Origin of the sequence: Nocardiopsis sp. CNT312, assembly GCF_000515115.1 — a bacterium.
GTDB lineage: Bacteria > Actinomycetota > Actinomycetes > Streptosporangiales > Streptosporangiaceae > Nocardiopsis.
The window spans coordinates 1-114,288 of record NZ_AZXF01000016.1 but is presented as its reverse complement, the minus strand read 5'-3'; the positions used below and the strand labels follow the sequence as shown (position 1 = coordinate 114,288).

The 114,288-nt window shown below is 72.1% G+C and carries 106 protein-coding genes, 2 pseudogenes and 1 riboswitch; of the genes and pseudogenes, 30 read left to right on the top strand and 78 right to left on the bottom strand.

Annotated features, from left to right (window positions below; all coding sequences use genetic code 11):
* Positions 1–378: 378 nt before the first annotated feature.
* The 5 genes from B042_RS0107645 to hisI all read right to left on the bottom strand — a co-directional run bounded on the left by B042_RS0107645 (position 379) and on the right by hisI (position 2,946).
* Positions 379–900, bottom strand: a complete 522-nt coding sequence (locus tag B042_RS0107645; protein WP_231493867.1) for a DUF2752 domain-containing protein — start codon at positions 898–900, stop codon at positions 379–381.
* 66 nt (positions 901–966) lie between these two features.
* Complete coding sequence (locus tag B042_RS0107640; RefSeq protein ID WP_028647797.1) at positions 967–1,320, bottom strand: CD225/dispanin family protein; 354 nt, start codon at positions 1,318–1,320, stop codon at positions 967–969.
* Positions 1,321–1,574: 254 nt separating this feature from the next.
* Positions 1,575–1,901, bottom strand: coding sequence for an HGxxPAAW family protein (locus B042_RS0107635; protein ID WP_028647796.1), 327 nt, complete (start codon positions 1,899–1,901; stop codon positions 1,575–1,577).
* Positions 1,901–2,605 (bottom strand): Trp biosynthesis-associated membrane protein, encoded by a 705-nt coding sequence (locus B042_RS0107630; RefSeq protein WP_028647795.1) that lies wholly within the window; start codon positions 2,603–2,605, stop codon positions 1,901–1,903. Before B042_RS0107630 ends, B042_RS0107635 begins: the two co-directional genes overlap by 1 nt.
* A complete protein-coding gene (gene hisI, locus B042_RS0107625) occupies positions 2,602–2,946 on the bottom strand; it encodes a phosphoribosyl-AMP cyclohydrolase (protein ID WP_028647794.1) in 345 nt (114 codons plus the stop codon). The genes B042_RS0107630 and hisI overlap by 4 nt, the downstream gene beginning before the upstream one ends.
* A 141-nt stretch (positions 2,947–3,087) precedes the next feature.
* Here hisI and B042_RS0107620 point away from each other — a divergent pair, with 141 nt between their 5' ends.
* On the top strand, positions 3,088–4,086 hold the full coding sequence (locus tag B042_RS0107620) for an SIS domain-containing protein (protein ID WP_028647793.1): 999 nt from the start codon (positions 3,088–3,090) through the stop codon (positions 4,084–4,086).
* Positions 4,087–4,113: 27 nt separating this feature from the next.
* Here the strand turns inward: B042_RS0107620 and B042_RS0107615 are convergent, their stop codons facing one another.
* From B042_RS0107615 to hisD, 11 genes are all read right to left on the bottom strand, one after another.
* On the bottom strand, positions 4,114–5,958 hold the full coding sequence (locus B042_RS0107615) for an ABC transporter ATP-binding protein (RefSeq protein ID WP_028647792.1): 1,845 nt from the start codon (positions 5,956–5,958) through the stop codon (positions 4,114–4,116).
* The gene (locus tag B042_RS22290) at positions 5,955–7,904 is read right to left on the bottom strand and encodes an ABC transporter ATP-binding protein (RefSeq protein ID WP_051415530.1); all 1,950 of its coding nucleotides are present in this window, start codon (positions 7,902–7,904) and stop codon (positions 5,955–5,957) included. Before B042_RS22290 ends, B042_RS0107615 begins: the two co-directional genes overlap by 4 nt.
* A 366-nt stretch (positions 7,905–8,270) precedes the next feature.
* Positions 8,271–8,861, bottom strand: coding sequence for a peptidoglycan-binding protein (locus B042_RS0107605; RefSeq protein WP_028647791.1), 591 nt, complete (start codon positions 8,859–8,861; stop codon positions 8,271–8,273).
* A gap of 140 nt (positions 8,862–9,001) precedes the next feature.
* Entirely contained in the window at positions 9,002–9,199 is a 198-nt protein-coding gene (locus tag B042_RS22285) for a hypothetical protein (RefSeq protein WP_036554252.1), read from the bottom strand.
* A 69-nt stretch (positions 9,200–9,268) separates the two neighbouring features.
* Entirely contained in the window at positions 9,269–10,042 is a 774-nt protein-coding gene (hisF, locus tag B042_RS0107595; protein WP_028647790.1) for an imidazole glycerol phosphate synthase subunit HisF, read from the bottom strand.
* Positions 10,039–10,791, bottom strand: a complete 753-nt coding sequence (priA, locus tag B042_RS0107590) for a bifunctional 1-(5-phosphoribosyl)-5-((5-phosphoribosylamino)methylideneamino)imidazole-4-carboxamide isomerase/phosphoribosylanthranilate isomerase PriA (protein WP_028647789.1) — start codon at positions 10,789–10,791, stop codon at positions 10,039–10,041. The genes hisF and priA overlap by 4 nt, the downstream gene beginning before the upstream one ends.
* 38 nt (positions 10,792–10,829) lie before the next feature.
* Positions 10,830–11,483: an imidazole glycerol phosphate synthase subunit HisH gene (gene hisH / locus B042_RS0107585; RefSeq protein WP_036554251.1), complete on the bottom strand. Its 654-nt coding sequence runs from the start codon at positions 11,481–11,483 to the stop codon at positions 10,830–10,832.
* Positions 11,484–11,496: 13 nt separating this feature from the next.
* Positions 11,497–11,664: a hypothetical protein gene (locus tag B042_RS26015; RefSeq protein WP_028647787.1), complete on the bottom strand. Its 168-nt coding sequence runs from the start codon at positions 11,662–11,664 to the stop codon at positions 11,497–11,499.
* A complete protein-coding gene (hisB, locus tag B042_RS0107575) occupies positions 11,665–12,258 on the bottom strand; it encodes an imidazoleglycerol-phosphate dehydratase HisB (RefSeq protein ID WP_028647786.1) in 594 nt (197 codons plus the stop codon).
* Between the two features lie 47 nt (positions 12,259–12,305).
* Complete coding sequence (locus tag B042_RS0107570) at positions 12,306–13,388, bottom strand: histidinol-phosphate transaminase (RefSeq protein ID WP_028647785.1); 1,083 nt, start codon at positions 13,386–13,388, stop codon at positions 12,306–12,308.
* A gap of 46 nt (positions 13,389–13,434) precedes the next feature.
* On the bottom strand, positions 13,435–14,742 hold the full coding sequence (gene hisD / locus B042_RS0107565) for a histidinol dehydrogenase (protein ID WP_081748648.1): 1,308 nt from the start codon (positions 14,740–14,742) through the stop codon (positions 13,435–13,437).
* A gap of 307 nt (positions 14,743–15,049) precedes the next feature.
* Between hisD and B042_RS0107560 the strand changes: the two genes are divergently transcribed.
* The 4 genes from B042_RS0107560 to B042_RS0107545 all read left to right on the top strand — a co-directional run bounded on the left by B042_RS0107560 (position 15,050) and on the right by B042_RS0107545 (position 19,092).
* The gene (locus tag B042_RS0107560) at positions 15,050–15,616 is read left to right on the top strand and encodes a ferritin (RefSeq protein WP_028647783.1); all 567 of its coding nucleotides are present in this window, start codon (positions 15,050–15,052) and stop codon (positions 15,614–15,616) included.
* Positions 15,617–15,826: 210 nt separating this feature from the next.
* Positions 15,827–16,594 carry an LON peptidase substrate-binding domain-containing protein gene (locus B042_RS0107555; RefSeq protein ID WP_028647782.1) on the top strand — a complete coding sequence of 256 codons (768 nt, stop codon included), beginning with the start codon at positions 15,827–15,829 and terminating at the stop codon, positions 16,592–16,594.
* Between the two features lie 78 nt (positions 16,595–16,672).
* Complete coding sequence (gene ybaK / locus B042_RS0107550; protein WP_028647781.1) at positions 16,673–17,155, top strand: Cys-tRNA(Pro) deacylase; 483 nt, start codon at positions 16,673–16,675, stop codon at positions 17,153–17,155.
* An 83-nt stretch (positions 17,156–17,238) separates the two neighbouring features.
* Positions 17,239–19,092, top strand: coding sequence for a long-chain fatty acid--CoA ligase (locus B042_RS0107545; protein WP_028647780.1), 1,854 nt, complete (start codon positions 17,239–17,241; stop codon positions 19,090–19,092).
* Here the strand turns inward: B042_RS0107545 and B042_RS22280 are convergent.
* Together B042_RS22280 and B042_RS26010 are read right to left on the bottom strand one after the other, a co-directional pair.
* Entirely contained in the window at positions 19,089–19,724 is a 636-nt protein-coding gene (locus tag B042_RS22280; protein ID WP_081748647.1) for a hypothetical protein, read from the bottom strand. The genes B042_RS0107545 and B042_RS22280 overlap by 4 nt on opposite strands.
* 158 nt (positions 19,725–19,882) lie before the next feature.
* Positions 19,883–20,146: a hypothetical protein gene (locus B042_RS26010; RefSeq protein ID WP_231493872.1), complete on the bottom strand. Its 264-nt coding sequence runs from the start codon at positions 20,144–20,146 to the stop codon at positions 19,883–19,885.
* Between the two features lie 107 nt (positions 20,147–20,253).
* Between B042_RS26010 and B042_RS27020 the strand changes: the two are divergent.
* A pseudogene (locus B042_RS27020) lies at positions 20,254–20,944 on the top strand (DinB family protein).
* A 15-nt stretch (positions 20,945–20,959) separates the two neighbouring features.
* Here the strand turns inward: B042_RS27020 and B042_RS0107520 are convergent.
* From B042_RS0107520 to B042_RS0107500, 5 genes are all read right to left on the bottom strand, one after another.
* Entirely contained in the window at positions 20,960–21,736 is a 777-nt protein-coding gene (locus B042_RS0107520; protein WP_028647779.1) for a PadR family transcriptional regulator, read from the bottom strand.
* A 183-nt stretch (positions 21,737–21,919) separates the two neighbouring features.
* Positions 21,920–25,483 (bottom strand): DNA polymerase III subunit alpha, encoded by a 3,564-nt coding sequence (dnaE, locus tag B042_RS0107515; RefSeq protein WP_028647778.1) that lies wholly within the window; start codon positions 25,481–25,483, stop codon positions 21,920–21,922.
* Entirely contained in the window at positions 25,476–26,195 is a 720-nt protein-coding gene (locus tag B042_RS0107510; RefSeq protein ID WP_155988928.1) for a hypothetical protein, read from the bottom strand. The genes dnaE and B042_RS0107510 overlap by 8 nt, the downstream gene beginning before the upstream one ends.
* A 179-nt stretch (positions 26,196–26,374) precedes the next feature.
* Entirely contained in the window at positions 26,375–27,046 is a 672-nt protein-coding gene (locus tag B042_RS0107505; protein ID WP_028647776.1) for a PaaI family thioesterase, read from the bottom strand.
* A gap of 130 nt (positions 27,047–27,176) precedes the next feature.
* Positions 27,177–27,620, bottom strand: coding sequence for a GNAT family N-acetyltransferase (locus B042_RS0107500; RefSeq protein WP_028647775.1), 444 nt, complete (start codon positions 27,618–27,620; stop codon positions 27,177–27,179).
* A 54-nt stretch (positions 27,621–27,674) separates the two neighbouring features.
* On the opposite strand from B042_RS0107500, the gene B042_RS0107495 reads away from it, so the two are divergent.
* From B042_RS0107495 to B042_RS0107480, 4 genes are all read left to right on the top strand, one after another.
* The gene (locus B042_RS0107495; protein WP_028647774.1) at positions 27,675–28,532 is read left to right on the top strand and encodes an AraC family transcriptional regulator; all 858 of its coding nucleotides are present in this window, start codon (positions 27,675–27,677) and stop codon (positions 28,530–28,532) included.
* Positions 28,533–28,594: 62 nt separating this feature from the next.
* Positions 28,595–29,314 carry an AzlC family ABC transporter permease gene (locus B042_RS0107490; RefSeq protein WP_231493866.1) on the top strand — a complete coding sequence of 240 codons (720 nt, stop codon included), beginning with the start codon at positions 28,595–28,597 and terminating at the stop codon, positions 29,312–29,314.
* Positions 29,311–29,625, top strand: a complete 315-nt coding sequence (locus B042_RS0107485; protein ID WP_028647772.1) for an AzlD domain-containing protein — start codon at positions 29,311–29,313, stop codon at positions 29,623–29,625. The genes B042_RS0107490 and B042_RS0107485 overlap by 4 nt, the downstream gene beginning before the upstream one ends.
* Positions 29,626–29,728: 103 nt before the next feature.
* Positions 29,729–31,399, top strand: coding sequence for a thiamine pyrophosphate-dependent enzyme (locus tag B042_RS0107480; protein WP_028647771.1), 1,671 nt, complete (start codon positions 29,729–29,731; stop codon positions 31,397–31,399).
* Between the two features lie 12 nt (positions 31,400–31,411).
* Here B042_RS0107480 and B042_RS0107475 read toward each other — a convergent pair whose 3' ends face one another.
* The 4 genes from B042_RS0107475 to B042_RS0107460 form a co-directional block, all read right to left on the bottom strand.
* The gene (locus tag B042_RS0107475) at positions 31,412–32,338 is read right to left on the bottom strand and encodes an RluA family pseudouridine synthase (RefSeq protein WP_028647770.1); all 927 of its coding nucleotides are present in this window, start codon (positions 32,336–32,338) and stop codon (positions 31,412–31,414) included.
* On the bottom strand, positions 32,335–32,898 hold the full coding sequence (gene lspA / locus B042_RS22265; protein WP_051415535.1) for a signal peptidase II: 564 nt from the start codon (positions 32,896–32,898) through the stop codon (positions 32,335–32,337). The genes B042_RS0107475 and lspA overlap by 4 nt, the downstream gene beginning before the upstream one ends.
* The gene (locus B042_RS0107465; protein ID WP_028647769.1) at positions 32,895–33,305 is read right to left on the bottom strand and encodes a TraR/DksA C4-type zinc finger protein; all 411 of its coding nucleotides are present in this window, start codon (positions 33,303–33,305) and stop codon (positions 32,895–32,897) included. Before B042_RS0107465 ends, lspA begins: the two co-directional genes overlap by 4 nt.
* Before the next feature lie 251 nt (positions 33,306–33,556).
* Positions 33,557–33,817 (bottom strand): hypothetical protein, encoded by a 261-nt coding sequence (locus tag B042_RS0107460; protein ID WP_028647768.1) that lies wholly within the window; start codon positions 33,815–33,817, stop codon positions 33,557–33,559.
* Between the two features lie 360 nt (positions 33,818–34,177).
* Between B042_RS0107460 and ileS the strand changes: the two genes are divergently transcribed.
* Positions 34,178–37,378: an isoleucine--tRNA ligase gene (ileS, locus tag B042_RS0107455; RefSeq protein WP_028647767.1), complete on the top strand. Its 3,201-nt coding sequence runs from the start codon at positions 34,178–34,180 to the stop codon at positions 37,376–37,378.
* Between the two features lie 52 nt (positions 37,379–37,430).
* Here the strand turns inward: ileS and B042_RS22260 are convergent, their stop codons facing one another.
* The 11 genes from B042_RS22260 to ftsW form a co-directional block, all read right to left on the bottom strand.
* Entirely contained in the window at positions 37,431–38,615 is a 1,185-nt protein-coding gene (locus tag B042_RS22260; protein ID WP_028647766.1) for a hypothetical protein, read from the bottom strand.
* Positions 38,616–38,684: 69 nt separating this feature from the next.
* Entirely contained in the window at positions 38,685–39,560 is an 876-nt protein-coding gene (locus tag B042_RS0107445; protein ID WP_028647765.1) for a DivIVA domain-containing protein, read from the bottom strand.
* Between the two features lie 138 nt (positions 39,561–39,698).
* Positions 39,699–39,986, bottom strand: a complete 288-nt coding sequence (locus B042_RS0107440; RefSeq protein WP_028647764.1) for a YggT family protein — start codon at positions 39,984–39,986, stop codon at positions 39,699–39,701.
* A gap of 39 nt (positions 39,987–40,025) precedes the next feature.
* Complete coding sequence (locus tag B042_RS0107435) at positions 40,026–40,547, bottom strand: cell division protein SepF (protein ID WP_028647763.1); 522 nt, start codon at positions 40,545–40,547, stop codon at positions 40,026–40,028.
* A 131-nt stretch (positions 40,548–40,678) separates the two neighbouring features.
* Complete coding sequence (locus tag B042_RS0107430; protein ID WP_028647762.1) at positions 40,679–41,407, bottom strand: YggS family pyridoxal phosphate-dependent enzyme; 729 nt, start codon at positions 41,405–41,407, stop codon at positions 40,679–40,681.
* A gap of 149 nt (positions 41,408–41,556) precedes the next feature.
* A complete protein-coding gene (gene pgeF / locus B042_RS0107425; protein WP_028647761.1) occupies positions 41,557–42,276 on the bottom strand; it encodes a peptidoglycan editing factor PgeF in 720 nt (239 codons plus the stop codon).
* A 208-nt stretch (positions 42,277–42,484) separates the two neighbouring features.
* Positions 42,485–43,972, bottom strand: coding sequence for a cell division protein FtsZ (ftsZ, locus tag B042_RS0107420; RefSeq protein WP_028647760.1), 1,488 nt, complete (start codon positions 43,970–43,972; stop codon positions 42,485–42,487).
* A 484-nt stretch (positions 43,973–44,456) separates the two neighbouring features.
* Positions 44,457–45,233, bottom strand: a complete 777-nt coding sequence (locus tag B042_RS0107415; protein WP_051415529.1) for a cell division protein FtsQ/DivIB — start codon at positions 45,231–45,233, stop codon at positions 44,457–44,459.
* Positions 45,234–45,276: 43 nt separating this feature from the next.
* The gene (gene murC, locus B042_RS0107410; RefSeq protein ID WP_028647758.1) at positions 45,277–46,731 is read right to left on the bottom strand and encodes a UDP-N-acetylmuramate--L-alanine ligase; all 1,455 of its coding nucleotides are present in this window, start codon (positions 46,729–46,731) and stop codon (positions 45,277–45,279) included.
* Positions 46,728–47,888, bottom strand: a complete 1,161-nt coding sequence (gene murG / locus B042_RS0107405) for an undecaprenyldiphospho-muramoylpentapeptide beta-N-acetylglucosaminyltransferase (RefSeq protein ID WP_028647757.1) — start codon at positions 47,886–47,888, stop codon at positions 46,728–46,730. The genes murC and murG overlap by 4 nt, the downstream gene beginning before the upstream one ends.
* Entirely contained in the window at positions 47,885–49,309 is a 1,425-nt protein-coding gene (gene ftsW, locus B042_RS0107400; protein ID WP_036554249.1) for a putative lipid II flippase FtsW, read from the bottom strand. Before ftsW ends, murG begins: the two co-directional genes overlap by 4 nt.
* Positions 49,310–49,567: 258 nt before the next feature.
* On the opposite strand from ftsW, the pseudogene B042_RS24800 reads away from it, so the two are divergent.
* Positions 49,568–49,804, top strand: a pseudogene (locus B042_RS24800) (zinc ribbon domain-containing protein); the annotation flags it as partial.
* A gap of 161 nt (positions 49,805–49,965) precedes the next feature.
* Here B042_RS24800 and murD read toward each other — a convergent pair.
* The 4 genes from murD to B042_RS0107375 form a co-directional block, all read right to left on the bottom strand.
* Complete coding sequence (murD, locus tag B042_RS0107390) at positions 49,966–51,408, bottom strand: UDP-N-acetylmuramoyl-L-alanine--D-glutamate ligase (RefSeq protein ID WP_051415528.1); 1,443 nt, start codon at positions 51,406–51,408, stop codon at positions 49,966–49,968.
* Positions 51,393–52,466, bottom strand: a complete 1,074-nt coding sequence (gene mraY, locus B042_RS0107385; RefSeq protein WP_028647753.1) for a phospho-N-acetylmuramoyl-pentapeptide-transferase — start codon at positions 52,464–52,466, stop codon at positions 51,393–51,395. Before mraY ends, murD begins: the two co-directional genes overlap by 16 nt.
* Positions 52,463–53,917, bottom strand: a complete 1,455-nt coding sequence (gene murF / locus B042_RS0107380) for a UDP-N-acetylmuramoyl-tripeptide--D-alanyl-D-alanine ligase (RefSeq protein WP_028647752.1) — start codon at positions 53,915–53,917, stop codon at positions 52,463–52,465. Before murF ends, mraY begins: the two co-directional genes overlap by 4 nt.
* A gap of 349 nt (positions 53,918–54,266) precedes the next feature.
* Positions 54,267–55,928: a UDP-N-acetylmuramoyl-L-alanyl-D-glutamate--2,6-diaminopimelate ligase gene (locus B042_RS0107375; RefSeq protein ID WP_028647751.1), complete on the bottom strand. Its 1,662-nt coding sequence runs from the start codon at positions 55,926–55,928 to the stop codon at positions 54,267–54,269.
* Positions 55,929–56,080: 152 nt separating this feature from the next.
* On the opposite strand from B042_RS0107375, the gene mmuM reads away from it, so the two are divergent.
* On the top strand, positions 56,081–56,995 hold the full coding sequence (gene mmuM, locus B042_RS0107370; protein ID WP_028647750.1) for a homocysteine S-methyltransferase: 915 nt from the start codon (positions 56,081–56,083) through the stop codon (positions 56,993–56,995).
* On the opposite strand, the gene B042_RS0107365 is transcribed toward mmuM, so the two are convergent.
* The 4 genes from B042_RS0107365 to mraZ all read right to left on the bottom strand — a co-directional run bounded on the left by B042_RS0107365 (position 56,992) and on the right by mraZ (position 61,156).
* Positions 56,992–58,959 carry a penicillin-binding protein 2 gene (locus B042_RS0107365; protein WP_028647749.1) on the bottom strand — a complete coding sequence of 656 codons (1,968 nt, stop codon included), beginning with the start codon at positions 58,957–58,959 and terminating at the stop codon, positions 56,992–56,994. The two genes, mmuM and B042_RS0107365, sit on opposite strands and share 4 nt — an antisense overlap.
* Positions 58,956–59,438 carry a hypothetical protein gene (locus tag B042_RS0107360; protein WP_028647748.1) on the bottom strand — a complete coding sequence of 161 codons (483 nt, stop codon included), beginning with the start codon at positions 59,436–59,438 and terminating at the stop codon, positions 58,956–58,958. Before B042_RS0107360 ends, B042_RS0107365 begins: the two co-directional genes overlap by 4 nt.
* Positions 59,439–59,446: 8 nt before the next feature.
* Positions 59,447–60,448, bottom strand: coding sequence for a 16S rRNA (cytosine(1402)-N(4))-methyltransferase RsmH (gene rsmH, locus B042_RS22255; protein WP_255342309.1), 1,002 nt, complete (start codon positions 60,446–60,448; stop codon positions 59,447–59,449).
* Positions 60,449–60,724: 276 nt separating this feature from the next.
* Positions 60,725–61,156, bottom strand: a complete 432-nt coding sequence (mraZ, locus tag B042_RS0107350; protein WP_028647747.1) for a division/cell wall cluster transcriptional repressor MraZ — start codon at positions 61,154–61,156, stop codon at positions 60,725–60,727.
* Positions 61,157–61,622: 466 nt separating this feature from the next.
* On the opposite strand from mraZ, the gene B042_RS0107345 reads away from it, so the two are divergent.
* From B042_RS0107345 to B042_RS0107335, 3 genes are read left to right on the top strand one after another with little or no spacing between them, the layout of a single operon-like run.
* The gene (locus tag B042_RS0107345; RefSeq protein ID WP_028647746.1) at positions 61,623–62,612 is read left to right on the top strand and encodes a MoxR family ATPase; all 990 of its coding nucleotides are present in this window, start codon (positions 61,623–61,625) and stop codon (positions 62,610–62,612) included.
* Positions 62,609–63,865 carry a DUF58 domain-containing protein gene (locus B042_RS0107340; RefSeq protein WP_028647745.1) on the top strand — a complete coding sequence of 419 codons (1,257 nt, stop codon included), beginning with the start codon at positions 62,609–62,611 and terminating at the stop codon, positions 63,863–63,865. The genes B042_RS0107345 and B042_RS0107340 overlap by 4 nt, the downstream gene beginning before the upstream one ends.
* Positions 63,862–66,192, top strand: coding sequence for a transglutaminaseTgpA domain-containing protein (locus tag B042_RS0107335; protein WP_369797683.1), 2,331 nt, complete (start codon positions 63,862–63,864; stop codon positions 66,190–66,192). The genes B042_RS0107340 and B042_RS0107335 overlap by 4 nt, the downstream gene beginning before the upstream one ends.
* 136 nt (positions 66,193–66,328) lie before the next feature.
* Here B042_RS0107335 and B042_RS0107330 read toward each other — a convergent pair whose 3' ends face one another.
* From B042_RS0107330 to B042_RS22245, 11 genes are all read right to left on the bottom strand, one after another.
* Positions 66,329–66,736: a DUF3040 domain-containing protein gene (locus B042_RS0107330; protein ID WP_028647743.1), complete on the bottom strand. Its 408-nt coding sequence runs from the start codon at positions 66,734–66,736 to the stop codon at positions 66,329–66,331.
* Positions 66,737–66,981: 245 nt separating this feature from the next.
* Positions 66,982–68,268, bottom strand: a complete 1,287-nt coding sequence (gene dinB / locus B042_RS0107325) for a DNA polymerase IV (protein WP_197024195.1) — start codon at positions 68,266–68,268, stop codon at positions 66,982–66,984.
* A gap of 49 nt (positions 68,269–68,317) precedes the next feature.
* The gene (locus tag B042_RS0107320) at positions 68,318–69,109 is read right to left on the bottom strand and encodes a methyltransferase domain-containing protein (protein ID WP_028647741.1); all 792 of its coding nucleotides are present in this window, start codon (positions 69,107–69,109) and stop codon (positions 68,318–68,320) included.
* 40 nt (positions 69,110–69,149) lie between these two features.
* Positions 69,150–69,563 (bottom strand): transcription antitermination factor NusB, encoded by a 414-nt coding sequence (gene nusB, locus B042_RS0107315; protein WP_028647740.1) that lies wholly within the window; start codon positions 69,561–69,563, stop codon positions 69,150–69,152.
* Positions 69,563–70,123 carry an elongation factor P gene (gene efp / locus B042_RS0107310; RefSeq protein ID WP_028647739.1) on the bottom strand — a complete coding sequence of 187 codons (561 nt, stop codon included), beginning with the start codon at positions 70,121–70,123 and terminating at the stop codon, positions 69,563–69,565. The genes nusB and efp overlap by 1 nt, the downstream gene beginning before the upstream one ends.
* Positions 70,124–70,260: 137 nt before the next feature.
* A complete protein-coding gene (gene aroB / locus B042_RS0107305) occupies positions 70,261–71,364 on the bottom strand; it encodes a 3-dehydroquinate synthase (RefSeq protein WP_028647738.1) in 1,104 nt (367 codons plus the stop codon).
* Between the two features lie 13 nt (positions 71,365–71,377).
* Positions 71,378–71,893 carry a shikimate kinase gene (locus B042_RS22250; RefSeq protein WP_051415532.1) on the bottom strand — a complete coding sequence of 172 codons (516 nt, stop codon included), beginning with the start codon at positions 71,891–71,893 and terminating at the stop codon, positions 71,378–71,380.
* Between the two features lie 115 nt (positions 71,894–72,008).
* Positions 72,009–73,190 (bottom strand): chorismate synthase, encoded by a 1,182-nt coding sequence (gene aroC / locus B042_RS0107295; RefSeq protein WP_028647737.1) that lies wholly within the window; start codon positions 73,188–73,190, stop codon positions 72,009–72,011.
* 45 nt (positions 73,191–73,235) lie between these two features.
* On the bottom strand, positions 73,236–74,135 hold the full coding sequence (locus tag B042_RS0107290) for an A24 family peptidase (protein WP_028647736.1): 900 nt from the start codon (positions 74,133–74,135) through the stop codon (positions 73,236–73,238).
* 74 nt (positions 74,136–74,209) lie between these two features.
* The gene (locus tag B042_RS0107285; RefSeq protein WP_028647735.1) at positions 74,210–74,917 is read right to left on the bottom strand and encodes an SseB family protein; all 708 of its coding nucleotides are present in this window, start codon (positions 74,915–74,917) and stop codon (positions 74,210–74,212) included.
* 41 nt (positions 74,918–74,958) lie between these two features.
* A complete protein-coding gene (locus B042_RS22245; protein ID WP_036554247.1) occupies positions 74,959–75,435 on the bottom strand; it encodes a MarR family winged helix-turn-helix transcriptional regulator in 477 nt (158 codons plus the stop codon).
* 142 nt (positions 75,436–75,577) lie between these two features.
* Here B042_RS22245 and B042_RS0107275 point away from each other — a divergent pair, with 142 nt between their 5' ends.
* The 4 genes from B042_RS0107275 (at position 75,578) to B042_RS0107260 (ending at position 80,298) form a co-directional block, all read left to right on the top strand.
* Positions 75,578–76,120 carry a YceI family protein gene (locus B042_RS0107275; protein WP_028647734.1) on the top strand — a complete coding sequence of 181 codons (543 nt, stop codon included), beginning with the start codon at positions 75,578–75,580 and terminating at the stop codon, positions 76,118–76,120.
* 90 nt (positions 76,121–76,210) lie between these two features.
* Entirely contained in the window at positions 76,211–76,516 is a 306-nt protein-coding gene (locus B042_RS0107270) for a DUF2470 domain-containing protein (RefSeq protein WP_028647733.1), read from the top strand.
* A 143-nt stretch (positions 76,517–76,659) separates the two neighbouring features.
* Positions 76,660–79,314 (top strand): serine/threonine protein kinase, encoded by a 2,655-nt coding sequence (locus B042_RS0107265; protein ID WP_028647732.1) that lies wholly within the window; start codon positions 76,660–76,662, stop codon positions 79,312–79,314.
* A gap of 12 nt (positions 79,315–79,326) precedes the next feature.
* Positions 79,327–80,298, top strand: coding sequence for an aldose 1-epimerase family protein (locus B042_RS0107260; protein ID WP_051415527.1), 972 nt, complete (start codon positions 79,327–79,329; stop codon positions 80,296–80,298).
* Between the two features lie 146 nt (positions 80,299–80,444).
* Here the strand turns inward: B042_RS0107260 and B042_RS0107255 are convergent, their stop codons facing one another.
* From B042_RS0107255 to fmt, 11 genes are all read right to left on the bottom strand, one after another.
* On the bottom strand, positions 80,445–81,065 hold the full coding sequence (locus B042_RS0107255; RefSeq protein WP_051415526.1) for an NTP transferase domain-containing protein: 621 nt from the start codon (positions 81,063–81,065) through the stop codon (positions 80,445–80,447).
* 103 nt (positions 81,066–81,168) lie between these two features.
* Positions 81,169–82,353, bottom strand: a complete 1,185-nt coding sequence (locus B042_RS0107250) for an XdhC family protein (RefSeq protein WP_028647729.1) — start codon at positions 82,351–82,353, stop codon at positions 81,169–81,171.
* Positions 82,354–82,470: 117 nt separating this feature from the next.
* Positions 82,471–82,932, bottom strand: coding sequence for a PH domain-containing protein (locus tag B042_RS0107245; RefSeq protein WP_028647728.1), 462 nt, complete (start codon positions 82,930–82,932; stop codon positions 82,471–82,473).
* Between the two features lie 243 nt (positions 82,933–83,175).
* Positions 83,176–83,649: a 6,7-dimethyl-8-ribityllumazine synthase gene (ribH, locus tag B042_RS0107240; RefSeq protein ID WP_028647727.1), complete on the bottom strand. Its 474-nt coding sequence runs from the start codon at positions 83,647–83,649 to the stop codon at positions 83,176–83,178.
* A gap of 47 nt (positions 83,650–83,696) precedes the next feature.
* Complete coding sequence (locus B042_RS0107235) at positions 83,697–84,986, bottom strand: bifunctional 3,4-dihydroxy-2-butanone-4-phosphate synthase/GTP cyclohydrolase II (RefSeq protein WP_028647726.1); 1,290 nt, start codon at positions 84,984–84,986, stop codon at positions 83,697–83,699.
* 41 nt (positions 84,987–85,027) lie between these two features.
* Entirely contained in the window at positions 85,028–85,657 is a 630-nt protein-coding gene (locus tag B042_RS0107230) for a riboflavin synthase (protein WP_028647725.1), read from the bottom strand.
* 129 nt (positions 85,658–85,786) lie between these two features.
* A riboswitch (FMN riboswitch) is annotated at positions 85,787–85,915 on the bottom strand.
* A gap of 66 nt (positions 85,916–85,981) precedes the next feature.
* Positions 85,982–86,992, bottom strand: coding sequence for a phosphatase PAP2 family protein (locus tag B042_RS0107225; protein ID WP_028647724.1), 1,011 nt, complete (start codon positions 86,990–86,992; stop codon positions 85,982–85,984).
* 174 nt (positions 86,993–87,166) lie between these two features.
* Positions 87,167–87,838 carry a ribulose-phosphate 3-epimerase gene (gene rpe / locus B042_RS0107220; RefSeq protein ID WP_028647723.1) on the bottom strand — a complete coding sequence of 224 codons (672 nt, stop codon included), beginning with the start codon at positions 87,836–87,838 and terminating at the stop codon, positions 87,167–87,169.
* 24 nt (positions 87,839–87,862) lie between these two features.
* The gene (locus tag B042_RS0107215) at positions 87,863–88,333 is read right to left on the bottom strand and encodes a GNAT family N-acetyltransferase (protein ID WP_036554258.1); all 471 of its coding nucleotides are present in this window, start codon (positions 88,331–88,333) and stop codon (positions 87,863–87,865) included.
* A gap of 35 nt (positions 88,334–88,368) precedes the next feature.
* The gene (locus B042_RS0107210) at positions 88,369–89,838 is read right to left on the bottom strand and encodes an RsmB/NOP family class I SAM-dependent RNA methyltransferase (RefSeq protein ID WP_028647721.1); all 1,470 of its coding nucleotides are present in this window, start codon (positions 89,836–89,838) and stop codon (positions 88,369–88,371) included.
* An 89-nt stretch (positions 89,839–89,927) separates the two neighbouring features.
* Positions 89,928–90,863, bottom strand: a complete 936-nt coding sequence (fmt, locus tag B042_RS0107205) for a methionyl-tRNA formyltransferase (RefSeq protein ID WP_028647720.1) — start codon at positions 90,861–90,863, stop codon at positions 89,928–89,930.
* A 228-nt stretch (positions 90,864–91,091) separates the two neighbouring features.
* Here fmt and B042_RS0107200 point away from each other — a divergent pair, with 228 nt between their 5' ends.
* A complete protein-coding gene (locus B042_RS0107200; RefSeq protein ID WP_028647719.1) occupies positions 91,092–93,152 on the top strand; it encodes a primosomal protein N' in 2,061 nt (686 codons plus the stop codon).
* A 21-nt stretch (positions 93,153–93,173) separates the two neighbouring features.
* On the opposite strand, the gene B042_RS0107195 is transcribed toward B042_RS0107200, so the two are convergent.
* Positions 93,174–93,707 (bottom strand): DinB family protein, encoded by a 534-nt coding sequence (locus B042_RS0107195; RefSeq protein ID WP_028647718.1) that lies wholly within the window; start codon positions 93,705–93,707, stop codon positions 93,174–93,176.
* Complete coding sequence (locus B042_RS0107190; protein WP_028647717.1) at positions 93,698–94,405, bottom strand: SAM-dependent methyltransferase; 708 nt, start codon at positions 94,403–94,405, stop codon at positions 93,698–93,700. The genes B042_RS0107195 and B042_RS0107190 overlap by 10 nt, the downstream gene beginning before the upstream one ends.
* A 295-nt stretch (positions 94,406–94,700) precedes the next feature.
* Here B042_RS0107190 and B042_RS0107185 point away from each other — a divergent pair, with 295 nt between their 5' ends.
* From B042_RS0107185 to B042_RS0107175, 3 genes are all read left to right on the top strand, one after another.
* Positions 94,701–95,987 (top strand): CaiB/BaiF CoA-transferase family protein, encoded by a 1,287-nt coding sequence (locus tag B042_RS0107185; protein ID WP_231493864.1) that lies wholly within the window; start codon positions 94,701–94,703, stop codon positions 95,985–95,987.
* On the top strand, positions 95,984–97,177 hold the full coding sequence (locus B042_RS0107180; RefSeq protein ID WP_028647715.1) for an acyl-CoA dehydrogenase family protein: 1,194 nt from the start codon (positions 95,984–95,986) through the stop codon (positions 97,175–97,177). Before B042_RS0107185 ends, B042_RS0107180 begins: the two co-directional genes overlap by 4 nt.
* Before the next feature lie 78 nt (positions 97,178–97,255).
* Positions 97,256–97,723, top strand: a complete 468-nt coding sequence (locus tag B042_RS0107175) for a nitroreductase/quinone reductase family protein (protein ID WP_028647714.1) — start codon at positions 97,256–97,258, stop codon at positions 97,721–97,723.
* A gap of 309 nt (positions 97,724–98,032) precedes the next feature.
* Here the strand turns inward: B042_RS0107175 and B042_RS0107170 are convergent, their stop codons facing one another.
* The 6 genes from B042_RS0107170 to ruvC form a co-directional block, all read right to left on the bottom strand.
* Positions 98,033–100,210: a bifunctional (p)ppGpp synthetase/guanosine-3',5'-bis(diphosphate) 3'-pyrophosphohydrolase gene (locus B042_RS0107170; protein WP_028647713.1), complete on the bottom strand. Its 2,178-nt coding sequence runs from the start codon at positions 100,208–100,210 to the stop codon at positions 98,033–98,035.
* A gap of 624 nt (positions 100,211–100,834) precedes the next feature.
* A complete protein-coding gene (locus B042_RS0107165; RefSeq protein ID WP_028647712.1) occupies positions 100,835–101,377 on the bottom strand; it encodes an adenine phosphoribosyltransferase in 543 nt (180 codons plus the stop codon).
* A 108-nt stretch (positions 101,378–101,485) separates the two neighbouring features.
* Positions 101,486–101,851 (bottom strand): preprotein translocase subunit YajC, encoded by a 366-nt coding sequence (gene yajC, locus B042_RS0107160; protein WP_028647711.1) that lies wholly within the window; start codon positions 101,849–101,851, stop codon positions 101,486–101,488.
* Between the two features lie 273 nt (positions 101,852–102,124).
* The gene (gene ruvB / locus B042_RS0107155; RefSeq protein ID WP_028647710.1) at positions 102,125–103,162 is read right to left on the bottom strand and encodes a Holliday junction branch migration DNA helicase RuvB; all 1,038 of its coding nucleotides are present in this window, start codon (positions 103,160–103,162) and stop codon (positions 102,125–102,127) included.
* A 9-nt stretch (positions 103,163–103,171) separates the two neighbouring features.
* On the bottom strand, positions 103,172–103,780 hold the full coding sequence (ruvA, locus tag B042_RS0107150; protein ID WP_028647709.1) for a Holliday junction branch migration protein RuvA: 609 nt from the start codon (positions 103,778–103,780) through the stop codon (positions 103,172–103,174).
* 49 nt (positions 103,781–103,829) lie between these two features.
* Entirely contained in the window at positions 103,830–104,378 is a 549-nt protein-coding gene (ruvC, locus tag B042_RS0107145) for a crossover junction endodeoxyribonuclease RuvC (protein WP_028647708.1), read from the bottom strand.
* A 167-nt stretch (positions 104,379–104,545) separates the two neighbouring features.
* On the opposite strand from ruvC, the gene B042_RS0107140 reads away from it, so the two are divergent.
* The 5 genes from B042_RS0107140 (at position 104,546) to B042_RS0107120 (ending at position 109,242) form a co-directional block, all read left to right on the top strand.
* Complete coding sequence (locus B042_RS0107140) at positions 104,546–104,809, top strand: hypothetical protein (RefSeq protein ID WP_028647707.1); 264 nt, start codon at positions 104,546–104,548, stop codon at positions 104,807–104,809.
* A 146-nt stretch (positions 104,810–104,955) separates the two neighbouring features.
* Positions 104,956–105,756, top strand: coding sequence for an NUDIX domain-containing protein (locus B042_RS0107135; protein ID WP_028647706.1), 801 nt, complete (start codon positions 104,956–104,958; stop codon positions 105,754–105,756).
* Positions 105,753–106,877 carry a molecular chaperone DnaJ gene (locus tag B042_RS0107130; protein ID WP_369797682.1) on the top strand — a complete coding sequence of 375 codons (1,125 nt, stop codon included), beginning with the start codon at positions 105,753–105,755 and terminating at the stop codon, positions 106,875–106,877. The genes B042_RS0107135 and B042_RS0107130 overlap by 4 nt, the downstream gene beginning before the upstream one ends.
* Positions 106,878–106,945: 68 nt before the next feature.
* Entirely contained in the window at positions 106,946–107,938 is a 993-nt protein-coding gene (locus B042_RS0107125) for a hypothetical protein (RefSeq protein ID WP_028647704.1), read from the top strand.
* Entirely contained in the window at positions 107,935–109,242 is a 1,308-nt protein-coding gene (locus B042_RS0107120; protein WP_028647703.1) for an adenylosuccinate synthetase, read from the top strand. Before B042_RS0107125 ends, B042_RS0107120 begins: the two co-directional genes overlap by 4 nt.
* A 137-nt stretch (positions 109,243–109,379) precedes the next feature.
* On the opposite strand, the gene B042_RS22240 is transcribed toward B042_RS0107120, so the two are convergent.
* Positions 109,380–109,802 (bottom strand): hypothetical protein, encoded by a 423-nt coding sequence (locus B042_RS22240; RefSeq protein WP_231493863.1) that lies wholly within the window; start codon positions 109,800–109,802, stop codon positions 109,380–109,382.
* 154 nt (positions 109,803–109,956) lie between these two features.
* Here B042_RS22240 and B042_RS0107110 point away from each other — a divergent pair, with 154 nt between their 5' ends.
* Positions 109,957–110,373, top strand: a complete 417-nt coding sequence (locus tag B042_RS0107110; RefSeq protein WP_028647702.1) for a PPOX class F420-dependent oxidoreductase — start codon at positions 109,957–109,959, stop codon at positions 110,371–110,373.
* A gap of 826 nt (positions 110,374–111,199) precedes the next feature.
* On the opposite strand, the gene B042_RS22235 is transcribed toward B042_RS0107110, so the two are convergent.
* A complete protein-coding gene (locus B042_RS22235; RefSeq protein ID WP_231493862.1) occupies positions 111,200–113,110 on the bottom strand; it encodes an RHS repeat-associated core domain-containing protein in 1,911 nt (636 codons plus the stop codon).
* Between the last annotated feature and the right edge of the window lie 1,178 nt (positions 113,111–114,288).

The window sequence follows — 114,288 nt, the reverse complement described above, 5'->3', positions numbered from 1 at the left end:
TACTCGCCCACGGCCACCTGTGGCCGCGAGGACGAACACGACGACGAGGAAAAGTAGGCAGAGCACCGGCGGCACGAGCCCGACGACGCCGAGGGCGCCCATGGCCTCGGCGGCCTCCTGGACGCCCTGGTCGTCGCCCATGCGCCACTTGCCGCCGACGTGGGGAGGCCGATGATGCGCAGTACCGAGAGGCACCCGAGGATACCGACGCTCTCGTGCGGCACGTAGGTCTTGGGCGATCTGGCCGGGGGCGGGCCGCATGGCGCAACCGGTCCCGGGAACACCGTATCCGCCGGTGCCGTGGCCGCCGGGGTGAGGGGCCCGCAGCTCACTGCTCCTGCTTTGCGCGGGGGTGGGCGGCGGGGTGTACGGGGGAGGTCACCAGCCGGGGAAGAGGGGGACTCCCGGTGCCAGGAAGTCGAACCAGGGCAGGTTCCGCAGGATCCAGTGGGCGAAGACGGCGATGACCACCGCCCACAGGAACCAGGTGGGGGTCGGTTCAGGAACCGCCTGGGACGGTCTCACGGCCCTCGCGAACCAACCGGCGTAGGCCCATACGAGCACGGGCGCCAGCAGGAAGAGCAGGGGGTTCATACTGATCGCGGCGGTGAGGTCCAGGTGTGTGAGGAGCGCGACGGCACGCATGGAACCGCAGCCCGGGCAGTAGGTCCCGGTGAGCGCCAGCCACGGGCAGGCGGGGTAGTTCCCGGGCTCGCCCGGGTCGACGAGGTGGAGCAGCGTAGCGCCGGCCAGACCCAGGGCACCGACCCCCGCGGGGAGCACGACCGGGTGCAGGCGTGCGAGCAGCCGGGTCACGGCGTGTTCGGCTCGCCCGAAGGGGCCGGGCAGTACCGGGTCGGCGGGGCGGGGCGGGGGTGGAGCCTCCATGCGCACCAGCATAGGCACTCCTTGGCCGGACCGAGCCCCGGGAGGGGTCCCGGGGCTCGGTCCCCGCATCCGGGCCGCTCAGTAGCCGTATGTGGTGGTGGCGGTGGAGGCACCCAGCACCAGAACCACGAACACGATGTAGACGATCCAGAAGATCACCGCGAGGATGAAGGAGACCAGGCTGATGATGCCGAGGATCTTGGCGGTGCCCGCAGCGGACTGGGCGCCGGCGTAGTCGCCGGAGTCCCACTTGCTGTTGACCTGGAGCGAGAAGACCAGGCCGATGATACCGACGATGGTGCAGCCGAAGATGCCCAGGATGTTGTGCACCAGGTAGTTCTTCGGGCGCTCACCGGCGGGGCCGCCCGCGGGAGGGCCGTAGCCGCCGGGGGGCGGGCCGGGGTTGCCAGGGGGCGGGGGACCGTAGCTCATGATCGGTACAACTTTCCTGAGTAGGGGTCGTCACGGCGCACACGGGGTGCGCGCCAACCCAACTGGGGGCATGGTCGGGAAACCGGTACACGTGTGACCGAAGGTGGAGATCATGCCACATCGGCACGAATCGCGCAGACGGAACCCGACACAACGCGACGGACCGGCGGAAAGAATCTACCCTTCCCACCGGCCCTGCGTCCATGCCCCGCTCCGCACGCGCTACGAACTGGGGGTTTCCGGTTCCGCTCCGTTCAGGCCCGGCCCGCGGAAGCGGCGACCTCGCGGACCTCGTCCGTGCCCTTGGTCCCCTCGGAGGCCCGGGCCGCCTCCCACTGCTCGCGCGTGGGCGGCACCGGGCGCGGCTCCTTGCGGCCCAGGCCGGCCCGCTTCAGGAGACCGGCGATGACCGCGAACACCACGCTGGCACCGAGGGCGAGGCCGGTCCACAGAACCAGCCCCCCGCCCATGATGATCGCGGCCCCGGCGACGGACCAGGCGACGATCCAGGACACGGTGAGGAACCAGGCGGAGACGGTATTGCCGTGGTCCTCGTGTTCTTCGTGGTGCGCGTCGGCCATCAGTGGTTCTCCTTCGGTTCGGCTGGCCCTGACGCCAGCGGTGCTGGTGTGGTGCCGCCCTCAGCGGGGGAGCGCTCAGGCTCGCTCACGCCACCGCGGGCGTCGAGAGTGGGGTCGTCACCGGCGTCCAGGGACCGCCACAGGTCGGCGGGGGTGTCCGCCCTGGTCGAACTCGGTGCGGCGTCCCGATCGTACCTGCTGCCCATACCGGGCCAGAGGGTTGCCCTGATCACAGCGGCGGCTCCGGCGACCGCGACGGCCACCGCTCCGGCCGCTGCCATGGCCGGCCCGGTGGCGTGCAGCACCGGCTCGCCCACCGCCCGCGCCGCGCCGGCGGCACCGCCGGCCGCGTCGGCCAGGGCAGCGGCGAGGGCTCCGGAGCGGGTAGCGTTCCACACCTGGACCAGCGCGAACACCCCGCCGAGGGCGAGAAGCGCCCCCACCAGGCGGCGCGCCGGTCCGCGCGCGGCGTACAGTCCCGCGGTCCCGGCCAGCGCGGCCCAGCCGACACCGGCCATGACCCCGCTGAGATCGCCACCGGTGACGTCCACGGCCATGGCGGCGACCGGCCCGGACGCCCCGGCCTCCCCGGTCACCCAGGTCCGTCCGGCCGAGGCGAGCAGGAGCCCGCCCCCTGCTGCCAGGACCAGTATCGCGGCACCGAACTCGCGGCCCGCGGGCTTGACGGCCGCGGTGGGACTCACAGGAGCCGCCCCGCGTCGAAGCACGTGGGGTCGCCGGTGTGGCAGGCGGCTCCGGTCTGGTCGACCCGGACCAGGAGGGTGTCGCCGTCGCAGTCGAGGGCGACCGAGACCACGCGCTGGGTGTGCCCGGAGGTGGCGCCCTTGACCCAGTACTCGCCCCGGCTGCGCGACCAGTAGGTGGCGGCCTTGGTGGTGAGGGTGCGGTGCAGGGCCTCGTCGTCCATCCAGGCGAGCATGAGGACCGCGCCGGTGTCGTGCTGCTGCACGATGGCGGGGACGAGTCCGTCCGGGGTCCGCTTCAGGCGTGCGGCGATACCCGGGTCAAGGCTGGAGACACTCATGCCCCCAGATTATGGCCGCCGCACCGTGGCCGTGCACCGGGGTGCGCCCGTGTGGCGGGCGCGTGTCCGGCCTGCGCCGACCTCCTCGATAGAGTTCGTGGGTCCGTCACCGATCCGCCGGTCCCGCACGCTGGGAGCCCTGTGACCGCCGACCGCCTGCTCTCCGACCTCGCGGGCAAACCCGCGTCCCTGACCGCCCTCGCCGACCGGTTCCCGCGCTGGAACCCGTACGCGGCGCTGCCCGCGCTGCTGGACGACGAGCCCGCCGCCGTGCGCCTGCTGGGCCTGGGTGCGGCGCGGCACGTGTGCGCCACGGTCGCGGCGCGGCTGCGGCGGGCCGGGATCGCAGCGAGCGCCGAGCACTCCTCGTCCGCCGAGACTCCCCCCGCTGGCCCCGAGACCCTGGTGGTCGGGGTGAGCCTGGGCGGCGGACAGCGGGAGCTGGCCACCGTACTGGACCGGTACGTGGCGCGTTCCCCCGTCATCGTGCTCACCCCGGACCCGGGGGCGGTGGTGGCACGGATCGCCGACCTGGTGGTACCGCTGCACGCCGGTGAGGAGTCCGCGGGGCTGGGGTGCCGCGCCTACCAGCACGCGATGGCGCTGGGCCTGCTGCTGGGGCACCGTCTGGGCGCCCCGGCGGGGGGCGGCGGCAACTTCCCGGGGCTGCTGCACCGGGCGGCCCACGCCACGGCGACGCTGCTGCGGGAGGCCGAAGCGTGGGTGCCGGAGGTGGCCCGGGTGCTGGACTCGCCACACGGCGTGCACATGGTCGCTCCGGCCGAGCGGCTGGCGTCGGCGGCCCAGGGGGTCCGGGTGGTGCGCAGCGGCCCGGTACGGGTGGCGCACGCCCGCGAGACCGGGGAGTGGTCGCACACCGACCGCTACCTGGCGGCGGTGACGGACTACCGCGCGCTGCTGTTCGCGGGCTCGGCCTACGACGAGCGCTTCGCCGAGCACCTGGGGCAGTTGCGGGGGCGCTTCGCGGCCGTGGGCTCCGCCCCCGAGCGCGAGAGCGTCCCGGGGGCGGAGCTGACCGTGCGCTATCCCGGCGACACGGACCCCGACGTGAGCCTGCTGGTGGAGCCCCTGGCTGCGGAGCTGGTGGCCGCCCACTGGTGGCGCTCCTCCGGCCGCTGACCACGGGCGGCCCGGAGATGGCCCGGTTCAGGCCGAGGAGCTCACCCAAGAGGCGTACAGGTCGGAGTAGACGCCGGGGCGGGACACGAGTTCGTCGTGGGCACCGCTCTGGACGATGCGGCCCTGGTCGAAGACCAGGACCCGGTCGGCGGCCTCCGCGGTGGACAGCCGGTGGGCGATGGCCACGGAGGTGCGTCCGCGGGTGAGCTGGTCCAGGGCGCGCTGGATGCGCACCTCGGTGTGCGGGTCCACGGCCGAGGTGGCCTCATCGAGCACCAGCAGGTCGGGGTCGGCGACGTAGGCGCGGAGAAGCGCCACGAGCTGGCGCTCCCCCGCGGAGAGGGACTCCCCGCGCTGGCCCACGGGTGTGTCCAGGCCATGGGCGAGGCCGGCGAGCCAGTCGGCCAGGCCGAGGTCGGCGACGGCGGCCTCCAGTTCGGTGTCGGTGCTTCCCGGACGGGCGAAGCGGATGTTGTCGCCCAGGGAGCTGTCGAACAGGAAGCCCTCCTGCGGCACCATGACCACGCGGCTGCGCAGGGAGGAGAAGGCCACCTCACGCAGGTCGGCACCGTCGAGGAGAACCCGCCCCTCGGCGGGGTCCATGAGACGAGTGAGGAGTTTGACGAAGGTGGTCTTGCCCGATCCGGTCTCCCCGACCACGGCCAGGCGGGTGCCCGGGGTGATCTCGACGTCGATCCCGTCCAGGACCACGGGGCCTTCCGGGTAGGCGTAGGTGACGCCGTCGAAACGGACGCCGACGGGGCCGCGCGGCAGGACACGGCCGTCCTCGCCGGGGTCGGCGATGTCGGGGACGGTGTCGAGGACGCCCAGGACGCGGCGCCATCCGGCGATGGCGTTCTGCGCCTCGTTGAAGATCTCGGTGGCCATCATCATCGGCTGGACGAACAGGGTCAGCAGGAAGAGGAAGGCGACGAGTTGTCCGGCGGTGATGTCGCCGCCGATGCCCAGCCACACACCGACGAGGACGACGGCGGTGTTGCCGAGTGCGGCGACGATCTCGGCGAACGGGGACACGGCCATGGACAGGCGCTGTGCCCTGACCTGGGCACTGCGGGTGGCCAGGACGGTGGTGTCGATGCGCCCGGCGGTGCGCCCCTCGGTGCCGTGCGCGCGGATGACGGCGGCGCCCATGACGGCCTCGCCGAAGACGGCGAGCATGTCGCCGGTGCGCTCGCGGACGGTGAGGTAGGCGCGGGAGAGCAGCCTCTGGAGCCAGCGGACACCGAACAGCAGCGGCAGGAAGCAGATCCACACCACGAGGGTGAGCTGCCAGGAGTAGACCGCCATGAGCACGGTGGCCACGAGCAGTTGGCCGCTGCTGACGATGATGAGCAGGCCGCCCCACTGCATGAAGGTGCTGATCTGGTCGACGTCGCTGGTGACGCGGGAGACCAGGGCGCCCTTGCGTTCGCTGTTCTGGGTGAGCACGGACAGGTCGTGCACGTGGCGGAAGGCCTTGCGGCGCAGGGTGGCCAGACCGGACTCGGTGGCCCGGTACAGCCGCAGGTTCATCAGGTAGGAGCAGACCATGGTGACCACGAGCAGGGCGGCGCACAGGGCCACCATGCGGGTGACGAACTCCAGGTCGGGGCCGCCCGTGCCGGTGAGTCCGTTGTCGATGATCTGCTGAACGGCGACGGGCACGACGATCTTGCCGGCGGTGGCGGCGACGGCGAAGACCAGGGTCAGCCACAGGCCCCGGGCGAACTCGGGGGAGAGACGGAGCCCGCTGCGCAGGGTATCGATCGCCGACTCGCGGGAGCGGCTGAGGCCGGGCGCGGCGGCCGGTGCGGCGGGTTCGGATCCGACGGGCAGCTCGTGCCGTGGAGCGGTGCGGGCGGGTGCGCTCATCGGGCGGCCTCCTCGGTGGTGCGGGCAGCGCGCGCGGCGGTGTTCTCGTCCGAGGCGCGCTCGTAGGCGGTGACGAGCCTGGTGTATCCGGGCGAGGTGTCCAGCAGTTCCTTGTGGGTGCCGCGGGCCAGGACCCGGCCGCGTTCCATGTAGACCACCTCGTCGGCGAGTTCGATGGTGGCGCGGCGGTAGGCGACCACGACGACGGTGGCGGCGTTGTCGCGGGAGCGCAGCCCGGCGAGGATCTGCGCCTCGATCTGGGGGTCGACGGCCGAGGTGGCGTCGTCGAGGACGAGCAGGCGGGGACGGCGCACCACGGCGCGGGCCAGGGCCAGGCGCTGGCGCTGACCTCCGGAGAGAGTGGTGCCCCTCTCGCCCAGCCGGGCGTCGAGCCCGCCGTCGAGCTCCTTGACGAACCCGTCGGCGCGGGCCAGCTCCAGTGCGGCCCAGACCTGCGCGTCGTCGATGTCGGCCGAGCCGAGGGCGATGTTGTCGCGGACGGTGTCCTCGAAGATGAAGGTGCTCTGCGGGACGAGTGCGGCGTGGCTGGGGATCTGGCCGCGGGCAAGGTCGCGGGCATCGACGCCGTCGAGGGTGACGGTGCCGCTGTCGGGATCGACCAGGCGGGTGAGGAGGGTGGTCAGGGTGGACTTGCCCGAGCCGGTGGGGCCGACCAGGGCGACGGTGCGGCCGGGGGCGATGTCCAGGTCCACACCGTCGAGGACGGTCGTGCGGGGGCCGGTGCGGTCGCCGTCCATGAGGTCGTTTCCGGTGCCGTGCGCGTCGTGGGAGTCGGCGTAGGAGAAGGTGAGGCCGCGAGTGGCGAGGGCGAGGCCGGTGGGGGCCGGTTCGAGGGTACGGCGGCCGTGGTCCATGGACCCTTCCGAGCGCAGAACCGACTGGACGCGTTCCCATCCCACGACGCTGCGCGGCAGGTCGCCGAGGAGGAAGCCGAAGGCGCGGATGGGCTGGGCCATGAGGGTGAACAGGTAGGCGGTCTGGACGAGCTCGCCGGGATCGATCGCGCCGGTGGACAGGCGCCACATGCCCAGGAGGAGGACGGCGAGCACGCCGAAGTTGGGCAGGGACTCCATGACCGGGTCGAACACGGCGCGCATGCGGCCGACGCGGATGAGGGCGTCGCGCAGGCGGTGGGCGGACGCGGCGAATCGCTCGGTCTCGGTGTCCTCTCGGCCGAGGGTCTTGACCACGAGCGCGCCGTCGAAGGACTCGTGGGCGACGCCGCTGACCTCGGCGCGCAGGGCCTGGGCGCGGGCGGCCATCGGAGAGACCTTGCGTTGGAAGACGGCGTTGGCGGCGATCAGGACGGGGAAGACGACGAAGGCGACCAGGGCCAGGACCGGGTCGGTGACGATCATGGCGACGGCGGCGATGAGGAGCATGAACACCGCTCCGACCGCCATGGGCAGGGGTGCCAGGGGCAGCCAGGAGGCTTCGACGTCGGCGTTGGCGTTGGAGAGCAGGCGGCCCGTCGGGTGGCGGTGGTGCCAGGCCAGGGGCAGTTCGAGGTATTTGCGGGCGACGGCGCGGCGGTAGCGGGCCTGCATGCGGAACTGCATGAGTCCGGCGAAGAGGCGGCGCAGGGCGAGCCCGACCGCTTTGCCGAAGCCGACGGCCATGAGGAGGGCGGCCGCGCCGAGGAGTGCCGCGGTGGTGGTGGAGCCGCTGTCGATGGCGGGGAGGATGGTGGTCTCGGTGAGGTGTCCGAGGACGGAGGCGGCGCCGACGGTGACCGCGGCGTGGAGTACGGCGCCGGTGAAGGCGATGAGGAACACCCGGGGTTCAGTGCGGATGGCGGTCCACATGACGCCGACGCCGCGCGAGAAGACGCGGGTGGGGCTGCGGGGTGCGGCGGCTTCCCGTACCGGGGTGTCCGGGGTGTCCTCCTCCGTGTCCCGTTCGCCGGTGGTGGTTCCCTGCGCCATACGCCCCCCGTTCGTGTTGTCGGCCGGACCCGGGGTCCGACGGTGCGCGCCCCAGGGCGTTGCCGGGCACGGCGAGAGTGTCCGGGGCGCGTGTGGTTTCTCGGGTGCCGAGACGGGCACCGAAGATGTTCAGCGCTGGACGTGGCGGGGCTATTCCGTCCGGGCGCGGAGGGATTGACCGCACGGTGGCCCGCCGGACAGCCGGGACGCGGCTGCGGCATCGCCGAGCGGGGCCGGGGGCCCGCCTTTGAGGGCGGTGGAGGGAGACGGGCGGGCGGGCCCGGGACCGGGGGCCCACCTTTGAGGGCGGTGGAGGGAGACGGGCGGTGTCGCCGTCCTCTTGAGTGTGGCGGCGCGGGCCCGGGTCTAGCGGTCGTAGTCCTGGTAGGTGATGAGCGCGCGGAAGGTGACCGGTCCGGCGATGCCGTCGACACCGATACCCAGGTCGCCCTGGGCGGAGCGGACCGCGGCCTCGGTGTTGGGCCCGTAGATGCCGTCGGTGAACAGGTGGAGGGCGTACTTGGCGTTGAGCAGGCGCTGGATGGCCTCGACGGCCTCGCCCCTGGAGCCGCGCCGGTACAGGCCGAAGGTGTCGTCGCTGAGGGCCTCCCAGGTGTCGGCGTCCAGGCGGGAGGTCTCGGGGATGCCCGCGTACTCCTGGTAGGCGCGGACGGAGTGGCTCATGTGGCCGTCGAAGTAGATCGGGCGGTCGTAGTCCATGTGCGGGTCGAACCCGATCTGGATGAGCAGCAGCTTGGCGGCCGCGACGTCGACGTCGGCGTCCCCGTCGCCGTACTCGGGCCAGGCCTCGCCACCGGAGGCGGGGACGGGCGCGGCTGGCTGCGGCGCGGCCGAGGCCGAGGACAGGCCGACCATGGTGGCGGCCAGGGCCAGGAGTGCGGCGGTGACCAGTGCGGCCAGGCGCCCGGGGAGGCGGGTGCGTGTTCGGGTGGACATGGGGGCCTTTCTTTCCCGAGGAGTGTTGCTCGGTCAACCTGTGGGATGGGTGGGGCGGCCCTGTCGTTCACACCGTGACCCGCTGGGAAGGGAAATGTATCCCCGCCGATAGTGGACGAACCCGGAGAAAACCACGGCATCTACGCGGTGTTCGCGGCCTCCAGTGCTCCGATCGACTCGGAGAGCGCGACCGGCCCGGATCGGAGGTCGGTGAGGGCCTCCACGGCGGTGTCGCCTTCCCCGTAGGCCACACCGCCGTCGGCGGCCTCCGCACTGGCGCACCCTGCACCGTCCTCGTCGGTGGTCACGGAGAGGGCGGCATCCCTGTGCCCGGTCATGGCGGCCCTTTCCGCTCACCCGGGAACCACGCCTCCGTTCCGGCCCTGCCGGGGACGGGCCGGAAGCGGTCACCGCACGGCGTATCCGGCCTCGCTCAGGCTCTTCTTGACGTCGGCGATGGTGAACTCGCCGAAGTGGAAGACGGTCGCCGCCAGGACCGCGTCGGCGCCCGCCTCGACCGCCGGGGCGAAGTGCTCCACCCGCCCGGCACCGCCGGAGGCGATGAGCGGGACGCGGACACGGGCGCGTACGGACCGGATGAGTTCCAGGTCGAAGCCCTCCTTGGTGCCGTCGGCGTCCATGGAGTTGAGCAGGATCTCGCCCGCGCCCAGGTCGGCGGCGCGCTCGCACCATTCCAGGGCGTCGATTCCGGTGCCGGTGCGCCCGCCGTGGGTGGTCACCTCGAACCCGCTGGGGGTGGGCTCTCCGTCCTCGCGCACCCGACGCACGTCGGCGGAGAGCACCAGGACCTGGCGACCGAAGCGCCCGGCGATCTCCCCGATGAGTTCGGGGCGGGCGATGGCGGCGGTGTTGACCCCGACCTTGTCAGCGCCGGCGCGCAGGAGTCGGTCGACGTCGTCGGTGGTACGCACCCCTCCCCCGACGGTCAGCGGGATGAACACCTGGTCGGCGGTGCGGCGCACCACGTCGTAGGTGGTCTCGCGGTTGCCGCTGGAGGCGGTGACGTCGAGGAAGGTGAGTTCGTCGGCGCCCCCGGCGTCGTAGGAGGCCGCCAGCTCGACGGGATCGCCGGCGTCGCGCAGGTTCTCGAAGTTGACGCCCTTGACCACCCGTCCGGCGTCGACGTCCAGGCAGGGAATGACACGGACCGCGAGGCTCACCGGGCCTCCCCCCGGACCAGGGCCAGGGCGTCCTCCAGGGTGAAGGCGCCCTCGTACAGGGCGGTGCCCATGATGGCGCCCTCCACACCCTCGGGGACGAGGGTGGCGATGGCCCTCAGGTCGTCGAGGCTGGAGACACCGCCGCTGGCCACGACGGGCTTGTCGGTGCGCTCGCACACGGTGCGCAGCAGGTCCAGGTTGGGGCCCTTGAGGGTGCCGTCCTTGTTGACGTCGGTGACGACGTAGCGGGCGCAGCCCTCCGACTCCAGGCGGTCGAGGGTGGCGAACAGGTCGCCGCCGTCGCGGGTCCAGCCCCGGGCGGCGAGGGTGGTGCCGCGCACGTCGAGGCCGATGGCGACCCTGTCCCCGTGTTCGGCGATGATCTTGGCGCACCACTCGGGGTTCTCCAGGGCGGCGGTTCCGATGTTGACGCGGGTGCACCCGGTGGCCAGTGCGGCGGCCAGGGACTCGTCGTCGCGGATGCCGCCGGACATCTCGACCCTGATGTCGAGGCGGCCGACGATGTCGCGCAGCAGGTCGCGGTTGTGGCCCCGCCCGAACGCGGCATCCAGGTCCACGAGGTGGATCCACTCGGCGCCGGCCCGCTGCCAGTTCATGGCCGCCTCGTAGGGGTCCCCGTACTGGCCGCCGGAGCCGGCCCTGCCCTGGACGAGCTGAACGGCCTGGCCGCCCGCCACGTCCACGGCGGGCAGGAGTTCGAGTGCGGGTGTCGACGTGGTGCCGGTCATATGTGCCTTTTCGTGTTCGGTGGTGTGGGTGCGCGTGTCTACAGGGTGGCGGCCCAGTTGGCCAGGAGGCGTGCGCCCGCGTCCCCGGACTTCTCGGGGTGGAACTGGGTGGCGCACAGGGGGCCGTTCTCGACGGCGGCGACGAACGGCTCTCCGTGCTCGGCCCAAGTCACCCGGGGCGGGGCGATGCGCTGGTCGCCGACCTCGAACTCCCAGGTGCGCACGGCGTAGGAGTGCACGAAGTAGAACCGCTCACCTGCGCCGATCCCGGCGAAGAGCCTCGAGTCCTCGGGGGGTCGGACGGTGTTCCAGCCCATGTGCGGGAGAACGGGGGCCCGCAGGCGCTCCACGGTTCCGGGCCATTCTCCGCAGCCCTGGGTCGCCACGTCCTCGGCGCTGGTGTCGGCCTGCTCCACGCCCTGTTCGAAGAGGACCTGGAGGCCGACGCAGATGCCCAGGACGGGGCGGCCGCCGGCCAGGCGCCTGCCGATGACACGGTCCCCGCCCGCGGCCAGCAGGCTGGACATGCAGGCGCTGAAGGCGCCCACACCGGGGACGACGAGGCCGTCGGCTTCCAGCGCGGCCCGGGGGTCGGAGGTGACGGTCACATCGGCGCCGGTGCGCTCCATCGCGCGCTGTGCCGAGCGCAGGTTGCCCGATCCGTAGTCGAAGACGACCACACGTGAGGGCATGTTCCTTCCTTTCCTAGTCCTCGAGGTAGCCGAGCCGGAGCACGCCGGAGGCCACGGCCAGGACCGCGCACGCGGCCAGCGCGACGGCGAGCACCCGGCCGGCCCTCCACAGTGAGTACGCCCCTCCGGTCAGGAACCCGGCCAGCACGATGAGGAACAGCCCCCAGAGGTCGGCGTCCATCTACAGTGCGCCCTTGGTGGAGGGGACGCCGCTGACGCGCGAGTCCCGCTCCGCGGCGAAGCGCAGCGCCCGCGCCAGGGCCTTGAACTGGCACTCGACGACGTGGTGGGCGTTGCGTCCGTAGGGCACGTGGACGTGCAGGGCCACGCGCGCCTGGGCGACGAAGGATTCGAGGATGTGGCGGGTCATGGTGGTGTCGTAGTCGCGTCCGATGACCGGGGCCATGCCCTGGGGTTCGCTGTGCACCAGGTAGGGGCGGCCGGAGACGTCGACGGTCACCTCGGCCAGGGCCTCGTCCAGGGGCACCTTGGCGTCGGCGAAGCGGCGGATGCCGCTCTTGTCGCCGAGGGCCTCCCGGAAGGCGGCGCCCAGGGCCAGGGCGGTGTCCTCCATGGTGTGGTGGGAGTCGATGTGCAGGTCGCCCTCGGTACGCACGGTGAGGTCGAACAGGCCGTGCTTGGCGAGCTGGTCGAGCATGTGGTCGTAGAAGCCGACGCCGGTGGAGACGTCGGCGACGCCGGTGCCGTCGAGGTCGATCTCGACCAGGACCTTGGTTTCCTTGGTGGCGCGTTCCACGCGGCCGGTGCGGCTCATGGTGTCTCTACTCCCTCGGTGTGGGGCGGGTCGGGTCCGGCGCCGGGTCAGCGTCCGGTGGCGGTGAGGAGGGCCTCGCGGAAGGCGGCCGTCTCTGCGGGGGTGCCGACGGTGACGCGCAGCCATCCGGGCGGGCCGACCTCGCGGATGAGCACCTGGCGTTCGAGCATCGCCTCCCATACACGGGTACGGTCCTCGAACTCGCCGAACATGATGAAGTTGGCGTCGGACTCGGCCACGGAGAAGCCGTGGTCTCGGAGCCAGGCGACCAGGCCGTCGCGTTCGGCGCGCAGGTCGTCGACGGCGGCGAGGAGCTCCCCGGCGTACTCCAGCGCGGTGGAGGCGACAGCCTGGGTGACGGCGGACAGGTGGTAGGGCAGGCGGACCAGTTGGAGGGCGTCGACCACGGCGGGGTGGGCGGCGAGGTAGCCCACACGCGCCCCGGCCAGGGCGAAGGCCTTGGACATGGTCCGCGAGACGATCAGGCGCGGGTACTCCGGCAGGAGGGTGAGGGCACTGGGTGTGTCGGCCCGCCGAAACTCGGCGTAGGCCTCGTCCACCACGACGACGCCGGGTGCGGCGTCGGCGATGCGCCGGACGTCGGCGAGGTCGATGGCGGTGCCGGTGGGGTTGTTGGGCGAGGTGAGGAAGACGACGCTGGGCCGGTGCTCGGCGATCGCGGCCAGCGCGGTGTCGACGCCGACGCGGAAGTCGGCTTCGCGCGGGACGGACACCCAGGAGGTGTTGGTGCCCCGGGTGATGACGGGGTGCATCGAGTAGGAGGGTTCGAAGCCCATCGCGGTGCGGCCGGGCCCGCCGAAGGCCTGAAGGATCTGTTGCAGGACCTCGTTGGAGCCGTTGGCGGCCCAGACCTGCGCACCGGTCAGCCCGTGGCCGAGGTAGGCGGCCAGGCCCTCGCGCAGGCGGACGGCGTCGCGGTCGGGGTAGCGGTTGAGCCCCAGGGCCGTCCCGGCGACGGCGTCGGACATGGCCTCGGCCAGTTCCGGCGAGGGGGCGTAGGGGTTCTCGTTGGTGTTGAGCACGACCGGTACGTCCAGTTGCGGCGCGCCGTAGGGCGCCTGGCCGCGCAGGTCGTCGCGCAGGGGCAGGTCGTTCAGTGTGAAGCTCACGGTCTCACGCTCTTGTGGTGTGTGGTGTCCGGGTGGCCGCGTCGGTTCAGGCCGGGCCGGGGCCCTCTCCCGTGCGCGCGGTGACGGCCTCGCCGTGCGCGGGCAGGTCCTCTGCTCCGGCCAGGGTGACGACGTGGTGGGCGACCCCGGCCAGGGCGTCGCGGTCGTAGTGGACCACGTGTACGCCGCGTAGGAAGGTCTGTACGCTCAGGCCGCCGCTGTGGCAGGCGCAGCCTCCGGTGGGCAGGACGTGGTTGGAGCCGGCGGCGTAGTCGCCGAGCGAGACCGGGGAGAAGTCCCCGACGAAGATCGCCCCGGCGTTGCGTACGCGGTCGGCGACGGACGCGGCGTCGGCGGTCATGATCTCCAGGTGCTCGGCCGCGTAGGCGTCGACGACGGCCAGGCCGTGGTCGAGATCGTCGACCAGGACGATGCCGGACTGGGGTCCGGCGAGGGCCTCGCGGACGCGCTCGGTGTGCTTGGTGGCGGGCACGCGCGCGGCGAGGCGTTCGGTGACCGCCTCGGCGAGGGCTTCGTCGGGGGTGACCAGGACGGAAGCGGCGACGACGTCGTGCTCGGCCTGGCTGATGAGGTCGGCGGCGACGTAGTCGGGGTCGGCGGTGGAGTCGGCCAGGATCGCGATCTCGGTGGGGCCGGCCTCGGCGTCGATGCCGATGACACCCTTGAGCAGGCGTTTGGCGGCGGCCACCCAGATGTTGCCGGGGCCGGTGACCATGTCGACGTGCTCGCAGTCGTCGGTGCCGTGGGCGAACATGGCCACGGCCTGGGCGCCGCCGACGGCGTAGACCTCGTCGACGCCGAGCAGGGCGCAGGCGGCGAGGATGGTGGGGTGCGGCAGGCCGCCGAACTCGGCCTGGGGTGGTGAGGTGACGGCGAGGGAGCCGACCCCGGCCTCTTGGGCGGGGACCACGTTCATGATGACGCTGGAGGGGTAGACGGCGCGGCCCCCGGGGACGTAGAGCCCGACGCGGCCGACGGGGATCCACTTCTCGGTGACGGTGCCGCCCGGGACGACCTGGGTGGTGTGGTCGGTGCGGCGCTGCTCGCGGTGGACGAGGCGGGCACGGCGGATGGACTCCTCCAGCGCGGCGCGCACGGCGGGGTCGAGTTCGTCCAGGGCGGTGTCGATGGCCTTGCGGGGGACCCGGACCTCGGTGAGTCGGACGCCGTCGAAGCGCTCGGTGAGTTCGATCAGCGCCTCGGTTCCGCGATGGCGTACGTCCTCGCACAGGGGGCGTACGCGTTCAACGGCGGCCGCCACGTCCAGCTCAGCGCGCGGAAGGGCTCGGCGGGGGTCGCCCTGGATACCTCGGAGGTCGATTCGACTGATCACGGGCCCAGTCTAGGGTGCGCTTCCCACGGAGGCGGGTGCCGTGTCCGGATGTTGGACAGAACACGCCGTGATCCGCTGCGGGAAGCGTCCCGTGAGGCTGCGGCCGGGGCACAGCGGACGCCCGTCGGACGCGATTCCGGAAAAGGCACACATCAGCGCACCGCAACTTTGGGATACCTAACCTAAAATAGCGTCACCTAAGTTTGGAATACCTCACCTCAGCAAGGTTCAGAAAGGCTTGCCTAATCATTTTCAAGGAGATTTACCGCACTTCGCATAATTCCTTCTAATACGTTATGGTGGCGCCATGACTTCGAACAAGACCAAGACCGGCGACAGCACTCTCTCCAAGTTCCACCGCCTCCTGGTCGACCAGGTGAGACACGAGTTCACCGCTTCACACCAGTACGTGGCGCTCGCCACATGGTTCGACGACCAGGATCTCCCGCAGTTGGCACGCGTCTTCTACGAGCAGTCCCTCGAAGAGCGCGACCACGCGATGATGATCGTGCGGTTCCTCATCGACAGGGACATCGATTTCGCGCTTCCCGGGGTGGACGCGATCGAGACCGATTTCTCCGTTCCGCGCGACCTCGTGGCTCTGGCCCTGCGCCAGGAGCGCGAGGTGACCGACCAGATCCTGCACCTGGCCAAGGTGGCCCGGGACGAGGACGACTACACGGGCGAGCAGTTCCTCCAGTGGTTCATCCAGGAGCAGACCGAGGAGGTCGCCACGATGTCGACCCTGCTCAACGTGGTGGACCGCTCCAACGGCAACTTCTTCGACGTGGAGACCTTCGTCGCCAGGGACATGCCGAGCGAGGGCAGCGGCAGCCAGGGCGCGCCGGCCACGGCCGGACCGTCGGTGTCCTGACCCGGCGGCCGAGGGCGGGGGTGGGTGACGGGCCCAACCAGACCACGGCCGCCGGCCCACCGTTGAGGGCAGGGGTGGGTGACGGGCCCAACCAGACCACGGCCGCCGGCCCACCGTTGAGGGCAGGGGTGGGTGACGGGCCCAACCAGACCACGGCCGCCGGCCCACCGTTGAGGGCGGGGGTGGGTGACGGGCGGGCATACTGGGACCATGCCCGCCGCACTACCGCTCTTCCCGCTCAACACCGTGCTGTTCCCCGGCATGAGCGTTCCCCTGCACGTCTTCGAGCGGAGATACCGCCGCCTGATCTCCGAACTCCTGGGGCCCCCCGCGAACGGCGGGGAGCGCCGCGGGGGTCTGCGCCGGTTCGGTGTGGTATGGATCGAGCTCGGCCACGAGGTGGCCAGCGAGTCGGGCCAGGGCGCGGACGGCGCGGACACTGGTGCTCCGGGTACCGCAAAGGACGGTGTCCTGCTGCCCCGGGTGAGCGGGACGGGCTGTACGGCGCTGGTGCGTGATGTGCGCACCTACGAGGACGGCCGCTACGACCTGGTCGTGGAGGGCGGTGCGCGGTTCACCGTGACCGACCTGTCCGGGGTCGACGCGTCCTCACCCGAGGACTACGCGACCGCGTCGGTGTCGTTCCTGCCCGAGCCGCTGGGTCCGGGGGCCGAGGAGCGAGCGGAGCGGGTCCGGGACCTGTACGAGGTCTACTGCCAGCGGCTCTCGGCGATCGGTATGGCCGTCGGTACGTCGGCGGAGCTGCCCAAGGACCCGATCGCACTGTCCTACGACGTGGCATCGCTGGTGGTACTGGACCAGGCGGAGAAGCAGCGGCTGCTGGAGGCGGAGGACGCGGCGGCGCGCCTGGCGCTGACCGCCGGGTTCCTGCGCCGGGAGAACCGGATCGTCGACGCCCCCGAACTCCCGAACCTGCCCGCCGGCCCCTTCCTCAACAACGGGGTCTCCTTCAACTGACCTTAGGGTGGTCGGTCGGGGGAACCGTGTTGGCCAGCGGCCCCTCCCCTTGCCGCGCTGTGGAAGGAGCGTTGACCCATGAGTGGAAAGGGCACACCCGCGACCGTGGCCGCGGGGCGGGCCAAGGCCGCCTACACCCTGCACACCTACGAGGCTGACGGGTCCGACGGCCACTCCTACGGGACCGACGCCGCCGACGCGCTCGGGGTACCGCACGGACAGGTCTTCAAGACGCTGGTGGCCGAGGTGGACGGCACGCTGACCGTGGGAGTGGTCCCGGTGAGTACTTCCCTCGATCTGAAGGCGCTGGCCGCCACGGTCGGCGGCAAGAAGGCCGTGATGGCCGATCCGGCGCGGGCGGAGAAGGTCACGGGGTACGTGCGGGGCGGTATCAGCCCCCTGGGTCAGCGCAAGAGGCTGCGAACGGTGGTCGACGCCTCCGCCGCGGAGTGGGACGAGGTCTACGTCTCGGCGGGTCGTCGCGGTGTGCAGATGCGGATCGGCCCCGGGGACCTGGTTCGGCTCACCGGTGCGGTGACCGCGCCCATCGGAGCGCGCTGACCGGTTTCGGACATGGACAACGGGTCCGAATTATTCCGTTTTTCACCATTGCCGGAGTGTTCACGTGACGCTAACTTTGTGACATGTCTAACACTCTGGCCTCCGTTTCCTCCGTCCCCGCCATGTTCCTCTCCCGCGTCCGCGAGTCCGGCGACAGGGCGGCCTTCCGGTACCCGGTGCCAGGGGCCGACGGCGCCCCGGAGGAGTGGGCGACCCTGACCTGGGCGCAGACACGCGACCGGGTCCGCGACATCGCGCTCGGCCTGCACGTCCTGGGCGTGACCCCTCAGGCGCGGTGCGCCATCGCCTCCAGCACACGCGTCGAGTGGATCCTGGCGGACTTGGGCGTCCTGTGCGCCGGTGGCGCGTCCACCACCGTCTACCCCCAGTCGACCGCCTCCGACGCGGCCTTCATCACCGACGACTCGGGCAGCATGGTCGTCTTCGCCGAGAACGAAGCGCAGGTCGCCAAACTCACCGAGCAGCGCTCGAAGATCCCGGGTGTGTCCAAGGTCGTGGTCTTCGACGGCGAGGGGGACGGCGACTGGGTGATGACCCTCGCCGAACTGGAGGCCCGGGGTGCCGAGATCGCCCAGGAGCGGCCCGAACTGTTCGAGGAACTGATCGCCTCGATCGAACCCGACCACCTCGCCACGCTCATCTACACCTCCGGAAGCACCGGCAGGCCCAAGGGCGTGCGCCTGGACCACGCCAACTGGCTGTTCGAAGCCGAATCGGTGGGGCGTCTGAGCGAGGAGGTGCGGGAGAGCGGTTACGAGATGATGGACGTCGACGACGTGCAGTACCTGTGGCTGCCTCTCTCCCACGTCTTCGGCAAGTACATGCTGGTCGGCCAGATCCAGGTCGGCTACGAGACCGCCGTGGACGGGAGGGTCGACCGGATCGTCGGCAACCTCGCCGTCATCCGGCCCACGTTCATGTCCGCCGTCCCGCGCATCTTCGAGAAGGTCTACAACGGCGTCGTCATGCAGGCCAAGCAGGGCGGCGCGGCCAAGTACCGGATCTTCCGGTGGGCCGCCGGCGTGGCCGACCGCGTGGCCCGGGTCAAGGAGGAGGGCGGCGAGCCCCGTGGGCTGCTGGCCCTCCAACGGGCGGTCGCCGACCGGCTGGTGTTCAGCAGGCTCCGGGAGCTGTTCGGCGGTCGGCTGAAGTTCATGGTCTCCGGGAGCGCGCCGCTGGCCCCGGAGCTCGGGCGCTTCTTCTACGGCGCCGGGCTCACCATCCTGGAGGGGTACGGCCTCACCGAGACCAGCGCCGGCACCTTCGTCAACCGTCCCAGCGAGGTACGGTTCGGCACGGTCGGCAAGCCGATGCCCGGGGTCGAGGTGAAGATCGCCGAGGACGGCGAGATCCTGCTCCGCGGCGGAAATGTGATGCGCGGCTACCACAACCTCTCCGGCGCCACCGAGGACGTGCTCGGCGAGGACGGCTGGTTCGCCACCGGGGACATCGGTGTCCTGGAGAACGGGAACCTGCGCATCACCGACCGCAAGAAAGAGCTGATCAAGACCTCCAGCGGCAAGTACGTGGCACCGCAGGGCATCGAGTCGCGCTTCGCGTCCCTGTGCCCCTACGCCAGCCACCTGGTGGTGCACGGCGACCGTCGTCCCTACTGTGTGGCGCTGGTGGCGCTGGACCCGGAGACCATCACCGGCTGGGCACGGGCCCACGGCCTGGACTCCCTCGACTACGCGGCGCTGACCAAGGAGGCGAAGGTCGAGGCGATGGTGCAGGAGGCCGTCGACAGGCTCAACGCCGACCTGCCCCGACACGAGACCGTGAAGAAGTTCCGGATCCTGCCGCACAGCCTGTCCGTGGAGGAGGGCGAGATCACGCCCAGCCTGAAGATGCGGCGGCGGGCGGTCGAGAAGAAGTACGAGGACCTGCTCGAGGAGATGTACGAGGAGTCGGTCTAGGTTCCACTGCCCGGGGCGCTCCCGGGCACGGTGCCCCCGTCCGCGGAGTGCAGGGACACCGTGGACGGGATCCGCGCCGGGATCCGCTCGGTCGCCCCGGGCAGGTCCCGGCGCAGGAGGCTGATCAGCTCCAGCATTGCGTACTGGAGGACGAACAGGAACGGCCAGGCGACGAGGAAGGCGGTCGCCTCCAGCCGGAGCCCGACCGTGACCGTCTCCCCGGCCCGTGCTCCGGCCAGCGCCTCGTGCAGGGGCGCGTCGAGCGCCACCCCGACCCGCCAGGTGAGCAGGGCGGCGGCGACCGAACCCGCGAAACCCGCGAGTAGGACCACCAGGCGCAGGTCCTGGGCGCGTCCACGCGCGAGGGAGAACTGCGCCATGTAGGCGGTGTGGCCCGTCAGCAGGCCGGCCGCCCCGGTCATGAGGGCGTAGTAGGCCTCTGCGGAGAAGACGTCCTCGGTGACACCGGTGAAGACCCGGCCCTCGCCGAGGGCGGTGCCCACCGCCCGTTCGGGGGCGGCCAGCCACCAGACCGGTCCGAGGAGCGCGCCGAGCAGGGCCAGGGCCGCGAGGACACAGGCGCCCACGGCCAACGCGCGGCGCACCGCGTCCGTTCGGGTGTGCTCGGCCATGCTCCTCCTTCGTCGGCCCGGCGTCGTGTCGCGGACCGGAACGGAGGATACCCGCCCGGACGGTGCGGCCGCCGAGCTCCGGGACCCGGGGCCGCCGGACACGGTATGCCCAGCGCTCGTCTGGGCCGACACCGCACCACCGGGAGGGCCCCGGCCCGTCACACCTCCAAGGTGTCGGCCCCGACCTTCTCGGCCAGCCGGGCGAGGGCCACGGCGTCCGCGGTGCCCTCACCGGCGCTGAACACATGCAGGACCAAGCCCGTCTCGCCCGGGGAAGCGGCAGCCTGCAGGGACTCGTAGTCCGACATGAGGGTCCCCGCCTGTGAATGGCGGATCCGCCTGCCGCCCGCGGCACACCACACCACTTCTCCGGTGTCCCAGATCCGTCGGAAGTCCGCGCTGCGCGCAGAGAGGTCGGTGATGGGCGCGGTCAGCCGGGCGTCACCGGGGTGGCGTCCGACTGGACGCGCTGTTCACCGACGAACCGGTCCCTTGCAGAACACTCGACGGCGGCGACCACGACCACGGGATGCGGCTCCTGCCGGGCAGGGAGGCCCCGGGTGTGAGCGGTCTGGAACCTGCACGTCCGCCCGTGGGACTGAAGGCCGTACCCGGCCGGTGGCCAGCGGGCGGACGGGACGGGGCCGCCGGGATGGTCGCACCCGGCTGGAAAGGCGGTCCCCGGTCCCGGACGGGAACAAAGAGGCGACGAAGCCCCCGCACACGTGTCGCCGCGCCTGCGGAGGCCGATGAGTCGGCGACGCTCACCGCGTGGCTCGACTGGCACCGTGCGACCGTGCACCTCGAGTGCGCGGGCCTGGCGGACGAACACGTGTGGTCCGCACCTGTGCCCGCCTCGCCCGTGATGACGGTCGGCGGCCTGGTGTCCCGCCTGCGGTGGGTGGAGCACTCATGGTTCGAGGCGGCGCTCACTGGCCGTCCCGACCGCCACCCCCGTACGCCCCAGGACCCCGATCCGGCGTGGTGCGGGGGTCCCGAAGCCTCCCTCCGCGGACTGCTGGAGGAGTACGAGGCGCAGTGCGAACGCTCGCGGGAGAGCACCGCCCGGCTCTCCCGCGACACGCCCGCCCCGGGCTCCCGTTCCGGGGCGGGGCACCACGCTGCGGTGGGTGCTGGTGCACACGATCGAGGAGACCGCACGCCACAACGGACACCTGGACGTGCTGCGCGAACCCGCCGACGGCACCACCGGCGACTGAGGCCGGTCCGACGGTCTAGGAGTCGTCGGACTCGGCTGTCCCGTCGTCCTCGGCGAGGATCCGGTACAGCCCCCTCCTGGTCTCGTTGAGGAGCCGCTTGGCCCGCTCCACCTGCGCGTCGCTGCCGGCCTGGACGACCTGGGCGGCGGCGGCGCTGAGCTGGTGGGCGACCGCGCCGAGTTCCTCGTAGCGCGAACGGGTGTCGGCGTAGGCGTCCTCCCCCGCCTCCCAGGGCGGGGTGAGGTCGGCGCCGCGTTCGTCCAGGTGGGCGAGGCCCTCCTCGGTGAGCCGGTAGGGGCGGCGGCGCCCCTCCCCCTCGGCTTGGGCGACCAGTCCCTCGTCCTCCAACTGCTGGAGCATCGGGTAGACCGATCCGGGGCTGGGGCGCCACAGGCCGCCGCTGCGCTCACGGCCCTCGCGGATGATCTCGTAGCCGCTGCGGGGCTCCTCGGCGAGGAGCATCAGAATTCCGGTGCGCACGTCGCCGCGGCGGGCGCGGGGGCCGCCCCGGCGCCCGCCGCGGCGACCTCCGGGCGGACCGAACCCGGCGAACGGTCCGCCGAATCCGCCCTCCCCCCAGGGTGCGCCCGGCGGTACGGGCAGCATGGGGGGCCGGCCGGGTCCGCCGCGTCGGCGTCCGCGCGGACCCTCCTCCGCCCGCAGGCGGTCGCCGCGCCTCGGGCGCCCCCGGCCGCCGCGCGGTGTGTCCTCGGTGCTGGGCCCGCGGGACCCTCGTCCGCGGCCACCGCGCTCGTCCCAGGCCCAGGGGCCCGGCAGTGCCATGGAACTCATGGTGTCTCTCCCTGTGTGGTCATGGTGCGAACAGACTGTTGCTTCTTGTTTAAGACAGTCGCTCTTGATTGCGATAGCTCAAAGATATATCTTTAAGTCTATCAATGCAAGAGATCCCGGACACGGCGAAGGCCCCGGACACCAGGGGCGTGGTGTCCGGGGCCTTCGCCGGGTGGGCGGCCGTCAGTAGTCGACGGCGTAGGCGCCCAACAGGCTCTTCATCTCCGCGTTGAACTCCGGCGACATCCGCACCGAGTACCGGTCCACGGCGTAGACCCTGGACCGCACCGGGTTGTCCACCCGGATCCGCACCGGCGTCTCCCCCCTGTGGCTGTCCAGCACCTGCCGCAGGTCCCCCACCAGATCGGACGTGAGCCGCTTCTCGTCCACGGTCAGCAGCACCGGGGGCTCACCGTCGGTCACGTGGGAGATGTCCAGGATCGACATGTCCGAGGCGAACATCGACCACGTACCGTCGCGCTCGTTCAGCCGCCCCTTGACGGTGACCGCCGTGTCCTCCAGCAGCGCCTCCACGTACAGCGGGTACGTCTTGGGGAAGAACAGCACCTCCATGCTCGCGTCCAGGTCCTCCACCGTGGCGATCGCCCACTGGTTTCCGGCCTTGTTGACCCGCTTGTCCACCTTGGAGATCAGACCGGAGACACGCACCTCGCCGCGTTCCCGGGCCAGCTCACCGGCGACCACCTGCGCGATGGAGGTGTCCCGCGAGCGGGCCAGGATCCGCTCGGCCCCGGCCAAGGGGTGGCTGGACACGTACAGCCCCAGCATCTCCCGCTCGAACGCCAGCTTGGTCTTGCGGTCCCACTCCTCGTCACCCCACTGGATGTTCAGCCCGATCGGGGTGGAGTCGCCGTCGTCGTCACCGCCGCCGAACAGGTCGAACTGGCCGTGTGCCTCCTGCTTCTTGGAGCTGATCATCCCGTCGACCGCCGTCTCGTGGTGGCGGTACAGCTCCCGGCGCGGCTGCCCCAGGGAGTCGAAGGCCCCCGCCTTGACCAGCGACTCGATCACCCGCTTGTTGCAGGCGGCCAGCTCGATCTTGGACAGGAAGTCGGTGAAGGAGGTGTAGCGGCCCTTCTCGCCCCGGGTCTTGATGACGGAGTTGACGACGTTGGCGCCGACGTTGCGGACCGCGCCCATACCGAAGCGGATGTCCTTGCCCACCGGGGTGAAGCGCAGACCGGAGTCGTTGACGTCCGGAGGGAGCACCTTGATGCCCTGCGCCCGGCACTCGGCCAGGTAGACCGCCATCTTGTCCTTGTCGTCGCTGACCGAGGTGAGCAGCGCGGCCATGTACGCGGCCGGGTAGTTGGCCTTGAGGTAGGCGGTCCAGTACGCGACGAGGGCGTATCCGGCGGCGTGCGACTTGTTGAAGGCGTACCCGGCGAAGGGGAGCATGACGTCCCACAGCGCCTGGGTGGCCTCCTTGGAGAACCCGCGCTCGGCGGCGCCGGGGAAGAACTTGGCCTCCTCCTTCTCCAGCGCCTCCTTCTTCTTCTTGCCCATCGCCCGACGCATCAGGTCGGCACCGCCCAGGCTGTACCCGGCCAGCTGCTGGGCGATGGCCATGATCTGCTCCTGGTAGACGATCAGGTGGTACGTCTCCCCCAGGATGGGGTCCAGGGCGTCCTTGAGGTCGGGATGAATCGGGGTGATCTCCTGGCGCCCGTTCGACCGGTCGGCGTAGTCGTTGTGGGCGTTGGCCGCCATGGGGCCGGGCCGGTAGAGGGAGATGACGGCCGTGATGTCGGCGAAGGTCTTCGGTTCCATCCGCCGCAGGAGGTTGCGCATGGCGCCGCCGTCCAACTGGAACACGCCGAGCGTGTCTCCGCGGGACAGAAGGTCGTAGGCCTTCTTGTCGTCCAGGGGGACGTCCGACATGTTCAGGTCGTCCCCTTCGGAGTCCCTGATGGACTTGACCGCGTCGTCGATGATGGTGAGGTTGCGCAACCCCAGGAAGTCCATCTTGAGCAGGCCCATGTCCTCGCACTGCGGATAGGGGAAGCCCGTGATGATGGCGCCGTCGGTGTCGCGCTTGTGCACCGGGATGACGTCCAGCAGGGGGTCGCGGGAGAGGATGACGCCCGCCGCGTGCACGCCGGTGCCCCGGGTCAGACCCTCGATACCCCGGGCGGTCTCCATGACCTTGGCGACCTGCGGGTCGTTGTCGATCAGGCCCCGCAGCTCACTCGCCTCGGCGTACCGCTCGTGCTCGGTGTTGAACACCGCGTCCAGGGGGATCTCGTTGCCGCCGACCGGCGCGGGGAACGCCTTGGTGATCTGATCCCCGGTGGAGTAGGGCATACCGAGGATCCGGGTGGAGTCCTTGACCGCGGCCTTGGCCTTGATGGTGCCGAAGGTGAGGATCTGCGCGACGCGCTCCTCGCCGTACAGGTCGGTGACGTAGTCGATCATCTCGGCGCGCCGACGCTCGTCGAAGTCCAGGTCGATGTCGGGCATGGAGACGCGTTCGGGGTTGAGGAACCGCTCGAACAGCAGACCGTGCTCCAGGGGGTCCAGGTCGGTGATGCCCAGGACGTAGGCGACCATCGACCCCGCCGCCGAACCACGCCCGGGCCCCAACGCGATCCCCGACTTGCGGGCGTGCTGGCAGATGTCGGCCACGACGAGGAAGTAGGCGGGGAAGCCCATCTCGTTGATGATGCCGAGCTCGTACTCGACACGGCGGCGCGCGTCCTCGGTGGCACCTCCGGGGTAGCGGTCGGCGAGCCCCTTCTCCACCTCCTTGGCCAGCCACGAGGACTCGGTCTCCCCGTCCGGGATGGGGAAGGCGGGCATGAGGTCGCGGTGGGCGAAGACGTTGTCGTAGGCGTCCGGCGCGATGCGCTCGGCGATGAGCAGGGTGTTCTTGCATCCCTGCGCCCACTCCTCGAAGTTGAGCAGGCCGCGCATCTCGTCGGGGGTCTTGAGGTAGTAGCCCGAGCCGTTGAACCGGAAGCGGGTGGGATCGTCCAGGTTCTTGCCCACGCCCACGGCCAGGAGCGCGTCGTGCGCCGAGGACTGGCTCTCGTAGACGTAGTGGGAGTCGTTGGTGACCAGCGGCGGAATGCTCAACTCACGGCCGACCTTGAGCAGACCGTCGCGGACCTCCTTCTCGATGGGCACGCCGTGGTCCATCAGCTCCAGGAAGACGTTCTCCCTGCCGAAGATGTCCTGGAGCTTGGCGGCGTAGTCGATCGCCTCCTTCTCCTGGCCCAGCCGCAGACGGGTCTGTACGCCGCCGGAGGGGCAGCCCGTGGAGACGATGACGCCCTCGCTGTGCTCGGACATGAGGTCCAGGTCCATGCGGGGCTTCATGTAGTAGCCCTCCATGGAGGCCAGCGAGGACATCCGGAAGAGGTTGCGCAGCCCGGTCTCGTTCTCCGCCAGCATCGTCATGTGGAGGTAGCGTCCGCCGCCGGAGATGTCCTTCCCGCCCTCAGCCGCAGCATCCTCGGGGCCGCTGGCCCGCCCCCAGAAGACCCGCTTCTTGTGGAAGCGCGACTCCGGTGCGACGTAGGCCTCGATACCGATGATGGGCTTGACCCCGGTGCCCTTGGACTGCTGGAAGAACTCGTAGGCCCCGAACATGTTGCCGTGGTCGGTCATCGCCACCGCCGGCATGCCCAACCGCGCGGCCTCCTTGTACAGGGGCTTGAGTTTCGCGGCGCCGTCCAGCATCGAGTACTCGGTGTGGACGTGCAGATGGGTGAAGGAGTCAGCCATGGCTCGGGTGCCCCCAGGAGGGTCGGTGACGGGTGATGACTCCTGAGCCTACGCCTGTGCCACGACTCTCGCCGCCCCCTGTGGACAACCGGGTCCCAGACCCGCAGGGCGCCGGGGCACCTGACCGGGAATTCGGTGAAAGCGCCACCCACACAGCATGGAAATGGATGGGCATGAGCAGGCCGCGCCCGAGCTGGACCAGCCCACGCCGCCGGAAGAGCCGGAACCGGCCCGTGGACGCCTTCGAGTCCAGGAGGTACACGGCGGTACCGAGAACGAGGCAGGAGACCGCCGCGACGGCGGCCTCCCCGGACGGGTGCCGGACCCCCTCGATCGCGACCAGGGGGTCGGATCCGGGCACCACCTCGACGGTGACGGCGGTCCCGTGGGGATAGGAGGTGTCGCTGAGAGCCGGATCCACGCGCCACACCCCGTCCCGTTCGTACCAGACGTACTGGTTCTCACCGATGAACCAGACGGCCTGTGCGGTGGTGGTATCGGACCGGGTGTCGAGTGCGCGGTTCTCCAGCGCCCAGGCCCCGGCGAACACCGCGGCCGACAGTCCCGTGACGAGGAGGAGCACCGAGAGCAGCGCCCACCGGGTCTCCTCCGATACCCGCCTTCGGTGGTGCTCCTCCAGACGCCGCCTGCGCATCGAGGGCGGCAGCGACATGTACGGGACGCGGGGCGTCTGTTCCCTCGACCGGGGCACGGGGTCTCCCTACGCGGCCCGGGGTGGGGGTTTCCGAACCGCCGGGTGTGGGACGGCGTCCCACACCCGGCGGTTCCCAGCGGGCCGGAAGCGGACGGATCACCCCTGTTCCCCGACCTCCTCGGCGCAGAGCGGTGGAACGCAGCTCCTCCCACCACCGTGTGCCCCGCGCGCTCGGGTCAGGAGTCGTCCTTGGGGAGGGTGACCTGGATCATGAGCGCCCTGGCCTCGGCGGTGACCTCGCCGTGGGCGCGGATCTCGCCCCTGACGTAGACCTTGCGTCCCTCGACGCGCTCGACCCCTGCGGTGATCTCCAGCGGCATGGCCAGCGGGGTGGGCCTGCGGTAGTCGACTTCGAGGCGGGCGGTCATGCCGACGCTGGTGGCGAAGGCGGAAGCGCTGCCGACGGCCTGGTCGAGCAGCGCTGCGATCCACCCGCCGTGGACGCATCCGGGAGGGCCCTGGTAGAGGTTGTCGAGCGTGACCTCGGCGCGCACGCCCTCCTCGGTGCGCTCCAGCACGAGGGGCGGGGCGGCGGCGTTGGTGTCCCCGGAGACGATGTTGGTGATGGTGCCGTACTCGCTGACGCCGTCCTGGTGGCCTCGGAAGACCATGGTGGCGGGCTCGCGGCGGGCTGCGTTGAGCGTGTCGGTGAGGCTCTGGACGGCGGCGGCGGCCTCGGCGAGGGTCTCCCGGTCGGCCGTAGTGTTGGCGACGGCTTCGATGAGGTCGTGGGTGCGGGCGACGAGCGAGCGCAGCTCGTCGGGGAGGGCGTCCGCTTCGACGACGGGAAGGCCGTAGTAGTCCCGGGGGGCGGAGGGCTCGGCGACCTGTCGGGTGTTGACCGTCATGTGTTCCTCGGCGGGGTCGGCGTGGGCACGGTGGCTGGGGGCTCACATACAAAACCGAATCTTACTCGGAAGTAGGACGAATTCGGCTTCCGCCCCCGTGCGCAACCCCTCACACCGGGGGCGAAACAGATCATTCCAGACCGCGCACCATGTGCCGGTGCGGGATGCCCGCGTCCAGGAACTCCTCGCCGTGGGCGGTGTACCCCAGCCGCTCATAGAACCCCAGCGCGTGGGTCTGCGCGTGCAGTTCCACCGAGGTGAGGCCGCGCTCACGAGCCCTCTCCTCCACCGCCCGCACCAGCGCGGCGCCGATCCCGCCGCCGCGCCGCTCGGGCAGGACCGCCATGCGCCCGAGCAGTCCCGCGCCCTCTCCCCGGTCCAGGAGCCGGGCCGTCCCGGCGGGGACCCCGCCGACGAGGGCCAGGAGGTGGTCGGCACCGGCGTCGCGGGCATCCCACTCCTCGGCGATCGGCACCCGCTGCTCGGCGACGAACACGGCACCGCGGATGGCGAACACGGCGGCGCGGTCGCGCTCGTCCCGTGCGGGGCGGATCAACAGGTCGGTCGAACTCATAGCCGAAGGCTAAGGGCTGTCCCTGACCAACCCGAACGCCTCTAACCTGGGGCCATGTCCAGCCCCGCCTCCGTACACCCTCCGGTCGAGGACCCGCGTGTGGAGCACGCGCGCTACTGGCGCTTCTCCGGGCTGCCGGGGACCGACCTGCTCACCGCGCGGTTCGTGACCACCGCGTTCGTCCGCCACACGCATCCCACGTACACCATCGGCCTCATCACCGACGGCGTCGAGGAGTTCACGCACGCGCGCGGCCGTGCCCGGGTGGGCCGGGGCGGGCTGGCCGTGGTCGGCCCCGAGGAGGTGCACACCGGACACGCCGGGGCGCCCGAGGGGTGGAGCTACCGGGTCTTCTACCCCACGCCCGAGACGGTCACCGCCGTGGCACGCGAACTGGGGATGCGCGGCACCCCCTCCTTCACGGAATCGGGGATCGACTCCCCCGAGGCGGCCCGCGCCCTGGGCCGGGCGCACCTGGCCGCCGAACACGGGCAGGTCCTGGCCGCGTCCTCCCACGCCCGCGAGGGGCTGGCACTGCTGCTGTGCTCCCACGGCCGGGAGCACGCCCCCGCCCCCGGCCGCCACACCGCCCGGGCCGAGGTCGAACGCGCGCGGGAGATCCTCGACTCCCGCCTGGTCGACCCGCCCGCGCTGGAGGAGCTGGCCGCCCGGGTGGGGATGGGTCCCTTCGCCCTGAACCGGGCGTTCCGCGCCGTCCACGGCCTGCCGCCGCACGCCTACCTCACCCAGGTGCGGGTGGACCGTGCCCGGGTGCTGCTGCGGTCGGGGCTGCGGGTGTCGGAGGTGGCCACCGAGACGGGCTTCGCCGACCAGTCGCACCTGACCCGGCACTTCAAGCGCAGACTGGGGGTGCCGCCGGGCGCCTACCGCAGGGACATGCTGGCGGCCTGACCCGTACCGGGCGCAAGAACGTTCAAGACCCGTCCGGCCGCTGCCGCCTAACGTCGGATGACGTGACGAACTCCTCCTTCCTCCGTTCGCCGGAGGTGCGCGACGGCGTCGGCATCGGGCTCGGCGTCGGCCTGTCCGGCCTGGCCTTCGGCACCGCCTCGGTGGCCGCCGGTCTCTCCCCCGCCCAGACGGTGTTCCTGAGCGCGTTCGCCTTCACCGGTGCCTCGCAGTTCGCGCTGGTCGGCGTGGTCGCGAGCGGCGGCAGCCTGGCCGCCGGGGTCGCGGGGGCCCTGCTGCTGGGCGCCCGCAACACCCTCTACGGCCTGCGGCTGGCCGATACCCTGGGCTGGCGGGGCGGGCGGCGCGCCCTGGCCGCCCACGGCGTGATCGACGAGACCGCCGCCGTCACCCTGCCCAGGACGGACCAGGCCTCGGCGCGCAGGGCGTTTACGGCCACGTTCGCGGTGCTGTGCGTGAGCTGGGTGCTGACGAGCCTGGTGGGGGCGCTGGCCACCGGCCGGGTGGGCGACGTCGACGCCTTCGGGCTGGACGCGGTCGGCCCGGCGGTCTTCCTCGCCCTGCTGTGGCCGCGGCTGCGCGAGGGCGGCGGCCGGGTGCGGCTGATCGCGTTGCTGGGTGCGGGGCTGGCGGTGGCCGCCACGCCGCTGCTGCCGCCCGGGGTACCGGTGCTGCTGGCCGCCTCGGCCGCCCTAGTGGTCCTCGTGCGGCCCCGCTCCGGCGGGCCGTCCGCGCCCGAGTCCGCCGAGGAGGTGCGCGCGTGAGCCTGTGGATCGCCCTGGTGGCCACCGCCGTGGGCTGCTACCTGCTCAAGTTCGCCGGGATGGCCGCACCGCGCCGCCTGCTGGACGACCCGGCGCTCCAGCGGTTCGCCACCGTGGTGCCCGTGGCGCTCCTGGCGGCGCTGATCGCGGTGCAGGCCCTCCAGGGCGAGGGCCGGGCGCTGGACTGGGACACCGCCCGGATGGGCGGCCTCGGTGCGGCCGTGGTCGCCCTGGTGCTGCGGGCGCCCTTCCTCGCGGTGATCGTCGTGGCCGCCGCCGCAACGGCGGGGCTGCGCGCCCTGGGGCTGTGACCGGCGCGGACGTTCGTCCCTGGGCCGGGGCGGCGGCCTTGACCGGCCCCCGCCCCCCTGTCAGAGTCGACCGCACCGAGCGAGACGACAGGGAGCACCGCCCATGGCCACGGCCGCCCAGCGCCCGCACGCCGACACCGCGGCCCAGGCCGTCGTGGAGGTCCTGGCCGCATCAGGGATCAGACGGTGCTACACCGTGCCCGGAGAGAGCTTCCTCGAACTCGCCGACGCCGTGGACCGGCACCCGGCGCTGTCTCTGGTCTCCACCCGGCACGAGAACGGCGCCGGCTTCATGGCCGAGGCCGAGGCCAAGCTGACGGGGGTTCCGGCGGTGGCCGCCGCCACGCGGGGCCCGGGGGCGGCCAACCTGGCGGTGGGCGTGCACACGGCCCGGCAGGACTCCACGCCGATGGTCGTCTTCCTGGGGCAGGCCGAGAGCGACCGTCTGGGCCGCGAGGCCTTCCAGGAGGTGGACCTCACCGCGTTCTACACGCCGATCACCAAGTGGGCCACCACGGTGCACCGGGCCGACCGGTTGGCGGAGGCGACCGCGGAGGCGCTCCGGGTGGCCACCACGGGCCGCCCGGGTCCGGTGGCGATCGCCGTCCCCGGCGACCTGTTCGGGCAGCGCGTGGAGCCGCGTGTCATGCCCGCGCCGCCGGAGGTGCCCCGGCCGTCCCTGGGCGGAGCGACGCGCGACCGGATGGCCGCATGGCTGGCGCGCGCCGAGCGGCCCGTGATCGTGGCCGGGGGCGGTGCGCGCGGAGCCCGCGGCGAACTCGTGCGTGTGGCCGAGCGGTTCCAGGCCGGGGTGTACGCCTCCTGGCGGCGCCAGGACGTGTTCCCCAACGACCACCCGCTCTACCTGGGTCACCTGGGCCTGGGCGCCCCGGAGCCGGTGCTGGAGGCGCTGGGCGGCGCGGACGCGGTCCTGGTCGTGGGCTGCCGGCTGGGTGAGACCACCACCCAGGGGTACCGGCTGCCCCCCGAGGGGGCCGAGGTGGCCCAGATCGACATCGACGCCGACCGGCTCGGGGCCGGGCGCGGCCTGTGGCTGGCGGCGGTCGCCGACGCCGCCACGGCGCTGGCGGAGCTCGCCGGTTCCGGTGGGCGGGCTGCGCGGCGGGACTGGGGCCCGGCCCGCCGCAGGTGGGTGGAGAGCACCGTGCCCCCGCCGGAGGCCGAGGAGCACACCGGGCCGGGGATGCACCCGTGGTCGGTGGTCTCGGCGATGCGCGAGGCGCTGCCCGAGGACGCGCTGATCACCAACGACGCGGGCAACTTCGCGGCGTTCCTGCACCGCGGCTGGTGGTTTCGCCACCCCCGGACCCAGCTCGCCCCCACGAGCGGGGCGATGGGCTACGCGGTGCCCGCGGCGGTGGCCGCCAAGATCGCCGCCCCCGGACGGACCGTGGTGGCGGTGGCCGGTGACGGCGGGGCGCTCATGACGGGCCAGGAGTTGGAGACGGCGGTGCGCGAGGGCGCGGCGGTGACGGTGGTGGTGTTCCAGAACGGGCTGTACGGCACGATCGCCATGCACCAGGCCCGGGAACTGGGCCGGATCGCGGGGACCCGGATCAGCGGGCCGCTGGACCTGGCCGGGTACGCCCGGTCCCTGGGTGCGCTGGGGGCGACCGTCCGCACCCGGCCGGAGCTGGTCCGGGCCCTGGCCGCGGCGGTGGCGGCGGACCGTCCCACACTGGTGGACGTGCGCACCGACCCGGAGGTGATCAGCCCGGGTGCCACGCTCACGGATCTGTTGGGGGGCGGCTGAGCGCCGCCCGCCTCACTCCTCCCGGAGCCTGTCCACCGCGGTGGCGAGGTCGTCGGGGTAGGTACTGGAGAACTCCACCGGGCGACGCTCGGTGGGGTGCTCGAACCCGAGCCGGACCGCGTGCAGCCACTGGCGGCGCACCCCCAGGCGCTCGGCGAGCGTGGGGTCGGCGCCGTAGAGCGTATCGCCCACGCACGGGTGGCGCAGTGCGGCCATGTGCACGCGGATCTGGTGGGTGCGTCCGGTCTCCAGCTTGATCTCCAGCAGGCTGGCCGCCCGGAACGCCTCCTGGGTGTCGTAGTGGGTGACCGAGGGGCGTCCGCCGGCCACCACGGCCCAGCGGCCGTCCCCGGCGGGGTGCCGGTCGATGGGGGCGTCGACGGTGCCCCGCAGCGGGTCCGGGTGCCCCTGCACCAGCGTGTGGTAGCGCTTGTCGACGGTGCGCTCCTTGAACGCCCGTTTGAGCACGCTGTAGGCGATCTCGCTCTTGGCCAGGACCATGAGGCCGGTGGTGTTGGCGTCCAGCCGGTGCACGATCCCCTGGCGCTCGGCCGCGCCGCTGGTGGTGAGCTGCACGCCGGAGGAGAGCAGCCCCTCCAGGACGCTGGGGCCACTCCAGCCGACGGTGGGGTGGGCGACCACCCCGATCGGCTTGTCCACGACGACGATGTCGGCGTCCTCGTGGACCACGCGCAGGCCCGGAACGGGTTCGGGGCGCGGCGTGGGTGCGGTGGGCGGCGGCGGGAGCGTGACCTCCAGCCAGGTGCCGGCCTGGACGCGGTCGGACTTGCCCGCCGAGGTGCCGTCCACCAGGACGTCGCCGCCGACGATGAGCTCGGCGGCGCGGGTACGCGAGAGCCCGAACAGGCGGGCGATGGCGGCGTCGAGCCGGTCGCCTTCCAGGCCGTCGGGCACGGGCAGGCTGCGGATGTCGCTCACTCGGAGCCCTCCTTGGAGGAGGGCTCGCCGCGGGTGCCGTCCAGGTTCAGGCCCCTGAAGGTGAGCAGGACCACCAGGCAGGCCCCGACCACCACACAGGAGTCGGCGATATTGAACACCGGGTAGTACGGGACGCTGATGAAGTCGACGACCTCGCCGTGGAAGGGCCCGGGGGGGCGGAACAGGCGGTCGATCAGGTTCCCGGCGGCACCGCCCATCATGAGGCCGAGCGTCACCCCCCACCACACGCTGCGCACCCGCCACCCGAGGTAGGCGATGCCCAGCACGACGGCGATGGCGATGCAACTGAACACCCACGTGAAGTCGGTGCCCATGGAGAAGGCGGCCCCGGGGTTGAACACCAGGGTGAACTGGAGGAGGCTGCCGACCACGTCGACGCGTTCGCCCTCCTCGAAGGCGCGCAGGACCCACTCCTTGGTGGCGAAGTCGGCCGCGATCGCGCCGAGCGCCACCAACAGCAGGAGCGGGTACCTGCGGGGCCGCGGCGGGGCCGCCGCCGTGTTCGTTGTGCTGTCCCCGGAGGGCTCTACCTCAGTCAGCGACGCTCCTCGCGTTGTTTGCAGGTGACGCACAGGGTGGCCCGGGGGAAGGCCTGGAGACGCGCCTTCCCGATCGCCCGGCCGCATGACTCACAGACCCCGTAGGTTCCCGCGTCCATCCGTTCGATCGCCCGCTCGCTCTTGGCGAGCAGGTCACGAGTATTGTAGGCCAACGCCAGATCGTGCTCGCGCTGGAAGGCCTTGGCCCCGGTGTCGGCGGGATCGTCGCCCGCCCCGTCGACCGGGTCCTCCAGACGCGCGGCGAACTCGCTCTCGCTCTCGCGGATCTCGGCACGCAGCGCGGAGATCTCCTCCTTGAGGCGATCGCAGACCTCGGCGATCTCCTCCGACGTCCAGGGGTTCTCCCCCGGGAGAACCGGCAACCCGGCGACCTCGGTGGCCTTCATCGTACTTCCCCTCCCCGACGGGCTCGCCGCCGCCCCAGGCCCCGCGATCGACGCGGGGCTCCCCCGTGGACGGTGGCACAAGCGGTGCCGGAAGCGTAGGCAATACGCGGGCCCAAGGCAACGATCCCGGCCGTGTCAGCCCACACCTGTGCGAACGACGGGAACCGCCCACGGCTTCCCGAACCGCCCCGGCGGTCCGACGCACCCGGGCGTCTCGCACTGGGGGCACCGGGCTGCCCGGAGCCGTTCCCTCACACCCCGACCGCGGCGAACCCGCCGTAGTCCTGGGCGAGTGCTGCCAGGTGCGGCTCGTCGAACACGGCGGGACCGCCGTGCGGGCCGGTGCGCACCTCGATCACCCAGTCGACGTCCTCGGCGTCGTCCTCGCCCGCGAGCATGTCCCTGTGCACGGTGCAGGGTTCATACCCCTGTTCGAGGAGCTGCTCGGCCAGCTCGTCGGCGTCCTCACGGTCGTGCAGGGTCACCAGGACCGCGCGCGCGCTCTCCGGCATGACGACCTCCCTTCCCCCGGCGGCGTGAGGGCGCGGTGCGCCCGCCGCTCTGCGTTATCCTGGCACTCGACAAGGCGTCGATGGGGACGAGTAGCGCTGGCCCCGACCGGACGGACCCAGCCTAAGGTCCGGACGAGCGACCCGGGGACGGTGGGAGCCCGGGGGCACGACCAGCGCGAAGATCACCCCGGAGCCGCCGGAGGAACGGGTGCGCGCACCCCAGTAGAACCGGCACCAGCGCAACGAAGCGGGACCCGCCGTCAGCCGCCCAGCGGCCGGACGCGGTTCCAAGGAGGGTGGTACCGCGGGGCCCCGGCCTCGTCCCTCCGTCAGGCACATCCCTGATGGAAAGGTACGACGGTGGCCAACGACCCCCGGCCCGCACCCCGTGGGCTGCCCCAACTGCCCGCGCAGATCGACCTGCCCGCCGTGGAGCACGAGGTCCTCGGCCGCTGGTCGAGGGAGAACGTCTTCCAGCGCTCGCTCGACCGGACCCGCGGCGGCCCCAACTGGGTCTTCTACGAGGGGCCGCCGACCGCGAACGGCCAGCCGGGCGTGCACCACGTCGAGGCCCGCGCGTTCAAGGACGTCTTTCCGCGCTTTCGGACCATGCGCGGCTACCACGTGGACCGCAAGGCGGGATGGGACTGCCACGGCCTGCCCGTGGAGGTCGCCGTGGAGAAGGAGCTGGGCCTGAGCGGCAAGAAGGACATCGAGTCCTTCGGTATCGCCGAGTTCAACGACCGCTGCCGCGAGTCGGTGCTGCGCAACGTCGACGCCTTCACCGCCATGACCGAGCGCATGGGCTACTGGGTGAACACCGGCGAGGCCTACCGCACCATGGACCCGCAGTACGTGGAGTCGGTGTGGTGGGCCCTCAAGCAGATCTGGGACAAGGGCCTCCTGGTCCGCGACTACCGGATCAGCCCCTACTGCCCGCGCTGCGGCACGACCCTGTCCGACCACGAGCTCGCCCAGGGCTACGAGACGGTGACCGACCCGTCGGTGTACGTGCGCTTCCCGGTGACCTCGGGGCCGCTGGCCTCCCCGGAGCACCCGACGTCGCTGCTGGCGTGGACCACCACCCCGTGGACACTGGTGTCCAACACCGCGATCGCCGTGCACCCGGACGTGGAGTACGTGGTGGCCACCGACGGCACCGAGCGCCTGGTGGTGGCCGAGCCCCTGTTCGAGAAGGTCCTGGGCGAGGGCTGGAAGCTGACCGGCGAGCGCTTCGAGGGCGACGAGATGGAGCGCTGGGGCTACCGGCGCCCGTTCGATCTGGTGTCCTTCGACGAGCCCGCGCACTTCGTGGTCCTGGCCGACTACGTCACCGTGGAGGACGGCACCGGCCTGGTGCACCAGGCCCCCGCCTTCGGCGGCGACGACATGGCGGTCTGCCGCGCCTACGGCATGCCCGTGGTGAACCCGGTGCGCCCCGACGGCGCCTTCGAGGCCGACCTGGACCTGGTGGGCGGCGTGTTCTTCAAGGAGGCGGACCAGACGCTGGTCCGCGACCTGCGGGACCGCGGCCTGCTCTTCCACCGTGAGGACTACGAGCACTCCTACCCGCACTGCTGGCGCTGCCACACCGCCCTGCTGTACTACGCGGTCCCGTCCTGGTTCATCCGCACGACCGCGGTCAAGGACGAGCTGATCGCGCAGAACGACGCCACGAACTGGGTGCCCGAGCACGTCAAGGAGGGCCGTTTCGGCGAGTGGCTGCGGGGCAACGTCGACTGGGCGCTCTCGCGCAACCGCTACTGGGGCACGCCGCTGCCCATCTGGGAGTTCCCCGATGGCCGCCGGATCTGTGTCGGGTCGCTGGAGGAACTGGGCCGGCTGAGCGGGCAGGACCTGTCGGCGCTGGACCCGCACCGGCCCCACGTGGACGACATCGTCATCCCCGACCCCGACGCCGACCCCTCCCTACCCGAGGAGCAGCGGGTGGCGCGCCGGGTGCCGGAGGTGATCGACGCCTGGTTCGACTCGGGGTCGATGCCCTTCGCCCAGTGGGGAGCACCGCACCGCGAGGCCGACACGTTCGAGGCCAACTTCCCGGCGCAGTACATCTCCGAGGCGATCGACCAGACCCGCGGCTGGTTCTACTCGCTGCTGGCCGTGAACACGCTGGTGTTTGGGCGCAACGCCTTCGAGAACGTGGTCGTGCTCGGCCACATCCTCGCCGAAGACGGCCGCAAGATGAGCAAGCACCTGGGCAACGTCATGGAGCCCACCGAGGTGATGGACCGGCACGGAGCGGACGCGCTGCGCTGGTTCATGCTGGTCAGCGGCTCTCCGTGGACGGCTCGGCGGGTGGGCCACACGACGTTGGAGGAGATCGTCCGCAAGGTCCTGCTGACCTACCACAGCACGGCCTCCTTCTTCACCCTGTACGCGAACGCGGGCGAGGGCTGGGACCACTCCCGCCTGGCTCAGGCGCCGGCCCCCGAGGACCGGCCGCTGCTGGACCGCTGGCTGCTGTCGGAGCTGCACGAGGTGGTCCGCGACGTCACCGCCGCTCTGGACGCCTTCGACACGGCCACGGCCGGGCGCCGCCTCACCGCGTTCGTCGACGACGTGTCCAACTGGTACGTGCGCCGCTCCCGCCGCCGGTTCTGGGGCGGGGCGGGCACCCCGGAGGGCGCGTCGGCGTTCGCGACGCTGTTCGAGGCCCTGGAGACGGTCACCCTGCTGATGGCTCCGGTGGTGCCGTTCCTGACCGACCACGTGTGGTCGGCGCTGCGCCGGCCGGACGCCCCGGACTCGGTGCACCTGGCGTCGTGGCCGCAGGCCCGCGAGGACCTCATCGACCCTGAGCTGTCGGAGCGGATGGCGCTCACCCGCCGCCTGGTGGAGCTCGGCCGCTCGGCGCGTGTGGACTCGGCGATGCGCACCCGCCAGCCGCTGGCCCGCGCCCTGGTCGGCGCGCCCGGGTTCGCCGACCTGCCCCGGCAGTTGCGCGACCAGGTCGCCGACGAGCTGAACGTGGAGCGCCTGGACGCGCTGTCCTCCGTGGGCGGCGACCTGGTGGACTACGTCGTGAAGCCGAACTTCCGGGCGCTGGGCCGACGGTTCGCCAAGCGCACCCCGCTCGTGGCCAAGGCCATCCAGGTGGCGGATCCGGCGGAGCTGGTCGACGCGATCCGCGGAACGGGCTGGGCCCAGGTGAGCGTCGAGGACGAGCCGGTGGAGGTCAGCGCCGACGAGCTGCTGGTGACCGAGCAGCCGCGCGAGGGGTGGGCGGTGGCCTCGGAGTCGGGGGAGACCCTCGCCCTGGACCTGGAGCTCACTCCGGAGCTGCGCCGTGCCGGTCTGGCCCGCGAGATGGTGCGGATGATCCAGGAGGCCCGCAAACGGAGCGGTCTGGAGGTCTCGGACCGGATCCACGTGTGGTGGTCGGCCACGGACGAGGCCGTGGGCCGGGCGCTGGCCGAGCACGGTGAGGCGATCGCCGGAGAGGTGTTGGCCGACGCCTTCGTCGCCGGTGAGCCGGGCGGAGACGCCTACACGGTGGACTCGGAGGAGTTCGGTGTGTCCTTCGGGTTCCGCCGGGCCTAGAGCACGGTCCCGGGCGCCGCACCCTTCCGGGGCGGCGCCCGTCGTGTGCGAATCAGCGCGGGCCGACCGCGTCCTCGGGCTCGGTCGGCTCTCCCTCGTCCGGTCTCCCGGCGACCGCGCCGACGGTTTCCGGCGCGTCCGCAGGACCGCTGTCGGCGTCCGTCGGCACGGCAGCGGTGACGGCGGCCTCCGTGTCCTCCCCGCTCTCCTCGGGGGCACGGACGTCGGTGTCGAAGAGTGCGGCGTAGGCGACAGCAGAGTCGGCGGCATCGGCCCCGTCCCGGGGGCCGGTCTCGGTTCCGACCTCCGCCGGAGCGGGGTCGGTGACCTCTCTCTCGGAGTATCCGCTGCCCTCGGGGGCGTCGACGATCGTCTCGCCCACGGGTCCTCCGCCTGTTCCAGCCACGTCGGTGTCCTCAGGGCGGGAACCGCCGGGAGGAGCGGTCGCGGTATCCGTAGCGGCCTCTTCCGGTCCGGCCTCGGCCGCACCGGAGGGTCCGTGGTCCTCCTCGACGCCGGGGACCGCGTCGTCCTCGGAGGACTCCCCATGGCCGGTTTCGGCCTTGGTCGCCTCCGTGCAGGGTTCGGTCACCTCGTCAGGCCCATCCGGCCCATCCGACTCATCCGTCACAGAAGGAACGTTCTCGGTGAAGGCCCCGAGGTGGTCGGGTTCGTTCCGGCTGGGGGAGGAGGGAAGTCTGTAGGAGAAGGGGGGCGGGGGGGTGGTGGGGGAATCGGTTTCGGGGGGAGCTTCCGGGGGGTCGGAGCGGGGGGCGTGGGCTGTGGCGGGGAGTGGCTCCGCCTCGTCCTCCGACGGTCTGTGCCACGCTCCGGCCGTGGGGATCTCCCACCGGGGAACCTCGAAGTCCGGTTCTCCCGCGCCGTGGTGCTCCGCGGCGGGTGGCACCTGGGCGGTTTCCGGGACGGTAGCCTCCCGCACCGGCGGGTGAGCCGGTGCGGGCGCGCGCCCGGAGTGCTCCGGCTGTGCGTACTCGGCCCCGGCCACCGCTGTCACGGGGACGGACGCCTTCCCCAAACCGTCCGTCCCGGGGGCGCGGTGATCCGTCCGGCGTCCGCGCACGCCCGCCTGGACGAGCGCTCCCAGCAGGAGGAGGGAGCTGACGGCGCCCAGAGCCAGGGCGACGTACACCAGGGCGGGTTCGGCGAACAGCAGAGCGGCCGCGATGGCGGCGATCGCCGCCAGCACCGCCACTGCGGCGAGGATGCTGAGGATCACGGGTCGATCAGGGCCTTTGCACGCTTTGATCCGGAGTGTTCAGTGGTCGACCGCTGACGGGCCGTCCTGTCAGCGGCGCTCGTGCGGGGCCTCGCCCGGGTGGAATCCGCCGTGCTGGGCGGGCTCGGGCTGGCCGAACGGGTTGCCCGGGCCCTGGTGCATCGCCGGTCCGCCCCCGGTCTGCGGCCCCATGGTCTGGAAGCCGCCGGTGGTGTTCGGGTTGTGCTCGCCCGGCTGGGACTCCTCGTTGCTGAGCTCGCGCAGCTGGCGCTCGAAGTAGTCCTTCAGGCGGCTGCGGTACTCGCGCTCGAAGTCCTTGAGGACGTTGACCTTGTGCTCCAGCTCCTCGCGCTGCTGCACGAGGCTGCCCATGACCTGGCGGTGGCGCTCCTGAGCGTCGCGGTCGAGGTTCTCGGAGCGGGCGCGGGCCTCACCGATGATCTGGTCGGCCTGGCGGCGCGCCTTGCCGAGGATGTCCTCGGACTCGTGGCGGGCGCGGCCCAGGGTCTCGTCGGCCTCACGGCGGGCGTCGGAGATGGCCTGGTCCGCGGTCTGCTGGGCCAGGGCCAGGACGCGGGCGGCCGTGTCCATGTTCTCCTCGCCGCCCATGGCGAGGTTGGCGCCGGTCATCTGCATCGGCGCGGGCACGGGGGGCTGCGGCGGCTCGACCGGTTGCTGGGCCTGGACGGGTTCCGGACGCCGCTGCTCGACGTGGGGCTCGGGACCGGCGTCCTGCTGCTGGAAGTCCTGCATACCGGCGTTGGGCACCTTGCCCCGCAGGCACTCAGCCAGCTTGCCGCGCAGTTCCTCGTTCTCCTGGATCAGCCGGTCCAGCTCGGACTCGACCTCGTCCAGAAAGGCGTCGACCTCTTCCTCGTCGTACCCGGGCCGGAGCCGGGTGGTACTGAACTGCTTGTTCCGCACATCCGCGGGTGTCAGCGGCATCTTCGTCTCCTTGGCGCGCTTGGAGTCTGTCCGTAGGGACGCTACCTGATCGTGACCTTACGGCATCACAGATCATGACCAAGAGCACATACGGGAATCCGAACTATATCTTTGTCCCATTTCATCCCTGCCTGACCCTTAGATAAGGCTCTGGAGTAGGGAGCTCAGGATCAAGATGATGAAGAAGAGGACCATCACGCTCAAGTCGAGCGCGATGCTCCCCAGTCTCACCGGCTTGATGAACCGGCGCAGGAGCTTCAGGGGCGGATCGGTGATCGTGTACACGACCTCGGCGATCACGAGCACGAACCCGGTCGGACGCCACGTCCTGGAGAAGGACTGCACCATCTCCAGGACCACCCTCGCGATGAGCACGAAGATGAAGATCTGCAAGGCATAGACGAGTACGGTCAGGACGATACTCACGGTCGTTCCTCGACCCAATCTCTGGACAGGTGTGATGGTCTAACTCTGATTGAAGAACCCTCGCTCGGCGATCCGCGCCTTGTCCTCGGCGGTCACCTCGACGTTGGCCGGGGACAGCAGGAACACCTTGTTGGTGACCCTCTCGATACTGCCATGCAGACCGAAGATCAGACCAGCCGCGAAGTCGACCAGACGCTTGGCGTCACTGTCGACCATCTCGGTCAGGTTCATGATCACCGGTGTGCCCTCCCGGAAGTGCTCTCCGATCGTACGCGCCTCGTTGTAGGTACGCGGATGGAGTGTCGTGATCCGGGCCAGGTCGGCGGTGGAAGCCACCATGGTCGAGCCGCCGCGCCGCTCACCCGAGCCCAGGGGGTCGCCGGTGTCCGTCACGTCCTCGCCTCGTGCTTCCTCGCCTCGCGGGGAGTCGACCTCGTGGTCGCGCCCCTCCCGGTCATCGAATTCGTCGAACTCATCATATTCGTCCGCATAGCGGTGATCGTAACGGTCGTCCTCCACGAGGCCGAGGTAGACCGCCATCTTGCGCATCGCGCCGGCCATCCCATGCCCTCCGTCGTCCTCGCGGCCTTCACCGCAGCCAACTCCTCCATCATCACCCGTCCCGCCTCGGCGGTGCGGTCCGCCCATTCGGGCGAATCCCGCAGACAGGCCCCAAGGTCTATGTGGGGACATTACCCCACCAGCGGCGGCCGTTCCCCGAGCAACGCCGCACCGATCCGCAGGTGTGTCGCGCCGTGTGCGATCGCCTCCTCGAGGTCACCGCTCATACCCGCGGAGACCGCCGTCGCACGAGGGTAGCGATCGCGCACACACCTGGCGACCCCTTCGAGCCGGGCGAAGGCCGCCTCGGCGTCCCCTCCCCTGGGGGCCACCGCCATCACACCACCAAGGGTGAGCGCCTCGTGCTCTTCGACACGCCCCGCCAGCTCCAATATGTCGGCCGGATCGGCTCCGCCCCGGGGCCCGACCGCCCCGGAGCGCGCACCGGCGTCCAGGTCGACCTGGAGCAGACAGGTCAGACGGCGTCCGGCGGCCGCGGCACGCTCCCCCAGGGCCCGCACGAGCCGGCCCCGGTCCACCGAGTGCACGACGTCGGCGTAGGAGGCCACCGACCTGGCCTTGTTGGTCTGCAACTGCCCGACGAAGTGCCAGGTCAGATCCAGGTCGGCGGTCGCGGCCGCCTTCGGTGCCGCCTCCTGGTCGCGGTTCTCCCCGACCTCGGTGATCCCGAGCGAGGCCAGGACACGCACGTCACTGGCCGGGTAGGTCTTGGTCACCGCGATCAGGGACACCTCCGCGGGGTCGCGGTCGGCCTTGACGCATGCGGCGTCGATCCTGGCCCGCACCGCGTCGAGGTTGGCACGGACCCGTTCCACACGCGCGGGGTCGAGGTCTGGCACGGTCCTCCCTTTCCGTTCCCGGGTCGGCCGGGGATGCTTCCGGAGCGGTCCGCGCCCCGCCACGGCGGAGCAGCGGTCACCGCGGGTACCAGGGTAGGGCCACGGAACCGGAACGGACACGGGACCGGCCCGTGTCCCCGGCCTCGCGGTCAGGAACGCCAGACGAAGGAGGCCAGCCTCCCGGTCGGTGCCCCGCGCCGGTGGGAGAAGAGCTCTTCGCTCTCCAGCGTGCACCGGCCGTCCGCAGTGATGTCCACCACACCCGCGCGGCGCAGTTGGGCGGTCACGGCCGCACGCATGTCCACCCCGGTGGTGCCCCACCGGGTGATGCACTCCGCCTCGGGCGTCTCCCGCGCAGTCTCGGCCTGGACCTCGGGCGGCACCTCGTAGCACCGCCCGCAGATCGCCGGGCCCAGGAAGACCGACAGCTGGTCGGCACGCGCCCCCTGCGCGACCATCGCCTCGACTAGGCGGGCGGCCACCCCGTGGGCCGTGCCCAGCCGCCCCGAGTGGGCCGCTCCCAGCACACCCGCCCCGGTGTCGGCGGCCAGGACGGGGAGACAGTCGGCGGACAGGGCTGCCAACACCACGTCGGAGCGGGTTGTGACGACCCCGTCGCAGGTCCCCACACCTCCGGGCCCCTCGGCCACGAGCACGTCAGCGCTGTGCACCTGGTTCATCCACGCCACCCGTGCGGCGGAGAAGCCCAAGTCGCGTGCGGCGGCCTCCCGGTTGGCCAGGACCGCCTCCCTCTCGTCTCCCGTACCGAGGCCGAGGTTGAGCGAGTCGTAGGGCGGCGCGCTCACGCCGCCGGTGCGTTCGGTCACGGCGGCGCGGGCCCCGCGCCCCAGTTCGATGACGTTGCCCATCGGAGGTGTTCGTGGTCCTTCCGTTGCCGGGGTCGGATACCAGCGTCCCGACCTTTCTACCCGGCGGGTCCACGGCGGTGCCCCCCCGCCCCGGGCAACGGCGAAGGCCCCGGCACGGTACCAGGGCCTTGCGGGCCGTGTTCTCTTCGGACCGCCCGCCGCCGCCCTCAACAGAGGCCTGCGGCACGGCCCCTCCCATGCTCGGGGCCTACTTCAGGAACTCGGGCACGTCCAGGTCGTCGGGATCGTCGAAGATCACCCGGCGGCGGGGCGTGGGCACCTCGCCGCGCCGCGCCGCCGGCTCGGAGACGGGGCGGACCGGCGCGGACCGCGCGTCCTCGTCCTCTTCCCCGTCCCGGCCCGTCCATGCGGTGTCCTCCACCGCTGAGGCCTGCTCGCGGCGCGGCTCGTAGGAGGTCCGGTAGGACACCGGCTCCGGCTCGGCGGGCGGCGGCGAGACCGGCTCCGGAGCGAGCTGCCGGACCGGCTCCGCCTCGCGGGTCGGCTCGGCGGGACGCACGGGCTCTGCGGTCCGGGACTCGGGGCGCTCGGACTCCGCCGGGCGCGCAGGTTCGGGGGAAGGGGTCGGCTCGCTCTGGGACCGGGACGGGCGGGCCGGCGCGGCCCAGGGGCCGTCGGCCGCCGCACCCCCGGAGGAGGGCAGTGCGGACGGCTCCCCCGCGGCGGGCACGGACCCGGCCCCGGTGGACTCGACGGGGCGGTGCGCCCTCTCGGAGACCCCGCGCAGCTCCGGTTCGTCGAAGCCCGCGGCGATGACCGTGACCCTCACCTCATCGCCCAGCGCGTCGTCGATGACCGCGCCGAAGATGATGTTGGCATCGGGCGCGGCCGAGTTCGCCACCAGTTGCGCGGCCTCGTTGATCTCGAACAGGCCCAGGTCGGAGCCGCCCTGGATGGAGAGCAGCACGCCGTGGGCGCCGTCGATACTGGCTTCCAGCAGGGGTGAGGAGATCGCCATCTCGGCCGCCGCGACGGCCCGGTCGTCCCCCCGCGCCGATCCGATGCCCATGAGCGCCGACCCGGCCCCCGACATGACCGACTTCACATCGGCGAAGTCCAGGTTGATCAGGCCCGGGGTGGTGATGAGGTCCGTGATGCCCTGCACACCCGAGAGCAGGACCTGGTCGGCCGCCTTGAAGGCGTCCAGCACACTGACCTGGCGGTCGGAGATGGACAGCAGCCGGTCGTTGGGGATCACGATGAGCGTGTCGACCTCTTCACGGAGCATCGCTATGCCCGATTCGGCCTGGGTGGCCCGCCGCTTGCCCTCGAATCCGAAGGGGCGGGTGACCACACCGATGGTGAGGGCCCCCAGGGAGCGGGCGATGTTGGCGACCACGGGCGCGCCTCCGGTACCCGTGCCGCCGCCCTCCCCTGCGGTAACGAAGACCATGTCGGCCCCCTTGAGGACCTCCTCGATCTCCTCGCGGTGGTCCTCGGCGGCCTTGCAGCCGACGTCGGGGTTGGCTCCGGCTCCCAGGCCGCGCGTGAGCTCACGGCCGACGTCGAGCTTGACGTCGGCGTCACTCATCAGCAGCGCCTGAGCGTCGGTATTGATGGCGATGAACTCGACGCCCTTGAGCCCCTCTTCGATCATCCGGTTGACGGCGTTGACACCGCCGCCGCCGATGCCGACGACCTTGATGACCGCGAGGTAGTTCTGCGGTGCTGCCACGACGAGGGGCCTTTCCGCTCGCAATACGCCGTTCCCCACCGTGTCCGGGGCCGTGGGCCACCGGAGACGCCGCGGGGACGGCATCCGGTTTACTCCATGCGTTTCGGGCTCCTCCGCGCGTACGGCGCTCCCGACGCCGACGCCAGAGGACCCGGGGCCACCTGAATCCCGCTCCCCACCCTCCGCGGGCGCGGTCCGCTCAGAAGGCGAACCGGAACGGTTCCTGTGTACCCCGAAAAAGCGTGTTTTACTACGTTCTTACGGTGGTTGTGCTCCCCGACAGTAAGTGGACCGCCGGTCACGGGCAACCGATGCTGGCCTCAGCCTAACCGCGCATAACGCGGAGAAGCGATGTGCGGACCCGGCGCGTCGCGTCTGGAATGTCCGCGCCGACCAGCCAAACACCCCGGAGGAGACCCCACCGGGAGCCGGGAACCGCCTTCTGCGGGGCTTTGCGTTCCTTTCCCCGTTCCTGGCCACCCCTTCACCGAACGATGGCCAAACCCGGGTTCGCCACGTCGTAGACGCGCCCCTCCTCCTGGGGGTGCTCGCGGATGAGAACACGCAGGACCTCGCTCTTGTCCACCGTCGCCGTGGCGTCGCCCCACTCCACGAGCGACCCGTCCCCGAGTTCGAGTTCGATCGCCTCGGCGTCGGTGGCGTCGATGAGCTGGATCCGTGCCAGGAGGGAGTCCGGTGCGGCCTCGACGATGTCGGCGGCGGCACGGACCCCGGCACTGCCCGCGACCTCCCCCGTGACACGGACGACGGGGTAGGCACCGGGCCGGGCCGGGGCGTCCTCGATCCGCACACCGTCCCCGTCCACCAGCCGGTACCCGTCGCCGGCCCGAACCGCCAGCAGGGGCCGGCGCTCGACCACCTCCACGTGGAGGGCCGCTGGCCAGCTCCGGGACACCGTCGCCGACTCGACGAGTTCGATCGCCTCCGCCCCGGCCGCCCCGCGGTCGAGGTCGACACGGATCAGCGGTGTCCCCGTGGCCACGTCGACCGCGGCGACGACCTCCCGCTCCGGCACCCGCTCCAGACCGGTGACGGTGACCTCGCGCACGACGAGCAGCCGCGAACCGAGCAGGACCCAGGCGACCACGCAGACCAGGGCGACCACGAGCAGCACCACGAAGGTGAGCTTCCACGGATCGGACCCGCTCCGCCGTACCTCGGTCTCCCCTGCTGCGGGTCCGGGCCCCGCTCCGGTGCCCTGTTCCGTCCCGGCCTGGTCCGGCCGCCGTACCCCGCTCACCGATCGCCTCGCTCTCCGCGCACCCCGGCACGCGGGTGTGGTCTCAGCCCTCCGCGCCGTCCAAGGGCCCGGAGAGCCGCTCCACGATCCGCGGCCCCAACTCGGTCACGTCGCCGGCCCCCATGGTGAGGACGATGTCACCGGGCCGCGCCAGCCCCGCCACGGTACGCACCGCCTCGTCGCGCCCGGGCACGTACCGGACGCGCTCGTGGGGGACACGGGAGGTGATGAGCTCACCGGTGACCCCCGGTTCGGGGTCCTCACGGGCCGCGTACACCTCCATGACCACGACCTCGTCGGCGAGGCCGAGCGCGGCCGCGAACTCCTCCGCGAAGATGCGCGTGCGGCTGTACAGGTGGGGCTGGAACAGGGCGACGATCCGCCCGCCGGGCGCCGACTCCTCCGCCCCATCCTCGGGGAAGGAGTCCAGCGCGGCACGGGTGGCGCGCAGGTCGGCCTCGATCTCCGTGGGATGGTGGGCGTAGCTGTCGTAGACGGCCGCGCCGCCCGCGACACCCTTGAGTTCGAAGCGCCGCGCGGCGCCGGCGAAGTCGACCAGGCCCTCGACCGCGATCTCCAGGTCGTGGCCGAGTTCGTCGGCCACCACGAGCGCGGCGGCGGCGTTGAGCACGTTGTGGCGCCCGGGGACGGCCAGGGTGCCCTCGACCGGGTCGCCGTCGGCGGGGGCGAGGGTGAAGTCGGTGGTGAAGCCGCGGGCGGCGACCCGGGTGACGCGGTAGTCGGCGTCGGCGGCCTCGCCGTAGGTGAGGACCCTCGTGCCCCTGTCCCGGGCGATGTCGGCGACCCGGCGGGCGCCCGGGTCGTCGATGCCGACGATCAGCGTGCGCTCGACGCGGTCGACGAAGGAGGCGAAACCCGCGTGGATCTCCTCGATACCGCCGTAGTTGTCGAGGTGGTCGGCCTCGACGTTGGTGACCACGGCGATCTTCGGGAAGAGCATGAGGAAGGAGCCGTCGCTCTCGTCGGCCTCCACCGCGATGGCGGGGCCGATCCCGGCGTCGGCGCCCAGCCCGGTGGTGACCAGCTTGCCGCCGATCACGTACCCGGGTTCGACTCCCAGGTGCTGGAGCACGACGGTGACCATCGAGGTCGTCGTGGTCTTGCCGTGAGTGCCGGAGACCGCGATGCCCTCGCGGCCCAGCAGCAGCGCGCCCAGGGCGGCGGCCCTGGGCAGGATCCGCAGGCCGCGGCGGCGCGCCTCGGCGAGTTCGGGGTTGTCCTCGCGGATGGCGGAAGAGACCACGAGCGTCTCGGCGGCGCCGAGGTGCTCCGCGGCGTGGCCGACGTGGACCTCGGCTCCCATCTCCTCCAGTTCACGCAGGTTGTCGGAGTCACGGGCGTCGCTGCCGGAGACCTCGGCTCCCGCCTGGAGCAGGACGCGGGCGATCCCGGACATACCGGCACCGCCCAGTCCGACGAAGTGGGTGCGGCCGAGCTTGTCCACGGGTACCGGCTCGGTGGGCGGGATCAGGCTCATCGGGCGTCCTTGCCGTCGTCGGTGTAGGCCTCGTCCGCGTCGTCGTCGGAGATCGGCATGTCGGGGGTGGGCTTGTCGCCCCGGGCGATGGCGAGCACCTCACGTGCCAGGGCGGTGTCGGCGTCGCGTCGGCCCATCCGTGCGGCGGCTTCGGACATGTTGACGACCCGGTCGGTGTCGGTGAGCAGCGGGATGAGCTGTGTAGCGATCCACTCCACCGAGACGTCGGCGTTGCCCACCATGACACCGCCGCCCGCCTGGACGATCGGCTCGGCGTTGAGGGCCTGCTCTCCGTTGCCGATGGCCAGCGGGACGAACGCCCCGGGCAGGCCGACGGCGGTCAGCTCGGCGCAGGTCAGCGCGCCGGAGCGGCACATCGCCACGTCGGCGGCGGCGTAGGCCATGTCCATGCGGTCCACGTAGGGCACCGCCACGTAGGGCACGCCGTCCTGCGTCAGGTCCTGGGGCTCGTCGGCGTTCTTGGGGCCGACGACGTGCAGGACCTGCACCCCGGCGTCCCTGAAGTGGGCGGCGGCGGCGAAGGCGGTCTCGTTGATGCGCTGCGCGCCCTGGGAGCCGCCGAAGATCAGCAGGGTGGGCAGGTCGTGGCGCAGCCCGAAGTAGGCGCGGGCCTTGTCGCCCATGGCGAGCCGGTCCAGCGCGGTGATCTGGCGGCGCAGCGGGATGCCGATGAAGCGTCCGCCCTTGAGTTCGGCGTGCGGGTGCCCGGTGTACACGTGTGGTGTGAGCCGGGCACCCAGGCGGTTGGCCAGTCCCGGCAGCGGATTGGCCTCGTGCACGACGATGGGGATCTTGCGACGTTTCGCGGCGAGGTAGCCGGGGGTGGCCACGTAGCCGCCGAACCCGACGAGGACGTCGGCCTGGATGCGGTCGAGCTGCTCGCCCGCGGCGCTGAGCGCGCCCGCGAGCTTGCCGGGGACCGTCAGGAGCCCTGGGGTGAGCCTGCGGGGCAGGGGGACCGCCGGGATCAGACCGAGTTCGTACCCCCGCATAGGGATCAGCCTGGTCTCCAGGCCCCGTTCGGTTCCCAGGCAGAGGATCTCCGTGTCGGGGTCGACGCGCAAGAGCGCGTCGGCAAGAGAGAGTGCGGGCTCGATATGCCCGGCCGTGCCGCCTCCGGCAAGGGCTACCCTCATCGTCGCCGATCCCTCCTTGGCCGGTCTCCCACCGGGACCGGTCCGCTACTGTTCTTGGCCGTCGTCCTGACACCGCCGCGCGCGGGTCGGGGGAGGCCCGGCGTCGTGGTGCGCCTGGAAGGCGCGGTCCCACCCCGCTTGGGCGGGGCTCCGACATTCTCCAGGCCCAGCCAGCTTAGAGCCCTTTGCACCCGACCGGGACCCCGGGCCGCCAGCGTCTTCGCCGCCTCGGGCTCGGTCTTGGCCAGGGCGAGCAGCACGCCGAGGGCCGCCATGGTCGGGATGAGCGCCGATCCCCCGTAGGAGACCAGGGGCAGGGGGATACCGGTGACGGGGACGAGCCCGATGACCGCGGCGATGTTGATCATGGCCTGGCCGAGCACCCACGTGACGATGGCGGCGGCGGCCAGGCGGGCGAAGGGGTCGGTGACCCGGGTGGCCACACGCAGCCCGGCGTAGCCGAGGACCCCGAACAGGCCCAGGACCAGCAGGGTCCCGATGAGGCCGAACTCCTCCCCGATGATCGCGAAGATGAAGTCCGACTCCGCGAACGGCAGGAAGCCCCACTTCTCGCGGCTGGCGCCGATGCCCACACCGAAGACCCCGCCGGTGCCCAGGGCGTACAGGCCGTGCAGCGACTGGAACCCGGCGTCGGTGGGGTCGCTGCCCGGGTCGAGGAAGACCGTGACCCGGGCGATGCGGTAGGGCTCGATGGCGATGACGATGGTGGCCAGGGCCAGCACCAGCCCGAACATGGCCACGAAGAGCTTGCCCGGCGCGCCCACGACCCACAGCAGCGACAGGAAGACCAGCAGCAGGACGAGGGTGGTGGACAGGTCCGACCCCAGCAGCACGAGCAGGGCGAGCAGCCCGCAGCCGGGCAGCAGCGGGAAGAGCAGGTGCCGCCACTCGGTGAGTTCGCCCAGTTCCTCCTTGCGTGCGAGGATGTTGGCGCCCCACAGCGCGAAGGCCAGCTTGGCGGGCTCGGAGGGCTGGATGCTCACCCCGCCGATCTCCAGCCAGCGCATGGCACCGTTGACCTCGGTGCCCTGGAAGGCGGTGAGCAGCAGCAGCCCCACCGAGACGATGATCGCCGGGTAGCCGACGACCCGGAAGATCCCCAACGGCAGGTGGGAGGCCAGGATCATCAGGGGGAGGCCGAAGAGGGCCGACACCATCTGCTTCTGGAACATCGAGAAGGCCGAGCCGGTCTCGGTGATCGAGTCGACCATGGTCGAGGACAGGACCATGACCAGACCCAGGGTGATGAGCATCACCCCGGTTCCCAGAACCAGGTAGTAGGAGGTGAGCGGACGGTCGAGCGACCGGGCCCACTCACGCCACAAGGCACGGTCACGGCCTCGCCCGCCCGCCGACCTCTCCCTCGTCCCGGACACACCGGGCACCACTGTCGTCGCCATCCGCACCCTCCGCACGATCCGCGCCTCAATAGTGGCGTACCGGTGGGTCGGTACCCGTGGACATTTACCGCGTGTTGGCCATCTTCAGCATGATCTAGCGAGGAACCCCGGCGCTTCGGAGCCGGGAGGAATCGCTTCCGTCGATTGCGCAGCACCGAAGGACCTCGCCGGTGAACAGGCCGCGCCGACACCCGGGGGCGAAGACCACGCGGGCGGGGAGAGTGCGGACGACACTGCTCCTGGGCCTTCGCCCAACTCGCGGACCCCATCGTCTACAAGGCCAGGCGGGCCGGGGTCCCGCTCGTGTTCGCGGACCCCGCGCACCCCTGCCGCGGGTGCGCCGAGTGCGGCCGCACCGAGAAGAGGAACCGCACCTCCCAGGCCGAGTGCGTATGCCGGTCGCGCGGCGTCGTCGCGCGCACCGGCCCGAACGCCTCCCGCGTCCTGGCCGCGTGGACCGCGGGGCGCGAGTCACGCGTCCCTGCCGCCCCGTAGCGGGGTGTCCGGACGGAGGGGCCCAACCCGGCAGCCGGTCGGGCGCCCCTCCAGGCCCGGTCCTTCAGGACCGGGTCACGTCGACCGTCCGAATCGGTGGTGCCGGGCACAGCGGAGACCCCCGGCGCACGAATGATCACGCCAGGGGTCGGTTCGGCTGCTCAGCACCTGCGCTTGACCGCCTCGGCGAAGAGGCGGCCCCGCTCGGGGTAGTTGGTGAACATGTCCATGGAGGCGGCGGCCGGTGCGAGCAGCACGGTGTCCCCCTCCTCAGCCATGTCGGCGGCGGCAGCGACCACCGCGTCCATCACGGTGTGCCCCTGCGGGGCGTCCTCGGCGGGGCCCTCGACCTCGACCACGGGGACCCCGGGCGCGTGTTCGGCCAGGGCCTCGCGCAGCCGCGCCCGGTCGGCGCCGATGAGGACCGCGCCGCGCAGGCGACCGACCGCCGAAGCCACGAGCTCGTCGACGTCGGCGCCCTTGAGCAGCCCGCCGGCGACCCACACCACGGAGGGGTAGGCGCCGAGCGAAGCCGCCGCGGCGTGCGGGTTGGTGGCCTTGGAGTCGTCGACGTAGTCGACCCCGGCCACGGCGGCGACGTGGGCGATGCGGTGCGGTTCGGGGACGAACGCGGCCAGTCCGGCCCTCACCGAGGCGGGGGCCACCCCGACGGAGCGCGCCAGAGCGGCGGCGGCCAGGGCGTTGGCCACGTTGTGGGGGGCAGCGGGGCGCACGTCGGCCAGGTTCGCGAGTTCCTCGGCGCTGCTCGACGGGTCCTCGACGAAGGCGCGATCGACCAGCAGGTCCTCGACCACCCCCAGCTCCCCCGCCCGGGGGGTGTCCAGACGGAGCCCGACCAGGGGTGTGTGCGGGTCGCCGTCCTCCTCGGCCAGGCGCATGGACCAGGCGTCGGCCGTGTTGGCCACGCGGAGGGTGCCGCGGGCGAAGATCCGGCCCTTGGCCCGGGCGTAGGCGGTGATCCCGCCGTGCCAGTCCAGGTGGTCGGGGGCGACGTTGAGGACGGCAGCGGCATGGGGGGCCAGGGTGGAGGACCAGTGCAGCTGGAAGCTGGACAGCTCCACCGCCAGGACGTCGTGGACGCGGCCGTCGGCGTCGGGCAGCACGGCGTCGACGACGGGGGTGCCCACGTTGCCCACGGCGAGCGCGTCGCGCCCGTCCGCGCGAAGCATCGCCTCCAGCATGCGGACGGTGGTGGTCTTGCCGTTCGTACCCGTGATGGCCAGCCACACCTGGTCGGCGGGCTTGAGCCGCCAGGCCAGCTCCACGTCCCCGATCACCTCGAGGCCCGCCTCGGCGGCCCGGACCAGGAGCGAGGAGTCGGGGCGCCACCCGGGCGAGGTGACGACCAGGTCACAGGGGTGCGGCAGGGGCGTGTCGCCGAGGACGACCTCGGCCCCGGCCGCCGTCAGCTCGGCGGCCACCGGACGGGTGGTGCCGTCGTCGCGGCCGTCGACGACGACCACGTGCGCCCCGCGCTCCAAGAGCACCCGGGCCACGGGGGGACCGGAGACACCCAGGCCGGCGACACAGACGTGCCTTCCCTCGAAGGCGGAGCGGTGGTGCGGCATTACCTCGGCATCCATTCCAGGTAGAACAGTCCGATCGAGATCGCCACGAACAGGCCCTGGATGATCCAGAAGCGGATCACGATGGTCGTCTCGGCCCACCCCTTGAGCTCGAAGTGGTGCTGTAGGGGGGCCATACGGAACACGCGCTTGCCGGTGAGGCGGAAGGAGCCGATCTGGATCATCACCGACATGGTGATGATGACGAAGAGGCCGCCGATGAGCAGCAGCAGGAGCTGGGTCCGGGTGGTGATGGCCAGGCCGACGATGAGGCCGCCCAGGGCCAGGGAGCCGGTGTCGCCCATGAAGATCTTCGCGGGCGGGGCGTTGAACCACAGGAACGCGATGCACGAGCCGAGCGCCGCCGCCGCGACCACCGCCAGGTCCAGGGGGTCGCGGACCGTGTAGCAGTTGTCCGCGAGGTATGCCACGCAGGACTGGCGCAACTGCCAGTTGCCGATGAGGACGTAGGCGACCAGGGACAGGATGGTGGCACCGGTGGCCAGGCCGTCGAGGCCGTCGGTGAGGTTGACCGCGTTGGAGAAGCCGACGATGAGGAACAGGGCCCAGAGGATGAACAGGCCGATCATCAGCGGGGGGCCGAAGTCTCGGAGGAGGGAGAGGCTGGGGGCGGCGGGGGTGTAGCCGTAGCCGTTGGGGAACATGGTGACGCCGTAGGCGAAGCCCACGCCGACCACGGCCTGGCCGACCATCTTCGCACCGCTGCGCAGACCCAGGCTGCGGCGCTTGTAGATCTTGATGAAGTCGTCGAGGAAGCCGACGCAGCCCATCCCCACGAAGAGGAACATCACGAGCAGACCGGAGGCGGTGGGGCCTGTGGCGGAGGGCTGGATCAGCCACAGTGCGAGGTGGGAGCCGAAGTAGCCCAGTACCGCACCGAGGATGATGACGATACCGCCCATGGTGGGCGTGCCCTGCTTGGTCTTGTGTCCCTCGGGCCCGTCGTCGCGGACCTCCTGGCCGAACTTGAAACGGTAGAGGAGTTTGATCAGCGGCGGCATCAGCGCCATGGACACGATCAGTGAGATCGCCGCCGCGATGGCGATACCGATCACTGGGCATCACCCTTGGTGATGAGGTCGATAACCCTTTCGAGCGCTGCCACCCTCGATCCCTTCACAATGACGACGTCTCCTGCACGCATCCGCTCGCGCACGGCCGGGGCCGCCCGCTCGGCGTCCGGAACCCGGACGCACTCGCCGCGCCACCGACCGTCGCGGGCGGCGCGCTCGGCGCCGACGGCGATCCCCTCGGCCCCCTCGCCGACCACGACCAGGTGGGACACGCCGGTCTCGGCGGCCATCTCCCCCACCCGTTCGTGCTCCGCCTGGTGGGCCTGCTCCCCGAGCTCGCCCATGAGGCCGAGCACGGCGATGGAGCGCCGCTCCCGTGCGAGGGCGCCCAGGGTGGTCAGTGCCGCGCGCATGGACTCGGGGTTGGCGTTGTAGGCGTCGTTGACGAGCGTGACGCCGTCGTGCTCGGTGACTTCCATGCGCCACCGGCTCGCCGGGACCGCCGCGCCGAGTGCGGCGGCGATCGCCTCGATGTCCATGCCGAGTTCGTCGGCGACCACGGCGGCCGCCAACGCGTTGTGTACCTGGTGGGCGCCCACGAGCGCCAACCGCACCCGGGCGGTGGAACCGTCCAGGTGAAGAGTGAAGGAGGGGGCCCCGGTGTCCTCCAGGAGCACATCCGAGGCGCGTACGTCGGCGTCCTCGGCCAGACCGTAGGTGACCACCCTGGCCCGGGTACGCGCGGCCATCGCGTTCACTCGGGGGTCGTCGGCGTTGAGGACGGCCACGCCACCGCCGCCGCGCCGCTCCCCGCCGGGCGGGAGCGCCTCGACGAGTTCCCCCTTGGCGCGGGCGATGGCGTCCCGGCCGCCGAACTCGCCCATGTGGGCACTGCCGACGTTGAGGACCACCCCGATGCGGGGCGGTGCCACACGGCACAGGTGGGCGATGTGCCCGATCCCGCGGGCCGCGACCTCCAGGACGAGGTGGCGGGTGCCGGTGTCGGCGCGCAGCACCGTGAGCGGGTGGCCGATCTCGTTGTTGAACGATCCGGCGGGTGCCACGGTGGGGCCGAGGCCGCCGACGACCTGGGCGACGAGGTCCTTGGTGGTGGTTTTTCCGGAGGAACCGGTGATCCCGACGATCTGGGCGGCGTCCGTACCCCGGGCGGGGTCGCTCAGCTCTCTGGCCACGTAGGCGGCCAGGCGGGCCAGGGCCGCAACGACCGCCTCGTCCCCTCCGCCGTCCACCAGCAGGTGGGGCGCGTCGACGGGCCGGGAGGCCAGGACAGCCGCCGCACCTGCCTCAACCGCGGCGGCGGCGAAGTCGTGCCCGTCCACGCGTTCGCCCTTGAGGGCCACGAAGAGCGCACCCGGTGCCGCTCCGCGGGAATCGATGACGACGGGACCGTCGACGACACTGTCGGGGCGCGCCGATCCGCCGATGGCGGTCTGGGTGATCTCGGCGATCCGATCGAGCGTGAGCGCGATCAAATCCACTCCTCATGTCAGGCCCGGCTCACGGCGCCGCAGGGGGCGCTCGGCCGCCCGGCCGGAGTTTCAGGTCAGGGGAAAGCACCGCGGATACCGTGTGCGGTGTCGTAGGGGCCGTACCGAGCAGCGCGGCCCTCGCCGCTGCCGTGTGAGCCACCGTGGGCGACACGTTTCCGGGCTGCGATTGCCTACCTTAGAACATGTTGGGGTGTCCGGGGTCCTCCTGGGGCCCGTGTGGAGCAATATGCGCCACTTCGTAACCCGTCCGAGCACGCAGAACACAACGATCAGCGCGCAGCGCGCCGGGGTGCGGTACGCGCGCCCCGGCGCGTCGCCCGCCGAGGTCCGCTCACCCCTCGCCGGGCACCCTGTGGATGTCCTGGAGGGCGAGGCCGAGACGTTCGCGGGCGCTGGCCCTGAGGCGCTCCTCCAGAGCCCGGGCGAGCACCTCGCGGTCGTCGAAGGGCACCACGCGCCCCTTGGCGTACTGGCCGGTCTCGTGCCCCTTCCCGGCCACGACGATCACGTCGCCGGCCCCGGCGCGGTCCACGGCCAGGGCGATGGCCTCGGCACGGTCGAGTTCGACGGTCACGTGCGCGCGCTGTTCCTCGGGCACCTTGGCCACGCCCTCCAGCACTGCGGCGGCGATCGCGACGGGGTCCTCGCTGCGGGGGTTGTCGTTGGTGATGATCACCTGGTCGGCGAGCCGGGCGGCCGCCTCGCCCATGAGCGGACGTTTGACGCGGTCCCGGTCGCCTCCGCATCCCACGACCATCGTGAGCCGGCCCCGTGTGGTGGTGCGCAGGGCGGACAGGACCGCTTCGATCGCCCCCGGCTTGTGGGAGTAGTCAACGATGGCGGTGACGTCCTGTTCGGCACCGGGCACGGTGCGGACCACCACGGGCTCCATGCGGCCGGGGACCCCGGGGGCGGCGGCGACCCCGGAGATCGCCGTGTCCAGGGGGATCCCGGCCTCGACCAGGCCGACGATCGCGGCCATGGCGTTGGAGACGTTGAAGGGCCCAGGCAGGGCGACGGAGGCGGCCGCCTCCATGCCGCCGGGGCCGACGACGCGGAAGGTGCTACCGGTCACCCCCAGGACCACGTCGACGGCGCGCCAGTCGACCGGTATCCCGTTGGCCGACGCGGCGTCCGAGCAGCCCTCCACACCGAACGTGGTGACGGGGACGGCTCCGTCGGCGCGCACCATGTCCACGAGCGCGCGGCCGAAGCGGTCGTCCGTGTTGACGACGGCGATCTCGCAGTACTCGGGGGTGAACAGTCGGGCCTTGGTCTCGAAGTAGTCGCGCAGGTCCGTGTGGAAGTCCAGGTGGTCCTGGGACAGGTTCGTGAAGACGGCGACGTCGTAGCGGGTGCCGCCGACCCGCCCCAGGGCCAGGGCGTGGCTGGAGACCTCCATGGCCGCGGCGGCCACGCCGCGTTCACGCATGAGAGCGAACAAGCCGTGCAGGTCGGTGGCCTCCGGGGTGGTGAGCGAGGAGGCGACGCGCTCGTCGCCGACGCGCATCTCGACGGTTCCGATGAGGCCGGTGCTCATGCCGGCCCGGCGCAGACCGGACTCCACCAGGTAGGTGATGGTGGTCTTTCCGCTGGTCCCGGTGGTACCGATCAGGAGCAGGTCCCGTGCGGGGTCGCCGAAGACCCACGCCGCCACGGTGCCGAGCGCGGCCCGCGCGTCGGGGACGACCAGGACCGGCAGGCCGGTCTCCGACGCCCGTTCCGCGCCCTCGGGGTCGGTGAGGACGGCGGCGGCGCCCGCCTTTGCCGCCTGGGCGCAGAAGACGGCGCCGTGGACCCGTGTCCCGGGCAGTGCCGCGTACAGGTCGCCGGGGCCGACCCGGCGAGAGTCGTGGGTGATGCCGCGTACCTCCTCGCCGGGCACCTCGGCGGCGGATTCGGCGCCCGTGTGCGGGCGCAGGAGCGTGGTTCCCGGCCCGAGCAGCGTCGCCAGGGCGGAGAGCGGACGTGGCTGAGTGTGTTCAGGTCGCATTACCGGTGGCACGAGTGGAGGTTAACGGCTGCGGAGGCCCGCTCGGTAATTTCCACGCTGCGACCGACGCGTAATCCCCCTGCGGGGGTTTCTCCCAGGTTACGCAAGGTGCGTCCGCGTGGCAGACTGCCGGGAGACGGGGGGTGGCGGCGATGGCCGCGTGCGTGTTCGGGGAGCGGCCGCTGGTGGTGGACGGCGGCCTGGCAACACGTCTGGAGTCCTACGGGTACGACCTGGGAGGCGGTCTGTGGTCGGCGCGGCTGCTGGCCGAAGCCCCGGAGGCGGTGCGCCGCGTGCACAGGGAGTACCTGGAGGCGGGGGCGGACGTGGTGATCGCCGCCGGGTACCAGGCGAGCCTGCCGGAGCTGGCCGCCCGGGGGTTCGGGGAGGCCGGGGCACGGGCACTGGTGGCCTCCTCGGTGGAGCTGGCCCTGCGGGAGCGGGACGCCTTCGGCTCGGGGCTCGTCGCCGCGGGGGTGGGCCCCTACGGCGCGGCGCGCGCGGACGGGTCCGAGTACACCGGCCGCTACGGCCTGGACGAGGACGCGCTGGTGGACTGGCACCGCGAGCGCTGGCACCTGCTGGCCGGCGCCGGGGCCGATCTGGTGGCGTGCGAGACGGTCCCGTCCCTGCCCGAGGCGCGGGCCCTGGTGCGCCTGATGGCGGAGACGCCGTGGGTGCGCACGTGGCTGAGCTTCACCTGCTCCGACGGCGGCCACATCAGCGACGGCACCTCCCTGCGCGAGGTGGCCGCCGAGCTGGCCCCGTGGCACGCCGACGGTACTCTGGTGGCGGTGGGGGTCAACTGCACCGCGCCCCCGTTCGCCGCCGAGGCGGTGCGCACGGTGGCCTCGGCGGGCCTGCCCGCGGTGGCCTACCCCAACTCGGGCGAGGTGTGGGACGTCCGGCGGCGGCGCTGGACCGGTACGGGCGACCCCGAGGCGTTCGGCAGGGCGGCCGCCCGGTGGTGCGCGGAGGGCGCCGTGCTCGTGGGCGGATGCTGCCGCACCGGCCCCGAGCACATCCGGTCCATCCGTTCCCACCTGGACCGGAGCCTCCCCCTCTAGACCTCGTCCTCGAACAGGCGGAGGGCGGGCGGCTCGGTACCGGTCGGCGGGACCTGCATGGAGCGCAGCGCGAAGGACATGATGTCGTTGAACACCGGTCCGGCGGCCTCACCGCCGTAGTAGCTCCGCTGCGGGTCGTGCAGGACCACCTGGACCACCAGTTCGGGGTCGTCGGCCGGCGCGAACCCGGCGAAGGTCGCCGTGTAGCCGCCGCCCCGGTAGCGCCCGGTCTCGGGGTTGATCCGGTTGGCCGTACCGGTCTTGCCCGCCACGCGGTAGCCGTCGATGCGTGCCTGGGGCGCGGTGCCCTCGTCGCTGGTGACCGCCTCCAGCATGAGCGCGAGCTGCCGCGCGGTCTCCTCGCTGACCACGCGGCGGCGCTCGCCCCCCTCCGACGGGGTGAAACCGCCCTCGGCGTCCACGGTCCCGGCCACCACGCGCGGTTCGGCGCGCACACCGCCGTTGGCGATGGTGGCGTACACCGAGGCCATCTGGGCGGCGTTGACGGAGACGCCGTGGCCGATGGAGACCGAGGGCAACTGGGTCCCCCACCAGTCGTCGGGGTGGGTGAGGATGCCGGCCTCCTCGCCGGGAAGTTCGAGCCCGGTGGGCTGGCCGAGACCGAAGTCCTCCATGTACGAGTGCAGGACGCCCGCGCCGACCTCGTCGGCGATCTGGATGGTGCCCACGTTGCTGGACTGGGCCATGATGCCGTTGACCGTCAGTCGCTGTGTGCCGTTGTTGGTGGAGTTGCGGAAGGTCTGGTCGTAGTACTGGATCGAGTAGGGCACCGTGTAGACGGTCTCGGGGGTGGTGATCCCCCGCTCCAGGGCCGCGCCCATCGTGATGACCTTGTTGGTACTGCCCGGTTCGAAGATCTCGTGCACCGCGCCGTTGGCCCAGTCCTCCTGGTCCGCCTCGAAGACCTCGCTCTGGGAGTAGGAGGGGTAGTCGGCCATCGCGAGGATCTCACCGGTCGGGCGCATCACGATCACGCTGCCGCCCTCGGCCTCCAGTTCGTCCACCCGCTCGGCGAGGACCTGGTAGGCGTACCACTGGACGTCGCGGTCCAGGGTCAGGCGCACGTCCTGTCCGGGGACGGGTTCGCGGACGAGCCCGCCGGCCATGGGGATCTGCGTGCCGTCCATACCGACCTCGACCTGGCGCTTGCCCTGCTGTCCGGCGAGCACGGAGTCGAGGTAGCCCTCCAGGCCCTCTAGGCCGTGGCCCTCGTCCCCGACGAAGCCCACGAGGTCGGCGGCGCCGGTCTCCTCCGGGTAGGACCTGCGGTAGTCGACCTGTGCCCCCACCCCGGACAGGCCCAGATCACGCAGCGCGGCCCACTCCCCGGGCAGGACACCGGTCGCCACCACCTGGTAGCGGCTGGGCTTGGCGTCCACCGCCTCCGCCGCCTCGTCCTCTTCCAGGCCGAAGCGGGAGACGAGTTCGTCCACCAGCCGGTCGCGCTCGTCCGGATCGACCTCCTCGGGGTCGACGAAGACCCGGCGCACCTCCACCGACAGCGCGAACGGGGCGCCGTGGACGTCAGTGATCTGCCCGCGCAGGGTGGGAATGTCGATGGTCTGCAGGCGCATGTTGGAGGCGGCCTCCGCGTAGGTCTCCGCCTCCAGGCCCTGGATCTGGGTGAGCCGTCCGGCGAACAGCAGCAGGATCACGACGATGAGCACGCCGCCGAACCTGATCCGCTTGCCCGGGTCGCCCCGCTGGAAGGTCCGTCTGAGCAGTGGCGGGGTCGGCGGTGCGGCACGGTGGCGGCGTGCCGTGCGCTCCCGTTCGCGGCGGCGGCCGTGGGAGGGGCGGCCTGTGGGGCGCGCACGGGTGCGCGCGGCGCCGTCGGGGCGGGTGGCCCCGGGCCTGGGCTGCTGGGCCGGCCGGGCCCCGGTCCGGTTGGCCGCGCCGGGGCGTCTGGGGTCGCGGGGGCGCCGGTCACGGGGCGCACTCACCGGCGGCCCTCGTCGTCCCCGGTGATCTCACCGTTGTCCAGGTCCAGGAAGAGCGGGGCCTCGCCGGTCTGCTCCATGCCCATCTCCTCGGCCTCATCGGCGATGCGCTCGGAGCTCTCCAACCGGGAGACCCGTTCCTGGAGCTGCTGTTCGATGTAGGCCAGTTCCCGGTTCTCCGTCTGGAGCCGGGCGATGGTGAAGGTCTCCTGGGCGATGACGCTGCGCAGCAGGAGCAGGCTGACCAGTGCGCCGCCGAGCAGGCACAGGATGAGCAGGACGAAGGGGATGCGCGGCGCGCGTCCCCGACCGGTGCGAGCACGGGCGGGACCGCCCGAGGGCTGGGGCGCCGTGCGGGCGGCTCTGCCCTCGTTCGGGGACGCCGTGCCTTCGCGCCGGCCCGTCTCAGGGCGCGTCCGGGTGGTCGGAGTACCCGTCCCCGCACGGCGGGGTGCGCGCCGCGTGTCCGTGCTCGAACTCATCTGTCTCCCTAGCTGGGCGCGTGCGGCGACGGTCGGCGCACGCGTTGGGCCGCGCGGAGCCGGGCCGACTGCGCGCGCGGATTGCGCTCGTTCTCTTCCTCCGTGGGCGGCTCCGCTCCCCGGGTGAGGAGTCGCAGCTCCGGCTGGCGGTCGGGGAGGGGCACCGGGAGGTCGGCGGGGGTGGTGTCCGTGGCCAGGGCGGCCAGCGCCCTCTTGACCATCCGGTCCTCAAGGGAGTGGTAGGAGAGCACGGCGATGCGCCCGCCGAGCGCAAGGTGGGAGAGGGCCGCGGGCAGGGCGCGTTCGAGGAGGGACAGTTCGGCGTTGACCTCGATGCGCAGGCCCTGGAAAGTGCGTTTGGCGGGGTGTCCCCCCGTACGGCGGGTGGCGGCGGGGATGGCCGCGCGGACCAGCTCGGCCAGGTCGCGGGTGGAGGTGATGGGACCCTGTGCGCGACGGCGCTCGATCGCGCGGGCGATGCGTGTGGCGAAGCGCTCCTCGCCGTAGGTGCGCAGGACACGGGCGAGCTCGGCCGGCGGGTAGGTGTTGACCACCTCCGACGCGGTGAGGTCCTGGGTGCGGTCCATCCGCATGTCCAGGGGGGCGTCGTGGGCGTAGGCGAAGCCGCGTTCGGTCTCGTCGAGCTGGGGCGAGGACACCCCGAGGTCGAGGAGGACGGCGTCGGCCTCGCCCGCTCCGGCCTCGTCCAGGGCGCGCGGGAGGTCGGAGTAGACCGCGTGGACGAAGTGGGTGCGATCGGCGTAGGGCGCCAGCCGGCGGGCGCTGCGCTCCAGGGCGGTGGGGTCGCGGTCCACACCGACCAGGCGTGCGCCGGGGCAGGCCCGGAGCAGGGCCTCGGAGTGGCCGCCCAGGCCCAGGGTTCCGTCGACGAGCAGGGCACCGGGGGTGTCGAGCGCGGGGGCGAGCAACTCCACGATCCGGTCGAGCATGACGGGCACGTGCAGGGGGTCTGGTGCCCCTGGGTGCTCCGGTCGTCGGGTCTCCCCCACGCTGTACCGCTCCTCCACGCTGTCGCCCTCTCCCCCGGGATCCGCCGCGGCGCGCGGGTGCGCTTCTCCGCGGGTTCCGCGCGGCCCGGCCGGGAACCGGCCGGGCCTTCGGAACACAGGCGCCATTGTCCACCTTCCGGTGGACCCACGTGCGCGGCCTGGCACCGGGGAAGTCGCGCCAGCCCGCTCGCGCCGTGCCCGAAGGTCCCGGACGGACACCGGCCTGCAAAGGGTGTGATGGTCGTGCCGCTCGCTCCGGCGCGGGTGGCGCCGGCCTCACAGCACCCCGGGCAGCACCTCCTCCGAGAGTCGCGCGAAGGCCTGCTCCTGCTCCGCCTCGTACTCGGCCCAGGCCTGTGCGGCCCAGATCTCCAGCCGCGTGTTGGCGCCGACGACGACGCACTCGTGCTGAAGCCCCGCGTACTCGCGCAGCTTCTGCGGGATGGTGACCCTGCCCTGTTTGTCACAGGACTCGTCCGAGGCGCTGGCGAACAGCACCCTGCCGTAGTCGCGAACCGCCTTGGCGGTGACCGGAGCCGAACTCAGCGCCTCGGTGACGCGCCGGAACTCCTCCATCGGAAAGACGTAGAGGCAGTGCTCCTGGCCTTTCGTGATCACCAGTCCCCCCGACAGTTCGTCGCGGTACTTCGCGGGGAGGAACAGCCGTCCCTTCTGGTCGAGGCGTGGCGTGTGAGTGCCGAGAAACACCGCGCCACCTCCTCGCCCTCGCTGTGGGGCGTTCACCCCCTCCACGATGCCCCACTCTACTCCACCCTCCCCCACCGTCAACAGCTCCGAACCGTGTCCGCACCGGCTTCGATCAGCGAAGACACAGGTCATCCGAGTGGCTTCGGGTGGGGCGCCGGGGTCCCGCCTCCTTGTGGCACCCGCGCCCACGCAAGTCCGCCGGACCGAAAACCGTTCGGGCGGTGCCGGACGCCCCGGGGTTCGGCGCCGCACACCTGGGGGAACGCGGTTCCGGACACCGGGGGCGCCTCAGGGACACCTGTGACATGAGTGGTCCGGTAAGCCCATCCGACCACGTACGACGCCATCCGGCCCGTACCGGTAGTGAACGAGGGCCGATTCCGACACTTCGGTTTGCAATCGCTCGGAATGGCTCTAGCCTCGGACCGACACCGAAACACGGAGCTCAGGGAAGCGGGAGGGTCTCGTGTCACTCGGCACACAGCACGGCGGCCAGGGGGGCGTCCACACGGATGTCGGCGCGGTCGTCGCCGCCGCCGACCGCATCCGCCACGCCATCGGAACCGTCATCGAGGGCAAACCGGAGCTCCTGCGCATCGCGCTGACGGTGCTCCTGGCCGAGGGCCACCTGCTCATCGAGGACGTCCCCGGCGTCGGCAAGACCATGCTCGCCAAGGCGCTCGGCCAAGCGGTGGACTGCTCCGTGCAGCGGATCCAGTTCACCCCCGACCTGCTGCCCAGCGACATCACCGGCGTGAACGTCTACCACCAGGACCGAAACGCGTTCGAGTTCAGCCCGGGGCCGGTGTTCGCCAACATCGTGCTGGGTGATGAGATCAACCGCGCCTCCCCCAAGACCCAGGCCGCGCTCCTGGAGTGCATGGAGGAGCGCCAGGTCAGCGTCGACGGCCGCTCACGCACCCTGGAACGGCCCTTCATGGTGGTGGCCACCCAGAACCCGTCCGACATGGAGGGCACCTACGCCCTCCCCGAGGCGCAGCGGGACCGGTTCATGGCCCGCGTGTCGGTCGGCTACCCCGCGCCCCAGGCCGAACTGGACATGATCGACTCCCACAGCGCCCGCTCGCCCCTGGCGGACCTGGCACCCGTCTCCACCTCGTCCCAGATCCGCCACCTGGCCGAACAGGTGGGCGCGATCCACGTCGCGCCGGGCATGCGCCGCTACGTCGTCGACCTGGTCAACTCCACGAGGACCAGCCCCGACCTGCACCTGGGCGCCTCCCCCCGGGCGACCCTGCACCTGGTGCGCGCCGCCCGCGCCTACGCCGCCCTGGACGGTCGGCACTACATCGTTCCCGACGACGTCCAGGCACTGGCGGTCCCCGTGCTCGCCCACCGGCTCATCCTGGCCCCCGAGGCGCGCATGGAACGCATGAGCGCCGAGCAGGTGGTCGCCAAACTGGTCTCCCGCCTCCCCGTCCCCGGACCGCAGTGACACCGGCGACACCCGACGGCCGGACGCACCGCACCCTCACCGTCCGCGGCTGGACGATGCTCCTCCTGGGCGTCGTCTCCCTGGTGGCGGGGGTGCTCATCGGGCAGCGCGAGATCGTGGGCCTGGGGGCCCTGCTGACGGCCGTGCCGCTGGCCGCGGCGGCCACGGTGGCCGGCACCGCCGCACGGATCACCCAAAGCCGGGCAATACGCCCCCCGAGGGTGCCCGCCGGACACAACGCACGCGTCCTGCTCCGTCTGGGCAACATCTCCCCGATGTGGGCGGTGGCCTCCGTGTTCCTGGAGGACGCCCTCCCCGTCCCGCTGGGCGGGGCGCCCCGGTTCACCCTCGGCCGCCTGGCCAGGGGCGCGGTACGCGACGTGACCTACTTGGTGCGCCCCACCGTACGCGGCGGCTACCCGCTGGGGCCCCTGCGCGTGGAGGTGGTCGACCCCCTGGGGTGCGTACGCGTCACCCGCTACGTGGGGGCGCCCTCCCTCCTGCTCGTCACCCCTGTGACGGTGCCCCTGGCCCCGGTCGGGGCCGCCGACGGCTCCCAGAGCGGGGACGCCCCGCGCAGCGCGGTATCCAGCGCGGGAGAGCAGGACCCCGTTCCGCGCGAGTACCAGCACGGCGACGACCTGCGTCGCGTGCACTGGCGTTCGACCGCCAAACACGGAAGGCTCATGGTCCGCCGCGACGAACAGCACCGGCGCGAGAGCAGCGTGGTGCTCCTGGACACCCGGGCCCCGGCCCACCTCGGGGCCGGGCCGCACGGCTCCCTGGAGACCGCGGTGGGCGTCGCGGCCTCGGTCTCCGCGCACCTGACCGGCCTGGGCCACGACCTGCGCCTGCACACCGAACTGGGGCGTGTGCACACCCCCTCCTCCGGCAGCATGCTGGACGCGCTGGCCGTGGCCGAGCCCTCCGACATGACCGGCCTGCTGGGCTCGATCGACGCGCTCGGCTCCCACCACGGCGAACCGCCCGACATGGTCGTGGCCGTGCTCGGGGCCATGACCGCCGAAGAGGCCGCGGCCCTGGCCGACCTCTCCCGCGGAACACGCGTGGCGGTGCTGTGCACCCGCGCCGCCTGGCCCTCCGCCGACGCCCCGCACGGCACCGCGCGGGTCCTGGAGTCCGGCGGCTGGCACGTCCTGCTCGTCGGCGACCTGAGCGAACTGCCCGACCTGTGGCGGGGGGTCGCCTCGACCGCGAACACACCCACCGCCCTCGGGAAGGGACCGCGTTGAGAGCCCTCATGCCCCTGGCCGTCCTGGTCGCCCTGCTCATGTCCCTGCCCCTGCTGGGCACGGTCGTGACGGGCTCCGGCTGGTGGGCGGCGGCCGCGGCCATGATGACCGCCGCGGCCGCCGCCTCCGCCCTGTACCGGCTGAGCGGCCGGAGTTCCCTCGCCGTGCCGTTCCTCCAACTGCTCGCGGCGGGCGCGGTCGCCACCCCGCTGTTCGCGGCCCACACCGGCTGGCTGGGCCTGGTCCCCACCGGCGAGACCGTTTCGGCCCTGTACCTGCTCCTGGACCAGGGGATCGACGACATCGACTTCAGCCCCCCGCCGGTCACCGCCTCCACCGGGGTCATGTTCATCACGGCCCTGGCCTTCACCGCGCTCACGGTGGCGGCCGACTTCCTCGCGGTGACCGCGCGCTGCCCGGGACTGGTCGGGGGGCCCGTCCTCGCGATCCTGGCGATCCCCCTGACCGTGGACGACACCGGGGTGGGCGCCGGAGCGGCGGTGAGCGCGGCCACCGGCTTCCTGCTCCTGCTCGCCGCGGACATGTGGCTGCGGGGCCGCCAGTGGGGCACGCGCGTCCCGGACGGCTCCGGCCCCTCCGTACGGCTCCTCAACGCGCTGCGACGCGCCGCGGTCGTCACCGTGTCCATCGCGGTGGCCGCGGCGGCATCACTGGTGGTACCGCTGTCGATCCCGTTCCTGGGCAGCGGCTTCCTCTACCTCATGGCAGAGGGGGTCAGCCAGGGACCGAGGGGACCGGAGGTCATCACCACGACCAACCCGATGTCCTCCCTCGAACGCAACGTGCTCTCGCTCTCCGACGATCCGGTGCTGACCTACAGCACTGACGCCGAGAAGCCGGAGTACCTGCGCACCCACGTCCTGGACGAGTTCGACGGCGTGAACTGGACGATGTCACCGGTCGACGCCGAGGAGGAGCGCCGGGTGCGCGGCGCCCTGCCGCTGCCGACGGACTGGCGGTCCGGCACCGGAGGGGACACGGTCTCCACCCGGATCTCCCTGGACCCCGACACCCCGCCGATGGACTTCCTTCCGGTGCCCTACTGGCCGCGCGCCCTGGAAGCGCCCGGAGAGTGGTACACCGCCCCGGAGACCCTCGCGGTGTTCACCACCGAGAGCGGGAGCACCGGCCTCAACTACACGGTGGTGTCGGCGACGGACGAGCCCTCGGCCGCGGAACTGGCCGCCACGGGTCCGGCCCGTTCGGCGCCGCAGCACTATCTCTCGCTGCCCGAGGCCCTGGACCCGCGCGTCGCGGACCTGGCCGAGGACGTGACCGAGGGTGCGGACTCGCCCCACGCTCAGGCCATCGCCCTCCAGGAGTTCTTCACGGGTGATTCCTTCACCTACACGCTGGAGCCCTCCCCGGTGCCCGGAGGCCGGGACCTGCTCACCCACTTCCTCCTGGAGGACCGCACGGGCTACTGCCAGCACTTCGCCGGTGCCATGGCGGCGCTGGCCCGTCACCTGGGCATCCCCGCCCGGCTGGCCACGGGCTTCACCCCGGGCGAGCGCTCCGAGGAGGGTCACTGGACGGTGACCCGGGCCGACGCGCACGCCTGGCCGGAACTGTACTTCGAGGGCATGGGCTGGATCCGGTTCGAGCCGACCCCGAGCAGCCCCGACGCGCAGGGAACGGCCACCGTGCCCGACTACACCTCCGACGATCCGCCGGAACGGGACCCGGCGGAGGAGACCGAGCGCCCCGAGGCCTCGGAGACCGGCACCGACCGGGAGAGCGCCCCCTCAGCCGACGAGAGCGGCGGGGCGGCCGGGGACGGGGCGACCGCCTCCCCCTCGGCCGCCTTCGGGCAGGACACCGACCGGGGCGTCCCCTCCTGGCTGCCCGCGGTGGGAGCGGCCCTGGCCGCCGTACTGCTGCTGTCGTGCCTTCCCGCGCTGGTCCGCGCCCTGCTGCGCGGATCACGCGCGGCCGCCCTGTCCTCGGGCCCGCCGACGGCGGCCACGCACGCCGCCTGGCGGGAACTCTGCGCCACCTCCACAGACCTGGGGATCCCCTGGGACCCTGCGGAGAGCCCCCGTGCCACGGCCGCGCGCCTGACGGCGACCACCGATCCGCCCGCTCCGGCCCGCGACGCGCTGCTGCGCCTGGCGCTGGCGGAGGAAGCGGCCCGCTACGCCCCCGCCCCCGCCCCCGTCCACGGCGTCGGCGCGGACCTGCGCACGGCCTGTGCGGCGCTGGCGGCGGTCTCCTCCCGGTGGGACCGGGCGAGGGCCCTGCTGCTCCCTCGCTCACTGGCCCCCTGGCGGCGGGGGACGCCGCGTCCCGCCCCCTCCCCCGCCTGAGCCGGCCCGCCGGGCACCGTGCCCTAGCGCAAGGGCGGCCGAAGGCCTCCTAGAGAGACGGACCACGACAGCGGCGGGGTCCACACCAAGGGTGTGGACCCCGCCGTCGAGGTCGTACGCGAACCCGGCTCGGAGGCTACTCCTCGCCCTCCTGGCGACGACGCCAGCGCTCCTCGAAACGGTTCATCATGCCCGGACGGCCCTCACCCTTGCGCTTGCGCTTGCCCTCGGCCGCGGGCGCGGCGGCCTCGGCACCGCCCGCGGGGGACTTGCGCCAGGCGTTGGCGCCCCACAGGACGCAGGCCAGCATGGTGAGGAAGCCGGTGACGCTGATGATGACCTGCATGACCGGGTTACCGATCAGAAGGCCCGCCAGCAACAGGACGACACCGATGAAGAACCCGAGTACGGCTTTGATGATCCAGCGCTTGTAATGGACCGCGGGGTTCGTGTGCCGAACGGTGTTCGCGAACTTCGGGTCCTCGGCATACAGCGCCTGCTCGATCTGGTCGAGCATGCGCTGCTCGTGTTCAGAGAGCGGCACGGCGCCTCCCTACGACAGTCCCCGGTTGGGGTGACGGGTACTGATCAACAGTCTCTCGGTCAGTGATATGCCCAGAATACGGTGCGCTAGCGCCCACTGGAAAGAAAAGCTGTGTGCTCACCTGGCCCACATGGGGCACGGTACCCACACCCTGTATCGGAAACACCGGCTTACATGCCTCTCTCGCCCCGCCCGACTCCGGTCCTCTTCCTGAGAACGCTCAGGACCACCAGGAAGTTGCCGCATCATACGTCGTTTTCGTCACGCTTGGCCAATGCCGCCGACTGTACCGCCCCCGGCCCGAAACGCGCCGCCACACGATCCACCGCACGCTCCACCTCACGCCACCCCGTGCCCTCTTCTCCCAACACCAACTGGCGGGGCGCCCGTTCCTCGGAGACGACCCCCTCGACCCGCACGCCGACCAGCCGCAGGCGGTCCCGCCCGAGCCCGGCAGACTCGTAGAGCTCACGCGCCACGGCGCTGATCTCCCGACCCACGTCGGTGTGCTCGGGGAGCGTGCGCGACCGCGTGATGGTGGAGAAGTCGGCCCTGCGCAGTTTCACGCTAACCGTGCGCCCCACCTGCCCCGAGGACCTCAGGCGCCTGCCGACCCTCTCCGACAGCCGCAGCAGCTCGCGGTGGATCACCTCCGGGTCGCCCACGTCCGTGTCAAAGGTCTCCTCCGCCCCGACGCTCTTGTCCGGTGCCCCCGGTACCACGGGGGTCCGGTCCACCCCCCGTGCCAGCTCCGACAGCCTGGTGCCGGCCCTGTCCCCCAGCTCCCCCCGCAGCAGTTCGGGATCGGCGCGGGCCAGCACGCCGACCGTGCGCAGCCCCAGCCGCGCGAGCGTGCGCTCGGTCTTGTCGCCCACGCCCGGCAGGGCACCCACGGGAAGGGGGGCCAGGAACGAGGGGACGTGCTCGGTGGGCACCAGCAGGAGGCCGTCCGGTTTGCAGTGTGTGGAGCCGAGCTTGGCGACGAACCTGGTCGCGGCCACCCCCACCGAGCAGGTGAGCCGCTGTTCGTCGCGCACCCTGCGCCGGATCATCGCCGCGATGCGCACCGGGCCTCCCAGCCTCCTGCGGGCCCCGGACACGTCCAGGAAGGCCTCGTCGAGGGAGAGTTGCTGCACCAGCGGCGTCACGGACCGCAGGAGTTCCATGACGGACTCGGAGACCTCCCGGTAGGCGGCGCCGTCGGGTGGGCGGACCACCGCTTCCGGGCACAGGCGCAGCGCCCGCGCCATGGGCATCGCCGAGTGGACGCCGCGTGCACGGGCGAGGTAGTCAGCCGAGGAGACCACACCGCGCGGACCGGTCCCGCCGACGATGAGGGGACGCCCCCGCGTGCCCGGGTCGCGCAGCCTCTCGACACTGGCGAAGAAGGCGTCCATGTCCAGGTGCAGGATGTCGCATCCGGCGTCCGGGCCGCTCCCGTCCCCGGGGAACTCCTCCCCCAGCGCGGCGATGCCGCCGGAGGAGACCATGCCGCGCAGCGCGGCACCGCGTTCGAGCTGGCGTCGGCTCATGGCCCCGGACCCCCTGTTCGGCCCGGCTCGACCGGTGCGGAGGCGGGGCTCACGGCCGCTGGGCGACCACGTGGAGCTGTGTGGCGATCCCGACCAGCTCCGGGTGCTCGGCGGCGGCCTTCTCCAGCTCCACCAGGTGCTGTCCGGCGTGCGCGTCGCCCTCCCAGGCGTGCCCGGGCAGGAGGTCGGCGAACACCCGGACCCCGCGCACGCTCTCCGCCGTTAGTCCGGCCTCGGCGACCACCTCCAGGAGCTGGTGGCGGGTGAAGCGGCGCGGCATCGGGTCCTTGTCGCCCCAGCGCCCCTCGGGGTCGGAGAGCAGGCGCGCAGCCTCGGGAATGTGCCCGGACAGCGCCCGGTGCAGCGCTCCGGCCACCGTGTTGGCGGCCAGCACGCTGACCGCGCCGCCGGGGCGGATGAGGCCGGCCACGTCGCGCAGCGCCGAGGTCGGAACGTCCACGTACTCCAGCACATTGTGCAGCAGAACCAGGTCGGCGCTGCCTGCGGGGAAGAGCGAGGCCAGGTCCCCCGTCTCGCCCTGGACACCGCGCACCGTGACGCCCTGTTCGGCCGCCCGGCGCTCCATGGCCGCCAGGGAGTCGGGGCTGGGCTCGACCACGGTCACCCGGTGGCCGAGTTCGGCCAGCGGTACGGCCGCACCGCCGGTCCCGCCCCCCACGTCGACGATGTGGAGCGGATCGGCCCCCGCACCGAGGCGGGTCAGCAAGCCCTCTAGCGCGTCCCACACGACCGCCGTCCGTGCGGCGTTGGCCGCCCGCCCCGGGCCGGTCGCACCGCCCGCCGAGCCGCCGGTCGTGCTCGCGCTGGTCGCGTCAGTCACCTGTGTCCCCTCGTGGTCGCCGTCGCCGACGCGCCCCGGGTCAGAGGGCGAGCGTCGCCTTGTTCTCCATCAAGCGTGACAGAAGTCCGCTGACGAAATTGGGTGACTCGTCGGTGGACAGCTCCTTGGCCACACCGACCGCCTCGGCGATCGCCACACCGTCGGGGATGTCGCTCGCCCACAGCAGCTCGTAGGCGCCCATCCGCAGGATGTTGCGGTCGACGACGGGCATGCGCTCCAGGGTCCAGCCGATGGCGTAGTCGTCGAGGAGTTCGTCGATCCGCGCGCGCCGATCATCGATCGACCGTGCCAAGTGCTCGGTGAACTCGTTGATCGGCGGCTCGGGCTGGGCGAGGCGGCGCTCGATGACCTCGTCCACCGGGATGCCGCGCACCTCGGCCTCGTAGAGGACCTCGACCGCGCGCCGCCGTGCCTTGCGCCGTGCCCCGCTCATCAGTTCGCTCGGCCCAGGTAGTCGCCCGAGCGGGTGTCGACCTTGACGCGCTCGCCGGTGGTGATGAACAGGGGCACCTGGATGGTGGCACCGGTCTGGACCTCGGCGGGCTTGGTGCCGCCGGTGGAGCGGTCGCCCTGGACGCCCGGGTCGGTGTGGGTGATCTCCAGCTCGACGGCGGCGGGCAGCTCGATGTAGAGCGGGTTGCCCTCGTGGGTGGCCACCGTCACCTTGGTGTTCTCCAGCAGGAAGTTGGCGTTGTCGCCGACGACGGCCGCCTCGACCGGGATCTGGTCGAAGGTGTCGCCGTCCATGAAGATGAAGGACTCACCGTCGTTGTACAGGTACTCCATGTCCCGGCGGTCGACATCGGCGAACTCGATCTTGGCACCGGCGTTGAACGTCCTGTCGACGATCTTGCCCGTGAGGACGTTCTTCAGCTTGGTGCGGACGAACGCGCCGCCCTTGCCCGGCTTGACGTGCTGGAACTCCAGGACGTTCCACAGAACGCCGTCGATTCGCAGGGTCTTGCCGTTCTTGATGTCGTTCGTCGTGGCCACGTCGGTCGTCTCTCCAAGGGGTATGCACGTCGGGGACCGGAGCGCGCGGGCGCCCCGATCGCTCGTCGGGATGCGGGGTGCGTGCTCTGGCGGGTACCGATCGCGCCGTCGTCCGGAGCCGCCCCCTACGTGGCAGTCTAGTGGCTCTGCGGGGCCGGGGCGTCGCCCGTGACCGCACGGTAGGCAGCCTCCAGCAGTTCGGGCGCCGGACCGCTGAGGATGGCGGGTGCGGCCGGGCCGTCCAGGACCACGAAGCGCAGGGTGGCGCCGCGGGCCTTCTTGTCGACGCTCATCGCCGCGCGCAGCTCGGGCCAGGACTCGGGTGCGTAGGAGACGGGCAGGCCCACCGAGGACAGCAGCCGCCGGTGGCGTTCGACCAGGTCGGCATCGATCCGGCCGTCGAGGCGAGCGAGTTCCGCGGCGAAGACCATGCCGATGGAGACCGCGTAGCCGTGCCGGAAGGTGTAGTTCTCGGCGCGCTCGATCGCGTGTCCGAGGGTGTGGCCGTAGTTGAGGATCTCGCGGCGACCGCTCTCGCGCAGGTCGCCGGAGACGACATCGGCCTTGACCCGGATGGCGCGCTCGATGAGCTCACGGGTGTGCTTTCCCTCGGGGCGGGCCGCGCCCTCGGGGTCGTCCTCGACCAGGTCGCAGATCACCGGGTCGGCGATGAAGCCGGCCTTGACCACCTCGGCGAGGCCGCCGATGTAGTCGGCCCCGGGCAGGCTCGGCAGGGTGGCGAGGTCGCAGAGCACCCCGGCCGGGGGGTGGAAGGCACCCACGAGGTTCTTGCCCTCGGGGGTGTTGATGCCGGTCTTGCCGCCCACGGCGGCGTCGACCATGCCCAGAAGCGTGGTGGGCACCAGGACCGAGCGCACACCGCGCAGCCAACTGGCCGCGACGAACCCGGACAGGTCGGTCGCGGCACCGCCGCCCACGCCGACGATCGCGTCGCTTCGGGTGAAGCCGTGCCCGCCCAGGCGGGACCACAGGTCGGCGGCCACCGCCGAGGTCTTGGCGGCCTCGCCGTCGGGCACGGGCATGGGGCGGACCGTGTACCCGGCCCGCTCCAGCGCCCCCGTGACCGGCCGGGCGATCTCGCCGAGGCCCTCGGGGTGGACGACGGCGACCTGGCGGGCCGCCGGTCCGACCAGTGCGGGCAGTTCGGCGAGGACCCCGCTGCCCACGACCACCTCGTAGCGGCCGCTGGAATCCCCCACGCCGATGCGGGTCGCGCTCACTCTCACTCCTTGATCAGTACCGGTCTGTGTCGGGTCCGCGCGCGGCGCCCAACCCCTCCACGATCGTGTCGACGATCTCCTCCGGGTGCAGGCCGGTGGTGGGCACGGTGACCGTGGCCAGGCCCTCGTAGACGGGAAGGCGCTCGTTGAGGAGCTTCCTGAGCCTGGTGCGGGGGTTGCCCGCCAGCAGGGGGCGGGCGACGTCCATGCCGACGCGCTTGGCGGCCTCACCGAACTCCACCTGGAGGTAGACCACGTGGTGGTCGGCAAGGTCGGCCCGGGTGGCCTCGTTCAGCACGGCGCCGCCGCCGACGGCGATCACGCCCTCCCACGCGCGCAGCCCCTCGGCGACGACCCTGCGTTCCAGGGCGCGGAAGTGCTCCTCCCCGTCCTGGACGAAGATGTCGCCGATGGGCTTGCCCGCGAGTTCCTCGACCTCGGTGTCGGTGCACAGCAGCTCGACACCCAGGCGCTCCGCGAGCGCCCGGCCCACGGTGGACTTGCCCGATCCGGGTGATCCGATGAGCACCGCGATCGCTTTGGCCACGCTTTCCTACCCAGCCTCGCCGCGGCCCCGCCACAGCGGGGCCGCCGTCGTTCGTTCGTGCCTGCTCGTCCTGTGCCCGCCCCACCGCGGGCCGGGCTCACCTGACGGTGAGCGAGTCCATGTAGCCCTTGAGGTTGCGCGCCGTCTCGGCCACCGAGTCGCCGCCGAACTTCTCCACCGCGGCCTCGGCCAGGACCAGGGCGACCATGGCCTCGGCGACCACCCCGGCCGCCGGGACCGCCGTGACGTCGCTGCGCTGGTGGTCGGCCCGGGTGGGCTCGCCGGTCCCGATGTCGATGGTGTCGAGCGCGTTGGGGACGGTGGCGATGGGCTTCATCGCCGCGCGCACCCGCAGCGGACCGCCGGTGCTCATCCCGCCCTCGACGCCGCCGGCGCGGTTGGTGCGGCGCCGCACGCCGTCGGGGCCGGGCTCGATCTCGTCGTGTGCGGCCGATCCGCGGCGCGCGGCCGTGCGGAAGCCGTCCCCGACCTCCACGCCCTTGATGGCCTGGATGCCCATGAGGGCGCCGGCCAGGCGGGCGTCGAGGCGGCGGTCCCAGTGCACGTGGCTGCCCAGGCCGGGGGGCAGGCCGTAGGCCAGGACCTCCACCACCCCACCGAGGGTGTCGCCGGACTTCTTGGTGTCGTCGACCTCCTCGACCATGCGGGCGCTGGTCTGGGGGTCGAAGCAGCGCACCGGGTCGGCGTCCACGGCTGCCAGGTTCTCGGGGCGGGGCTCGGCGGCGTCCTCGGGCACCGAGACCGTCCCCATGGACACCACGTGGCTGAGGATCTCCACGTCCAGCGCCTGGCGGCAGAACCGCCGGGCGACCTCGCCGATCGCGACGCGGGCGGCCGTCTCCCGGGCGCTGGCGCGCTCCAGGATGGGCCGGGACTCCTCGTGGCCGTACTTCTGCATGCCGACGAGGTCGGCGTGCCCGGGCCGGGGCCGGGTGAGCGGTGCGTTGCGCGCCATGCCCTCCAGTTCCTCGGCGGGGACGGGGTCGGGCGACATCACCTTCTCCCACTTGGGCCACTCGGTGTTGCCCACCTCGATCGCGACCGGCCCGCCCTGGGTCAAGCCGTGTCTGAGGCCTCCGATGACGGAGACCTGGTCCTGTTCGAACTTCATCCGGGCACCACGTCCGTACCCGGCGCGGCGGCGGAGCAGTGCGGCGGCGATGTCGTCAGAGGTGACGGACACACCGGCCGGAAGGCCCTCCAGAATCGCGACGAGTGCCGGTCCGTGGGACTCCCCAGCGGTCAGCCAGCGCAACATGTCCTCGATCCTTTCACGGATCCGGGCGGGATGCGGCACCCGGGTTCACGGTTGCGGGAGGAGGGGTCCGCCGACGAGAACGGTGGCCAGGGCGGCTGCCAGCAGGAACGGCCCCAGGGGGAAGGGGTCGCTCCGGCTCCGGCGGCGCAGCGCGACAAAGGCCACAGCGACGAGGCAGAAGGCGGTGAAGGCCCAGAAGACGGAGGCAAGGGCGCCGAGCGGCCCGGCGGCCCAGCCCGCGTACAGGCCGGTGAGACCGGACAGTTTGACGTCGCCGAACCCCATGCCCCTGGGGTGGATCCACCACATCAGCCACAGCAGGACGGCGATGAGGACCATGCTCACCAGCGCGTCCCCGGCCGCGGCGAGGTCGGGGCCGCCGGGGGCGGTGAGGACGGACCCGCCGATGAGCAGGGCCGCCACCGGGTAGGCGGGGGCGACGATGGCGTCGGGCAGGCGCATGACCCGCAGGTCGACGGCGGAGAGCGGGACACCGACCGCCACCAGCCAGAGCACGGCCGGGGCGGACAGCGGCGAGGCGTCGTCGTGCAGGAGGGCCAGGGCGCCGGTGAGGGCGAAGAGCACCGCGGTGGCCGCGACGACCCCGGCGTGGGGGCGGACGGTCACCGCGCAGTGGGGGCACACTCCCCGCCGCCGGAAGGCGGGCGCGGCGACGGCGGGCAGGCCCCGGACGAAGGGCAGTTCCGTCCGGCAGTGCGGGCAGCGCGGGGGCGGCGGCCCTCCGCTGTCCCCGCTGTCCTCCTCGGGGCCGGGCGGGGCTTCCCGGGTCCCGGTGGCGGGGACGGGGGCGGGGTCCACCGCCACGAAGAGCGGCACGAGGCGTCCCGTGGCCACGCCGACGGCCGCCCCGCACGCTCCGAGGAGCAGGACGAGGGCGCCCGCCCAGACCTGGGGCGGGACTGCGGAGAGGCTGGGGGTCGGCATACCTGGAAAGCTACCTTCGGAGGTGCTCCGGCGACAGGGGCGGCGACGGCCTGTGGACGGGCCGCCCCGCCGGCTCAGTCCCCGTCGGGGCGGGCCCGCACCACCGCGCTGAGTTCGATGTCTCCGGGCAGGACGTGGCCGAGTTCGGCCCTCAACCGCTCGGCGACCCGCTTCAGCACGGCGTCGTCGCGCTCGTCGAGTTCGAGGCGGATCCCGAGGTCGGCCCGCTCGGAGTCGTGGACGCGCACGCGCCCGATCCCGGGCTCGGCGTGGGTTACGCGGTAGATCAGGGCCAGGACCTGGGGGTCGTCCTTGGGTTCGGGGACGTGGCCGTGTTCGGCGAGCACTCCGAGGAAGGACCCCTGAACGGTGTAGGGGGTGGGGCCGGAGACGTCGAGGACGAGGGCGTCGGCGCCCTCGTCGACGGCGGCGCGGCAGGCCTCCTGGGTGGTGAACGGTACCGGTCGGGCGTCCGGTCGCCAGCGGCGGAGCGCGTCGACGCAGGTGAAGGCGAGCACGCCGCGGCGGCCGTCCCTGCCGGTCATGACGGGGACGGCGACCTCGCTGGACTTGTCCTTGGTGAGGCCGTCGGCGCCCTCCCCGGTCTCGGTGGCCACGGCCACGACGGGGACCAGGACCCGGGAGCGGGCGAGCGCGGAGAGCACCTGGCGGTCGCCGGTCTCACCGGCCGCGTGCTCGCGCAGGCGCGCCTGGACCTCGGGGTCGGCGCCGCCGTCGTCGTCGCGGAACCTCTGGGCTCCGATGATGGATGGTCTGCTCACGTCCCCGACCCTACCGGCGGTCAGGACGCGGTGGCCGGGGCTCAGCCGGTCCGCCTCTCCTCCAGCGCGGGGGCGCTCCGGCTGAGACGGTCGACGATCGCGCCGAGCTGGGAGGTCTGCTCCTCGCCCAGCGGGGCGAACAGCAGGCGGCGCACCAGGGCGGCGTGGCCGGGTGCGGCGCGCTCCAGCAGGTCCAGGCCCTCACCGGTGAGGACGGCCCACAGTCCCCGCCGGTCCTCGGAGCAGTGGATCCGGCGCACGTATCCGGCCGCCTCCAGGCGGGCAACCTGGTGGGACAGGCGGCTCTTGGAGACGATGACGCACCGGGCCAGGGTGTGCATGCGCAGGCGGCGCCCGTCGGCCTCGGAGAGGTGGACGAGGATGCCGTACTCGACGAGGGAGATCCCGCACCGGGAGCGCAGGTCCCGCTCCAGCGCGCCGTAGAGCGCCGCGTTGGCCCTGAGGAAGCCGCGCCAGACGCGCTGCTCGTCGGCGTCGAGCCACACCCCGCTGCCCATGGGCCCATTCTATCGCCGCCGCCCCGGAGTGTGACCGGAGCCACGACGCCAATTGCCTTCCTAGGAAGATATTTATTGGCTACCTTGTTCCTGAAAAGCAGAAGGGCCCGTGCCGGGCCCGCCCAACCGTGAGGAGACAGCCATGGCAGCCCAGGAGCTCAAGGCCGGGACCTGGAAGATCGACACCGCCCACTCGGTGGTCGGATTCTCCGTCCGCCACATGATGGTCAGCAAGGTGCGCGGACGCTTCGAGACCTTCGACGCCGCCCTGACCGTGCCCGAGGACCCCACCCGGGCCTCGGTCACCGCGACCGTCGACGCCGCCTCCCTCAACACCGACAACGCCGACCGCGACGCCCACGTCCGCTCCGCCGACTTCTTCGACACCGAGAAGCACCCCGAGTTCTCGTTCCGCTCCACCGGAGCCGAGGCCGCGGGCGAGGACTGGATCCTCAAGGGCGACCTGACGATCAAGGGCACCACCCGCCCCGTCGAACTCACCCTGGAGTTCAACGGGTCCACCATCGACCCCTACGGCCTGCTCCGCGCAGGCTTCACCGCCTCCGCCGCCATCAGCCGCAAGGAGTTCGGCGTCGACATCGAGATGCCGATGGACGGCGGCGGCGTGGTCGTCGGCGACAGGATCACCATCGACATCGACGCCGAGTTCACCCACCAGGGCTGAGCGTCGTCCGGGCCGCGGACGCCTGGGTATCGTCGGCGGGGGAGGGCACGCGCCCTCCCCCGCTCGCGTTCCCAGACCACGGGAGGTTCCGTGCCGTCCGATCCCTTCTCCCCGTCGGTCGTCGACGCCGTCACCGCGCACATGAACGGCGACCACCCCGAGGACACCCTCGTCATCTGCCGCGCGCTGGGCGACGTCCCCGAGGCCACCGCCGCCCGGATGACCGGCCTGGACGGCGAGGGCGGCGACTACGCCGCCACCGTCGACGGCACCGAACGGGCCGTGCGCATCCCCTGGTCGGCACCGCTCACCGAACGGGCCCAGATCCGCGCCGAGGTGGTGCGCATGTACGAGGAGGCCTGCGCGAGACTCGGCCTCACCCCACGGGGCCACTGACCGGCGAGACGGACCGACGCGCCCTCGGTGCCCCGACGGGAACTCCGACGGTCCGCACGGAGTCCAACACAGCGGGGAGGGCCGAGCTCCCGCCCCGGACCCACGTCTTTGACCACCTCTCGCGAAGGATGGCCCCGACCCCGATGGCCGCACCCCGACCCGGTGAAGACGACGCCGCCACCCGCAGGATCCCGCCCGCCGCGCCGACCAGGCGGCTCGGCCCCCGGGCGGGCGCCACGCGCTGGGTGACGCGCGTCCTGCGCCCCGGCTCCGCACGGGCCGAGGGTGCGGGGCCCACGCGCGTCGCCGAACCCGCGGCCGGACCGGCGCCGACCGCGCACCCCGGCCAGCCGGCCCGGGGGCCCGCCCCCCGGTGGCGGAGCCTGTTCGGCCCGATCCTGAGCTGGCTGAGCCACCTCGTCTCCCGCGTGGTGGTCGGCCCCGCCGACGACCTGGACTACGCGGTCCCGGCCGAACTGCGCCGCCGGTACCAGGTCCTCGGACACCTGGGGTCGGGCGGCGAGGCCGTCGTCTACCTCGCCGAGCCCTCCGACGAGCCCGGACGGCGACTGGCCCTGAAGGTGTACCGGCCCGGCCACGACATCAACCGCGAACTCCTGGACCGGCTGCGGGCACGCGGGACCGCCTCGCCCCACACACCCGCCATCCAGGGATACGGGACCGCCACCAGCTCCTGGGGCGAGGACCTGGCCTGGGAGGCACAGGAGTACTTCGCCCACGGGTCGCTGCGCGCGGTCATCGACCGGGCGCCGCTGGACGACGCCCACGCGAAGGCCGTCCTCTCCGCCGTCGCCGACTGCCTGCACCACTGGCAGCACGACCTCCAGCACAACCACACCGACGTCAAGCCCGAGAACCTGCTGGTACGCTCCCTCGACCCCCCGGTGGTCGCCCTCACCGACTTCGGCGGCGCCGTGCGCGCCACGATGAGCCGTGTCTACGGCGGCGTCGCGGTCACCGAGGACTACGCGGCGCCCGAGGTGATCGAGGGCCGCCGCGAGGCCCCCGCCGCCTGGTGGTCCCTCGGCGTGATGGCGCACGAGCTGGTGACCGGCCGCCGCCCCGAACGCGGCGGCAACTGGCTGACCGCCCGCAACACCGAGGTGGACGTCTCCGCCGTCGCCGACGAGCACTGGCGCCTGCTGGTGCGCGGTCTGCTCACCCCCGCGCCCGCCGCCCGCTGGGGCCACGCCGAGGTCGTCCAGTGGCTGTCGGGCGGGCGGCCGCGGATCCGCACCGTGAACCGCACCCGCCCGATCGTCTTCGCCGGGGTCGCCCACGAGGACCCGCCCAGTCTGGCCTTCGACCTGCTCGACCGCTCCGACACCGGGGCCATGTGGCTGTGCAGCCACTGGATGGAGCTGCGCAGTTGGCTGGACCGCGAGATCAACGACTACACCTTCGACCGCGCCCACCTCACCGGGATCGGCTCCGACCCGGACCGCGCCCACCTGGCGATCAGCGCGCTGGCCGCCCGCTACGTACCCGGTATGCCGCCCCGTTTCCGCGGGCACGAGATCAGCGCGGACGGGCTGGCCGCCCTGGCCGCGGGCGACGCGAGCCGCCACGGGGTGGTGCGCGAGGCCGTGGAGTCCGGCGCGGTGGGCCTGGCCGCCCAGCACTGGTGCCCGCACCCCTCCTGCCGGTCCGGAGGGTCGGGCCGCTGCGCCGTGCTGGAGCGGGTGCAGCACGAGGTCCCCCTCGTGATGCGCCGTGTGGCCGAAGGCGTCGACCGCGCGGTCGCGGCGGGCCCCGACGCACCGCGCCGCCCCGAACGCCACGAGGTGGACACCGCCTGGGCACGGGCCACCGCGCTGGTACTGGAGCCCGAGACCGCCTCGGAGCTGCGCGCGGCGCTGCGCCGACAGTCGTGGCACCCCACCCAGCGCAGCGCCGCCCCGCACGCCCCCTGGTGGGTGGAGCAGCGCCGCCAGGCCCTGCGCGAGGCCAGGGGCACCGATGCGGCGGCCGCCTCGGCCGCCCTGGTCACCGCAGTCCTGATGCTGCCCGAGGCGGTGCGGATCGGGGGGATCGTCTCCGACCGCGAGCGCGCCGACAGCCGCACCCGGCGCCAGGACCGGTGGGCGGCCCTGGCGGGCTCGGCCCGGGAGCGGTGGGACGGCGCCAGGGCGAGGATGGCGACGGCACAGCAGCGCCGCGCCCAGGCCGCGACCCCGCCCACGCAGCAGAACCCGCCCCCGTACCCGGGACCCCACGGAACCCCGTACCCGCCCTACGGAGGGCCCGCACAGCCCCAGGCCGACCCCGACAGGGCGCGCCGCCACCAGGAGCGGGCCAAGCGGCGGGTCGACCGGACCATGAACCAGATCCAGCGCGCCATGCGCGCGGGCCGGTGCCGCCGCTTCGCCTACCCCGCGGCCCTGCTCGGCCTGCTGGACGGGCTGGGGCGGGCGCTGCGGCCCGACGGGGGCTTCTACCCCGAGAGCGAGTTCGTGGTCTCGGCCTACACCGGACTGCTGGACGCCGCGAACGGCGCGGTGCTCGGCTGGCTGTCGGAAGCCAGCGGCGCTGTCACGGACCTGCTGCCCGCCGGAGCCGGCGACACCTGGTGGCTGCCGGTGGGGCTGGCCGCGGCGCTGCTGGCGCTGGGCCGGACCGCCGCGAGCAGGCGCGGCACCTCCAGGGCGCGCCGCCGCCTGGCCGCCTTCCGGCTGGCCGTGGCGGGGTCGCTGGCCATGGTCGTGGTGCTGCTGTCGACCGGCCTGCTGGCCCTGGGGTCGGGCGTGCTCATCCCGCTGGACGGCCTGCTCGGCTGACCGGTGTGCGCTATGATCGCCCGGTTCATCGGAGATCGGGACCAGACGCGGGAAGGCGGACGGGTGGGAGAGGCGTGGGAACTGCGCTCGGGGGAGTACCGGGCGCGGGTGGACCGGACCGGGGCGGGCTTGCAGGAACTCACCTGGCGGGGCCGGGACCTGGTGTGGCCCTACACCTCCGACACCGGGCCCGACTCCTTCCAGGGCCAGCTCCTGGCCCCCTGGCCCAACCGGACCGCCGCCGCCCGCTACACCTTCCAGGGCACCGAGTACCGCCTGGAGGCCGACGACCCGGCCACCGGCGCCGCCATCCACGGCCTGGTCCACGCGCTGGACTGGTCCGCCGAACAGGTCTCCGAAGAGGCCGCGGTCCTGCGGCTGGCCTTCGGCGGGACGGCCGGCTACCCCTTCCCCCTCGACCTGACCGCCGCCTACCGGCTGGGACCCGACGGGCTGGACGTCACCGTGGGCGTACGCAACACCGGTACGGGGGACGCCCCCTTCGGGCTGGGCTTCCACCCCTACCTCACCCTGGACCGCCCTCTGTGGGAGCTGTCCGAACGCGGGGAGCTCACCGTGTCGGCGGACGCGGGCACCCACCAGCCCACCGACGGCGGGATGATCCCCAAGGGCGCTCCGCTGCCGGTCGACGGCGGGGAACTCGACCTGCGCCCGCCCGGCCGCAGCCTGGGCTCCACGGTCCTGGACACCGCCTTCACCGCCCTGGACCGGGACGCGGAGGGCCGCTCCTGGGTGCGTGTGGGCGGCCCGGAGCACCGGGTGTGCCTGTGGTCGGGCCCCGGCCTGGACTGGCTCCAGCTCTACAGCGGCGACACCCTGGAGGGGCCGCGGCGGCGCGCCGCGCTGGCCGCCGAACCGATGACCTGCCCGCCCGACGCCCTCAACAGCGGCACCGGCCTGCTGGTGCTCGCCCCGGGCGCATCGGCGGAGTACCGCTTCGGCCTCCTCGCCGAACCCGTGTGATGCCACCGGTACGGGCCCAAAGGGCGAGAACGATGAGCACACACGGTGGAGACTGACGGCGGCGCGGACGACCCGCGCGGCCCGCTCGCGTTCGTGGACCACGTGGCCTGACTCCGAGCCGTCCTCCGGGACGGGATCGGAGCGGGTCAGGCACCCTTGAGCAGGCCGCTGACGCGCTCCAGGTCCTCGACGGTGTCGATGTCCTGCGGGCTGGCGATGTCGTCGCAGGCCACCGCGGTGACCAGGTGCGAGTAGGCGCGCAGGAACGGCCGCGCGCCCGTGTCGCGCACGGCCATGTTGTACACGGCCGACCAGTGCTCCCGGCCCAGCAGCACCGGGTTGCGCGGGTTGCCCCCGTAGGTGGCCACGGCCGCGCGCGCCCCCTGGGCGTGGGCGTCCAGCAGCCGCCGCACCGCCTCGGCGGTGACCAGCGGCTGGTCGGCCAGGGCGATCAGGACAGCGTCCACCGCGTCCGGCAGGGCGTCGATCCCCGCGCGCACGGACGAGCCCATACCCGTGGCCCAGTCCCCGTTGATCACCGTGTGGGCACCGCGCACCGGTGTGTCGGCGGCCCCCAGCACCACCATGACCGGATCGCAGCCGCCCCCGGACAGGGTGCTCACCCCCCGGTCGACCAGGCGTCGGCCGCCCACCTCGATGACGGCCTTGGGTCCCCCGATCCTGCTGCCGCCCCCCGCGGCCAGGAGCAGCCCCGCGACCGGGTCCTTCCACTGCCGCCCCGTGTTCCCCGTATCCCCATGAGCCATGCCAAGATGATGTCACGCCCGGGCCCGCGCCACAGGGCGCGTGGCGGATTTGGCCCGAACGTGTGTGCCGGAGCACCAGGGCGCACCGCTGCGAACAGCGGTTTCAGCGGTGGGCCGGTTCCGGTTCACCCGAGGGCGCGACCGAATCCGGCAGTGCGGCCCCGGGCCGCGCGTCAAGGTGGATCCGCCCGCTCGTCTCCCGCAGGGCGCGTCCGCTGCCGCCCCAGCGGCTCTGTACGAGTTCGGCGGCGATGGACACCGCGGTCTCCTCGGGGGTGCGCGCGCCCAGGTCGAGACCGATCGGCGAGTGCAGCCGCGCCAGGTCCCCCTCCGCGACCCCGGACTCGCGCAGCCGCGCCAACCGGTCCTCGTGGGTGCGCCGGGAACCCATCGCCCCGATGTAGCCCGCCCGGGTGGCGAGCGCGGCCCTGAGGACGGGCACGTCGAACTTGGGGTCGTGCGTGAGCACGCACACCGCCGTGCGCTCGTCGATGTCGTCGGCGATCTCGTCCAGGAACACGTGCGGCCACTTCACGACCACCTCGTCGGCGTCGGGGAACCGCTTGGGGGTGGCGAACACGGACCGGGCGTCGCAGACCGTCACCCGGTAGCCGAGGAAGGAGCCCAGGTCGGCGACGGCCGCGGCGAAGTCGATGGCACCGAAGACCAGCATGCGGGGCGCGGGGGCGAAGGACTGGACGAACACCTCCAGCGCGTCGCCGCGCCGCTGGCCGTCCACGCCGTAGCGGAGCAGCCCCGTGCTGCCCTGCGCGAGCATGCCGCGCACGTCGTCGTCGAGGGCATCGGTGAGGCGGTCCCCGGCCGTGCCCGCGTCACCGGTGGACCGGGCGGGCCACACCACGCGGCGGCGCCCCAGGCGGCCTGTGCCGGAGGGGTCGGAGACGACGGTGGCGAGGGCGACCGGCCGGTGCTCCTCGACGGCGCCGAGCACCTCGCCCAGCTCGGGGAAGCCCGCGCGGCTCACCGGTTCGACGAACACGTGCAGGGTGCCGCCGCAGGTGAGTCCGACGCTGAACGCCTCCTCGTCGCTGACGCCGTAGGTCCTGCGCACCGGTACCCCCGTACGGATGACCTCCAGCGCCTCCTCGTAGACGGCACCCTCCACACACCCGCCGGAGATGCTGCCGACGACCTCGCCGTCGGCGCCCACGGCCATGGCCGCCCCGGGCCCCCGGGGCGCGCTCTTGTCGGTGTCGATCACCGTGGCCAGGGCGAACGTGTCACCCGAGGCGTAGAGACCTGCCGCCGCCGCACGAATATCACGCACTCGTTTACCCCTTCCGCGTCCACCCCTAGAGTCCTCGCTTCCAACGTATGTGAGCGAGGTAACGGAAGAAGTCCTCCGTTTCGGGAGGGAACGGGGGCCGGGTCTCCGCGTGCGGGGCTACGCTCCGCCGGGTTCGGCGGCCTCACCCCGTTCGCGCAGCAGCCGCCGGAACTCCTCCAGGCCGCGGCGGGCCAGGTCGCCGTCGGTGCTCTGGATCCCCATCACCGCCAGGGTGGTGCCGTCGGACAAATCCACCGTGGGCCAGGGCTCTCCGACCGGCATGCGCACGTCGACGATCTCCTCCCACGCCAGCACGTGGGTGCGGATGCCGTTGACCACGGTCACGCCGCCCTCGTCGGCCACGAGCCGGGGGCGGCCGAGCAGGTGCAGCCCGGCCGCGATCGCCAGCCCCAGGGCGATGAGCAGGAACCTGTCGAAGGGCCGCCAGTCGGGCGGCAGGACTACCGCGAGCACCGCCATGGTCGCCACGACCAGCAGACCCATCCCGTAGGCGACCAGCCGTGCCGCCCGGGGCCGCCACGTCCTGGGCAGCATCGGCCTGTCCGCCGTCTCGTCCACGGGTCGTTCCTTCGTCCGCACCGAATCTCCAGAGTCCTCCCCCGCGCGGGGGATCACCGTTCCCAGGCTGTGTTTCCTTTGAACCTCCGCTGCGCTTCGGTTCGCCCGCCAGCCCGCCACCGCCCTCAAACGCCGCCTTCGGCGCAGCCCCTCCTCCGCTCGAACACCCGGAGGACGGGAACCTCCGCCAGCCCCGCGGGCACCCTCGCCCCCTGCAACGCGGCACTGCGTCCAAAAGAGCTTCTAGCGTCTCAGACCGCGCAGGACGACGGCCGCGTCCAGGGCGGCCCACGCCGCCTCGGCGCCCTTGTCCTCGACGCTGTCGGGCAGTCCGGCGCGGTCGAGCGCCTGTTCCAGGGTGTCACAGGTGAGTACACCGTTGCCCACGGGGGTGGACTGGCGCAGCGCCACCTCGGTCAGCCCGTGGGTCACCGACTGGCACACGTAGTCGAAGTGGGGGGTCCCGCCGCGGATCACCGCGCCCAGGGCGACGACCGCGTCGTGGCAGCGGGCGAGTTCCTGGACGACCACGGGGAGCTCCACCGCCCCGGCCACCCGGACCACGGCGTGCGCCGCGGCCCCCGAGGCGGACACCACGGCGGTGGCGCGTTCGAGCATCGGATCGACGATACGGGCGTTCCAACGGGTGGCGACGATGCCCACCGACATCCCCGAGGCGTCGAGGCCCTGGGCGTCGGGGCGACCTTCACCGCTCATGTGCGCTTCTCCTGATCGTGTTCGGTTGCGGGTGCCCGGTCTCCGGGCTACTCGGAGGCCACGGCCAGCTCGTGGCCCATCCGGTCGCGCTTGGTGCGCAGGTAGGCGATGTTGTCGTCGGTGACGAAGGAGGGCATCGCCACCCGCTCGGACACCCGCAGGCCGTGCTCGGCCAGCCCCTCGGCCTTGGCGGGGTTGTTGGACAGCAGCCGCACCGAGCCGACCCCCAGTTCGGCGAGGATACGCGCACCGGCCCCGAACTCGCGGGCGTCGGCGGGCAGGCCCAGCCGCAGGTTGGCGTCGACGGTGTCCACCCCCTGGTCCTGGAGGCTGTAGGCGCGCAGCTTGTGCAGCAGCCCGATGCCCCGGCCCTCGTGCCCGCCCAGGTAGACCACGACCCCGCGCCCCTCGTGTGCGATGGCGGCCATGGCGGCGTCGAGCTGGGCACCGCAGTCGCAGCGGTGGGAGCCGAAGGCATCGCCGGTGAGACACTCCGAGTGCAGGCGGACCAGGACGTCCTCGCCGTCGGTGAGGTCGCCGTGGACGAGGGCGACGTGCTCGGCGCCGTCGGCGGTGCCCTTGAAGCCGACCGCCCGCCACTCACCGTACTCGTTGGGCAGGCGGGTCTCCACCATGCGGGTGACCAGGGGCGGCACCTGCTGTTCCGGTGTGAGGGCCTCACCGCGGGCGAGGCGGTGGGCGGCCAACTGCTCGACCGACACCAGTTTCAGGCCGTGCTCGTCGGCGAACGCGCGCAGGCGCGGCAGGCGCGCCATGGTGCCGTCGTCGTTGACCACCTCGGCCAGGACCCCGGCGGGGCGCAGCCCGGCCAGGCGCGCGAGGTCCACGGAGGCCTCGGTGTGGCCGCGGCGGGCCAGGACACCGCCCGGTCGGGCGCGCAGCGGCAGGACGTGCCCGGGGCGGACGAAGTCGGCGGGACGGCTCTCGGCGGCAGCCAGCAGGCGGATGGTGCGGGCCCGGTCGGCGGCGGAGATGCCCGTGGTGACGCCCTCGCGCGCGTCGACGGTCACGGTGTAGGCGGTGCGCAGGCTCTCCTCGTTGCGCGCGGTCATCAGCGGCAGGTCGAGGCGGTCCAGGTCGGGGCCCTCCATCGGCACGCACACCACTCCGGAGGTGTAGCGGACCGTGAACGCCAGGAGCTGGGGGGTGGCGAGTTCGGCGGCGAAGATGATGTCGCCCTCGTTCTCGCGGTCCTCGTCGTCGACGACGACGACGGCACGGCCCGCGGCGAAGTCGGCGATCGCGTCGTCGATGGGGTCGAGGGCCACGGTCGACTCGCCCTCGGCCGTGTCCGCTGTGGTGTCGGTGAGTGTCATGACCGCTCCCTTGGATGGTGGGTGGTGGTGTGGCACCGGGGTCAGCCGCGTCCGGCGGCGGCGACGGCCGCGATACGCTCGACGTACTTGGCGATGACGTCGGCCTCGACGTTCACGGCGGCCCCGACGGCGAGGGCGCCCAGAGTGGTGGCGCGCAGGGTCTCGGGGATGAGGCTGACCTCGAAGTACTCCTCGGCGGCGCCGGGCGCGCTGACGGCGGACACGGTCAGGCTGGTGCCGTCCAGCGTCACCGAGCCCTTCTCCACCAGGTACGGGGAGAGCCGCGCGGGCAGGCCGAAGCGTAGAACGTCCCAGTTGTCACCGGGATTCCGGGAGATCAGGGGCGCCGTGCCGTCGACGTGGCCCTGGACGATGTGGCCGCCCAGGCGGCTGTCGGCGCGGGCGGCGCGTTCGAGGTTGACCGGCGACCCCGGAACGAGGTCGCCCAGACAGGAGCGGTCCAGGGACTCCTTCATGACGTCGGCGGTGAAGGTGCCCTCACCGCGGTCGACGACGGTCAGGCACACGCCGTTGACCGCGATGGAGTCGCCGTGGCCCGCGTCGGAGGACACGCGGGGTCCGCGCACGGTCAGTAGGAGGGACTCGCCTGTGCCTGTGGCGGGCCGGAGGGAGACGACCTCGCCCAGCTCTTCCACGATTCCGGTGAACACGCCCTGTGCATCCCTTCGCCTGGGGCTCCGGGGTGCGCTGGGGGCTGCGGACCGGTTGGTCCACGACGGGTACGGGTTCGGCCCCGGGCCGCCGGAGGGCGCACGGAAAGGGGCGGGACCCGTCCCAACGCGTGCCGCCTCCCATCCGGACTCTCACCGTCGGTACCGGAATTCCACCGGTTCAACCGGCCGATGGATTCGGCCGGGTCGCGGACTGTCACCGCCGGTTCGGACTTTCACCGACCCCGGAGCACACGTTCGACTGCTGTCTCGGTCAGGATCCTACCCGCTCACCGTCCGGAGCGAGCACCCGGGTGAGATCTATCACCGCATGCCAGAGGCTTGACCAGCGCTGGAACGCTGTGCGAGGCCGCTGCGCACGAACGTCTCGGGTGCGCCGAAGGACGCCCAGAGGGCGACGAGCGCGTAGAGGGCGAACTCCGCCACCGCCAGGGCCAGCCCCGCCAGGTCCCCGAACAAGACCTCCTGGAGCACCGGTGCGAGGACGATCACGGAGAGGCCGAGCACGAACCGGGCCGCGCGGGCGGTCAGGGCCCCCTCGGCGCTGTACCAGCCGCGGCCCGCGAGCAGGGTGAACCCGACCAGGCCGCCGAGCAGCGCACCGCACACGGAGAAGAGCCCGGCGAGTGTGGCGCCGGCCGGGTCCGGGGGCACGGCCCCCCTCCAGTCGGAGGAGGCCGACCAGCCACCGCCCACCAGAGCCTGCCACAGGGCGGCGAACACGCACGGCAGCACCGAGACGGCCACGGCCAGAGACGCCCAGCGCGCGGTGGGCAGGCCCCGCCACCACCGCACGGCCCTCTCCTCCCACCGCAGGGCCGCCCACAGCAGCGCGGCCCCGACGAGCAGACCGGCGAGGACGTCGCTGACGAAGTGCACGCCCAGGTAGACACGGGACACACAGATCAGGGCGATCAGTACGACGGCCGCCCACAGCCACGGCCGCCGGCCCGACCGCACCCCCAGGTAGCCCCACAGGACGGTCGCGTTCTGGGCGTGGCCGGAGGGCATCGCGAAGCTGGACTCGGCCGCGTGCGCGACCACCTGGTGGCTGACCCAGGAGGGGCGCGGCGCGTAGAGCACCGCCTTGAGCAGGTAGTTCAGACCGGCGGAGGCGATGACGGCGACGAAGAGGCGCGCTCCGGCGCCCGCGTGCACACACCAGAAGACCAGCGCGAGCACGAGGACGACGGCGTCCTGCGACGCCAGTTCGGTGATGAGGGCGAAGGGGACGGCCGCCCAGTCCCCCAGTCCCTGTACCCACAGGACGGGCGCGGTCTCCGCCTCACGAAAGGCGTCCGTGGCAGCGTGCAACGCGAACCTCCCCGCTCGCGCCTGGCAACGCACTCACACCGCGCCGCTCCCCTGGTTCGGTGCCCACGCGGGGGTACGGAGCCGCGACCAAGCCGAATCGACGACTACGGTCCGCCACCGTAGGGGAGGCGGCCCCGTGCGGCCAGGAGCACACCCGAGGCCGCGCCTGGATCGTTACGCGAGCGGGCTCGCCTTGGCGGCCAGGGCACGCAGGGAGTCCACCGCCGAGGCGGGGTCCTGCGCGCCGTAGACCGCGGAGCCCGCGACGAAGACGTCGGCGCCGGCCTCGGCGGCGCGTTCGATGGTCTCGGCGCTCACGCCGCCGTCGACCTGGAGCCACACGGAGGACTGGCGGCCGTCGAGGAGTTCACGCGCCCGGCGGATCTTGGGCAGGACCATGTCCAGGAACTTCTGCCCGCCGAACCCGGGTTCGACGGTCATGAGCAGGAGCATGTCCATCTCGCCGATGAGGTCGGCGTAGGGGTCGACCGCCTCCGCGGGGTTGAGGGCCAGTCCGGCGCGGGCACCCAGGCGGCGGATCTCCCGCAGGGTGCGCACGGGGGCGCCCGCGGCCTTGGCGTGGATGGTGACACTGCCCGCGCCCGCCTCTGCGTAGGCGGGGGCCCACCGGTCGGGGTCCTCGATCATCAGGTGGCAGTCCAGGGGGGTGGTCGTCGCCTTGCGCAGGGACTCCACCACCGGAAGGCCGAGCGTCAGGTTCGGGACGAAGTGGTTGTCCATCACGTCGACGTGGAGCCAGTCGGCGGCGGGGGACACGGCCGCCGCCTCGTCGGCGAGGTGCGCGAAGTCGGCGCTGAGGATGCTGGGTGAGATCTGGATTGCCACGCCCGCAGTGTAGCCGTATCCAGGTCAGCCGCTCACGGTACGGGCCATCGCCAGGCGGGGCCGGACGCGGATCGGTGCCTCGGCCTCCCACAGCCGAGCCAGCTCCGGCCCCCACTCCCGCTGCGCCAGCGGCGCGAAGCCGCGCCGCGCGTACCAGGGGCCGTTCCACGCCAGGTCGCGGAAGGTGGTGAGGGTGACCCGGCCGCGCCCCTGCCGCGCCGCCTGGGCGCACACCGCCTCCAGCAGGGCCGAACCGATCCCCCGGCGTCCGTGGCCGGGGTGGACCGCGAGCTGTTCCAGGTGGGTGCGGCCGTCCACGGCCGCGGTCGCGGCGAGGCCGCACACGACGCCGCCGTCGAGGGCGACCAGCACCCGCTCAGCGCCGGCGAGCATCGGCCGGGGGTCGTCGGGCGGCAGGACCACCCCGGCGTCGGCGAACAGCGCGTCGGCGGCCAGCGACACCTCGACCAGGGCGGGCACGTCCCGCTCCGCCATGGGCCGGATCACCGGTTCCACCCGCGCTCTCCCGTTCACCTGACGTCCCGGCGCAGCAGGGCCAGGAACATGGCGTCGGTGCCGTGCCGGTGCGGCCAGAACTGGGCGTAGCGCCCCTCCGGCCCGGCCGCCAGGCCGGGCACCTCGTCCAGGTAGTCGGGGGCCCGCAGCAGGGTGAGGTCCCCGCGCCCGTCGAGGACCTCGCCCACGACGGCGTCGGTCTCCTCCAGCAGCGGCGAGCACGTCACGTAGGCCACCACGCCGCCGGGGCGCACGGACTCCACGGCGCTGGTGAGCAGGTCGCGCTGGAGCGGCACCAGCTCCTCCACCGACTGCGGGGTGCGGCGCCAGCGCGCCTCGGGACGGCGGCGCAGCGCGCCCAGCCCGGTGCAGGGCACGTCCACCAGGACGCGGTCGAACGTCCCCGGCCGCCACGCGGGCGCGGTCCCGTCGGCGGCGATCGCCCTCCCGGCGTCGCGCGGGGCGCGGTGCACGGCGGTGGCCACCAGCCCGGCGCGGCCCGGCTGGGCCTCCGACGCCAGCAGGCGCGCCTCGCGCTGCCCGGCCAGGCAGGCCAGCAGCCCGGCCTTGCCCCCCGGACCGGCGCACACGTCCAGCCACAGGGCGTCCCGGCCCCGGGCGTCCACCCGGGTCAGCGCGAGCGCGACCATCTGGCTGGCCTCGTCCTGCACGGCCGCCCGGTGCTGGCGCACCTCGCGCACGGCCGAGGGGTCGCCCTCGGCCAGGTAGGCGGCGTAGGGCGAGTAGCGCGCCCGTTCGGCACCGGCCGCGACCAGGTCGGCGGCGCGGGCGCGGCCGGGCTTGGCCACCAGCGTCACCCTGGGCCGCTCGTTCTGGGCGGCCAGCAGCCGCTCGGTCTCCACCAGGCCGGTGGAGGAGTGCTCCCCCAGGGTGCGGGCCAGCGCCTTGACCACCCAGCGCGGGTGGCTGTGCACCACCGACAGGTACCCGCTGGGGTCGGTGCCCCGGTCGGGGGCGACCACGGAGATCCACGCCTGGAGGTCGCGCGCCGACACCTTGCGCAGGACGGCGTTGACGAACCTGGCGCGGTGGTGGCCGACCACTTTCCGGGCCAGGTCGACGGTGGCGCTGACCGCGGCGTGGGAGGGGATGTTCGTGGACAGCAGTTGGTGGGCGCCCAGCCGCAGCACGGGCAGCGCCTCACGGTCCACCGACGCCAGCGTGCGGTCCACGCACCTCTGGAGGACGGCGTCGTAGGTGCCCTGGTGGCGCAGCGTCCCGTAGGTCAGCTCGGTGGCCAGGGCGGCGTCGCGTCCGCCGACCCCCCGCTCCCGGAGCAGGGCGGGCAGCAGCAGGTTGGCGTAGGCGTCGCGCTGCTCGACGGCGAGCAGCACGTCGTAGGCGGTGCGGCGCGCCGGGTCGCGGGGCCGGGGCGGCTGCCCGGACGGTCCGCTGCCGCCGCCCTTACCGGGCCGGTGGCCCCGCCGGGGCCGACGGTGCGGGGATCGGGACTGCTCGCTCAACGGTGCTCTGCCTCAACGAAAGCCGGGGACGGGGGTCCGGTGCGGGACGGGACCGCGCCCGTCCCGCACCGGACCGAGCCTACGGCAGTTCAGCGCCCCAGAAGGTCGTCTTCGGTGGGGCGCACCCCGCGCGCCCAGTCGACGGCGGCCATCGCGCGCTTGCCCTGGGGCTGCACGGTGCCCAGCACGACCGGGTTGGTGCTGGTCCCGGCCAGGACGCGCCTCTTGCCGACGTGCAGCCGCCCGGGGTCGAGCATGGGGGTGTCGGCGTCGGTCACCGGCCGGACCGGGCCCACCTTGAGCCGGGTGCCGCGGAACGTGGTCCACGCGCCGGGGTCGGGTGTGCAGGCGCGGGCGAGGCGGTCCACCCGCAGGGCGGGCGCGGTGAAGTCCAGTTCGGCGTCGAGCGTGGTGAGCTTGGACGCGTAGGTGGTCCCCGAGGCCTCCTGAGGAACCGGGTGCAGGTCTCCGCGGGCGATGCCGTCGACGGTGCGCAGCAGCAGCTCCGCCCCGGCCACGGCCAGGCGGTCGAGCAGCTCACCGCTGGTGTCGGTGGGCCGCACGGCCTCGGTGAGGGTGCCGTACACCGGCCCGGCGTCGAGCTCCTTGACGATCCGGAACGTCGTGGCCCCCGTGACGTCGTCGCCGTGCATCAGGGCGTGCTGCACCGGCGCCGCGCCGCGCCAGGCGGGCAGCAGCGAGAAGTGCAGGTTCACCCATCCGTGCTCGGGCACGTCCAGGGTGCGCTGGGGCAGCAGGGCGCCGTAGGCGACGACGGGGCAGCAGTCCGGGGCGATCTCGGCGAGCCGTTCGAGGAACTCGGGGGCCCCGGCCCTCTCCGGTTTGAGGACCTCGATCCCCTCGGCGGCGGCGAGCTCGGCCACGGGGCTGGCGGACATGCGGCGGCCCCGGCCGGAGCGGGCGTCGGGCCGGGTGACCACCGCGGCGACCTCGTGGCCGGAGTCGATCAGCGCGCGCAGCGACGGCACCGCCGCCTCCGGTGTTCCGGCAAAGACGAGCTTCAACGGTGTCCCCTCCCCTAGGTACGTCTCTCCGTGCCCCGGCCGCACCCCCGCCGCACTCGGCGGACGCCTTCGGCGCGGTCGCGTCCCCCGCGGGCCCACGGAGAACGGGAACCCGCGATCTCCGCGGTGCGCCCGGGTCACAGTTCTACCAGCCGCCCGGGCCGCAGGCGGCCGGGCTCTGCGGACGGCCCCGGCCGGTGTCGGAGCGTTCTGGTAGACCAGGGGATGATGACCGAGCAGCCCGACGGACCCGAAGGGGTCCTCTTCGACCTTCCGGCCGGGGAGACCCCCCGGTCGGCAGCGGCCCGGGCGCCCCGGCCGAAACCGCGCAGCCCGGCCGAGCGGCTGCCCGTCGCCCGCGTGGCGGTGGACACCCCCCTGCCCCACCTGGACCGCTGCTTCGACTACCGTGTGCCCGCCGACATGGACGAGTCGGCCGTCCCCGGCTGCCGGGTCAAGGTGCGCTTCAACAACCGCAAGCTGAGCGGCTTCCTCGTCGAGCGCACGGAGACCTCCGACTTCCCAGGCCGCCTGGCCTACCTGGACTCGGTGGTCTCCCCCGAACCCGTGCTGACCCCGGAGGTCCTGGGTCTGGCACGCGCCGTCGCCGACCGCTACGCGGGCACGCTGAGCGACGTCCTGCGCCTGGCCGTCCCACCGCGCCACGCCCGCGTGGAGAAGGAGGAGCGGCCCGAGGCACCCCCCGAGCCCGTGCCCGAACCCGTCGACGGCCCGTGGGCGGACTACCCCGAAGGCCCCTCCTACCTGCGGGCCCTGCGCAAGGGCCGGCCCGCACGGGCCGTGTGGAACGCCCTGCCCGGACCGGAGTGGCCCGAGGCCGTGGCCGCCGCCGCGGGGGCGGCCCTGGCCGGCGGGCTCGGCACGGTGATCGTGGTGCCCGACGGCCGCGACGTCGCCGCCGTGGACCGTGCGCTGCACCGCCTTCTGGGCGAGGGGCACCACCTGGCCCTGACCGCCGATCTCGGTCCCGCCGAGCGCTACCGCCGCTGGCTCGCCGTGCTGCGCGGCGGCGCCCGGATCGTCGTGGGCACGCGCGCCGCGGTGTTCGCCCCGGTCCGCGACCTGGGGCTCGTGGTTCTGTGGGACGACGGAGACGACGTGCACGCCGAACCGCACGCCCCCTACCCGCACGCGCGCACCGTCCTGTCGATGCGCGCGCACCGCGCCGACGCCGCCGCGCTGATCGGCGGCCACACCCGCACCACCGACGCCCAGCTCCTCCTCGAATCGGGGTGGGCGCACCCCCTGGCGGCCGACCGGACCACTCTGCGCCGGAGGGCGCCCCTGGTGCGGGCCGCCGGGGACGACCGCGAACTGGCCCGCGACGGCGCGGCGCGGTCGGCGCGGATGCCGAGCCTGGCGCTGCGCGCGGCCCGGGAGGCCTCCCGCAGCGGCCCGGTGCTCTTCCAGGTGCCCCGGCGCGGCTACCTCAACACGCTGGCGTGCGCCGGCTGCCGCGAGCCCGCACGGTGCGACGCCTGCCGGGGACCGCTGGCGGTGCGCGGCTCGCACGCGGTGCCCTCCTGCGGCTGGTGCGGGCGGCTGGCGGGGCAGTGGGCGTGCCCGGAGTGCGGGGTCTCGCGGATGCGCGCGGTGGTGGTGGGGGCCCGGCGCACCGCCGAGGAGCTGGGACGCGCCTTCCCGTACCTGACGGTGCGCACCTCCGGCCGGGGCGAGGTGCTCGCCTCGGTGGCCGACGAGCCGTCGATCGTGGTGGCCACCCCGGGCGCCGAGCCCGTGGCCGAGAAGGGGTACGCGGCCGCCGTGCTGCTGGACGGCTGGGCACTGCTCAACCGGATGGACCTGCGGGCGTCGGAGGAGGCGCTGCGCCGGTGGCTCAACGCCGCCGCGCTGGTCCGCCCCGGCGCGACGGTGGTGGTCTGCGCCGAGGCCTCGCTTCCGGTGGTCCAGTCCCTGGTGCGGTGGGACCCGGGCGGGTTCGCCGCGCGCGAACTGGCCGAGCGCCGCGAACTGGGCTTCCCCCCGGCGGTGGCGATGGCCTCCGTCACCGGGGCCCCCGAGCACGTGCGGGAACTGGTCGACCAGCTGGAACTTCCGGAGCGCACCGACCTGCTGGGGCCGGTCCCGGTGGCGTCCTCGGGACCGGGACCGGCGGAGGCCGAACCCGTCGAACGCGCCCTGCTGCGGGTGCCCCGCGGCGGTGTGGGGGCGCTGTCACAGGCGCTCAAGGCCGCGGCGGCCAACCGCAGCGCGCACCGGGACGAACACCTGGCCCAGGTCCGCGTCGACCCGGTGCACGTGGTCTGACAGCGGGGGCCGGATGACGGGTCAGTTCCGGGCCCGGTACAGGTCGCGCAGCAGGGCGACCTCCGCACCGTGGTGGATGATCTCCCGGTTGAGGTGCAGCACCAGCGCCACCATCGGGAAGCTGGACCATTGGGAGGCCTCCGCGGCACCCACCGGGGCGGCCATCGCCTCGTCGTCCAGGGCGGCGAGGTGGCCGATCCAGGACCGGTAGGCCCGGCGCAGCCGCTCACGGGCCTCGTCGGCGCCGGAGGGCCAGTCGGCGTTCGCGCGCGTGGCGGTGCGGTCCCCGAAGTGCCAGTCGTCCCGCAGTTCCAGAACCTCCACGATGATGTGGCCGAGCCGCCAGGCGATCGTCGTCACCGGCGGCGGGTCCGGTTCGGGGACGGCGTAGTCGGGGGCGTGCCTGCCGTCAGACCTCTCACGGACGGTCCACGCCCCCGGCACCGGCTCCCAGAAGAACTCGTCGTCGGTGAGCCCCTCCAGCCGCGGCCAGAGGGAGTAGTCCCAGTGGAACTGCGACTGCGCCAGGATCTCCCCGGTCCAGTTCACTGCCATCGGCGCGGCCTCCCCCGTCTCGTGTTCACCGTGCCCGGCGCACGGGCCAGTCCGCCCAGGGTCCCGGTTCCGGGCAGCGGCACGTCCTCGTCCGGGTAGGGCCACCAGCCGATGTCGGCGACACCCGGCTCCAGTGGCACAAAGGGGGAGAAGGCGGCCTCCACCACCGCGTGGGACGAGGCCCCGGCCAGGGCGAGGTAGCCGCCGCCGGACATCCGGGTGTGCAGGTCGCCGATCCACGCGGGGGGCTCCTGCGCGGCGAAGGGGCGGGTCATGAGAACGGCGAGGGGCTCGCTGAAGTCGACGAGCCCGGAGGCGGACATGCGGTCCAGGAGAGCGGTCGGAGCGGCGTCCGCGCGGGAGAGGGCTGGCACACCCGGCTCGGCGACCACCCCCGCCACTCCGGCGGGCACGACACGCACGACGGCCGCCTCCGGATCGCGCTGGCGGACCCGGGCCGCGGTCCCGGGGGCCGGGCACCCCCAGTCGACGAACTGGCGCACCCCGGCGTCGACGGCCAGGTAGTCGATCACCCTGTCCAGGAAGCGCCGGTGCAGGCGGACGTCCTCGTCGGCCCCGGGCGGGGCCTGCCTGGCCAGGGGGAGGACGTCCCGGCGACGCCGGAAGGGCCACGCGGACCCGCGCCTCCAGGGGGCGCGTGGGAACGTGCTCTCCTCGGGTCGTCGGACTTCCGTCACGGTCACGCTCCCCCAGCCGGTTCGCTCATGGGAGGCACGGCGCTCGGGAACGCACCGGTCGGGTCCGCCTGCTCACGCCCTGCCGTGTTGGACCTCCGATGGTATCGCCTGCGGGGTGATTCCCGACACACCCCCTGGTAACGCAGATCTCCCCTGGTCAGGTCATCCGGCCGACGGGCGGGGGCCGACGGCGGGCCACACGGCTACGCCCGGCCCCGGTCGCACACCCGCGCGGGGCTCCGTCCATGATCGGATGTCAGCACGAGCGACCGCGAGCCGATGAGGTGTGCCCGACGTGACCGACACCGAACACGACGCCCCCCTGCCGCTGGCCGGGGTGCGCGTCGCCGACCTGTCCCGCGTCCTGGCTGGCCCCTACGCCACCATGCTGCTCGCCGACATGGGCGCCGAGGTGGTCAAGGTCGAGCAGCCCGGACGCGGCGACGACACCCGCTCCTGGGGACCCCCCTGGGCGGCCCCCGCCGACGGCGGCGCCGACGCGCGGGGCGAGTCCGCCTACTTCCTGTCGGTGAACCGCAACAAGCGCAGCCTGGCCGTGGACCTGAAGGACCCCGAAGGGCTGGCCGCCGTCCAGGACCTGTGCGCCTCCTCCGACGTGGTCGTCCAGAACTTCCGCCCCGGCGTCGCCGACCGCCTCGGCCTGGGCCACGCCGACGTGAGCGCCCGCAACCCCGCCGTCGTCTACTGCTCGGTGAGCGGCTTCGGCCCCGAGCACACGCCCGGTACCCGCCCCGGGTTCGACCTCATCGTCCAGGCCGAGAGCGGCCTCATGGCCACCACCGGCCCGGCGGAGGGCCCGCCCAGCAAGGCGGGCGTGGCCATCACCGACGTACTCACCGGCCTCAACGCCGCCGTCGGGATCCTCGGGGCGCTGATGCGCGCCCGCGCCACCGGCCGGGGCGAGCACGTGAGCGCCTCCCTCATCAACTCGACCCTGTCCGGCCTGGTCAACCTCACCCAGCAGGCCCTGACCAGCGGCACCGAACCGCCGCGCATGGGCAACGCCCACACCACGATCGTGCCCTACCAGGCCTTCCCCACCGCCGACGCCGAACTGGTCCTCGCCGTGGGCAACGACTCCCTCTACCAGCGCCTGTGCACCGCCATGGACCGCCCCGACCTGGCCGAGGACCCCCGGTACGCCACCAACCCCGACCGCGTCGCCCACCGCGAGGAGCTGGTCGGGCAGATCTCCGACGTGCTGCGCACCCGCTCCGCCGACCACTGGATGGAGGTGCTCACCGGGGCCGGGGTCCCCGTCGGCCGCGTCCGCGGCGTCCTGGACGCACTGCGCACCGCCGAGGCCGCGGGGGACGACGTCCTGCGCACCGTGGACCACCCCTCCCTGGGCCCCCTGGAACAGGTGCGCGCGGGCTTCCGTATGGACGGCACACCCGTCGCGCTGACCGCCCCGCCGCTGCTGGGCCAGCACTCCCGGGCCCTGCTCACCGAACTCGACCTGGACGAGGACGCCATCGACGCGATGGTCGAACGCGGCGCGGTCCAACAGCCCGACCCGTCCTTGACCGCACTACACGCACCACGGAAGGCACCCCGATGAGCGACACAGAGCACCGGCCCGCCGCCCCGGACCCCCGCGACTTCCTCGCGGTGGACGCCGACCTGACCGACACCGAACGCGACGTGCGCGACGCCGTCCGCGCCTTCGCGCGCCGCGAACTGCTGCCCGGCGTCGCCGACTGGTTCGAGGCCGGCACCCTGCCCGACCCCCGCGGCCTGGCCAAGGCCTTCGGAGACCTCGGCGTGCTGGGCATGCACCTGGAGGGGTACGGCTGCGGGGGCTCCAGCGCCGTCGCCTACGGCTTGGCCTGCCGCGAACTGGAGGCCGTCGACTCGGGGCTGCGCAGCTTCGTGTCCGTACAGGGCTCCCTGGCCATGGCGGCGATCCACCAGTTCGGCTCCGAGGAGCACAAGGAGGAGTGGCTGCCCCGCATGGCGGCGGGCGAGGCCCTCGGCTGCTTCGGCCTGACCGAGCCCGACTCCGGCTCCGACCCCGGCTCCATGCGCACCCGCGCCCGCAGGGACGGCTCCGACTGGGTGCTCAACGGCACGAAGACGTGGATCACCAACGGCTCCGTCGCCGACGTGGCCGTGGTGTGGGCCGCCACCGACGACGGCGTCCGCGGGTTCGTGGTGCCCGCCTCCACCCCGGGCTTCACCGCCCACACCATCCACAGGAAGCTGTCGCTGCGCGCCTCCATCACCTCCGAACTGGTGCTGGAGGACGTGCGCCTGCCCGCCGATGCGCTCCTGCCCCGGTCCCGGGGGCTGGGCTCGCCGCTGTCGTGCCTCAACGAGGCCCGCTACGGCATCGTGTGGGGCGTGGCGGGGGCCGCCCGCGCCTGCTACGAGGCCGCCCTGGACTACGCCGTGACCCGCGAGCAGTTCGGCCGCCCCATCGGCGGTTTCCAGCTCACCCAGCGCAAGCTCGCCGACATGGTCGTGGACGTCAACCAGGCCAGCATGACGGCGCTGCGCATCGGCCGGCTCAAGGACGGGGGGAACTGCCACCACAACCACGTCAGCTTCGGCAAGTTCGCGTGTGTGGCCGCCGCCCAGCGGGTGGCGCGCACCGCCCGCTCGATCCACGGAGCCAACGGCATCACCCTGGAGTACCCGGTGATGCGGCACATGGTGAACCTGGAGACGGTCGCCACCTACGAGGGAACCGAGGAGATCCACGCGCTGAGCCTCGGCCAGTCCGTGACGGGCCTCTCCGCGTTCCGGTGAAGCACGGCCCCGCCGGGGTGGCCGTCGGTCCGGGGGGACCGACAGAATGGGGGCATCCGATCGAGGGAGTTGCCGATCATGGTGAACGAACCGACCAAGCGGTTCGAGATGACGCGGGTGCGGCGGACCGCCAACGCCTTCGTCAGCGGCTTCGTCAAGTACGGGGCGTGCCCGACGGAGGTGCACCTGCTGACGACGCGCGGCCGCACGTCCGGTTTCCTGCGGACCACCCCGGTCAGTGTCCTGGACAGTGATCGGGGACGGTTCCTGGTCGCCCCCTACGGGGTGGTCGACTGGGTGCGCAACCTCCGCAAGGACGGCTTCGCCACGCTGCGCCGGGGCGGCTGGATCGAGCTGGTCAGCGTGCGTGAACTGGGGGCCGCCGACGCCGCCCCCGTGCTCCGCGAGTACGTGAACCACCCGCGGGCGCTGGTGGTGGCCCCCTACTTCGCGTCCCCTCCGGAGGCCCCCGAGGAATCCTTCGAGGCGGAGGCCGACCTGCACCCGGTGTTCGAGATCGTGCGGTCCACCACCGTGCGCATCTAGGACGGGCGGGGGTCGGGGCGCGCCTGCGAGATCGAGCGCCGAGGTTCGCCCCACGGCGAAGAACGACGCCGGTCTTCACCCTGGGGAGAACCTCGACCGCGAAGGCGGACCGGGGCAGGCACGGTTAGGAGCTGTTTTTGAACGCGGTGCCGCACCGCAGGGGGGGTTGCGAGGACGCCCACGGGGTTCTGGAGGTGCCGGAGGCGGGTTCGCGAGGAACGAGTGAACACGCCGTAGGCGCCGAAGGTTCCCGTTCTCCGGGCACCCGAGCACGAACCGAAGCGGAGCGGAGGTTCAAAAAAACACAGCCTAGTTCCTCACCCGGTACACGTCGTAGACCCCGTCCACCTTGCGGACCGACCTCAGGACGCTCCCCAGGTGGGCGGGGTCGGCCATCTCGAAGGTGAACCGGCTCTGGGCCACCCGGTCCCGACTGGTCTGCACGGTGGCCGACAGGATGTTCACGTGCTGGTCGGAGAGCACCCGTGTGATGTCCGAGAGCAGCCTGGACCGGTCCAGGGCCTCCACGTGCAGCGCCACCAGGAACATGGAGTCGTCGGTGATCGACCACTCCACCTGGACCATGCGCTCGGTGTCCAGGGTCTCGGCGTTCACACACGTCGCGCGGTGCACCGACACCCCGTTGCCGCGCGTCACGAACCCGACGATCTCGTCGCCGGGCACCGGCGTACAGCACCTGGACAGCCGGGCCCACACGTCGGCGTCGCCCTCCACCACCACGCCCGGGTTCCCGGCCTGGGCGCGGCGCGTGGCGGCCTTCGTGGGCAGCGACGACTCGGCGATGTCCTCGGTGTGGCTCTCCAGCCCGCCCAGGGAGTCGACGAGCTTGCCGACCACGCTCTGCGCGCTGACCTGGCGCTCCCCCACGGCCGCGTACAGCGAGTCCACGTCCGGATAGCGCATGTCCCGGGCCAGGGCGATGATCGTCTCACCGCTGAACAGGCGCTTGACGGGCAGCTCCTGTTTGCGCATCACCTTGGCGATCTCGTCCTTGCCCTGCTCGATCGCGGCCTCGCGGCGCTCCTTGGTGAACCAGTGCCGGATCTTGTTGCGGGCGCGAGCACTCCTGACGAAGTCGAGCCAGTCCCGACTGGGCCCGGCGTTGGGGTCCTTGGAGGTGAGGATCTCCACGGTCTCGCCGTTGTGCAGCTCGCTCTCCAGCGGCACCAGGCGGCCGTTGACGCGCGCGCCGACCGTGCGGTGGCCGACCTCGGTGTGCACGGCGTAGGAGAAGTCGACCGCGGTGGCGCCCTGGGGCAGGGCGATCACGTCGCCCTGCGGGGTGAAGACGAACACCTCCTGCACCGACAGGTCGAAACGCAGCGACTCCAGGAACTCGCCGGGGTCCTTGGTCTCCTGCTGCCAGTCGATGAGCTGGCGCAGCCACTGCATGTCGGAGGTGCCCCTGGCCTTGCCCTCGCCCCCGGCGGAGCGGTCCTCCTTGTACTTCCAGTGCGCGGCGATGCCGTACTCGGCGCGCCGGTGCATCGCGCGGGTGCGGATCTGGAGCTCGACCGGGTTGCCCGAGGGGCCGATGACCGTCGTGTGCAGCGACTGGTACATGTTGAACTTGGGCATCGCGATGTAGTCCTTGAACCGACCCGGCACCGGGTTCCACCGCGCGTGGATGGTCCCCAGTGCCGCGTAGCAGTCTCGGACGCTGTCCACCAGGACCCGCACGGCGATGAGGTCGTAGATCTCGTCGAAGCCGCAGTTGCGGGCGATCATCTTCTGGTAGATCGAGTAGTAGTGCTTGGGCCGCCCGCGCACGGTCGCCTTCAGCTTGGCCTCGCGCAGGTCCCCCGAGACCGCCTCGATGACCTCCTGGAGGTAGACGTCGCGCCGGGGCGCGCGCTCGGACACCAGGCGGGCGATCTCGTCGAAGCGCTTGGGGTAGAGGGTGGCGAAGGCCAGGTCCTCCAGTTCCCACTTGATGGTGTTCATACCCAATCGGTGGGCGAGCGGAGCGAAGATCTCCAGGGTCTCGCGGGCCTTCTTCTCCCGTTTGGCCTTGGAGGGCAGGTAGCGCAGCGTGCGCATGTTGTGCAGCCGGTCGCACAGCTTGATGACCAGTACGCGGATGTCGCGGGCCATGGCCACGACCATCTTGCGCACCGTCTCGGCCTGGGTGGCCTCGCCGTACTTGACCTTGTCCAGCTTGGTGACGCCGTCGACCAGCTCGGTGATCTCGTCGCCGAAGTCGGCGCGCAGCTCCTCCAGGGAGTACTCGGTGTCCTCGACCGTGTCGTGCAGCAGCGCTGCGGCCAGCGTGGCCTCCTGCATCCCCAGTTCGGCGAGGATCGTGGCCACGGCGAGCGGGTGGGTGATGTAGGGGTCGCCGCTCTTGCGCTTCTGGTCGCGGTGATGGTGCGCCGCCACCTCGTAGGCGCGCTCGATCAGCCGGACGTCCACCTTGGGATGGGTGGCCCGCACGGTCTTGATCAGCGGTTCGAGCACCGGGTTCATCGTCACTCCCCGTTGGGCGCCGAGTCGGGCGAGCCTCCTGCGGACTCGCACTGTGGAGGGCGTGGTGGAGGCGGGCGGCGTTCGGGGAGGCGCGCCGCCGTCCTCCGGGTCGGGGGAGACGCCGGAGGGCGCCGCTTCCTTCGCGACGCCCTCCCGGCGGTCCCCTCCTGGTCTGTGCGCGGCAGACGCACCGCTGCCGTCCGCGTGTCCTCGCGGCATACCGCCCCCACCCTTGACAGAGGCGTTCGGGCGCTCGTCGCGGGCCGTTACCGCCCCGGTCGAGACCACTTCGCTCGGCATGCCTACCTCCCGCGGATCCACCCGGCCGCTCGGGTGTCGTCGTCGACGCCCGGCCGGTGCACGTGCGTGTTGTCAGGGCCAGTCCCGGAACGTGGCCGCCGCGGTACCTCTTCACCCCAGTTTAGGGGTAGCCATCCAGCCTACACGGGCCGACGCGGGTGGCGTCGGCCCAGGTGGGCCGGACCGCCCGCGGGTACGGGTATGACGGGGCCCGCCGGACGCGCCGCGCCCGGTGTGCGGAATCCGTGCTGGTGAGGAGTGCTCCCGCGGCCGGGGCTCATCGCGCGCGGAGCGCGGGTGCGCTCACGCGGGCGCGGGGCCCGTTCAGACCGACAGGAGGGTGTGCAGCTCCACGTCCGACAGCTTCTCGCGTCCGGCGAGGGCCGAAAGCTCCATCAGGACCGAGAATCCCACGACCGTACCACCCGCCCGGCGGACGAGGTCCACCGCGGCCCTGCCGGTGCCGCCCGTGGCGAGGACGTCGTCGACGACGAGCACACGGCCGCCCCGGGGAATCGCGTCGGAGTGGATCTCGACGGTCGCGGTGCCGTACTCCAGATCATAGGCCTGGCCGAGGGTGTCCGAGGGCAGTTTCCCGGGTTTGCGCGCGGGAACGAACCCGGCGCCCAGGCCGAGCGCCACCGGCGCGCCGAAGATGAACCCCCGCGCCTCCAGACCGAGCACGCGGTCCACGCCGGCGTCACGGAAGGGCTCCGTGAGCTCGCGCACGGCGACCCCGAAGGCCTCGCGGTCACCGAGCAGCGGGGTGATGTCCTTGAACACGATGCCGGGCTTGGGGAAGTCGGGCACGTCGCGCACGCGCGACCGGATCAGGTCGGACACGGGGATCGTCGAATCATGGGGCATGCGGGGTCGGGCTCTCTTCCACGTGCTCGCGTGCGCGGGCGCGGTGCCCGCGCGCTTCGGTACCGGCCCCTGCGCGGGGCCGGTACCGAAGCGTCCTGCCGGGGCCGGTCAGCTTCCCGGCTTGTCGTCGTCGCCGAAGTCGGGACGGTCCTCCACCGGGGTGTCGTCCTCGGCGGGGGTGATGACCTCGCCCACGCCGGCCTTGAGCATGCGGATGCGGGTGCCCGGGGAGATCTCCAGGACCACGTCCTGTTCGTGGATCTCGACGACCGTGGCGTAGATGCCCGCCTTGGTCATGACCTCGACCCCGGGGACCAGGGCGTTGACCATCTTCTGCTCCTGCTGGCGGCGCTTCTGGTTCGGCCGCCAGAACAGCAGCCAGAACACCAGAAGGATCAGCACGAACGGGAACAGCATGCCCAGGAGACCGCCCGTGGGCTCTCCTTCGGCGGCGAGAGTGTACATGCCCTGCACTGGGGCGTCCTTCCTGACGTTTCGTCGTGTGGCCGACGGCTGTCGGCTCACGACCGCGACGACCACCTGGTCCGTGCCGGCCCGGGCCTTCACACCGCGGACCGCACCCGCTGGGGACAACGCCGACGGAGACCGATGCGTTCCACCCAAGGGAAAGAACACCCCCGCTGGCGCCGGTCTCGGCCCCGAACGGCCGTACCCCTCCAGCTTACGTGGCGACGGTCACCGCCGGTCGACGGCCCGGGATCGGTCGGGCAACGGAGCCCGGCCCGCTCAGGGCTGGGAGGGGATCGCGGCGCCGAAGGCGGCGTCGGGCGGGGGCGTCATCCCCATGTGCGTCCAGGCCTGCGGGGTGGCCACCCGCCCCCGCGGGGTGCGGGCCAGGAAGCCGGACCGGACGAGGAAGGGTTCGGCGACCACCTCCACGGTCTCGGCCTCCTCCCCCACCGACACCGCCAGGGTGGACAGCCCCACCGGGCCGCCGCGGAACCGGCGCAGCAGCACGTCGAGGATGGCGCGGTCCAGCCGGTCCATCCCCAGGGCGTCCACCTCGTACAGCTCCAGGGCGGCCATGGCCGTGTCCAGGGACAGGGTGCCGTCCCCGCGCACCTCGGCGTAGTCGCGCACCCGGCGCAGCAGGCGGTTGGCGATCCGGGGGGTGCCGCGCGAGCGCCCCGCGATCTCCCTGGCGGCGTCCTCGTCCAGGGGCGCCCCGAGCAGGCCCGCCGAGCGGTGGAGGATGAGCTCCAGCTCCTCGGGGGTGTAGAAGTCCATGTGCGCGGTGAACCCGAAGCGGTCGCGCAGCGGTGCGGGCAGCATCCCGGCCCGGGTGGTGGCCCCGACCAGGGTGAACGGCGCGATGTCGAGGGGGATGGCGGTGGCGCCGGGGCCCTTGCCCACCACGACGTCCACGCGGAAGTCCTCCATGGCGACGTAGAGCATCTCCTCGGCGGGGCGGGCCATGCGGTGGATCTCGTCCAGGAAGAGCACCTCGCCCTCCTGGAGGGTGGAGAGCACGGCCGCCAGGTCGCCGGAGCGCTCGATGGCCGGGCCGGAGGTGATGCGCAGCGGGGCCCCGAGTTCGCCGGCGATGATCATGGCCAGGGTGGTCTTGCCCAGCCCGGGGCCGCCGGACATGAGGATGTGGTCGGGGGCCCGGCCGCGCCGCTGGGCGCTGTGCAGGACGAGGGAGAGCTGTTCGCGCACCCGCTCCTGGCCGACGAACTCGTCGAGCCCGCGCGGGCGCAGCGCACCCTCGATCCGGCGTTCGTCGCCCTCGGCCTCGGGTGAGACGGCGTCGCGTTCGTGCATGGAGGGCTCCTAGGCGCGGCTGAGCTTGCGCAGGGCGCTGCGCAGCAGGACGGAGACGTCGGCGGTGTCCTCGGCCTCGGCGGCGACGGCCGCGGCGGCGGCCTCGGCGTCCTTGGCCGACCAGCCGAGGTTGACCAGGCCGGAGACCACCTGGCCCTTCCACGCGCCGTCGGGCTGGGCGGCGGCCATCCCGGGCAGGGGGCCGTCGTCGGCGACGGGGGCGTCGAGCCTGCCGCGTAGTTCGAGGACGATGCGCTGGGCGCCCTTCTTGCCGATGCCCGGCACCCGGGTCAGGGCGGCGGTGTCCTCGGTGGCCACCGCGTGGCGCAGACTGGAGGGGCTGTGGATGGAGAGCATGGCCAGGGCCAGGCGCGGCCCGACGCCGGAGGCGGTCTGGAGCTGCTCGAACAGGTCGCGTTCGTCGGCGTCGGCGAACCCGAACAGCGTGAGCGAGTCCTCGCGGACGATCAGGCTGGTGGCGACCGTGCCGGTCTCGCCCGTGTGGAGGCCGGACAGGGCCGCGGGGGTGCACCGCACGGTCATGCCGACCCCGCCGAGGTCGATCACTGCGGTGTCGGCGCCGCGTGCGGCCACCCGGCCGGTGAGGAACGCGATCATCTGGGGCGGACACCGGCGGGGCGGTGTCCTCCTCCTTCCTGGGGGCGGGTCAGCGCGCGCGGCTGCGGCGCGCGAGTTCGACCTTGCGGGCGAAGTCCTGCTTGGCCTGGGCGACGCGGGCGTCGGCTCCGCCCCGCCAGATGTGGCAGATGGCCAGGGCGACGGCGTCGGCCGCGTCGGCGGGCCTGGGGGGGCCGTCGAGTCCGAGGATACGCGCCACCATGGTGCCGACCTGGGCCTTGTCGGCGCGTCCGCTGCCGGTGATGGCGGCCTTGGCCTCGCTGGGCGTGTGCAGGGCCACGGGCAGGCCGCGGCGGGCGGCGCACAGCAGGGCGATGCCGCTGGCCTGGGCGGTGCCCATGACGGTGCTGAGGTTGTGCTGGGCGAAGACGCGCTCGACGGCCACGGCGTCGGGCCGGTGCTCGTCGATCCACTCCTCGATGCCGCGCTCGATGGCCACCAGGCGCTGGGGCAGGTCGGTGTCGGGGCCGGTGCGGACCACGCCGGCCCCCAGGAGGGTGAGCGGGCGGCCGACTGAGCCCTGGACGGCGCCGACGCCGCAGCGGGTCAGCCCCGGGTCGATCCCCACCACGCGCACGCGCTCCCGCCCCGCCTTCTCACTCTCGAACGCCAGTTCGCATCCATGCTAGCGGCGCCCGACGACACCCCGCACGCACGCGGACGGGCGTGTCGGGCCGCGCCGCCCATCATCGCAGACCTTCCGGAACGCGCCCCGGACACTTCGAGCCGAGCTAGGTTCGGCCCATGAGGACGATCACCGAGCGGGAACTGGCGGATCGGGCCGCCTCCGCCCTGGACGCCGTGGCGGCCGGAGAGACCTTCCACGTGACGCGCGGCGGCGTGGCGATCGCCGAGGTGCGGCCGATCCCCCGCAGGCGCGGTACACGGGAACTCATCGAGCGCCACCGTCGACTACCGAGGGTCGACCACCCCGAGATGAGGGCCGAGGCGGATGCGTTCTTCGGTGGTACGGACCGTGTTAGCGGAGAGGACTCGGTCAACGAGTGATGGCGCGCATCCGATCCGTGCTTGTACATCGTAGATTCTTCGCATCTCCGACATAGGCCAGGAAAAGGTGTGGACGGCGAGTCACCCGCGTGCTAAGTTCTTCTCTAGTTGAGAGAAACTCACTCTGAGAACAACCAGGGGGACGCATGGAGACCGGCGGCACACCGGAGCGCGGCACGGGCGAGGACGACTTCCTCTCCGGCTACGACCCGCGCGCCTACGCGCCCACCGCCGTCACCGTGGACGTCGTCGCCCTCACCATCCGCCGGGGCACCCCCCTGGTCCTGCTCACCCGCAGGTCCGCCCCGCCCCAGCAGGGCTGGTGGGCCCTGCCCGGCGGGTTCGTCCGCGCCGAGGACGGCCCCGGCGGCCCCGCCGACCCCGACCTGCCCGACGCCGCCCTGCGCGTGCTGTCGGAGAAGACCTCGCTGCCCGCCGAACCCCACCTGGAGCAACTGCGCACCTACGGCGCCCTCGGCCGCGACCCGCGCATGCGGATCGTCTCGGTCGGCTACATGCTGCTCGCCCCCGACCTGCCCGACCCCCACGCCGGACGCGGCACCGACGAGGCGGCGTGGGTGCCCTGGAGCGAACTCGGCCACGGCGACGGCGCCCGCGACGGCCACGACCTGGCCTTCGACCACGGGCGGATCATCGCCGACGCCGTCGAACGCGCCCGCTCCAAGCTGGAGTACACCCCGCTGGCCACGGCCTTCCTGCCGCCCGCCTTCACCATCACCGAACTGCGCGAGGTCTACGAGGCGGTGTGGGGCGTGCGCCTGCACAGCGCCAACTTCCACCGCAAGATCCTCACCGCCCCCGGGTTCGTCGAGGACACCGGCGACCTGGCCGAGCGCGGCGGTGCCGGCGGCGGACGCCGCCCCCGCCTCTACCGGGCCGGAGGCGCGGCCCTGCTCCACCCGCCGCTGCTGCGGAGCACCCCATGAACCCCCTCGCCCACGGAGGCAGCGACATGAGCACCGACGGCTTCGACGCCGCCCTGCGAGAGCTGGACCTGTCCGACTACCCCGCGGCCCTGTTCGGCCCCCTGCCGCGCGACGGCTCGCCCCTGCCCCGGGCCGCCACCGCCGCCTACCGCCGCCTGGCCCGCCTGCTCCACCCCGACCACGCCCCCGAGGGCCGCACGGCGGAGGCCACCCGCGCCTTCGCCAAGCTGACCGAATTCTGGTCCGCCTACCGCGACGCCGCCGAGGGCGGCCTGGGCCTGGACGACCTCACCCTCGCCGCGAAGAGGCACACCTACCACCTGCGGCGCGGCGCCGACCCGCTGGCCTCGGGCGACATCGCCGACCTGCACGGCGCCCGCTACCGGGACGGCTCCGCCTGGCGGGAGGCAGTGCTCAAACTGCCGCGCTCACACCACGACAACGACCTCATGAACGCCGAGGCGAGCGCCCTGCGCCGCCTGCGCAAGCGGGTCCCCGAGGCGTCCCGCGCGTTCTACCCCGAGCTGGTCGAGCAGATCCGCCACCGCGACGCCGCCAGCGGCGTGGAGCGGCGCGGCAACGTGCTCACCCGGCTGCGCGGGTTCCACAGCCTGGCCGACGTGCGCCGCGCCTACCCCGACGGTGTCGACCCGCGCGACGCGGCGTGGATGTGGCGCCGCCTGCTGGTGGCCGTCGGCGGCGCGTCCCGGGCCGGGGCGGTGCACGGCGCCGTGGTGCCCGAGCACGTGCTCATCCACCCCGAACAGCACGGCCTGGTGCTCGTGGACTGGTGCTACTCGGTGACCTTCGCCGCCGAGCACACCGCGCCGCACATCCCGGCGATGGTGACCCACCGCAAGGACCTGTACCCCCGAGAGGTGCTGGACCGCGCGCCCGCCGTGCCCGCCACCGACATCCACATGGCGACCCGGTGCATCGAACACGTGAGCGCGGGGCGCCTGCCCCGACCACTGAAGGCGTTCGCCCGCGGCTGCACCCTGCCCCTGCCCCAGCGCAGGCCCTCCGACGGCATCCGACTCCTGGCCGAACTGGACGAGGCGCTGGAGCGGGTGCTGGGCCCGCGCCGGTTCCGCCCCTTCCACATGCCCGCCGCCACCTGACCGGGCACCGACCTCCCCCGGCCGCACCGCGGCCGGGAACGACCCCCACGCGACGAAGGAGGCTTCCCATGGGAAGCAGCAGCTGGTCCACCGACGCCTACCACGCCCGCGCCGCCTACAACGCCGCTGCCGGAGCCAGCAGTTTCGGCTACACCGACGACGTGGCCTCGACCATGCCGCGCAGCAAGTGGAAGACGCACGAGACCCTCGACCCCAAGGGCGTGACCGTCCGCGAGAGCCGCGACTCCGACGCCCACCCCGAGTCGCTGGCCGTCTCGGTGCTCTTCGACGTCACCGGCTCCATGGGGCGCGTGCCCCGCATCCTCCAGAAGAAGCTGCCGGACCTGTTCGGCCTGCTGCTGCGCAAGGGCTACGTGGAGCACCCGCAGATCCTGTTCGGCGGGATCGGCGACGCCACCTGCGACCGCGCCCCGCTCCAGGTCGGGCAGTTCGAGTCCGGCAACGAGCTGGAGGACGACCTGGGCAACATCCTGCTGGAGGGCGGCGGTGGCGGCCAGGTCACCGAGTCCTACGAGCTGGCCATGTACTTCATGGCCCGGCACACCGCCATGGACTGCCTGGACAAGCGCGGACGCAAGGGCTACCTGTTCGTCATCGGCGACGAGAAGGCCTACGGCGCGGTCAAGGCACGGGAGGTGCGCGAGGTCATCGGCGACGACATCGGCGAGAACATCGCGTTCCCGGCCGTCCTCGCCGAACTCCGGCGCAGGTTCGAGGTCTTCTTCATCATGCCCACCGGCAGCGCCCACTTCCGCAACGACGACGTGCGCGGCTTCTGGGACACCCACCTGGGGCAGAACGTCATCTACCTGGACGACCTGGAAGCGGTGTCGGAGACGATCGCGGTCACGATCGGGATGGGCGAGGAGGCCATCGACCTCGAACAGGGCCTGGACGACATCGCCGAGGCCGGCTCGGGGGCCTCAGACGTGGTCGGCAAGGCGCTGCGCCCGCTGACCGGGGCGCGCGGTTCGATCGTGGTCTCGGAGTCGCCCGAGGGCCTGGGCGGCACGGCCACCGGCGGGGTGGACCGGCTGTGACCGGGACACCGTGGGCCGACGGGCACGCGATCGTCACCGACCTGGGGTTCGGCGACGCGGGCAAGGGCGTGACCGTCGACCTCCTGTGCTCGCGGCGGCGCTTCGGCGCCGTCGTGCGCGCCAACGGGGGCGCCCAGGCCGCGCACAACGTGGTCGCCCCCGACGGCCGCCACCACACGTTCTCCCAGTTCGGGGCGGGCACGCTCGCCCCGGACGGGCCGGTGCCCACGCACCTGTCCCGGCTGGCGGTGGTGGACCCGTTCGCGCTGGCGGCCGAGGCCGCGCACCTGGCCGCGCTCGGCGTGGCCGACCCGCTGTCCCTGGTGACGGTGGACCGGCGGGCGCTGGTCAGCACCCCGTGGCACCAGGCCCGGGGCCGGGCCCGGGAGCGGGCGCGCGGCGCCGGCCGGCACGGTTCGTGCGGGATGGGGGTGGGCGAGACGATGGCCTACGCGCTGGCCCGTCCGGAGGACGCGCCCACGGTGGGCGACTGCGCCGAACCGGCCCGGCTGCGCCGCAAGCTGGCGCTGCTGGCCGAGTACCTGGCGGAGGCGGCCGGCCCGGACCCGGCCGAGCCCTCCCCCGACCCGGAGGAGTGCGTGGCCGCCTACCGGGCGTTCGCCTCGGCGGTGCGCCTGGTGGACGAGCGGTACCTGCCCACGCTGCTGGCCGCGTCCCCCGTGGTGTTCGAGGGGGCGCAGGGGGTGCTGTTGGACGAGTGGCACGGGTTTCACCCGCACACCACCTGGTCGACCACCACCAGCGCCAACCCGCTCACGCTGCTGGCGGAGGCGGGCCGAGCGGGCGCGGCTCGGCGGATCGGGGTGGTGCGCACCTACACCACCCGGCACGGCGCGGGGCCGCTGGTGGCCGAGGAGCCCGCACTGGGCGCGGTGCTCGCCGAACGGCACAACGGCACCCACCCCTGGCAGGGGGCGTTCCGGGTGGGCCCCTTCGACCTGGTGGCGCACCGGTACGCGCTGGCCGCCACGGGGGGCGCGGACACGCTGGTGGTGACGCACGCCGACGCCCCGGACCGGATCCGCGCGGCCACGAGTGCAGGGCCGCGCTGGTGCACGGGTTATACGGATCAGTGTGGCACGCCGCTGGAGATCGCTCCATCGGAGGTGCCCGACCTGGCCCGCCAGGAGCGGGTGACCGCCGCGCTCATGAAGGCCCGGCCGGTGCTGGAGGCGATGCCGGAGGACCCGGTGGCGGCGATCGGCGAGGCGCTGGGCGTGCCGGTGGAGGCGGTGTTCTCCGGGCCCACGCGAGAGGACGCGCACGTGCCGTCCCTGGTCTGACCGTTCTCTGTGGCGGCCCGGGGCGGTCGCGGCCGGAAGGTGCCGTCGGGCTCAGACCACGGTCAGGTGGTAGGTGGTGTCCACCCAGAAGCCCTGACCGGTGTCGGCCTTGATCTCCAGGACGTACCCGCCGGGGGTCAGCGGGGCGATCGCGCCCCACGCGCCCCAGGTGTACCAGCAAGCCCACAGCGAGCCGCGGAACGTGCCGTAGAACTCCTCCAGGGGCAGGGGACGCCGTTGAGGTACGCTTCGGCGTGGATGACCGGCATGCGCACCGGCTCCTTGGTGTGTTTGGCCTTGACCACGCAGTTGAGCACCGGGAAGAACAGGGGACGGCCGGCGGGCACCTCGCACCGGCGCACGACCGTGCCCCCGTAGGTACCGGCGAGGAACCACAGGTCGTCGGGCTGGTTGTGGGACGCGTGCCGACCGGTGGTGTCCTGAACCGGGTCGCTCCCCTTGGGTGCCGACCACACCCACCGCCACCAGCGGCCCGCGAGTTCGGTGCCCTTCCGGGAGCTGATCCGCCACGCGCCGTCGTCCGGCACGACCTCACCCATGACGCCTCTTTCCGGTGTCTGAGATGTCCACTGTGGACATCTTCACCCCAGGGATCGTGCTGACGCGGGGGTCTTCGTCGGCACTCGGGCACACCCGGCACCGTGTCCTGCGGGAGGAGCGCCGGGTTCGGGGTTAGCGTGACCGGGGGCTGCCATCACCGATCCCGAGGTCCGCGCCTTCCTGCTGGAGGGCACCCGCACCGGCAAACTCGCCTACACCGCCGCCGACGGGCGTCCGCTGGTCGCGCCGGTGTGGTTCACCGTCGAGGGCGGGGAGATCGTCCTCAACACCAGGAGGGACTCGGCCAAGGGCCGGGCGATCCGGAGGGACCCGCGGGTGGCTTTGTGCGTGGACCTGGAGGAGCCGCCGTACGGGTTCGTGCAGGTGCAGGGCGAGGCCGAGGTGTCGGAGGACATCGGCGAGCTGCGCCAGACCGCCACGGCGATCGCCGCCCGGTACATGGGCGCGGAGCGGGCCGAGGAGTTCGGGCGGCGCAACGGCGTTCCCGGTGAGCTGGTGGTGCGCATCCGCCCTACCAAGGTCATCGCCGGATTGGACATGACCGGCTGAGGAAGATGTGGGTGGTTTCGGGGGTGTGCTTGGTGCCCCGGGCGGCCGCTACCGCCCCTTTGGCATTTCGAGTCGAAACAACTCCCGAGTAATCTTCTGGGTCTTTGCCTGGACAATATCATCCTTGACCACCAGGTCGATATCAGTCTCATTTAAGCACGCAATTAGCCCACCATAAGAAAGAATTCCGCGCGGAGCACTGCACCGCTTTGACTGCCGCTTATAAATATTAGAAGTACACAAACAATCAAACGATAAAAATCAACTTCAAGAAAATTGAAGCAAAAATATAAAAAAACGAGAAGCGAGGACGGAAGAAAGTAGAAACAGGATATTAAAATGACCACCAAAAGAAATTTTACTATTCGAATTGGAAATTTCAGAACTACACTCTTTGTTCACGAATTCCTCAATCTCCCTAGCGCATCGACGATTTGTGGGATACCCTGCAATTTCTCCAATCAGAGAACCCCCCAAGTTGAAGCAATGAAATCTCCGAAAGTCAGAGGTCACGATCTCAATTCCCCCCCTCCACTCAACCCTCGAAACTTCACAAACAGGTATCTTGATATAACTAAAGAAGTTCTTTACTACGATATGCTGACCAGACAGTCTTATATGAGTAAAGAATGATGCCTTTAGTAGAAACCACCACGCCAGCGGGAAGAAAATAGAAACAAACCACACCACCTCCCCATTCGACGGCCCGTCTCCCAGAACCCAGCCTAGCCAGAAAATAAAAGCAAGGCTGGCGCAGAAAACCCCAAAGGAAGCTGTCCATCGATTTCTCAGAACCTTACCTTTGTCTTGGAATTTTCTATAAAATTCAAGCATTCTCTCGCGCCCCCATGTCCCCAAACATCCATTTTGTCGCAGACCCTACGCCTTGGGGAACGACCCACTGCGCCGCATTGACGCCATAAATAAAAGCAGTACTACCTATGTCGATGCTTTTAGGTTTTCGACCTTCAGGGATCCTTTGATAACGCCCCAGGCGCGAAAATCCGTGATCCCTCCAGAACCGAGATCCCGTACCAGCCACAGTCCTCGCAACTACACCACCTGCAGCAAGCATAGCGGCATCAGTCACATGACCCGTGACATCCATTTGACTCAAATCATTTCTATTATCATAAGCATCCACTGCTATATTGGCAGCCAGAAGCGCACCACCAGCTACGACACATGCCCCTGCTGTTGCAGCGATACACACCAAAAGACTAGCAACAGTAAGCCAGTTATAGATTCCGTCCCAATTCTCACTGACCCAATCCATAGCACTGCCACCCCAGCCGGCAGCTGAATCCCATGCTTCATCCCACCATCTGGCTTCGTTGTTGGCTTGGGTATGGGGGTCCACAGTGGCACTGACCGGCTCGGAGTAAGGGCTCGGGGAACTGACAGAGGCAGAGGCAGAGGCTCCAGCAATGGTACCACCACTGAATGATCCGGATGATTGCTTGCTCGCAGCGGATTGGCCATGGTAGCTGGGAATCAATCCCTGCATATAGTAAGCGACCTGCCATCCGTCGACGGAGCTACTCTGATCCGATTCGTCCTTCATATAAATCGACCACGGGTCGACGTACTGCAATCCGGTCGGGTCTGAGAAGCTCACCGGGTTGTTGTTCGCGTACGCGTACCCGTGCATCTGCTGGTCATCGGTCAGGTCCATCACCGGGTCCACCGAGACGAACCGGCCCAGGTCCGCGTCGTAGGCCCGCGCCCCCAACTGCGTCAGCCCCGTGGAGGCATCGATCGTGCCGTCCACGAACCCGCGCTCCCCCGGCCACACACCCGAAGCCGACCTAGCCTGGCCAAAGGCCGTCGTCCGGCGCTGGGCCACATCACCCCACTCGGCATCCACGGCGATCTGCCCGGTGCCGTGGTGGTCGGAGAACACCCAGTGCAGGTCACCGCCGTCCTCACGCACCGCCACCGTCTCTTCGGCATGGGTGTAGTAACGGGTGGCCTCCAACGTCCCCGCGGGCGGATCCCACGTCAGCTCCGCACCGGGAAGGTAGAGCGTGGTCGCACCGTTGGCCCGCCGCAGCAGACGCTCACCGTCGGCGTCATAGACGTACTCGGTGACCTCCAACCCGTCGGTGACCGAGACCAGCTCGCCCTCAGGCCCCCACTCCAACACCTGGTCGCGCTCTCCCGTGGTACGGGAGACCATGTTGCCCGCGGCGTCGTAGTCGTAGGTGTGCTCGGTGGTGCCCCCGGCCCCGTCCTCGGTCACCGAGGCGACCCCGTGCGCCGGCCCCTGGCCCTCCTGCGGACCGGCGTAGGAACGCACCGTCTGGCCGCCGCCGATCACGGCGTACTGGATCTCCTCGACCCGATTGCCGGTCTCGTCGTAGGTGTAGGAGTGCCAGTAGGGGTCGGCTCCGCCGATCTGCTGCCCTTCGGGCTCGGTGTCGCAGGCCGTCTCACCGACCGCGTCGGGGGTCCACGCCTGGGTGAGGCGGCGCAGGTGGTCGTAGTCGAAGCACTGCACGTCGTCGGGTGCCTGGGTGCTGGTGGGCTCGTCGCTGATGCGCAGCAGGTTGCCCACGTCGTCGTAGTCGTAGGTCTTGGTCGACAGCGACCCGTCGCCGAGTTGGTGGACGACGCTGGCCAGGGACAGGCGGCGGGTGGCCTCCTCGTAGTCGAAGGTCTGCCAGGTGCGCTCCGAGCCCAGGATGCCGCGGTAGAACTCGCGCTGCATCAGGTCGCCGACCTTGGAGTAGACCACGTCGGAGACGATCTCCTCACTGCCGGACAGCACTCTACAAGGCCGCTACGGACGGCCTGCACACCCTGGCCGACTCCGGATACCAGGGGGGCGGGGATCGGTGTCCACCACCCGCACAAGAAACCACAGGGCAGCTCCCACCTGCACCTTCATGCCGACACACAGACCTACAACGCCCTACTGCGGGGAGTACGCGCTCTGAGGGAGCGCACCGCCGCCGAACTCAAAGAACGCTGGCGCGCGCTCAAGCGGATCACGCTGAGCCCCTCCCGGCTACTCAGCGCCCATGGCTTGACCGTCGAAGGCGGTGCGCAGCCTGAATATTTACATCACGAAAACAATAATTGATAAAAATAAGGAAATTAAAACACAGGAAATCAAAAACGAAAAGGAAGAGATTCCCCAGAATATTGGATTTTTATAATATCGAACAAGAGACGCTTTGGATCGCATATAGTCAAAAGTATACATAAATGCGCAGCTGATAAATATACTTGCCGAAATAAAAACCAGATGATTCGCAAGACCCCACAGAACCTGATATCCACCAGATTCAAGAATAAAAGAAAATAAAGCGATAGCCGATGTGAATATCGAACCATTGGCGATCATCGAATACATCTGCATGATCAGGAGATGCGATGCGCTCTCTGCATCAATTCCTCTCCTTCGCATTTTTCGAAGATCAGACAAAGAGCGCAGAATACTGGATCGAAGCGAAGGACTAGAAAAGGAAACTAGCACCTCCATCGGCCGGTACAGAGGAATGCTGACTACAGAACATTCTCCATTTGAAGGAACTTTCCTTTCATTGCCCATGCCGTTAATTATTAAACTCCCCATATAGAGAACGCCCTGTATTAAAAACTGTGTACGAATTGTCCATCCGGGAAGTTAGAGAAACACGGGGAGTCCACTGGGCAGAATGACTCCGCCATTGCGCCCCTGCGCGACGCGCCGTGTCACGCCATCGACCAATGCTCCCACTGAGGTTTTCTCAATGGCCACCCAAGGGAATTTCGCAAACAAGAAAGGAGACCAGTCGCTCTAATTCTTTCTCCCCAGCCCTTCGAAATTCGAGATATCTTCCTATGGGAATATCCGCCAATACACATTCCCACCCAGACCGGATTGGTGAAATCAGATAGCATCTAACATTTAAATCTTCCAACTCCCCG

Excerpts from the sequence above, each read along its gene's own strand:
- B042_RS22245 (WP_036554247.1), bottom strand. The coding sequence starts at position 75,435 with ATGGGCAGCGGGGTGTGGCTCGACGCCGACGAGCAGCGCGTCTGGCGC.
- B042_RS0107180 (WP_028647715.1), top strand. The coding sequence starts at position 95,984 with ATGAGCGACACAGAGCACCGGCCCGCCGCCCCGGACCCCCGCGACTTC.
- B042_RS0107635 (WP_028647796.1), bottom strand. The coding sequence starts at position 1,901 with ATGGCCGACGCGCACCACGAAGAACACGAGGACCACGGCAATACCGTC.
- B042_RS0107360 (WP_028647748.1), bottom strand. The coding sequence starts at position 59,438 with ATGAGTTCGAGCACGGACACGCGGCGCGCACCCCGCCGTGCGGGGACG.
- B042_RS0107200 (WP_028647719.1), top strand. The coding sequence starts at position 91,092 with ATGACCGAGCAGCCCGACGGACCCGAAGGGGTCCTCTTCGACCTTCCG.
- B042_RS0107615 (WP_028647792.1), bottom strand. The coding sequence starts at position 5,958 with ATGAGCGCACCCGCCCGCACCGCTCCACGGCACGAGCTGCCCGTCGGA.
- ruvA (WP_028647709.1), bottom strand. The coding sequence starts at position 103,780 with ATGATCGCGTTCCTCACCGGCCGGGTGGCCGCACGCGGCGCCGACACC.
- murG (WP_028647757.1), bottom strand. The coding sequence starts at position 47,888 with ATGAGGGTAGCCCTTGCCGGAGGCGGCACGGCCGGGCATATCGAGCCC.
- B042_RS0107255 (WP_051415526.1), bottom strand. The coding sequence starts at position 81,065 with ATGGCTCATGGGGATACGGGGAACACGGGGCGGCAGTGGAAGGACCCG.
- B042_RS0107140 (WP_028647707.1), top strand. The coding sequence starts at position 104,546 with ATGAGGACGATCACCGAGCGGGAACTGGCGGATCGGGCCGCCTCCGCC.
- ybaK (WP_028647781.1), top strand. The coding sequence starts at position 16,673 with ATGAGTGGAAAGGGCACACCCGCGACCGTGGCCGCGGGGCGGGCCAAG.
- mmuM (WP_028647750.1), top strand. The coding sequence starts at position 56,081 with ATGGCCGCGTGCGTGTTCGGGGAGCGGCCGCTGGTGGTGGACGGCGGC.
- murC (WP_028647758.1), bottom strand. The coding sequence starts at position 46,731 with ATGAGCCTGATCCCGCCCACCGAGCCGGTACCCGTGGACAAGCTCGGC.
- B042_RS0107465 (WP_028647769.1), bottom strand. The coding sequence starts at position 33,305 with ATGAAGGCCACCGAGGTCGCCGGGTTGCCGGTTCTCCCGGGGGAGAAC.
- B042_RS0107170 (WP_028647713.1), bottom strand. The coding sequence starts at position 100,210 with ATGAACCCGGTGCTCGAACCGCTGATCAAGACCGTGCGGGCCACCCAT.
- hisH (WP_036554251.1), bottom strand. The coding sequence starts at position 11,483 with ATGCCCTCACGTGTGGTCGTCTTCGACTACGGATCGGGCAACCTGCGC.
- dinB (WP_197024195.1), bottom strand. The coding sequence starts at position 68,268 with ATGAGCCGACGCCAGCTCGAACGCGGTGCCGCGCTGCGCGGCATGGTC.
- B042_RS0107165 (WP_028647712.1), bottom strand. The coding sequence starts at position 101,377 with ATGCCCCATGATTCGACGATCCCCGTGTCCGACCTGATCCGGTCGCGC.
- B042_RS0107480 (WP_028647771.1), top strand. The coding sequence starts at position 29,729 with ATGGCCACGGCCGCCCAGCGCCCGCACGCCGACACCGCGGCCCAGGCC.
- B042_RS22290 (WP_051415530.1), bottom strand. The coding sequence starts at position 7,904 with ATGGCGCAGGGAACCACCACCGGCGAACGGGACACGGAGGAGGACACC.
- B042_RS0107375 (WP_028647751.1), bottom strand. The coding sequence starts at position 55,928 with ATGCGACCTGAACACACTCAGCCACGTCCGCTCTCCGCCCTGGCGACG.
- B042_RS0107175 (WP_028647714.1), top strand. The coding sequence starts at position 97,256 with ATGGTGAACGAACCGACCAAGCGGTTCGAGATGACGCGGGTGCGGCGG.
- B042_RS0107445 (WP_028647765.1), bottom strand. The coding sequence starts at position 39,560 with ATGCCGCTGACACCCGCGGATGTGCGGAACAAGCAGTTCAGTACCACC.
- B042_RS0107125 (WP_028647704.1), top strand. The coding sequence starts at position 106,946 with ATGGGAAGCAGCAGCTGGTCCACCGACGCCTACCACGCCCGCGCCGCC.
- pgeF (WP_028647761.1), bottom strand. The coding sequence starts at position 42,276 with ATGGGCAACGTCATCGAACTGGGGCGCGGGGCCCGCGCCGCCGTGACC.
- B042_RS0107605 (WP_028647791.1), bottom strand. The coding sequence starts at position 8,861 with ATGTCCACCCGAACACGCACCCGCCTCCCCGGGCGCCTGGCCGCACTG.
- ruvB (WP_028647710.1), bottom strand. The coding sequence starts at position 103,162 with ATGCACGAACGCGACGCCGTCTCACCCGAGGCCGAGGGCGACGAACGC.
- B042_RS26015 (WP_028647787.1), bottom strand. The coding sequence starts at position 11,664 with ATGGACGCCGACCTCTGGGGGCTGTTCCTCATCGTGCTGGCCGGGTTC.
- B042_RS0107640 (WP_028647797.1), bottom strand. The coding sequence starts at position 1,320 with ATGAGCTACGGTCCCCCGCCCCCTGGCAACCCCGGCCCGCCCCCCGGC.
- B042_RS0107215 (WP_036554258.1), bottom strand. The coding sequence starts at position 88,333 with ATGGCGGAGCGGGACGTGCCCGCCCTGGTCGAGGTGTCGCTGGCCGCC.
- B042_RS0107135 (WP_028647706.1), top strand. The coding sequence starts at position 104,956 with ATGGAGACCGGCGGCACACCGGAGCGCGGCACGGGCGAGGACGACTTC.
- B042_RS0107260 (WP_051415527.1), top strand. The coding sequence starts at position 79,327 with ATGATCGCCCGGTTCATCGGAGATCGGGACCAGACGCGGGAAGGCGGA.
- B042_RS0107460 (WP_028647768.1), bottom strand. The coding sequence starts at position 33,817 with ATGCCGGAGAGCGCGCGCGCGGTCCTGGTGACCCTGCACGACCGTGAG.
- nusB (WP_028647740.1), bottom strand. The coding sequence starts at position 69,563 with ATGAGCGGGGCACGGCGCAAGGCACGGCGGCGCGCGGTCGAGGTCCTC.
- B042_RS22280 (WP_081748647.1), bottom strand. The coding sequence starts at position 19,724 with ATGGCCGAGCACACCCGAACGGACGCGGTGCGCCGCGCGTTGGCCGTG.
- priA (WP_028647789.1), bottom strand. The coding sequence starts at position 10,791 with ATGACCGGCACCACGTCGACACCCGCACTCGAACTCCTGCCCGCCGTG.
- B042_RS0107275 (WP_028647734.1), top strand. The coding sequence starts at position 75,578 with ATGGCAGCCCAGGAGCTCAAGGCCGGGACCTGGAAGATCGACACCGCC.
- B042_RS0107505 (WP_028647776.1), bottom strand. The coding sequence starts at position 27,046 with ATGACGGTCAACACCCGACAGGTCGCCGAGCCCTCCGCCCCCCGGGAC.
- B042_RS0107195 (WP_028647718.1), bottom strand. The coding sequence starts at position 93,707 with ATGGCAGTGAACTGGACCGGGGAGATCCTGGCGCAGTCGCAGTTCCAC.
- B042_RS0107520 (WP_028647779.1), bottom strand. The coding sequence starts at position 21,736 with ATGAGTTCCATGGCACTGCCGGGCCCCTGGGCCTGGGACGAGCGCGGT.
- B042_RS0107265 (WP_028647732.1), top strand. The coding sequence starts at position 76,660 with ATGGCCGCACCCCGACCCGGTGAAGACGACGCCGCCACCCGCAGGATC.
- B042_RS0107545 (WP_028647780.1), top strand. The coding sequence starts at position 17,239 with ATGTCTAACACTCTGGCCTCCGTTTCCTCCGTCCCCGCCATGTTCCTC.
- B042_RS22240 (WP_231493863.1), bottom strand. The coding sequence starts at position 109,802 with ATGGGTGAGGTCGTGCCGGACGACGGCGCGTGGCGGATCAGCTCCCGG.
- B042_RS0107645 (WP_231493867.1), bottom strand. The coding sequence starts at position 900 with ATGCTGGTGCGCATGGAGGCTCCACCCCCGCCCCGCCCCGCCGACCCG.
- B042_RS0107235 (WP_028647726.1), bottom strand. The coding sequence starts at position 84,986 with ATGACACTCACCGACACCACAGCGGACACGGCCGAGGGCGAGTCGACC.
- dnaE (WP_028647778.1), bottom strand. The coding sequence starts at position 25,483 with ATGGCTGACTCCTTCACCCATCTGCACGTCCACACCGAGTACTCGATG.
- ftsW (WP_036554249.1), bottom strand. The coding sequence starts at position 49,309 with ATGGCGACGACAGTGGTGCCCGGTGTGTCCGGGACGAGGGAGAGGTCG.
- hisI (WP_028647794.1), bottom strand. The coding sequence starts at position 2,946 with ATGAGTGTCTCCAGCCTTGACCCGGGTATCGCCGCACGCCTGAAGCGG.
- hisB (WP_028647786.1), bottom strand. The coding sequence starts at position 12,258 with ATGAGCCGCACCGGCCGCGTGGAACGCGCCACCAAGGAAACCAAGGTC.
- B042_RS0107560 (WP_028647783.1), top strand. The coding sequence starts at position 15,050 with ATGACTTCGAACAAGACCAAGACCGGCGACAGCACTCTCTCCAAGTTC.
- ribH (WP_028647727.1), bottom strand. The coding sequence starts at position 83,649 with ATGAGCGGTGAAGGTCGCCCCGACGCCCAGGGCCTCGACGCCTCGGGG.
- B042_RS0107290 (WP_028647736.1), bottom strand. The coding sequence starts at position 74,135 with ATGCCGACCCCCAGCCTCTCCGCAGTCCCGCCCCAGGTCTGGGCGGGC.
- aroC (WP_028647737.1), bottom strand. The coding sequence starts at position 73,190 with ATGTTGCGCTGGCTGACCGCTGGGGAGTCCCACGGACCGGCACTCGTC.
- B042_RS0107495 (WP_028647774.1), top strand. The coding sequence starts at position 27,675 with ATGTCCAGCCCCGCCTCCGTACACCCTCCGGTCGAGGACCCGCGTGTG.
- B042_RS0107500 (WP_028647775.1), bottom strand. The coding sequence starts at position 27,620 with ATGAGTTCGACCGACCTGTTGATCCGCCCCGCACGGGACGAGCGCGAC.
- B042_RS0107555 (WP_028647782.1), top strand. The coding sequence starts at position 15,827 with ATGCCCGCCGCACTACCGCTCTTCCCGCTCAACACCGTGCTGTTCCCC.
- B042_RS22285 (WP_036554252.1), bottom strand. The coding sequence starts at position 9,199 with ATGACCGGGCACAGGGATGCCGCCCTCTCCGTGACCACCGACGAGGAC.
- B042_RS0107435 (WP_028647763.1), bottom strand. The coding sequence starts at position 40,547 with ATGGCCGGCGCGATGCGCAAGATGGCGGTCTACCTCGGCCTCGTGGAG.
- murD (WP_051415528.1), bottom strand. The coding sequence starts at position 51,408 with ATGGATGCCGAGGTAATGCCGCACCACCGCTCCGCCTTCGAGGGAAGG.
- B042_RS0107130 (WP_369797682.1), top strand. The coding sequence starts at position 105,753 with ATGAACCCCCTCGCCCACGGAGGCAGCGACATGAGCACCGACGGCTTC.